This is a genomic window from Nitrosarchaeum sp. AC2, from assembly GCF_013407385.1.
Classification (GTDB): Archaea; Thermoproteota; Nitrososphaeria; order Nitrososphaerales; family Nitrosopumilaceae; genus Nitrosarchaeum; species Nitrosarchaeum koreense.
Window position 1 is genome coordinate 796046 of the sequence record NZ_CP030847.1, and the last position, 113242, is coordinate 909287.

General features: G+C 34.0%; 143 protein-coding genes, 1 tRNA gene and 4 pseudogenes (2 of these 148 cut by a window edge). 103 read left to right on the forward strand and 45 right to left on the reverse strand.

All coding sequences use genetic code 11. The annotated features are described in order from the left end of the window. The 6 genes from DSQ20_RS04640 to DSQ20_RS04665 all read left to right on the forward strand — a co-directional run. On the forward strand, window positions 1-285 hold the 3' portion of the coding sequence (locus tag DSQ20_RS04640; RefSeq protein WP_179366210.1) for a hypothetical protein. Its footprint begins 165 nt before the window's first position; the window shows 285 of its 450 coding nt (coding positions 166-450); its start codon lies beyond the left edge, outside the window; the stop codon is at window positions 283-285. Beyond that, window positions 286-1314: a hypothetical protein gene (locus DSQ20_RS04645; RefSeq protein WP_179366211.1), complete on the forward strand. Its 1029-nt coding sequence runs from the start codon at window positions 286-288 to the stop codon at window positions 1312-1314. 187 nt (window positions 1315-1501) lie between these two features. Continuing rightward, complete coding sequence (locus DSQ20_RS04650; protein WP_179366212.1) at window positions 1502-3553, forward strand: hypothetical protein; 2052 nt, start codon at window positions 1502-1504, stop codon at window positions 3551-3553. 21 nt (window positions 3554-3574) lie between these two features. Then, window positions 3575-4015, forward strand: coding sequence for a hypothetical protein (locus DSQ20_RS04655; protein ID WP_179366213.1), 441 nt, complete (start codon window positions 3575-3577; stop codon window positions 4013-4015). After that, a complete protein-coding gene (locus DSQ20_RS04660) occupies window positions 4005-4259 on the forward strand; it encodes a hypothetical protein (protein WP_179366214.1) in 255 nt (84 codons plus the stop codon). Before DSQ20_RS04655 ends, DSQ20_RS04660 begins: the two co-directional genes overlap by 11 nt. Continuing rightward, window positions 4256-5041 carry a hypothetical protein gene (locus tag DSQ20_RS04665; protein WP_179366215.1) on the forward strand — a complete coding sequence of 262 codons (786 nt, stop codon included), beginning with the start codon at window positions 4256-4258 and terminating at the stop codon, window positions 5039-5041. The genes DSQ20_RS04660 and DSQ20_RS04665 overlap by 4 nt, the downstream gene beginning before the upstream one ends. Window positions 5042-5126: 85 nt before the next feature. Here DSQ20_RS04665 and DSQ20_RS04670 read toward each other — a convergent pair whose 3' ends face one another. Together DSQ20_RS04670 and DSQ20_RS04675 are read right to left on the reverse strand one after the other, a co-directional pair. Then, window positions 5127-5432, reverse strand: a complete 306-nt coding sequence (locus tag DSQ20_RS04670; protein WP_179366216.1) for a hypothetical protein — start codon at window positions 5430-5432, stop codon at window positions 5127-5129. Then, a complete protein-coding gene (locus DSQ20_RS04675; protein ID WP_179366217.1) occupies window positions 5429-6226 on the reverse strand; it encodes a winged helix-turn-helix domain-containing protein in 798 nt (265 codons plus the stop codon). Before DSQ20_RS04675 ends, DSQ20_RS04670 begins: the two co-directional genes overlap by 4 nt. A 93-nt stretch (window positions 6227-6319) precedes the next feature. Here DSQ20_RS04675 and DSQ20_RS04680 point away from each other — a divergent pair, with 93 nt between their 5' ends. Both DSQ20_RS04680 and DSQ20_RS04685 read left to right on the forward strand, forming a co-directional pair. After that, window positions 6320-6796, forward strand: coding sequence for a hypothetical protein (locus DSQ20_RS04680; protein WP_255458371.1), 477 nt, complete (start codon window positions 6320-6322; stop codon window positions 6794-6796). 34 nt (window positions 6797-6830) lie between these two features. Next, window positions 6831-9083 (forward strand): beta-propeller domain-containing protein, encoded by a 2253-nt coding sequence (locus DSQ20_RS04685; RefSeq protein WP_179366218.1) that lies wholly within the window; start codon window positions 6831-6833, stop codon window positions 9081-9083. 65 nt (window positions 9084-9148) lie between these two features. On the opposite strand, the gene DSQ20_RS04690 is transcribed toward DSQ20_RS04685, so the two are convergent. Then, window positions 9149-9628 carry a hypothetical protein gene (locus DSQ20_RS04690; RefSeq protein ID WP_179366219.1) on the reverse strand — a complete coding sequence of 160 codons (480 nt, stop codon included), beginning with the start codon at window positions 9626-9628 and terminating at the stop codon, window positions 9149-9151. A gap of 563 nt (window positions 9629-10191) precedes the next feature. Between DSQ20_RS04690 and DSQ20_RS04695 the strand changes: the two genes are divergently transcribed. Beyond that, entirely contained in the window at window positions 10192-12564 is a 2373-nt protein-coding gene (locus DSQ20_RS04695; RefSeq protein WP_179366220.1) for a hypothetical protein, read from the forward strand. 362 nt (window positions 12565-12926) lie between these two features. Then, window positions 12927-13289, forward strand: a complete 363-nt coding sequence (locus tag DSQ20_RS04700; RefSeq protein WP_179366221.1) for a response regulator — start codon at window positions 12927-12929, stop codon at window positions 13287-13289. A gap of 57 nt (window positions 13290-13346) precedes the next feature. Here the strand turns inward: DSQ20_RS04700 and DSQ20_RS04705 are convergent, their stop codons facing one another. Both DSQ20_RS04705 and DSQ20_RS10695 read right to left on the reverse strand, forming a co-directional pair. Beyond that, on the reverse strand, window positions 13347-13838 hold the full coding sequence (locus DSQ20_RS04705; RefSeq protein ID WP_179366222.1) for a hypothetical protein: 492 nt from the start codon (window positions 13836-13838) through the stop codon (window positions 13347-13349). A gap of 36 nt (window positions 13839-13874) precedes the next feature. Then, complete coding sequence (locus DSQ20_RS10695) at window positions 13875-14003, reverse strand: hypothetical protein (RefSeq protein ID WP_255458373.1); 129 nt, start codon at window positions 14001-14003, stop codon at window positions 13875-13877. 91 nt (window positions 14004-14094) lie between these two features. Here DSQ20_RS10695 and DSQ20_RS04710 point away from each other — a divergent pair, with 91 nt between their 5' ends. The 7 genes from DSQ20_RS04710 (at window position 14095) to DSQ20_RS04740 (ending at window position 20839) form a co-directional block, all read left to right on the forward strand. Continuing rightward, window positions 14095-14328, forward strand: coding sequence for a hypothetical protein (locus tag DSQ20_RS04710; RefSeq protein WP_179366223.1), 234 nt, complete (start codon window positions 14095-14097; stop codon window positions 14326-14328). 110 nt (window positions 14329-14438) lie between these two features. Beyond that, window positions 14439-15794: a hypothetical protein gene (locus DSQ20_RS04715; RefSeq protein ID WP_179366224.1), complete on the forward strand. Its 1356-nt coding sequence runs from the start codon at window positions 14439-14441 to the stop codon at window positions 15792-15794. 286 nt (window positions 15795-16080) lie between these two features. Further along, window positions 16081-16680, forward strand: a complete 600-nt coding sequence (locus tag DSQ20_RS04720; RefSeq protein ID WP_179366225.1) for an ammonium transporter — start codon at window positions 16081-16083, stop codon at window positions 16678-16680. Continuing rightward, window positions 16677-17117, forward strand: coding sequence for a hypothetical protein (locus tag DSQ20_RS04725; RefSeq protein ID WP_179366226.1), 441 nt, complete (start codon window positions 16677-16679; stop codon window positions 17115-17117). The genes DSQ20_RS04720 and DSQ20_RS04725 overlap by 4 nt, the downstream gene beginning before the upstream one ends. A 344-nt stretch (window positions 17118-17461) precedes the next feature. Then, window positions 17462-18952, forward strand: coding sequence for a sialidase family protein (locus tag DSQ20_RS04730; protein WP_179366227.1), 1491 nt, complete (start codon window positions 17462-17464; stop codon window positions 18950-18952). Window positions 18953-19044: 92 nt separating this feature from the next. Beyond that, window positions 19045-19215 (forward strand): hypothetical protein, encoded by a 171-nt coding sequence (locus tag DSQ20_RS04735; RefSeq protein ID WP_179366228.1) that lies wholly within the window; start codon window positions 19045-19047, stop codon window positions 19213-19215. Window positions 19216-19966: 751 nt separating this feature from the next. Beyond that, window positions 19967-20839, forward strand: a complete 873-nt coding sequence (locus tag DSQ20_RS04740) for a hypothetical protein (RefSeq protein WP_179366229.1) — start codon at window positions 19967-19969, stop codon at window positions 20837-20839. Here DSQ20_RS04740 and DSQ20_RS04745 read toward each other — a convergent pair. Further along, window positions 20834-21613: a winged helix-turn-helix domain-containing protein gene (locus tag DSQ20_RS04745; RefSeq protein ID WP_255458374.1), complete on the reverse strand. Its 780-nt coding sequence runs from the start codon at window positions 21611-21613 to the stop codon at window positions 20834-20836. The genes DSQ20_RS04740 and DSQ20_RS04745 overlap by 6 nt on opposite strands. A 71-nt stretch (window positions 21614-21684) precedes the next feature. Between DSQ20_RS04745 and DSQ20_RS04750 the strand changes: the two genes are divergently transcribed. Together DSQ20_RS04750 and DSQ20_RS04755 are read left to right on the forward strand one after the other, a co-directional pair. After that, a complete protein-coding gene (locus tag DSQ20_RS04750; protein ID WP_179366230.1) occupies window positions 21685-21990 on the forward strand; it encodes a hypothetical protein in 306 nt (101 codons plus the stop codon). A 100-nt stretch (window positions 21991-22090) separates the two neighbouring features. Then, window positions 22091-22759: a type II CAAX prenyl endopeptidase Rce1 family protein gene (locus tag DSQ20_RS04755; RefSeq protein WP_179366231.1), complete on the forward strand. Its 669-nt coding sequence runs from the start codon at window positions 22091-22093 to the stop codon at window positions 22757-22759. Here the strand turns inward: DSQ20_RS04755 and DSQ20_RS04760 are convergent. Further along, complete coding sequence (locus DSQ20_RS04760) at window positions 22731-23345, reverse strand: ArsR family transcriptional regulator (RefSeq protein ID WP_255458375.1); 615 nt, start codon at window positions 23343-23345, stop codon at window positions 22731-22733. The two genes, DSQ20_RS04755 and DSQ20_RS04760, sit on opposite strands and share 29 nt — an antisense overlap. A 74-nt stretch (window positions 23346-23419) precedes the next feature. Between DSQ20_RS04760 and DSQ20_RS04765 the strand changes: the two genes are divergently transcribed. Beyond that, window positions 23420-24583: a hypothetical protein gene (locus DSQ20_RS04765; RefSeq protein ID WP_179366233.1), complete on the forward strand. Its 1164-nt coding sequence runs from the start codon at window positions 23420-23422 to the stop codon at window positions 24581-24583. An 8-nt stretch (window positions 24584-24591) separates the two neighbouring features. Here the strand turns inward: DSQ20_RS04765 and DSQ20_RS04770 are convergent, their stop codons facing one another. Then, on the reverse strand, window positions 24592-25980 hold the full coding sequence (locus DSQ20_RS04770) for a DUF6438 domain-containing protein (protein WP_179366234.1): 1389 nt from the start codon (window positions 25978-25980) through the stop codon (window positions 24592-24594). A 2-nt stretch (window positions 25981-25982) separates the two neighbouring features. Further along, window positions 25983-26366 carry a hypothetical protein gene (locus tag DSQ20_RS04775; RefSeq protein WP_179366235.1) on the reverse strand — a complete coding sequence of 128 codons (384 nt, stop codon included), beginning with the start codon at window positions 26364-26366 and terminating at the stop codon, window positions 25983-25985. Between the two features lie 73 nt (window positions 26367-26439). Here DSQ20_RS04775 and DSQ20_RS04780 point away from each other — a divergent pair, with 73 nt between their 5' ends. The 14 genes from DSQ20_RS04780 to DSQ20_RS04850 all read left to right on the forward strand — a co-directional run bounded on the left by DSQ20_RS04780 (window position 26440) and on the right by DSQ20_RS04850 (window position 35120). Further along, the gene (locus DSQ20_RS04780) at window positions 26440-27549 is read left to right on the forward strand and encodes a hypothetical protein (RefSeq protein ID WP_179366236.1); all 1110 of its coding nucleotides are present in this window, start codon (window positions 26440-26442) and stop codon (window positions 27547-27549) included. Next, window positions 27539-28474, forward strand: a complete 936-nt coding sequence (locus tag DSQ20_RS04785; protein ID WP_179366237.1) for a hypothetical protein — start codon at window positions 27539-27541, stop codon at window positions 28472-28474. The genes DSQ20_RS04780 and DSQ20_RS04785 overlap by 11 nt, the downstream gene beginning before the upstream one ends. Beyond that, window positions 28471-28908: a hypothetical protein gene (locus tag DSQ20_RS04790; RefSeq protein WP_179366238.1), complete on the forward strand. Its 438-nt coding sequence runs from the start codon at window positions 28471-28473 to the stop codon at window positions 28906-28908. The genes DSQ20_RS04785 and DSQ20_RS04790 overlap by 4 nt, the downstream gene beginning before the upstream one ends. Next, window positions 28905-29225 (forward strand): hypothetical protein, encoded by a 321-nt coding sequence (locus tag DSQ20_RS04795; protein WP_179366239.1) that lies wholly within the window; start codon window positions 28905-28907, stop codon window positions 29223-29225. The genes DSQ20_RS04790 and DSQ20_RS04795 overlap by 4 nt, the downstream gene beginning before the upstream one ends. Before the next feature lies 1 nt (window position 29226). After that, window positions 29227-29460, forward strand: a complete 234-nt coding sequence (locus DSQ20_RS04800) for a hypothetical protein (protein ID WP_179366240.1) — start codon at window positions 29227-29229, stop codon at window positions 29458-29460. Beyond that, window positions 29457-30062 carry a hypothetical protein gene (locus DSQ20_RS04805; RefSeq protein ID WP_179366241.1) on the forward strand — a complete coding sequence of 202 codons (606 nt, stop codon included), beginning with the start codon at window positions 29457-29459 and terminating at the stop codon, window positions 30060-30062. The genes DSQ20_RS04800 and DSQ20_RS04805 overlap by 4 nt, the downstream gene beginning before the upstream one ends. Before the next feature lie 131 nt (window positions 30063-30193). Further along, on the forward strand, window positions 30194-30343 hold the full coding sequence (locus DSQ20_RS04810; RefSeq protein WP_179366242.1) for a hypothetical protein: 150 nt from the start codon (window positions 30194-30196) through the stop codon (window positions 30341-30343). Window positions 30344-30874: 531 nt separating this feature from the next. Next, window positions 30875-32188 (forward strand): hypothetical protein, encoded by a 1314-nt coding sequence (locus DSQ20_RS04815; RefSeq protein ID WP_179366243.1) that lies wholly within the window; start codon window positions 30875-30877, stop codon window positions 32186-32188. Window positions 32189-32214: 26 nt separating this feature from the next. Beyond that, a complete protein-coding gene (locus tag DSQ20_RS04820) occupies window positions 32215-32565 on the forward strand; it encodes a hypothetical protein (protein ID WP_179366244.1) in 351 nt (116 codons plus the stop codon). Then, window positions 32562-32792: a hypothetical protein gene (locus DSQ20_RS04825; protein ID WP_179366245.1), complete on the forward strand. Its 231-nt coding sequence runs from the start codon at window positions 32562-32564 to the stop codon at window positions 32790-32792. The genes DSQ20_RS04820 and DSQ20_RS04825 overlap by 4 nt, the downstream gene beginning before the upstream one ends. Window positions 32793-32916: 124 nt before the next feature. Beyond that, complete coding sequence (locus DSQ20_RS04830; RefSeq protein WP_179366246.1) at window positions 32917-33117, forward strand: hypothetical protein; 201 nt, start codon at window positions 32917-32919, stop codon at window positions 33115-33117. 425 nt (window positions 33118-33542) lie between these two features. Then, entirely contained in the window at window positions 33543-33686 is a 144-nt protein-coding gene (locus DSQ20_RS04835; protein WP_007550538.1) for a hypothetical protein, read from the forward strand. Window positions 33687-33858: 172 nt separating this feature from the next. Next, on the forward strand, window positions 33859-34455 hold the full coding sequence (locus tag DSQ20_RS04845) for a response regulator transcription factor (RefSeq protein WP_255458376.1): 597 nt from the start codon (window positions 33859-33861) through the stop codon (window positions 34453-34455). Window positions 34456-34505: 50 nt separating this feature from the next. Continuing rightward, window positions 34506-35120 carry a transcriptional regulator gene (locus DSQ20_RS04850; protein WP_179366248.1) on the forward strand — a complete coding sequence of 205 codons (615 nt, stop codon included), beginning with the start codon at window positions 34506-34508 and terminating at the stop codon, window positions 35118-35120. A 120-nt stretch (window positions 35121-35240) separates the two neighbouring features. On the opposite strand, the gene DSQ20_RS10700 is transcribed toward DSQ20_RS04850, so the two are convergent. After that, a complete protein-coding gene (locus DSQ20_RS10700; RefSeq protein WP_255458377.1) occupies window positions 35241-36563 on the reverse strand; it encodes an ATPase domain-containing protein in 1323 nt (440 codons plus the stop codon). Window positions 36564-36701: 138 nt separating this feature from the next. Between DSQ20_RS10700 and DSQ20_RS04860 the strand changes: the two genes are divergently transcribed. The 4 genes from DSQ20_RS04860 to DSQ20_RS04875 are packed head-to-tail and all read left to right on the forward strand — an operon-like array spanning window position 36702 to window position 37895. After that, on the forward strand, window positions 36702-36959 hold the full coding sequence (locus tag DSQ20_RS04860; RefSeq protein WP_007550533.1) for a hypothetical protein: 258 nt from the start codon (window positions 36702-36704) through the stop codon (window positions 36957-36959). A 36-nt stretch (window positions 36960-36995) separates the two neighbouring features. Next, a complete protein-coding gene (locus DSQ20_RS04865; RefSeq protein ID WP_007550532.1) occupies window positions 36996-37235 on the forward strand; it encodes a hypothetical protein in 240 nt (79 codons plus the stop codon). Beyond that, window positions 37229-37447: an Lrp/AsnC ligand binding domain-containing protein gene (locus DSQ20_RS04870; protein WP_007550531.1), complete on the forward strand. Its 219-nt coding sequence runs from the start codon at window positions 37229-37231 to the stop codon at window positions 37445-37447. The genes DSQ20_RS04865 and DSQ20_RS04870 overlap by 7 nt, the downstream gene beginning before the upstream one ends. 34 nt (window positions 37448-37481) lie before the next feature. Beyond that, the gene (locus tag DSQ20_RS04875) at window positions 37482-37895 is read left to right on the forward strand and encodes a VOC family protein (RefSeq protein ID WP_007550530.1); all 414 of its coding nucleotides are present in this window, start codon (window positions 37482-37484) and stop codon (window positions 37893-37895) included. Here the strand turns inward: DSQ20_RS04875 and DSQ20_RS04880 are convergent. After that, on the reverse strand, window positions 37882-38277 hold the full coding sequence (locus DSQ20_RS04880) for a hypothetical protein (protein WP_179366249.1): 396 nt from the start codon (window positions 38275-38277) through the stop codon (window positions 37882-37884). The two genes, DSQ20_RS04875 and DSQ20_RS04880, sit on opposite strands and share 14 nt — an antisense overlap. A 93-nt stretch (window positions 38278-38370) precedes the next feature. Next, a complete protein-coding gene (locus DSQ20_RS04885; protein WP_007550526.1) occupies window positions 38371-38757 on the reverse strand; it encodes a hypothetical protein in 387 nt (128 codons plus the stop codon). Between the two features lie 138 nt (window positions 38758-38895). On the opposite strand from DSQ20_RS04885, the gene DSQ20_RS04890 reads away from it, so the two are divergent. Then, window positions 38896-39042 (forward strand): hypothetical protein, encoded by a 147-nt coding sequence (locus tag DSQ20_RS04890; protein ID WP_007550525.1) that lies wholly within the window; start codon window positions 38896-38898, stop codon window positions 39040-39042. Here the strand turns inward: DSQ20_RS04890 and DSQ20_RS04895 are convergent. After that, window positions 39039-39860: an adenylate/guanylate cyclase domain-containing protein gene (locus DSQ20_RS04895; protein WP_007550524.1), complete on the reverse strand. Its 822-nt coding sequence runs from the start codon at window positions 39858-39860 to the stop codon at window positions 39039-39041. The genes DSQ20_RS04890 and DSQ20_RS04895 overlap by 4 nt on opposite strands. A 209-nt stretch (window positions 39861-40069) precedes the next feature. On the opposite strand from DSQ20_RS04895, the gene DSQ20_RS04900 reads away from it, so the two are divergent. The 3 genes and pseudogenes from DSQ20_RS04900 to ilvA all read left to right on the forward strand — a co-directional run bounded on the left by DSQ20_RS04900 (window position 40070) and on the right by ilvA (window position 42283). Then, window positions 40070-40681, forward strand: a complete 612-nt coding sequence (locus tag DSQ20_RS04900; protein ID WP_255458378.1) for a hypothetical protein — start codon at window positions 40070-40072, stop codon at window positions 40679-40681. Beyond that, entirely contained in the window at window positions 40678-40908 is a 231-nt protein-coding gene (locus tag DSQ20_RS10705; protein ID WP_255458379.1) for a hypothetical protein, read from the forward strand. Before DSQ20_RS04900 ends, DSQ20_RS10705 begins: the two co-directional genes overlap by 4 nt. A gap of 167 nt (window positions 40909-41075) precedes the next feature. Beyond that, window positions 41076-42283: pseudogene (gene ilvA / locus DSQ20_RS04905) on the forward strand (threonine ammonia-lyase). A 1-nt stretch (window position 42284) separates the two neighbouring features. Here ilvA and purE read toward each other — a convergent pair. Continuing rightward, complete coding sequence (purE, locus tag DSQ20_RS04910; protein ID WP_179366250.1) at window positions 42285-42860, reverse strand: 5-(carboxyamino)imidazole ribonucleotide mutase; 576 nt, start codon at window positions 42858-42860, stop codon at window positions 42285-42287. A gap of 347 nt (window positions 42861-43207) precedes the next feature. On the opposite strand from purE, the gene DSQ20_RS04915 reads away from it, so the two are divergent. From DSQ20_RS04915 to DSQ20_RS04930, 4 genes are all read left to right on the forward strand, one after another. Next, the gene (locus tag DSQ20_RS04915) at window positions 43208-44350 is read left to right on the forward strand and encodes a 5-(carboxyamino)imidazole ribonucleotide synthase (RefSeq protein ID WP_179366251.1); all 1143 of its coding nucleotides are present in this window, start codon (window positions 43208-43210) and stop codon (window positions 44348-44350) included. Between the two features lie 33 nt (window positions 44351-44383). Then, window positions 44384-44755 (forward strand): hypothetical protein, encoded by a 372-nt coding sequence (locus tag DSQ20_RS04920; protein WP_179366252.1) that lies wholly within the window; start codon window positions 44384-44386, stop codon window positions 44753-44755. 139 nt (window positions 44756-44894) lie between these two features. Continuing rightward, complete coding sequence (locus tag DSQ20_RS04925; RefSeq protein WP_179366253.1) at window positions 44895-45422, forward strand: DedA family protein; 528 nt, start codon at window positions 44895-44897, stop codon at window positions 45420-45422. A 234-nt stretch (window positions 45423-45656) separates the two neighbouring features. After that, the gene (locus DSQ20_RS04930; RefSeq protein ID WP_179366254.1) at window positions 45657-46328 is read left to right on the forward strand and encodes a nucleotidyltransferase family protein; all 672 of its coding nucleotides are present in this window, start codon (window positions 45657-45659) and stop codon (window positions 46326-46328) included. Between the two features lie 9 nt (window positions 46329-46337). Here DSQ20_RS04930 and DSQ20_RS04935 read toward each other — a convergent pair whose 3' ends face one another. Further along, window positions 46338-46487 carry a hypothetical protein gene (locus DSQ20_RS04935; RefSeq protein WP_179366255.1) on the reverse strand — a complete coding sequence of 50 codons (150 nt, stop codon included), beginning with the start codon at window positions 46485-46487 and terminating at the stop codon, window positions 46338-46340. A 295-nt stretch (window positions 46488-46782) separates the two neighbouring features. Between DSQ20_RS04935 and DSQ20_RS04940 the strand changes: the two genes are divergently transcribed. The 3 genes from DSQ20_RS04940 to DSQ20_RS04950 are packed head-to-tail and all read left to right on the forward strand — an operon-like array spanning window position 46783 to window position 49174. Further along, window positions 46783-47751, forward strand: a complete 969-nt coding sequence (locus DSQ20_RS04940) for an LLM class flavin-dependent oxidoreductase (RefSeq protein ID WP_179366256.1) — start codon at window positions 46783-46785, stop codon at window positions 47749-47751. Further along, a complete protein-coding gene (locus DSQ20_RS04945; RefSeq protein WP_179366257.1) occupies window positions 47751-48860 on the forward strand; it encodes a beta-ketoacyl synthase N-terminal-like domain-containing protein in 1110 nt (369 codons plus the stop codon). Before DSQ20_RS04940 ends, DSQ20_RS04945 begins: the two co-directional genes overlap by 1 nt. Continuing rightward, window positions 48857-49174: a zinc ribbon domain-containing protein gene (locus tag DSQ20_RS04950; RefSeq protein ID WP_179366258.1), complete on the forward strand. Its 318-nt coding sequence runs from the start codon at window positions 48857-48859 to the stop codon at window positions 49172-49174. Before DSQ20_RS04945 ends, DSQ20_RS04950 begins: the two co-directional genes overlap by 4 nt. Here the strand turns inward: DSQ20_RS04950 and DSQ20_RS04955 are convergent, their stop codons facing one another. Next, window positions 49175-49999, reverse strand: a complete 825-nt coding sequence (locus tag DSQ20_RS04955) for a hypothetical protein (RefSeq protein WP_179366259.1) — start codon at window positions 49997-49999, stop codon at window positions 49175-49177. 141 nt (window positions 50000-50140) lie between these two features. On the opposite strand from DSQ20_RS04955, the gene DSQ20_RS04960 reads away from it, so the two are divergent. The 4 genes from DSQ20_RS04960 to DSQ20_RS04975 all read left to right on the forward strand — a co-directional run bounded on the left by DSQ20_RS04960 (window position 50141) and on the right by DSQ20_RS04975 (window position 52344). Continuing rightward, window positions 50141-50689: a hypothetical protein gene (locus DSQ20_RS04960; protein ID WP_179366260.1), complete on the forward strand. Its 549-nt coding sequence runs from the start codon at window positions 50141-50143 to the stop codon at window positions 50687-50689. Window positions 50690-50869: 180 nt separating this feature from the next. Further along, window positions 50870-51424, forward strand: coding sequence for a resolvase (locus DSQ20_RS04965; RefSeq protein ID WP_179366261.1), 555 nt, complete (start codon window positions 50870-50872; stop codon window positions 51422-51424). A 52-nt stretch (window positions 51425-51476) separates the two neighbouring features. Beyond that, window positions 51477-51944: a hypothetical protein gene (locus DSQ20_RS04970; protein ID WP_179366262.1), complete on the forward strand. Its 468-nt coding sequence runs from the start codon at window positions 51477-51479 to the stop codon at window positions 51942-51944. Between the two features lie 76 nt (window positions 51945-52020). Beyond that, window positions 52021-52344 carry a hypothetical protein gene (locus tag DSQ20_RS04975; RefSeq protein WP_179366263.1) on the forward strand — a complete coding sequence of 108 codons (324 nt, stop codon included), beginning with the start codon at window positions 52021-52023 and terminating at the stop codon, window positions 52342-52344. A 317-nt stretch (window positions 52345-52661) separates the two neighbouring features. Here the strand turns inward: DSQ20_RS04975 and DSQ20_RS04980 are convergent, their stop codons facing one another. Then, the gene (locus DSQ20_RS04980; protein WP_179366264.1) at window positions 52662-53036 is read right to left on the reverse strand and encodes a hypothetical protein; all 375 of its coding nucleotides are present in this window, start codon (window positions 53034-53036) and stop codon (window positions 52662-52664) included. Between the two features lie 388 nt (window positions 53037-53424). Here DSQ20_RS04980 and thrC point away from each other — a divergent pair, with 388 nt between their 5' ends. Then, window positions 53425-54762, forward strand: a complete 1338-nt coding sequence (gene thrC, locus DSQ20_RS04985) for a threonine synthase (RefSeq protein ID WP_179366265.1) — start codon at window positions 53425-53427, stop codon at window positions 54760-54762. A 149-nt stretch (window positions 54763-54911) separates the two neighbouring features. Continuing rightward, window positions 54912-56171 carry a hemolysin family protein gene (locus DSQ20_RS04990; RefSeq protein WP_179366266.1) on the forward strand — a complete coding sequence of 420 codons (1260 nt, stop codon included), beginning with the start codon at window positions 54912-54914 and terminating at the stop codon, window positions 56169-56171. Here DSQ20_RS04990 and DSQ20_RS04995 read toward each other — a convergent pair. Further along, window positions 56168-57220 carry a type II glyceraldehyde-3-phosphate dehydrogenase gene (locus tag DSQ20_RS04995; RefSeq protein WP_179366267.1) on the reverse strand — a complete coding sequence of 351 codons (1053 nt, stop codon included), beginning with the start codon at window positions 57218-57220 and terminating at the stop codon, window positions 56168-56170. The two genes, DSQ20_RS04990 and DSQ20_RS04995, sit on opposite strands and share 4 nt — an antisense overlap. A 68-nt stretch (window positions 57221-57288) precedes the next feature. After that, window positions 57289-58035, reverse strand: coding sequence for a 3D domain-containing protein (locus DSQ20_RS05000; protein WP_179366268.1), 747 nt, complete (start codon window positions 58033-58035; stop codon window positions 57289-57291). Between the two features lie 264 nt (window positions 58036-58299). On the opposite strand from DSQ20_RS05000, the gene DSQ20_RS05005 reads away from it, so the two are divergent. Together DSQ20_RS05005 and DSQ20_RS05010 are read left to right on the forward strand one after the other, a co-directional pair. Further along, entirely contained in the window at window positions 58300-60147 is a 1848-nt protein-coding gene (locus DSQ20_RS05005; protein WP_179366269.1) for a glycosyltransferase, read from the forward strand. Window positions 60148-60288: 141 nt separating this feature from the next. Beyond that, complete coding sequence (locus tag DSQ20_RS05010) at window positions 60289-62805, forward strand: polysaccharide deacetylase family protein (RefSeq protein WP_255458380.1); 2517 nt, start codon at window positions 60289-60291, stop codon at window positions 62803-62805. 31 nt (window positions 62806-62836) lie between these two features. Here DSQ20_RS05010 and DSQ20_RS05015 read toward each other — a convergent pair whose 3' ends face one another. Next, a complete protein-coding gene (locus DSQ20_RS05015) occupies window positions 62837-63793 on the reverse strand; it encodes a response regulator (RefSeq protein ID WP_179366270.1) in 957 nt (318 codons plus the stop codon). Between the two features lie 149 nt (window positions 63794-63942). Between DSQ20_RS05015 and DSQ20_RS05020 the strand changes: the two genes are divergently transcribed. The 3 genes from DSQ20_RS05020 to DSQ20_RS05030 all read left to right on the forward strand — a co-directional run bounded on the left by DSQ20_RS05020 (window position 63943) and on the right by DSQ20_RS05030 (window position 66704). Further along, window positions 63943-64647: a DsbA family protein gene (locus DSQ20_RS05020; protein WP_179366271.1), complete on the forward strand. Its 705-nt coding sequence runs from the start codon at window positions 63943-63945 to the stop codon at window positions 64645-64647. 112 nt (window positions 64648-64759) lie between these two features. Beyond that, entirely contained in the window at window positions 64760-66154 is a 1395-nt protein-coding gene (locus DSQ20_RS05025; RefSeq protein WP_179364831.1) for a hydroxymethylglutaryl-CoA synthase family protein, read from the forward strand. 4 nt (window positions 66155-66158) lie between these two features. After that, window positions 66159-66704 carry a hypothetical protein gene (locus DSQ20_RS05030; RefSeq protein ID WP_179366324.1) on the forward strand — a complete coding sequence of 182 codons (546 nt, stop codon included), beginning with the start codon at window positions 66159-66161 and terminating at the stop codon, window positions 66702-66704. Between the two features lie 3 nt (window positions 66705-66707). Here the strand turns inward: DSQ20_RS05030 and bioD are convergent. From bioD to DSQ20_RS05060, 6 genes and pseudogenes are all read right to left on the reverse strand, one after another. Next, window positions 66708-67396, reverse strand: a pseudogene (gene bioD, locus DSQ20_RS05035) (dethiobiotin synthase). 12 nt (window positions 67397-67408) lie between these two features. Continuing rightward, window positions 67409-67696 (reverse strand): hypothetical protein, encoded by a 288-nt coding sequence (locus tag DSQ20_RS05040; RefSeq protein ID WP_179364832.1) that lies wholly within the window; start codon window positions 67694-67696, stop codon window positions 67409-67411. A 13-nt stretch (window positions 67697-67709) separates the two neighbouring features. Further along, a complete protein-coding gene (locus DSQ20_RS05045) occupies window positions 67710-68627 on the reverse strand; it encodes a transcription initiation factor IIB family protein (RefSeq protein WP_179364833.1) in 918 nt (305 codons plus the stop codon). Window positions 68628-68722: 95 nt separating this feature from the next. Continuing rightward, the gene (locus tag DSQ20_RS05050) at window positions 68723-71770 is read right to left on the reverse strand and encodes a hypothetical protein (protein ID WP_179364834.1); all 3048 of its coding nucleotides are present in this window, start codon (window positions 71768-71770) and stop codon (window positions 68723-68725) included. Window positions 71771-71890: 120 nt separating this feature from the next. Further along, entirely contained in the window at window positions 71891-72322 is a 432-nt protein-coding gene (locus DSQ20_RS05055) for a universal stress protein (RefSeq protein ID WP_179364835.1), read from the reverse strand. Between the two features lie 199 nt (window positions 72323-72521). Then, window positions 72522-72893 (reverse strand): response regulator, encoded by a 372-nt coding sequence (locus DSQ20_RS05060; protein WP_179364836.1) that lies wholly within the window; start codon window positions 72891-72893, stop codon window positions 72522-72524. A gap of 95 nt (window positions 72894-72988) precedes the next feature. Here DSQ20_RS05060 and DSQ20_RS05065 point away from each other — a divergent pair, with 95 nt between their 5' ends. The 8 genes and pseudogenes from DSQ20_RS05065 (at window position 72989) to DSQ20_RS05100 (ending at window position 82268) form a co-directional block, all read left to right on the forward strand. After that, on the forward strand, window positions 72989-74527 hold the full coding sequence (locus tag DSQ20_RS05065) for a porin PorA family protein (protein ID WP_179364837.1): 1539 nt from the start codon (window positions 72989-72991) through the stop codon (window positions 74525-74527). 524 nt (window positions 74528-75051) lie between these two features. Beyond that, complete coding sequence (bioA, locus tag DSQ20_RS05070; protein ID WP_179364838.1) at window positions 75052-76374, forward strand: adenosylmethionine--8-amino-7-oxononanoate transaminase; 1323 nt, start codon at window positions 75052-75054, stop codon at window positions 76372-76374. A gap of 138 nt (window positions 76375-76512) precedes the next feature. After that, on the forward strand, window positions 76513-77493 hold the full coding sequence (bioB, locus tag DSQ20_RS05075) for a biotin synthase BioB (RefSeq protein ID WP_179364839.1): 981 nt from the start codon (window positions 76513-76515) through the stop codon (window positions 77491-77493). Between the two features lie 254 nt (window positions 77494-77747). Continuing rightward, window positions 77748-78596, forward strand: coding sequence for a TrmB family transcriptional regulator (locus DSQ20_RS05080; RefSeq protein ID WP_179364840.1), 849 nt, complete (start codon window positions 77748-77750; stop codon window positions 78594-78596). After that, the gene (locus tag DSQ20_RS05085; RefSeq protein ID WP_179364841.1) at window positions 78593-78808 is read left to right on the forward strand and encodes a hypothetical protein; all 216 of its coding nucleotides are present in this window, start codon (window positions 78593-78595) and stop codon (window positions 78806-78808) included. The genes DSQ20_RS05080 and DSQ20_RS05085 overlap by 4 nt, the downstream gene beginning before the upstream one ends. Then, window positions 78805-78975 carry a hypothetical protein gene (locus DSQ20_RS05090; RefSeq protein ID WP_179364842.1) on the forward strand — a complete coding sequence of 57 codons (171 nt, stop codon included), beginning with the start codon at window positions 78805-78807 and terminating at the stop codon, window positions 78973-78975. Before DSQ20_RS05085 ends, DSQ20_RS05090 begins: the two co-directional genes overlap by 4 nt. A 359-nt stretch (window positions 78976-79334) precedes the next feature. After that, window positions 79335-80482: pseudogene (locus DSQ20_RS05095) on the forward strand (aminotransferase class I/II-fold pyridoxal phosphate-dependent enzyme). A gap of 73 nt (window positions 80483-80555) precedes the next feature. Further along, entirely contained in the window at window positions 80556-82268 is a 1713-nt protein-coding gene (locus DSQ20_RS05100; RefSeq protein WP_179364843.1) for a HAMP domain-containing sensor histidine kinase, read from the forward strand. Here the strand turns inward: DSQ20_RS05100 and DSQ20_RS05105 are convergent. Further along, a complete protein-coding gene (locus tag DSQ20_RS05105; protein ID WP_255458136.1) occupies window positions 82257-82619 on the reverse strand; it encodes a response regulator in 363 nt (120 codons plus the stop codon). The genes DSQ20_RS05100 and DSQ20_RS05105 overlap by 12 nt on opposite strands. 272 nt (window positions 82620-82891) lie before the next feature. Here DSQ20_RS05105 and DSQ20_RS05110 point away from each other — a divergent pair, with 272 nt between their 5' ends. The 3 genes from DSQ20_RS05110 (at window position 82892) to DSQ20_RS05120 (ending at window position 85493) form a co-directional block, all read left to right on the forward strand. Then, complete coding sequence (locus DSQ20_RS05110; RefSeq protein ID WP_179364845.1) at window positions 82892-83626, forward strand: cytochrome c biogenesis CcdA family protein; 735 nt, start codon at window positions 82892-82894, stop codon at window positions 83624-83626. Between the two features lie 4 nt (window positions 83627-83630). Continuing rightward, a complete protein-coding gene (locus tag DSQ20_RS05115; protein WP_179364846.1) occupies window positions 83631-84740 on the forward strand; it encodes a redoxin family protein in 1110 nt (369 codons plus the stop codon). A gap of 96 nt (window positions 84741-84836) precedes the next feature. After that, the gene (locus DSQ20_RS05120) at window positions 84837-85493 is read left to right on the forward strand and encodes a Snf7 family protein (RefSeq protein ID WP_179364847.1); all 657 of its coding nucleotides are present in this window, start codon (window positions 84837-84839) and stop codon (window positions 85491-85493) included. A gap of 10 nt (window positions 85494-85503) precedes the next feature. On the opposite strand, the pseudogene DSQ20_RS05125 reads toward DSQ20_RS05120, so the two are convergent. After that, window positions 85504-85844: pseudogene (locus DSQ20_RS05125) on the reverse strand (hypothetical protein). A 248-nt stretch (window positions 85845-86092) separates the two neighbouring features. Next, a complete protein-coding gene (locus tag DSQ20_RS05130) occupies window positions 86093-86509 on the reverse strand; it encodes a DUF371 domain-containing protein (protein WP_179364849.1) in 417 nt (138 codons plus the stop codon). Between the two features lie 52 nt (window positions 86510-86561). Between DSQ20_RS05130 and DSQ20_RS05135 the strand changes: the two genes are divergently transcribed. From DSQ20_RS05135 to DSQ20_RS05255, 26 genes are all read left to right on the forward strand, one after another. Next, on the forward strand, window positions 86562-87299 hold the full coding sequence (locus DSQ20_RS05135; RefSeq protein ID WP_007550461.1) for an archaeal proteasome endopeptidase complex subunit alpha: 738 nt from the start codon (window positions 86562-86564) through the stop codon (window positions 87297-87299). Window positions 87300-87327: 28 nt separating this feature from the next. Further along, entirely contained in the window at window positions 87328-88140 is an 813-nt protein-coding gene (locus DSQ20_RS05140; protein ID WP_007550460.1) for a putative RNA uridine N3 methyltransferase, read from the forward strand. A gap of 211 nt (window positions 88141-88351) precedes the next feature. Continuing rightward, the gene (rplC, locus tag DSQ20_RS10710; RefSeq protein WP_255458138.1) at window positions 88352-88480 is read left to right on the forward strand and encodes a 50S ribosomal protein L3; all 129 of its coding nucleotides are present in this window, start codon (window positions 88352-88354) and stop codon (window positions 88478-88480) included. Window positions 88481-88521: 41 nt separating this feature from the next. After that, window positions 88522-89343 carry a 50S ribosomal protein L3 gene (rplC, locus tag DSQ20_RS05145; RefSeq protein ID WP_255458393.1) on the forward strand — a complete coding sequence of 274 codons (822 nt, stop codon included), beginning with the start codon at window positions 88522-88524 and terminating at the stop codon, window positions 89341-89343. Next, window positions 89343-90155, forward strand: coding sequence for a 50S ribosomal protein L4 (gene rplD / locus DSQ20_RS05150; RefSeq protein WP_179364850.1), 813 nt, complete (start codon window positions 89343-89345; stop codon window positions 90153-90155). Before rplC (DSQ20_RS05145) ends, rplD begins: the two co-directional genes overlap by 1 nt. Continuing rightward, on the forward strand, window positions 90152-90418 hold the full coding sequence (locus DSQ20_RS05155) for a 50S ribosomal protein L23 (protein ID WP_007550456.1): 267 nt from the start codon (window positions 90152-90154) through the stop codon (window positions 90416-90418). Before rplD ends, DSQ20_RS05155 begins: the two co-directional genes overlap by 4 nt. 35 nt (window positions 90419-90453) lie before the next feature. Then, window positions 90454-90858 (forward strand): 30S ribosomal protein S19, encoded by a 405-nt coding sequence (locus tag DSQ20_RS05160; RefSeq protein ID WP_255458394.1) that lies wholly within the window; start codon window positions 90454-90456, stop codon window positions 90856-90858. Between the two features lie 5 nt (window positions 90859-90863). After that, complete coding sequence (locus tag DSQ20_RS05165; protein ID WP_007550454.1) at window positions 90864-91322, forward strand: 50S ribosomal protein L22; 459 nt, start codon at window positions 90864-90866, stop codon at window positions 91320-91322. Between the two features lies 1 nt (window position 91323). Next, a complete protein-coding gene (locus DSQ20_RS05170; protein WP_007550453.1) occupies window positions 91324-92079 on the forward strand; it encodes a 30S ribosomal protein S3 in 756 nt (251 codons plus the stop codon). Beyond that, a complete protein-coding gene (gene rpmC / locus DSQ20_RS05175) occupies window positions 92076-92279 on the forward strand; it encodes a 50S ribosomal protein L29 (RefSeq protein WP_007401547.1) in 204 nt (67 codons plus the stop codon). The genes DSQ20_RS05170 and rpmC overlap by 4 nt, the downstream gene beginning before the upstream one ends. Further along, complete coding sequence (locus DSQ20_RS05180) at window positions 92276-92542, forward strand: ribonuclease P protein subunit (protein WP_007550451.1); 267 nt, start codon at window positions 92276-92278, stop codon at window positions 92540-92542. Before rpmC ends, DSQ20_RS05180 begins: the two co-directional genes overlap by 4 nt. Next, window positions 92539-92862: a 30S ribosomal protein S17 gene (locus DSQ20_RS05185; RefSeq protein WP_007550450.1), complete on the forward strand. Its 324-nt coding sequence runs from the start codon at window positions 92539-92541 to the stop codon at window positions 92860-92862. The genes DSQ20_RS05180 and DSQ20_RS05185 overlap by 4 nt, the downstream gene beginning before the upstream one ends. Continuing rightward, window positions 92862-93284 carry a 50S ribosomal protein L14 gene (locus tag DSQ20_RS05190; RefSeq protein WP_007550449.1) on the forward strand — a complete coding sequence of 141 codons (423 nt, stop codon included), beginning with the start codon at window positions 92862-92864 and terminating at the stop codon, window positions 93282-93284. The genes DSQ20_RS05185 and DSQ20_RS05190 overlap by 1 nt, the downstream gene beginning before the upstream one ends. A gap of 1 nt (window position 93285) precedes the next feature. Then, entirely contained in the window at window positions 93286-93783 is a 498-nt protein-coding gene (gene rplX / locus DSQ20_RS05195; RefSeq protein ID WP_179364851.1) for a 50S ribosomal protein L24, read from the forward strand. Next, on the forward strand, window positions 93783-94499 hold the full coding sequence (locus tag DSQ20_RS05200; protein ID WP_007550446.1) for a 30S ribosomal protein S4e: 717 nt from the start codon (window positions 93783-93785) through the stop codon (window positions 94497-94499). The genes rplX and DSQ20_RS05200 overlap by 1 nt, the downstream gene beginning before the upstream one ends. A gap of 4 nt (window positions 94500-94503) precedes the next feature. Then, window positions 94504-95025 (forward strand): 50S ribosomal protein L5, encoded by a 522-nt coding sequence (locus tag DSQ20_RS05205; protein ID WP_179364852.1) that lies wholly within the window; start codon window positions 94504-94506, stop codon window positions 95023-95025. After that, window positions 95025-95204 carry a 30S ribosomal protein S14 gene (locus tag DSQ20_RS05210; protein WP_007550443.1) on the forward strand — a complete coding sequence of 60 codons (180 nt, stop codon included), beginning with the start codon at window positions 95025-95027 and terminating at the stop codon, window positions 95202-95204. The genes DSQ20_RS05205 and DSQ20_RS05210 overlap by 1 nt, the downstream gene beginning before the upstream one ends. A gap of 5 nt (window positions 95205-95209) precedes the next feature. Beyond that, the gene (locus tag DSQ20_RS05215; protein WP_007550442.1) at window positions 95210-95602 is read left to right on the forward strand and encodes a 30S ribosomal protein S8; all 393 of its coding nucleotides are present in this window, start codon (window positions 95210-95212) and stop codon (window positions 95600-95602) included. Further along, window positions 95592-96149 carry a 50S ribosomal protein L6 gene (locus DSQ20_RS05220; RefSeq protein WP_007550441.1) on the forward strand — a complete coding sequence of 186 codons (558 nt, stop codon included), beginning with the start codon at window positions 95592-95594 and terminating at the stop codon, window positions 96147-96149. The genes DSQ20_RS05215 and DSQ20_RS05220 overlap by 11 nt, the downstream gene beginning before the upstream one ends. A 27-nt stretch (window positions 96150-96176) precedes the next feature. Continuing rightward, the gene (locus DSQ20_RS05225) at window positions 96177-96464 is read left to right on the forward strand and encodes a hypothetical protein (RefSeq protein WP_007550440.1); all 288 of its coding nucleotides are present in this window, start codon (window positions 96177-96179) and stop codon (window positions 96462-96464) included. Window positions 96465-96534: 70 nt separating this feature from the next. Further along, window positions 96535-96608: transfer RNA gene (locus DSQ20_RS05230), tRNA-Asn, on the forward strand. A 189-nt stretch (window positions 96609-96797) separates the two neighbouring features. Beyond that, window positions 96798-97037 carry a hypothetical protein gene (locus DSQ20_RS05235; protein ID WP_048109673.1) on the forward strand — a complete coding sequence of 80 codons (240 nt, stop codon included), beginning with the start codon at window positions 96798-96800 and terminating at the stop codon, window positions 97035-97037. 44 nt (window positions 97038-97081) lie between these two features. Next, window positions 97082-97306 carry a hypothetical protein gene (locus DSQ20_RS05240; protein ID WP_007550438.1) on the forward strand — a complete coding sequence of 75 codons (225 nt, stop codon included), beginning with the start codon at window positions 97082-97084 and terminating at the stop codon, window positions 97304-97306. A gap of 137 nt (window positions 97307-97443) precedes the next feature. Next, entirely contained in the window at window positions 97444-97893 is a 450-nt protein-coding gene (locus DSQ20_RS05245; RefSeq protein ID WP_007550437.1) for a DUF2299 family protein, read from the forward strand. 675 nt (window positions 97894-98568) lie between these two features. Further along, window positions 98569-99054 carry a DUF4352 domain-containing protein gene (locus DSQ20_RS05250; RefSeq protein WP_179364853.1) on the forward strand — a complete coding sequence of 162 codons (486 nt, stop codon included), beginning with the start codon at window positions 98569-98571 and terminating at the stop codon, window positions 99052-99054. Between the two features lie 90 nt (window positions 99055-99144). Further along, window positions 99145-99531, forward strand: coding sequence for a histone (locus tag DSQ20_RS05255; protein ID WP_179364854.1), 387 nt, complete (start codon window positions 99145-99147; stop codon window positions 99529-99531). Window positions 99532-99613: 82 nt separating this feature from the next. Here the strand turns inward: DSQ20_RS05255 and DSQ20_RS05260 are convergent, their stop codons facing one another. The 11 genes from DSQ20_RS05260 to DSQ20_RS05310 form a co-directional block, all read right to left on the reverse strand. Continuing rightward, window positions 99614-100027, reverse strand: coding sequence for a PPOX class F420-dependent oxidoreductase (locus tag DSQ20_RS05260; RefSeq protein WP_370464182.1), 414 nt, complete (start codon window positions 100025-100027; stop codon window positions 99614-99616). 86 nt (window positions 100028-100113) lie between these two features. Then, window positions 100114-100632 (reverse strand): winged helix-turn-helix domain-containing protein, encoded by a 519-nt coding sequence (locus DSQ20_RS05265; protein ID WP_007550433.1) that lies wholly within the window; start codon window positions 100630-100632, stop codon window positions 100114-100116. Between the two features lie 386 nt (window positions 100633-101018). Next, a complete protein-coding gene (purC, locus tag DSQ20_RS05270; RefSeq protein ID WP_179364855.1) occupies window positions 101019-101843 on the reverse strand; it encodes a phosphoribosylaminoimidazolesuccinocarboxamide synthase in 825 nt (274 codons plus the stop codon). A gap of 38 nt (window positions 101844-101881) precedes the next feature. Further along, a complete protein-coding gene (locus DSQ20_RS05275; RefSeq protein WP_179364856.1) occupies window positions 101882-102268 on the reverse strand; it encodes a hypothetical protein in 387 nt (128 codons plus the stop codon). Between the two features lie 31 nt (window positions 102269-102299). Then, window positions 102300-102578, reverse strand: coding sequence for a DUF427 domain-containing protein (locus DSQ20_RS05280; protein WP_179364857.1), 279 nt, complete (start codon window positions 102576-102578; stop codon window positions 102300-102302). Window positions 102579-102612: 34 nt separating this feature from the next. Then, window positions 102613-102858 (reverse strand): Lrp/AsnC ligand binding domain-containing protein, encoded by a 246-nt coding sequence (locus tag DSQ20_RS05285; RefSeq protein WP_007550426.1) that lies wholly within the window; start codon window positions 102856-102858, stop codon window positions 102613-102615. A 1-nt stretch (window position 102859) separates the two neighbouring features. Beyond that, a complete protein-coding gene (locus tag DSQ20_RS05290) occupies window positions 102860-104293 on the reverse strand; it encodes an amidophosphoribosyltransferase (RefSeq protein ID WP_007550425.1) in 1434 nt (477 codons plus the stop codon). Beyond that, the gene (gene purL, locus DSQ20_RS05295) at window positions 104286-106451 is read right to left on the reverse strand and encodes a phosphoribosylformylglycinamidine synthase subunit PurL (RefSeq protein ID WP_179364858.1); all 2166 of its coding nucleotides are present in this window, start codon (window positions 106449-106451) and stop codon (window positions 104286-104288) included. The genes DSQ20_RS05290 and purL overlap by 8 nt, the downstream gene beginning before the upstream one ends. Further along, on the reverse strand, window positions 106448-107128 hold the full coding sequence (purQ, locus tag DSQ20_RS05300; RefSeq protein ID WP_179364859.1) for a phosphoribosylformylglycinamidine synthase subunit PurQ: 681 nt from the start codon (window positions 107126-107128) through the stop codon (window positions 106448-106450). Before purQ ends, purL begins: the two co-directional genes overlap by 4 nt. 93 nt (window positions 107129-107221) lie before the next feature. After that, window positions 107222-107485: a phosphoribosylformylglycinamidine synthase subunit PurS gene (purS, locus tag DSQ20_RS05305; RefSeq protein ID WP_007550422.1), complete on the reverse strand. Its 264-nt coding sequence runs from the start codon at window positions 107483-107485 to the stop codon at window positions 107222-107224. A gap of 57 nt (window positions 107486-107542) precedes the next feature. Then, complete coding sequence (locus tag DSQ20_RS05310) at window positions 107543-107746, reverse strand: hypothetical protein (protein WP_179364860.1); 204 nt, start codon at window positions 107744-107746, stop codon at window positions 107543-107545. 143 nt (window positions 107747-107889) lie between these two features. Between DSQ20_RS05310 and DSQ20_RS05315 the strand changes: the two genes are divergently transcribed. Together DSQ20_RS05315 and DSQ20_RS05320 are read left to right on the forward strand one after the other, a co-directional pair. Next, window positions 107890-108075 carry a hypothetical protein gene (locus DSQ20_RS05315; RefSeq protein WP_007550418.1) on the forward strand — a complete coding sequence of 62 codons (186 nt, stop codon included), beginning with the start codon at window positions 107890-107892 and terminating at the stop codon, window positions 108073-108075. A 31-nt stretch (window positions 108076-108106) separates the two neighbouring features. Then, on the forward strand, window positions 108107-108346 hold the full coding sequence (locus DSQ20_RS05320) for an Lrp/AsnC ligand binding domain-containing protein (RefSeq protein ID WP_255458139.1): 240 nt from the start codon (window positions 108107-108109) through the stop codon (window positions 108344-108346). 21 nt (window positions 108347-108367) lie between these two features. Here the strand turns inward: DSQ20_RS05320 and DSQ20_RS05325 are convergent, their stop codons facing one another. After that, a complete protein-coding gene (locus DSQ20_RS05325) occupies window positions 108368-109153 on the reverse strand; it encodes an SIMPL domain-containing protein (RefSeq protein WP_007550416.1) in 786 nt (261 codons plus the stop codon). A 92-nt stretch (window positions 109154-109245) separates the two neighbouring features. On the opposite strand from DSQ20_RS05325, the gene DSQ20_RS05330 reads away from it, so the two are divergent. From DSQ20_RS05330 to DSQ20_RS05345, 4 genes are read left to right on the forward strand one after another with little or no spacing between them, the layout of a single operon-like run. Then, entirely contained in the window at window positions 109246-110040 is a 795-nt protein-coding gene (locus tag DSQ20_RS05330) for a winged helix-turn-helix domain-containing protein (RefSeq protein ID WP_179364861.1), read from the forward strand. Window positions 110041-110072: 32 nt separating this feature from the next. Continuing rightward, window positions 110073-110537, forward strand: coding sequence for a hypothetical protein (locus DSQ20_RS05335; RefSeq protein WP_179364862.1), 465 nt, complete (start codon window positions 110073-110075; stop codon window positions 110535-110537). Window positions 110538-110567: 30 nt separating this feature from the next. Beyond that, a complete protein-coding gene (gene tatC, locus DSQ20_RS05340) occupies window positions 110568-111368 on the forward strand; it encodes a twin-arginine translocase subunit TatC (protein WP_179364863.1) in 801 nt (266 codons plus the stop codon). Between the two features lie 12 nt (window positions 111369-111380). Further along, complete coding sequence (locus tag DSQ20_RS05345; RefSeq protein WP_179364864.1) at window positions 111381-111566, forward strand: twin-arginine translocase TatA/TatE family subunit; 186 nt, start codon at window positions 111381-111383, stop codon at window positions 111564-111566. Here the strand turns inward: DSQ20_RS05345 and DSQ20_RS05350 are convergent. The 4 genes in view from DSQ20_RS05350 to DSQ20_RS05365 are tightly spaced (at most 59 nt apart) and all read right to left on the reverse strand, a layout consistent with a single transcriptional unit that may run on beyond the window. Continuing rightward, on the reverse strand, window positions 111563-111985 hold the full coding sequence (locus DSQ20_RS05350; protein WP_179364865.1) for an SRPBCC family protein: 423 nt from the start codon (window positions 111983-111985) through the stop codon (window positions 111563-111565). The genes DSQ20_RS05345 and DSQ20_RS05350 overlap by 4 nt on opposite strands. Next, window positions 111955-112548, reverse strand: coding sequence for a UbiX family flavin prenyltransferase (locus tag DSQ20_RS05355; RefSeq protein ID WP_179364866.1), 594 nt, complete (start codon window positions 112546-112548; stop codon window positions 111955-111957). Before DSQ20_RS05355 ends, DSQ20_RS05350 begins: the two co-directional genes overlap by 31 nt. A gap of 59 nt (window positions 112549-112607) precedes the next feature. Then, complete coding sequence (locus DSQ20_RS05360; RefSeq protein WP_179364824.1) at window positions 112608-112745, reverse strand: hypothetical protein; 138 nt, start codon at window positions 112743-112745, stop codon at window positions 112608-112610. Window positions 112746-112799: 54 nt separating this feature from the next. Continuing rightward, a protein-coding gene (locus DSQ20_RS05365) for a patatin-like phospholipase family protein (RefSeq protein ID WP_179364867.1) crosses the window boundary here: on the reverse strand, window positions 112800-113242 show its 3' end. Its footprint extends 697 nt past the window's final position; 443 of the gene's 1140 nt are visible here — the last part of the coding sequence; the start codon falls outside the window, past its right edge — the gene reads right to left on this strand; the stop codon is at window positions 112800-112802.

Sequence of the window (113242 nt, forward strand, 5' to 3'; positions counted from 1 at the left end):
GACACTGTACATTTAAAATTGCAAGACACAAACAACTGTGAGAACAAAAATGCAACTGACTACCAACTTCAACTATTTCACACATCAAATAACCAAACTGATTTTACAGTTATTGTTCCAAAAGATTTAGATCTTGATAAAATAGATGTTACTGTAGTGGGCAGAGATTATCTTGAATATTTCCAAATAAACGATACAAATAGAATCATGACATTCTCTGATTTTACTCATGACAAAAATGGATTTGTGACAGTAATTCTAGATTTTAAAGGAATTGAAAATTAAATGAAGGCTAAATTTCTGATAATACTTGGAATAGTCGTATTTACATCAAGTTTGTTTACATTATCTAATGCAGATGCAGCTGAATTTGCTGTCAACATAAACCCACAAAATTCAGAATCTAGATTCACAGTAAAATATCATGCAACAATTAACATGGAATATGATGAAGGAGGTAAAATCAAAGACATACTAAAGGACAAAAACTGGACAATCAGAAAGACTGCAGATCCCTTAACTCATGACAGCATTGAAATTGCATCAAGACTAAACCAAAAAATATCACAAGATGGCTCAAATGCCAAAATTTCTGATTTGTCTGTGGTGTATCAGGCAGAACTTCGAGGAGAAAGCAATAGTGCCTCAATTGATTATCTTGTCGTGTTAACTGGAACCTTGTCGGATTATATCTTGTCATATCCCTCAGATGCATCAAGACCAGTGTTGATAGACATGGGCTGGAGGGGACTGAGCATAACTGGGCCTGTTTTAGTTGACGGATATGATATCAACTTACCAATATCCGCAATAATGGAAAAAGAACCAGAGTTGTACTCTATAATGTTGCCTCATCCCAAAGTGATATCCAGTCTCTCTGACAACATCTTAGATGCAGAAGACATACTGCATACTAAATTACATGACTGGCATTTTTTGTTTGATCCTACTGGACTTGATTCTGATGCGTCAGGAATTGTAATCACTGAATATTCTTTGGATGCCAACAGATTGTATGGCGGTAATTCTGTTAAGAGTGAAACATCTGAATCCTTCATGGCAGATGCAGACTATAAAGTAACAACGATACTTCCTGCTGACTCTGCAAATATACGGATTGCGGGGTTTGCTGCACTTGACACATTAGATGAGATTGAAATTCTTGGAGTCAGACCTTTACCGCCAGAAGGATTTGCAGTTACATCAACTGGAGATGTTCCATTTGCAATGGTTTATGGTTTGCCAATAATCTTTACAGTTGCAGCTACAATCGTAGGCTATCTTTTATTCAAAAAGGGAACAATGTTTTTCTAACATATCATGCGTCATAATTTAAAAACATGGAAAATAAAAACAAAACTTTTGACTGTTATTCTTGATTTTTTAGACTCAAATAATCTACTTATCAAAATATTTGTATGATTTTGAGAAATTAATAAAAAAACACTTATGCGTAATTCTTAAAAACAACCCATTTGGAATTTTTATGAGGAAAATTAGTGTGAATTCCAAATTGTTAGTACCAGGATCTTTATCTGTTCTAGCTCTCATTGCAATATCATTTACCCCGCAAATTTTTGCAGAATCATACACCTATGATTATTATGCAGGCTCCTTGAAATTTGATACTATTCTAGATGACCTTTCCTGTGATTCGATAACGCCAAATCCAACGGTACATGTTGCCAATTCACTTGACATTGATGGTATGGATGATCATTTTTTCATTATTTTGGGAAAAACTGACTCTGGCAAGTATCATTACATGCAAATCCAGCTTCCAGACAACAATGGAATCGAGGACAAAGAATCATACCTATTGGATTTTAGAAACGATACTGCAAAGATAAGAGGAGAACTGTTCCAAGACTATGATCAAATGGCAATATACCTTGAAACAAATGACAAATCTCAAAATATGGCTGAGCAAAACTACAAACTATTTCTCACAGGAGACAGCAAGAATGTTTCTCCAAGCGCATACAGTTTGGGATCCGGTCAGTACAGTCTTAATGCAGTATTGTTTCAATCAGATAGATCAAACTGGCTTGCAGATGAGGTCTGTGCAGTTTTTGTACAATGGAAAGTATCTGTTGATGATTCCGGAAACATAACGCCAGGTGAATTAAAAACACAGGTAGGCAGAATTTATCCATCTGAAACTGACAGTGATGCATTGGCAGAAACAGACAAAATCATAGAACAAGCAAACAAAAAACAATCAGAGATACCAAATCAAAAGTTTGAACTTCCATCTGTTTACCAGATTCCCTATGCTGTTTTAGACAAGCAGGTGTACACATGGGGAGATTCAGTAAATATTCATGTGGTGTCTCCGCTTGATAACAAAGATTCAAGTGTCGTTGAGACTTTGCAGCCAAACAAAATGCTGTTCCCTTTTGCAATACACACAGATTCGCAATTTAGTACATTGAATGACTATTCCCTAGTTGAAACAGGACCAGACACAGGAATATTTGAGGGGCAAGTAATGATTGTAAAACACGGAGTTAACAAAACAGGCGGAACAGGACCACATGATGGAATTCTTGAGGCCAACTCGTCTACAAAAAATATTTCTGTATCGTTTGAAATTGATTCAAACACCATAACTAGCTACCATGGCCAATTCACACATGATGACGATCCAGATCCTCCACAACACTTACTTGTAAATAGAACATATTCGGTATATCCTGCCATACAGTTTCACTGGACCGAGTCAACCAGTCCATATGACGCAAATGGAATTGTTACTGTAAATTATCCATCTCAGAACAAATCTCCTGTTGTCATCGAAACAATAGATGTTCATTTTTACTCATATGATGATGATGGCGTGTATGCGGTATTAACTGAGACAGATCCTGATTCGGGATTGTTTGAGGGAATGCTCTCAGTGACAACTCGCGATTCTTTTACCAAACTTACATTATCAGAGAGTGAAACTACATACCGAAGTGTAGGAGTGAAATATTTAGTTAATGATGAATTATCACAACACATGGAATCAAAATCACTTCCCTTAGTAAATTTACTTAAACGTCAATCACACGTTCAAAACAATACATCTTTTGACTCTTTAGAATTAAATACTGACAAACAGTCTTACTTGCCCTCTCAACCAATACTTGTGTTCGGCAAATCAAGTCCTGATGACATTATACATGTTATTGTAGAATCTAAGACAAGCTCAATGAAAAAATTCAAACAAGTTCAAGCTAACGAAAATGGTTCATTTGATGTAGAAATAATTTGGGCAGACCATGCTTCTTCTGGTTCTTATGATGTACATGTTGTAAGCACAAGCAACGATCAACAAAAAACAAAGCACATAATGATTGTAAGTCTTGAGGATTTGGAATCACGGAGCTTTCTTGTTCCACCAAAACAACAATTTGAGATGGGAATACCATATGATCAATTAGTATGCAAACAGGTGTGGAAGCCAATTCTAAAACCTGGGGGTGAATATCCTGCGTGCGTTGAGCTGCCTACCTATCACAAACTCTTAGAGCGAGGATGGATGACAGTTAGTGCGATAATGAACTGATTCTATTTTACAAATAAGAAAATGAAAACCAGATACAAAATTATTATTATTGCAGTTTGTGCTTATTTTGGAGTCTTTTTTGGTCCTGTAGCTGCAAGCAATGTTTACTGCGATTTTATTTCACACGAAATGTGTACATCCAGAATCACTGGAGTCGTCTTACCACCATTTAATCTGATAATACCAAGCTTGCCAAGTAATGATTGTTTTGTAAACCATGATGGAATAATGGAGCCTTGCTATGACGAAGCAGGTCTTTTGGAGTGGCCGTTTTCTCCTCGCATGGAAGATCATCTAGAAAGAGATTGTGATGAGCAGTGTACTGACGTTGGAAAACTCCCTCCTTGCACTAGTGATAGAACAGCATGTTTTAATCAAGATGCTAATCTATGTGATCCTTCTGGATGGAAATGCGATAACACTGAAGGAGTGTTTGAGGAAATTATAGAAAATGAAAACTAGAACTATAATGTCAATAATAGGAATTATTATTGCAATAGGGGGAATGTTAATTTTTGTTATTGATGACTATTGGATTCAAAGTCATAATGAAAAAGTGTTAAAGACAATAATGTTTGATTGTTTTAATTGGGGTGGCAATTCTAGTGGTAGTGATGTTTTAAGATTTATGAATGGTACTCATTTTATTGATAATGTTGATTGCAGATGGCTCCCTAACGATGAATTTGCCAGTGAACTAAAATGAAGACAAAACTATTGATGCTTCTTGGAATTGTTTTTATCGGAATTTTTTTTATTATTGCCTTGGATAATCTGTCAAGTATTTCGTCTTTCTTTCAAACTTCTTTTCCTGCACATGTAAAAAATAATCCACTTAGTCATCATTTCATGATTTCAGATTTGCAAAATACAAAGGAATACATGGTATTTGCTTCTAAATTTCCTATTTATGATGAAGGTATTATTCATACTGGATCTGTATTAGAGTACAAAGTAACTGCAAGTAATAATCAAACAGACAATCTTTTGATTTTGGATCTGAAATATTATGTACATAATGATAAAATCCATGCAGATATTCGTTGTTCTGTACTTGGACCTGATGGTATTTTTCATATTTCTCCAAACAATTCATATGATGACAGAGTGATAAATTTCATAGAGCATACTGATTGTCTGGAAAAAACCGCAAACAATTCTCTTGATACCAATTTAACATCATCAATACGCATTCAAACTGACAAGGAAACATACAACACTCATGATGTGATTGTTATCTCAGGTTCTGTAGACCAAATGATTCCAGATGCTAAAATGATAATATCAATATCTAATCCTTTGGGAAACATCATTGCAATTTCACAAGCAAGCGTAGTTGATGATAGATTTGTAGGACGTTTTCAAATAGATGGGCCATTATGGGAGCAAAATGGAATATATACAATATCTGTTCGTTATGGTGAAGAAAATACAGTTAAAACAGAATTTCTTTTTTTGTCTGATTTGTCTCCTGATGAATTGTTATAATGTTAAACCTGAATCATTGTGAGTCATAGATATGTTCAAATCTGTTAGAATTTTCATTGCATAGAATCAATTGTTATTTTAAACCTCATGCATAGCAGCAAAAAGTATTCCACAGATGTATGAATGCAAGTACGATTGCAAGAACTGATGATCCTGCGATATGACGAGCCCATCTAAAATCATCCAGCGAAAAATAAATAACAAAAGGAATTGTTATAGAACCTACAATCATACAGTAAAACAGCAAATCCTTGTACTTCATAGCGTTGTTAAGATGTGATGTGACTCCTAGATTACTTTCAATTACATTATCAAACATCATCTGTGACCAAACAGACAACACAAAGGATGATGCCAGAATTACAAGCAGCACAAGAATTATTTTTTTCATTTGCCTTTTCTTTTCTTGAGCCACCGTGTCAGCACTCTTTCTAGAATTATGCCAATTCCTATTACTGCAATTGGAATGATTATGGAAAGTACAAACGGCTCAATTGACTCCGTACCCGTTCCGCCAAACGGTACTGGATAGACTGTCCTGTCAAGTGAGACAGAGCCTGTGTTTGCAGCTATTTCGCCAGATTCTTTTAGCAAGTCAAATTCTACACCTGAGTGCGATGGCATAGGTTCCGGTTCAGGTGTTGGTTCGCCACTCACTACCAAATTAGCATCTGTATCTGTTTGTGATGATGACCACTCTGTATCTTTGTTTGTTGCTCTTTCTCCACTGGTAAAATCATTTTGGCCTGTTTGGTGAATAGGCATATTGTTGTAATTGGCATCATCAGGCTTTACAATGGCCCATGAAACAAGACCTGCCATCCCGATAGCTACAAACTTTGAAAATTTCTTAAATGAATTTAGTAATGGGTGTGCAGTTTTTTCTGTCGGAACTATCAGAAAAGACTGTTTGGTTGCCAAATAATACTTCATGTCTTGCCCTTTTGCAGATTTTTCAGTCTTGGTTACCTTGACCATGCCTACAGTCTGCATTCTTTTCAGATGATGAATCACCAGAGCCAACGACATGTCTGTTTTTTGTGCAATCTCATTTGCAGTCATCTCAGTTCCATTTGAAATCCGTCTCAAAATTTTTCTGCTAGAATCGTTGCTGAAAATTTCTCCAAGCAGTTTTATTTTTTCATCTTCTGAAGAAATAATCTCTATATCGTCTTCATCTGCCATTGCAAATAAATCCTCACATATTATGAATTAAATGTTCGGTATAATTCAGATTTAATCAAACGTTATAAACAAAACCTAACCTACTACTATCTAATGAGTAAAAATTTTAAATTATTTCTGAATCACAAATCTGTGGAAAGAACAAGAACAATCAATACGTTTGTGTTTGGAATATTTTCAATCGCTGTGCTTTTTGCTGCAACTGAAATATCATACGCAGAATCGCAAAGCATCACACCATTAAATGATGAGATATCCCTTCAAAAAACAACAACCACAATGAGTGTGCCTGCAGATAATACATTACCGTGGGGTAAAGTGTGGGGTACAGTTGATGATCCTGCACAGGACTATCCAGTGATAATTCAGTTTTTTAATAAAGAAAACGGCAATATCCCTGTACATGTAGCCCAAGTTCCAATAAACAGCGATAACACATACGAGTACAAGTTCCGAGTACGAGATATTGATCTAGAAACTGGAAAGGCAACAAACATCTTTGCAGGAGATTATACTGTAAAAATATTCAAGGTTGTAAACTTGCCACATGAGGATCTAGATTCAGTTTAATTTTTTTGGTAGATATGAATTTGGAGGAGAAAAAATGACAAAAAACTTTTACAAAATAATAATTCCAATAATTGCAGCAATTGTCATCATTGGCTCTGCTGGATTGTTTTATGCATCTAGTCTTGATGAGAAAAAACCTGATGCAAAATCATACTCATTTGACTATGAGATTCCACCAGTTCCTGTAACCAACACAATTACGATTGAGGGAACTGATCAGATCAAAAAGTTCCAATCAGAACTTGAAGCAAGGGCGTTTTTGGAATCATTTTCACAAAAGACTGATCCTAATGACGTCTTCAAGTATCCAAGACCTGCAATGCCAATGCACAGTGGTGGAGTTGATTTTGACTTGGCTGTAAGCAGAGAACCAACACCTGAACCAAGGGCCAACACTGGCGGCGTAAGTCTTGACAGGACTGTCTATCCTACGCCATTTAATGGCGTCAACCAATGGAGTTCTGCGGATGAGGAATATTCGGCAACAAACATTCAAGTACAAAATGTCGACGAGCCAGACTATTTGAAAATTGATGGAACATATGCATACATGGTTGCAGAAAAGACACTTTCAATAATGCAGGTGTATCCACCAGAGGAGGCAAAAGTTCTGACCAAAGTTGCACTAGATATAGAATCACAAAACATCCAGCACCTGTTTCTAAATGGTGACAGACTGGTAATCTTTTACCACGAATCTGGCTATGAGGAAGAGATATTGCCATTTGAGTTTGTACCGCAAAAAGTTGGCAAGCCAAAGACACATGCCATTATAGTGGACGTATCGGACAGAGAACATCCAAAAACAGTTGAGGATTATACTATTGATGGTAGTTTTCGCCACGCAAGAATGATTGGAGACTATGTGTACTTTGTGACATCAAGTGACATCAACTATGACTACCCAATAATACCACGAATAATGGAAGACACAAGAACGGTCATGGTTCCAGACATATTTTATTTTGATTCTTTTGAACGAGATTACCACTTTAACACAATTACTGCAATGAACATTTTTGAGGATAAGATAAACTCTGAAACATTTTTGATGGGAGATGGAGGAACTGCATACGTTTCTGAAACAGGATTCTATATTGCATACCAAAAAAACATGCATCCTGCATACTATGATGTCTTTAAGAAAAACTCTTTTTTTGACATAGTTGTCCCGATGCTTCCAAAGGAAGTTCAGGCAGTAATATCTCAAGTGGAAAATGATGATTCACTTGACTGGAATCAAAAATGGAATGTAATCTCTGATGTGTTGCAGGATTCATTTAATAAAATGCAGCAAGACCAAAAAGAAAAACTGATCTCAGAAATTGAGAAAAATGTATACGAGTATCAAGCAAGGGCAAGAGAATCACTGCAGTCCACCATCATACACAAAATCTCACTTGATGCTGACAAGATAGAGTACAAGGCAAAGGGTGATGTTCCTGGATGGCTCTTAAACCAGTTTTCAATGGACGAGCACGAGGACAGGTTCAGAGTTGCAGTTACATATGATCACTATTCATACGGAGAGGGAAGCAGAGAATACAATGCCGTATATGTCTTAGATGAGAAACTAGATGTTGTAGGAAAAGTTGATGGGTTGGCTCCTGATGAGAGTATCTATTCTGCAAGATTCATGGGTGACAGGTTATACCTTGTGACATTTGAGCAGGTTGACCCATTTTTTGTAATTGATCTGTCACAGGACACACCAAAGGTTTTGGGTGAGCTCAAAATTCCAGGATTTTCAAACTATCTACATCCATATGATGAGGACCATGTCATTGGCATTGGAAAACATACTGAAGAGCGACCAAATGGCGGTGTGCGACAGCTTGGAGTAAAGATAGCACTGTTTGATGTCTCTGATGTAAACAATCCAAAGGTGCTTGATGATGTAGTCTTTGAGAACAGCGACTCTCGCACAGAGGCTGCAGAGGATCACAAGGCATTTTTGTTTGATAAAAGAAACGGCATATTATCAATTCCAATAGAACAAACAAACCAAATCAAAACTTCCTTTGGAACGCAGCGGGAGTACTGGTATGGCTTTTATGTGTTTCATCTTGATACCCAACATGGAATAGAAGTACTTGATTCCATAAAGCACTATGATGACAGGAGTGATATTGACATCCACCTAAAGCCGCGTTCGTTTTACATCGGCGATGTATTGTATACTGTATCCTCAAAGGCAATCAAGATGAATGATATTAACAACATCCGCAACGAGATAAACTCTATTGATCTTGGTCATACTGGCATGCTTGTCAACAACTTGAGATAAATTTTCAAAAAACTGCACTGGTTTTTTAGATATTACATTTATGATACTTGAATCAAATTATTTGTTTATTTTACTCCATACTCATTTAATAATTTTGAATTGATTTCATTTATCTTATTTTCAAAATCTGTGACATTTTGATTTAACATTTTGGTTTCAGATAAATGATAATCGTAGAGTTCTTTGTGAGAATCATACAAATCCTGGAATTTTTTTAAATCACGCGTTAGTGATTCCAAGCTATTTGGATCTGCAAGTAGTTTGTCTAGTTTCTCTTTTTCTGCGTTTGTAATTGCTAATTCTGCTGCAACACAGCCTCCAACCTTGTCTTTGCCATACTTGCTGTTATCTTTGCTCCAATATCTATTGAGAGCATCTTTTGCTTTTATTTCATCACATGACATTTTTCTCATTTCTTCAAGTTCTATTGCAGCATTTGGCATTGCCGTGTTAAACTGATATGATAAAATAATTACAAACAATCCCATTACGGCAACAAGACAAATAATTGGAATAATCCAAAATCGAAGAGTATCCTCTTCCATGATTTGCTTTTATTTTTTACGTATTTATTTGCTTATAATTCAATAAAAAACAGTTAATTTTTTACAATTTTGATAATCGTTTTTTCTAATTCTTGCCTATATTATGAATTTAAGAATGATCAGATTAAAACTATCATTATGTTTGCTGTTTGTTCTTTTTTCTAGATAGTCGCACTATCAATAATTGATGTCGTCCTAAGGTGCTTTTTGACCTAGTTCTAAGAAAAGTTCCGCAGCATGGGCAATGTATTTTGTCATATTTTATGAAGATGTTACATTTTGAACATCTTTTATGGCCTAATTCATAATGACTGTTACACGAATTTGATTTTGTAATCTTGTATCTGATGCAAATTCCTTTACATGCCATATATCTAATTTGAAAATATTATTTATTAATAAATTTAATTTACTTTTCAACAATTTAGTTTTTATTTCTTAACAAATTTTTACAATTTAAGATTAAAAGAATTTATGAATATCATATTTGAATAAAATGTAATGTAACTAGGTTTTTGACGAACTAAAAAGATAATAAGGTAACTATTTGACATGCAAGTAAATTGTCAGAATTAGGAACTCCAACGTTTAAAATTAACACAAGAATTCTGTTTGCGGGAATATTTCTTATCTCTCTTTCTGGGCTGGTGTTAGAAATTGCAATAACTAGGATATTTTCTGCTGCCATTTGGTATCATTTTGCATTTGTTGCAGTATCTGTAGCACTAGTTGGTCTTGGATCATCTGGATTGCTGGTTCATTACAGATTAAAAAAAATCAAAGAAAATTGGGCACATGATTTGACTATTGCCTCATCTCTTGGAATTTGCATAATCCTTCCAATAACATTGTATGTGATGCACTCACTTGCATCTCAAGTGGTATACCTGCCACTGTTTATGTTCTTATTTTCAATTCCGTTCTTTTTTGTAGGCGTTGTCATATCTACGGCATTTAGTGCATTTGCCCAAAATGCCGGAAGACTATATGCATTTGATCTAATTGGTGCCTCAGTAGGTTCACTGTCAGTTGTCCTGTTTTTATCATTATTGGGAGGCGAAGGTACTGTGCTTTTAGTTGGAATAATTACAGCTGTATGCGCAACCGTCTTTTCAGTGACGATAAAAAACAAAAAGAAAATAATTATCTCAATTGCATTTGTTGCGTTTGCTGCATCCTTATTGGGAATTCACGAGACAACTCAGGTGTTTTCGATTCCGACTGACCCTACTGCAAACAAAGATCTACCAATATTTTTAAGAGAAAATCCTGGTTCTCACATTGCAAATACACAATGGAATTCTTTTTCAAGAATTGATGTAGTTGAAGGCATATCTGGAAACTGTATCCCTTCACTGGATACAAGAAATCCCTCTCAATGTGTGGATGAGGGAGTGATTGCAAAAATCTTCATAGACGGTGGAGCAGGAACAAATATTATTTCATGGGATGGCAATCCAGATAGCAGAAAAGAACTTTCTTCATGGATGCAGTATCTTCCGTTTAAAATGATTGATGATCCCAAAGTTCTGATCATTGGTTCTGGAGGAGGTAGAGACGTTATTGCAGCAATTGCAAGTGGAAGCAAAGATGTAACTACAGTTGAGATAAATCCAATAATTTTTCAGACTGTCAGAAGTTATGGTGATAGAGCAGGAAATCTATATGATCATGAATATGTACATTCAAACGTAGATGAAGGAAGAAGCTTTGTTTCAAGATCTCAAGAAAAATTTGACATCATCTATATCCCATTTGTTGATACGTGGGCATCTGTGTCTTCTGGTGGATTGGGAGTATCTGAGAATTTTCTTTACACAAAAGAAGGGTTTCAAGAATATTATGATCATCTAAATGAAAATGGTAAGGTTGTATCTGTCAGATGGCTAATAGATTCTCCAAGATTTGTAACTACATTCATACAATTATTGGAAAATAATGGAATTCCACTAAAAGACACCTACAAGCACATCATAATTGCTACATCTGAATCAACTACTAAAGATCCAAGTGTGACAATGGTCATTGTATCAAAATCTCCTTTCACAGAATCAGAGATATCATTTTTGTCTGATTCATTTATTAAAAATGGGTACAAGCAAATTTTAGTTCCAGGAAAAGTCATGATGGAGCCATATCCTTCCCTGTTTGAGGGTGATGTTTCATTTGAAGAATTTTATTCAATGTATTCCACAAAGGTTCATCCCGTAACAGACGACAGTCCATTTTTCTTATCTTTTGAAAAACCACTCCCATCAATTTTGGAAACTTTACTGTACATATCTATAATCATAGTGTGTGCTTTTCTTGTAATTCCATTTATTTGGCTAAGATCATCAGAGAAAAAATCAGAACTGGCCATATCTAGCGTTGTAATTTATTTTGCCGCACTGGGAGCAGGGTTTATCCTAATTGAATTAGCGTTACTGCAAAAACTTATTCTTCTTTTAGGAAATCCTACAATGACCTTTGCAATTTTGCTTTTCACGATGTTGCTTTCAAGTGGGATAGGTAGTTTGATAAGTGCTAAAATGATTAAAAAGGGAACAAAAAATCTTACTTGGGCAATACTTGGAATTATTGCAATCGGATTAGTGTATGTGGTATTACTTCCTGATATGATCTATTCTGTAATTGCTGAAAACTTTGCAACCAAGGTTGCAATCAGCGTAGGATTGTTATTCCCAATAGGGTTTTTGATGGGCATTCCATTACCTACAGGAATGAGGGTTCTCAAATCCAATTTTGCAAATCACATACCATGGATGTGGGCAATTAACGGAGCGTTTTCTGTGTTTGGAGCAGTGTCATCAGTAATACTTGGAATAATTCTCGGTGCATCTTATGCGATGAGTTTGGGAATTATAATTTATCTTGTAGCACTTGGAATCTCATTGAGTTGGAAGAAACAAACTATACAAATTCAAAACAAATGACTAATCGTCATATGTCTCGCGTTTCAATTATCAAAATTTGATTTTGGAAGCCAGACAGATTATTCTCCTGTGGAATGGGAATGTCTTGGTAGGAGAACAATCAACTGCTAATGTCTAGATTTGTTGGTCATCCAGCTTCCACAATATTAGATTCGTTGAATTTAATAAAATTTTGGAAAAATATGTAAAAATCAATAAATTGTATGTATTTAACAGATTCTTGTCTGGTCACAGTAATTATCTTGTAATTAATTGCGTTTGATTTTATCTTTAGTTATTATAATTTTGTCTGTCACATATTGAATTATCTAGTTTAACTACAACTACATTAAATAATTACGATGTTATGATTATCATACATTATGGTTAATTGTATTGTAATTGATGATAATCAAGACATCATCGACGTATTTTATGATCTGTTAAACATATCTGGAATACAAGTCATTGCTACTGGTAATGATGGCATGCAGGCAGCAGTTCTATATGAAAAATATCGTCCAGATGTTATTTTTATTGATTTGATAATGCCAAAATATGATGGATTTTATGCAATTAAAAAAATAAGAGCAATAGATCCAGACTCTAAAATAATCATAATTACAGGAGACCTTACTATGGATGAATCATACCTTCTTGATTCATACAAGATAACTGCTGTAATTTACAAGCCATTTGACATGAATATGGTAAAACAAGCCATAGCAGATGCATTTTTAGGTTAACATATTGGTAAACTAGATAAAATTAATCTACATTATCAAAATAATGCCGTCTAGTTTTCATTTTTTCAATTTCCTTCTTATCTCTTCTTTGTACAAGATCAGTGGCAATATTGCATAAAAGGCAGCAAGTAACGTCAAACGTAAATGTGCATTTGAATCCAAATGCAGTGGAATTTTCTCAAAAACTTGGTATTGCCACTCTTTTCTCATGTCATTTACCTCATAAACAAAATGAAATGTGCCTTCATAACTTGTAATTACAGGATCCACGGTGATTTCCGTACCACCGGGGAGTGGTGGGGCTGTAGTGAAATGCTGAGTAAACATTCGATTGCTAAACTCATCATCGCTATTACAGTTTCTTTGAAGTATTCTGTTCCAAATTTTATCTCCAAAGGATACATCTTCTACAGAAAATTTATTTTCTCCACAAAAACCCGGAAGCTCCAAGTAAAATTCCATAATTTCTCCTTTTACATATGCATTTTTGAAATCATGTATTGTAATGTCGTATTTTTCAGCATTGACATAGTTGGGGATTAAAACCATCAACATCACAATTAGAACAAGATAATGTTTCATAATTTACTTCATAATTGTTGAAAGATACCATGTCAGTAATCCTAATCCAAATAAACTTCCAATCAAGATTACTCCAAATTTGATAATGTCATTTAGATGATCAGATGGAATGTGAATTGGCCAAAAAGTCATGTTATTTTGAAACTAGAATTAGAACTAAAATGTATCGAATCTAGATGGTATATTAGAACACTTTATGAACATCTTAAATCATTTTCAAACAATGCAAGTGTATTTTATCAAAGAAGTGCAGGCTTTTGAGTATGTAACTTTTACAGAGTTGAAAATAGACAAACAGTCTGATTTTTGCTGTGAGAAATTAAAAAAATATGTTGCAATGGTAAAGTCTTGGAGCAGCAAGATTGGAAAATTCTGCATTGTAGAAAAAGACATTCTTGTGGAAATTGATTACTGTCCATTCTGTGGTGAGAAAATTGAATACATTTCAGTGGAATAACAGAACTATTCCTTTCTAAAAATATCAAATTGATAAATTTGTAGAATACTTTAAAAACAATCAAAAATTCGAAATTAATATTGCAGTATGGTATGAAATATTTTATAATTTTGAGCGTGTTTGTTGGAATATCATTAATTCCGACAGTTTACGCTGCTGAAAATTACATCATAATGCCATATGCTGAAATAGAGCCAGTAATAGATGGAAAATTTACTTTTGAATCCGAATGGAATGACGCTAAACTGATCAAATTCCAATCAAATGGGCATGACTTTTACATGCAAACAAAACAGGATGATAACTTTGTTTATTTGTTCTTTGATGGTGTGGATTTTCAAACGGATCCTACTGATAACTCTACTTCAGTGAGATATCAGGCATTGAGTTGCTTTGATGTCGATGCTGACAAGGCAGATAAAAAACAACCAGATGATTTTTGTCTGATACAAACTATGTATAATGAGTTTGGAGAATTAGTTAAAACTGAAAATGCCGAATTAAAATATACTGCAGATGGTGAATCCCTAGACAAAAGTATGATATATGATTATGAAGCAATGTGGGCATTTGGTAATGAGAATGACGAGTTTGAAAAATTAAACCACCTTTCATATGAATTTAAGATTCCAAAAGAATCCGTAATGTCAAAAGACCGCTTTGGTTTTAATTTCAGAATGTATTTTGGAAGTGCATCAGATGATCTAGTCCAGTTATCTGATGGAGTGATGTGGCCGCCAGAGTCTGACAAAGACAAGCCATCAACATGGGGAACATTATCTATGACAAAACAAACACTTTCACCGCTAAAACAAACCAAATCAGGAATTCAAGCACATAAAATTCAGTGTGAGTCGGGATTGGCTTTAATTGAAAGATATGACGATTCAGCTGCATGTGTAACCGTTGCAACAAAATATGTCTTAATTGAACGAGGATGGGTAAAAGAAATTGATCTTTCTTTTTGTAATGATTGGTGCGATAAAGAGGAATTATTAGAAATGGGTTGTACTGAATCTTTACTGGATTATCTCCACAAAGATTCAAATTTTTTTGATGATGTAGGATTTTATCACTATGGTTTTGGTGGCCCTGATGTTCCAAATGGGGTCACCGAAGAAAAATATGTAGAATGTGCAGATTTTGTCTATGAGAAAAGAGCCACATCAAACTCTAAAATTTTAGAACTTTACAAAAACACGCCTGAAATTGTTGCCTTTTATGAAAAATATCCTGATATACAAGAGGAAGTTGTAAGTGATCATATCTCGTATATTGCAAGAAGCGCTGATGGGTATGAATTTCGAATGAATCTAAATTTTGATAAAAATCACAATGTGACTAGTTTTGATTTTCATTGTTCTGTTCAACGTGAACATCAGTGGGAGCATCAATTGGAACTCGATCCACAGGATATTCTAGGACATTTGCTAGACTCTGAGTTAATGCAAAAAATTCATTGCTGATTGAAATAAAAACTAACAAAATATCAGAAGAACTTATGAATATGTGAACTTTGAAATTATGTGTGAATCAATGCAAGAACATCTGCAAGAAATATCCACAGGGAAACAAAAGCAGAATATACCGAGAAGGAGGTAGTTTTTGCAGAAACTGTGACTATTATTTTGAAGAATCAATAATACGATGTCCTTGTTGTAACACACTGGTAAGACATTCTACTAGAAACAGAAAAAATCATGAAATGTTGCAGAGAATATGAAACAATTTGGAGTTGGGGGGAGTTAGAAAATGAAAACTATATTTTTGATCATTCTTGCAATATTTCTTGTAATACTTCCATGGGTTCAAGGATTGCATAGCGGAATAAATAACGAAGTAATAGTAGATGGAATTACAACTAGTGCAATTGTTGTAATGATCATTACATTGATTATTTCTTTGATGTCTTGGGGATTGCTTTCATGGGCATCAAAAAACATTTCATTTTCAGGAATCTTGCTTGGAATTATCTCAGGTGCATCTCTGATAATTCCGTTTCTTAATATTCTAGGACCAATGGCTGGAGTGATTGTCGGGGTAATTGCAGGATTTGTTGCATTTATGCTCCAAAAAAAGATGTTAAACCCTGCAAAAAATCAACCTCTGATAATTGCTATAATCATACTTGCTACAACATATTCTATCTTGTTTACTGTATTTTTAACGACTCAGTCATCTACGATATGGGATACGGATGTGGGCATAGGAGCATGGACTGGAACTACAGAGGGGTTGGAACGTCCATCTTTTGCCAGTATTTTGTTGCATCATACTGAGATTATTTTCATTCCAATAGTAATTGTATCCATGATAATGACGGGATTAATAATTAGAGGTGAGAGAAAATGAAAACTAGACTTTTGATAATTGCTACACTTGGTATCGTTTTATGCTCTGTAATTTTCTATCTGTATTATCCTTTATCCTATAATGAAGGAATAAGCATAACTGTTTACGAAGATCCTACCTCATATGATTCATTTTCTGATAAATATTCAATTTATCAATTACAAGAAGATGATTTTAAAAAAATTCCAAAAATAAAATACATGATGGATATTTTGCTGACAAGAGATAAAACTGTAGGTGAAAAGCATATTATTCATCTTGGTCCTGATAACACCAAATATGAAATAAGAGCAAATCAAAATGAATATAGTGTCCAAGTTGGAATGCCTGAATCTGAACTTGATGACTACGATAAATGGGTGGAAGGTAAATCCACATATTTGTTTGAATATGAAAAAGTTCTTTTCCAAGTTTCTAATTGGAAAAGAGTGAGTTAATTTAAAATGAAAATTAGATTCTTAATACTTGGTGCGACAATATCTCTGTGTTGGGTATTGCAATAACGATATTAACTTCCATAGAACCTTATCTGATTTATGTCAGCATTCTTGTTTTGATTGGCATTGGAATTTACTCTTTAGTTTATTTTCTAAAAAGGAGAATTATAAAATGAAAACTAGATTTCATGCTTATCTGTATCCATTTCTATCCGCAAAATGGTGGTGAGTTCCTATGATGTGGAATCGAATTTTTTCTTTCCCTAAAAATAGTTAAGCCCTAAGAGATTTGAATCGGGCCTATGAGTAGTAATACTTATGAACTTCATAATTTGAGCAAAATTGTGCTTAAATACATACTAATTTTATCTGTAATTTTTGTAGGGATTGCAATCTTACCTGCACATGCTAGCACTGAATTTACACCATTTCAAAACATTAGTAATAGTCCAAATGACTCTGTTAATCCATTTGTAGTTACTGATGGCAAAAATATCTTCATCACATGGTCTGAATTTTCAAACGCAAATCACTCTGCAGATATTCATTTTTCAAAAAGTACTGACGGCGGCATTACCTTTAGTACTCCAAAAAATATTAGCAATCAACATGGAAGTTCAATTGCTCCGTTTATTCATGTTGATGAGTCTACAATTTTTATCACTTGGACATATAGATACCAAGATGATCACTATTCAGAGATTTACTTCTCCAAGAGTACTGACGGCGGCATTACCTTTAGTGATCCTCAAAAAATTAGTGATGCTACATTTTCATATTCCTCAAGACTTGTCACTGACGACAAAAATATTTTTGTTACTTGGAGTGATATCACTTTTTCTAATGAACGCCATTATGAAAACATGGAAGTTTTCTTTTCAAAAAGTACTGACGGCGGCGTAACATTTAGTTCTCCTATGAATCTTAGTAACAATAAAGAATTTTCATCATATTCATCTATTGTGACAGTCGGCAAAGACATTTTCATTACATGGACTGATTCAACAACTACTGGAAGCTGGATTGTCTTCTCAAAAAGTACTGACGGCGGCATTACCTTTAGTGCTCCCCAAAAGATTAGCAACGAAAATGGGTTCTCAGACGCACAATCTATTATAACTGACGGAAAAACTGTCTTTACAGCCTGGAACTATCGTCTAAAAATGGAATCTCAATACGATATTATTTTTTCAAAATCTAAAGGTATGGTGAATTCTACTGAAAATAACTCTGAGAAAATATCTGATGATTACATTGATTCAAAAATACAATCAGATATTGCTAACAAACCAGAACCTGAAAATAAAATTGAATTGACACCACTCAAAAGTCTCAAATGGATCGATGAAAATGATGCAAACTATTCAGTTAATGGATTGGGTGTTTTTAGACTTGATAATTCTGAATTGAATGTCAATAAGGAATTAATCGATATTCCCGTTGTACATGTGTGGTCTGATACCGATCCTAAAGGAATTATGGTAGATGTAATTGAAACAGGTGCTGATACGGGAGTATTTTATGCAGATATTTCATTAGTTACTGAACCCTCATCGCATCTTTCACTACAAGTATCAAATGGAGATTCAGTGACTGTATCATTTGATGACAATCAAACCTTCAAACTAACTGATACGGTTAAAATTGCTTCAAAGAATTTATCCCCACTAAAGCAAATAGAGTTTGGAATATCTCCAGATGAAATTACTTGTAAAGAAGGACTAGAACTTTTAATCAAAACTGATCACAGACATCATCCAATATGTGTTACTCCTGATACTAAATCAAAGATGATTCAAAGGGGATTGGCAATGACGATACAAACAGCTAATTGAGAATTTCATTATTGCATAATATTTTACTCTTAATGGTGAGAATAAAAGGTCAGAATACTTTATGAGCCTCTTAAAATTCCCTAAGTTCAATTATGAAATTTTCTACAACTAAGGTTAGGTTTAGTATTCTTGCAGGACTTGCAGCATATGGCACATACAGGCTCGTATTTGACATCATTGGAGTTGGTACTGCCTTGCAGAACTGTCATTTATCTTCAGAAGGAACCATTAATGTAATTTGTTATCTTTTTGGATTGAGTTAAATGAAAACTAGATTATTTTCCTTAGGTGTGATTTTGTTGATATCTGGACTTGTGCTTCTTTTTTCATACCCACTACGTCTGATGAATTCCATTGTACTAAATTATGAGCATGCCCTCTTGATTGGTTTTGTTTTGATTGGTGTTGGAGTGTACTTGATCGTTAAGAGAGAGAAAAGAAAATGAAGAATAGATTTCATGCCTATCTGTATCAATTTCTATCTCTGAAATGAATATAGTTCATGTAGTCCAAAAATCAAATCTTTATTGATTTGAATATTCAATAATGTATAAAATTGAAAATTAACTTCGCATAAATTTTGTATCTTTACTGATGATTTATCAGTGAATGTTATATATGAAAATTTTAGCCCTCAAATGTGAAGGGCATTTTTATATTCAGTATCATTATTTTTGCATCCATTTTTACAATTAATCCAATATTTGGAGAGTCTCAAGTTGAGTCCAGTAACCAAATCACATTATCAGGCGATCTTGCAAATAATCCTATAGCGCAAGATATTTTAAAAAAAATCGAACAGTCAAAAAACAAATTGCACAAATCCAGCAAAAAAATCAAGAGCAAAACGAGGCACAACAGAATCTAGAGAAAAAGCGCTCAGAAGCGCTTGCAATTCTTCAAAATGATCTCAAAGAATGGGAAAAATTATGGGAGGAATTTACGTTTGAATACAAGTTTGCGCAACAATCTGGAATTTTTTGGGACCAGTACAACTTTACAAATACAAAAATCATGGCAGGACGTGATGCACTACAACAGGTTCTCAATCAAGGAGGAAATGCAGTGCAAGCTCGTGAGGCTTATGCAGAAGCTGCAAAAATAAAGCGCTCTGAGATGATTGCTGCAAATATTATATTTAACGTGCAATACGGTCTGGCACTTTACAGCCAACAAATTTTATTTGATTCAGACGGTCAATTTCACGATATCATATCAGGTGATCAATTACGCAAATACTATCAAGATTACAGACTAGACCCTGCATATCTTAATTCCAATCTAAAAGACGAGATATCTTGGACAGAAATGTCCAAAGACATTCAAGCCGTATGCAGAGACGGATTTGTCTTGGTATATCGTTTTCATTCAGATGATCACATTTGTGTAACCGAGCAGACTGCCGAGTTATGGGTGATGAGAAAAATGGGCAATATTTTGTTTAGCGAATCAGCTCAAAGCACAGATACTCCTACCATTGAAAAATTAAAACAGGACAGGCTAGATGAAAAAATCAAAAACATCAACAACAAAATCCTATCTGTCTATGATGCATATGCTGAAAAAATAAATGATGTAAATAAAAAATATCGATTGCTTGCCTCAGATTATGAATCTCAAAGAAGAGAAGAAGAACAAAAAGCAATATCAGAATATAGGGGCTCATCTGCGCAGGTGCTCGACCAAAGAATCAACGACATACGAAAAAACTACGAGTCCCTTGATGAAAGCTTAACGCAAGAACAATTTAAGACATTTCAAATCCTCGAAATAAATCATAAACAGAGCATGGAGAATTTTATACAATCCTTTGGAACATTATCAGATGTAAAGATAATTTGGAATTCTGACAAATCTCAGTATGAGGCAGTACGGATTGATTTATGATTGATTTGTAGTTGTTATTGTTTCTGGATCTTTTTGTAATTTCTGTATGAGGTTGTTAAAAACCACAAATGTGATTGCCGCACCAATGCCTGCAAATATCAACAATGCAATAATAGTATCAGAGCCTGCTAAACTTGATACACTGGCATATGGATCAAAATAGGGGGTTCCTGAGCCCGCACCTGGATTTGAAACTACAGAATCTACCTTGGTTTTTGCCATGTATAATGACTCATCTACGGAATCAGCAATTCCGGTTCCTGAAATTTTGATAGGCAAATCAAATCCCAAATACCAGCTTTTGATAGGGTTTAGCAATTTACTTTCTGCAGATATTACTAGCAATGACAATGCAGAGATAATTCCAATTCCAAAAAATCTGGAAATAGAATTAAAGGAACGTATTAGTGATTTACTCTGTCTTGTTTTTTCTGTAATCTTTGATGGTGTGATTATGATTGCAAGTTTTGATGTTTTATAGTAATTCATGTTTCGTGCCTTTGAATTTTTTTCAGTTTTTGAAATACAAATAAGATCAATTTGTTGCATTTTATCCAGATAATGTTTTACAAGCTGCAAAGACATGTTTGTTTTTTGTGCAATCTCGTTTGCAGTCAATTCGTTGTGAAATAATAAATTTAAAATTGTTATACTAGATTTATTTGAAATAATATTTGCCAACACTTTTAATTTTATATCATCTATTGAAAAAATATTTACAGAATCGTCTGTTATGGAATTTTTATCAATCATAGGTATACTATAATACGTCAATCTAGTATGTAAATATTAGTAAAATAATAATTTCATCAAACCCTTTATGCAAAATTCACGTAGTTAATTCAATGAATAAAAAAATAGTTGCAACAGGAGTGATGTTGAGCGTATTGATGTTATCTTCTGTCAGCATGGCATTTGCACAGTACATGCCGACTCAGGGACAAACCGGACTTGATGACCACATAAAACTCTCTCAAGAGAGAGTGAAAATGGCGCAGAAAAATCCAAGTTTGGGCTCAGGAACTCCAATATTTGCATTAGACGGAGTATTGGGCTCAATGGTTTTGTCCATTGGCGTCTTTGGTGGAATTGCCGCTGCGCTTTTTGTAAAGGGACGCAAAGGAAAATACGCTGCCATGGGAAGAGGATAATCTTCCATTTTTTTATTTTGATATAATTATGTGACTGAGTTAATGATAAATTTTCAATTAAATGGAATGCCAAATTAACCAGAACTAATCAATCACATTATTGATTTCAGAAATTCATGATTTTAACCCAAAAACTTGGCTGACGCCTTTCCAAAGAACCGGCATATTCTATCTTCTCAAGATGGGGCTATTTTATCATGGATTGGGAATGATTTTGATGTATTTTGGCTCATATTTTGTCTCAAGTGTAATCTCTGACTATGAAATTCCAGACATTCCAGTATCTCTGTCTCTTACACTGAGTTCAGGATTGCTAGAAGAATCAGTATTTTTTGGAATGCCGTACTATTTTACAGGAAATCCAATAATCCTTCTTGGTTCTGGGATTATTTGGTCTGCCGCACATCTGTTTAATTCAGGGGTTTTTTCAATTGAAACGTTATCGTATGTAGGATTTTTATTTACAATACCGCACATATTTTTTAGCATTAGAACATGGATTAGCAAAAAGGGTTGGTTTGCAATCCTATTTCACTCTATGTGGAATTTTTTTATTTTGATTTTTTATTGTATGTTGGGATTCCGTCAATGCAATGTTGTCAATGACATGTTTGATATTTTAAATTTGATCATGGCAATATCTGCAGGAGTTATTGTTTATCTTGCATATCAAAACAAGAAAAAACACATCAATCAATTTTTGTATCTTATTCCAAGTTGTATCATTGTTTTTGCGCTATTTATTTGGTTTTCACAGACTGTTTTTTAAATTTCTTAAATTCTTTGTATGATTTTATAATATTTTCCATGTATTCCTCTAGGCTTTTTTGCATTCCAGGAATCTCATCATACAACTCCATCAAAAGTTTTTGATACTGTGGATTTGCAGATAATATTTGCGAGCTAAGCATAATTAAAATGTCATGAGATATCGCATCTTCTCCTTTTCTGATTTTATTTATCTGGTTTTCTATTGCACTAAAATAATCTAGATATTTTCTAAACAATTGTTTTGATTTTTTCAAGTTATTATCAGATACATCAAATCCTTCTTTTGCAAGATCCTGTTGAAATTCCTTATGCTCAATCCACAATAAAAAATAATTTTCAATTTTTTCTGCAAATTTTTTATCCTGTGAATAACAAACTATGATTCCATATATGGTGGGGCCATACTCTATTTTTTTTCTACCCTTTCTTTTTGATTCATAGACTCTAATCTTTCCAGAATTGCTTAATTGCTTGAAATACCTGTGAATTGTTCCAATCGGGATTTTGGTCTTGGCATTTGCAGAGTATAAGGTAAGAGGGCCATTATCCATTATTGCTCTGAATATATCCGCAGGTGTACGCACAATTTTGGATATATCCGTCATAATCTATGTATTTGATAATAATGGATATATCTATTTCTGTGGATATATTAGTAATGAAATATGTAATTTTAGCACTTTTAGTGGCATCTGGGTTTATGCCATTTGCACAAGCTGCACAGCTTGACGCCAAAATACCTGCAGATGAAAATGTCATTGAACCATCATTTCAATTTTTGAGAGTCATTTACATCGAATATCCAAATGGCGGAGAGATAGCAGAACTACTAAAAGGAAAATCTCAAACGCTGTCATTTAATGTAGATTCAAAAACTACAGACATGTTTGATTTGACAAATAAAATAAATCAAAATTTAAAATTAATCCCAAGTGATGCATTTGTCACAGATATTAAAGTAAATTATCAAGCAATACTTAGTGGTAATGAAAATTCTGCAGTAATTGAATATAAGATAGAATTGATTCCAACAATTACAAATCATGTCATACAAAGACAGAATGAAAAAAGTATGATAGATGCAAACTGGAGAGGAATCAAACTAGAACAGCCAATAATAATTGATACTAAATACGGATCATTTGACATTAACAACCCAAAATCAGCATTGGAAATACTGGCACCTGATGTAATGGCAAAAATAGAAGATAAAAATATCAAGATACTTGAATTGCCTATACTTGATGCAAGTGGGATATTGAATCTGCCACTGCATAAATGGCATTCACTGTTTGATAATACTGCAATCATTCCAGGTTCTACAGAGTACAAATTTTCTGGCAAATACGTCATAACACATTATACAATGGGAGAATGTAATGTAGAAATTGGTGTATGTAATGATAGAAAATGGAACCAAGACTTTGTAACAGATAAAAACTATTCCATAAAAATAATAGAGTCACAAGATGATGCATCCATTACAATTGAAGGATATGCAGATTCGTCAACTTTTGAAGGAATTCAAATCTTTAACACTAGTCTCAAAAATACTGTTAATGATAAAACGGAAACAGGATTTCCTACAGGTGTGATGTACGGTATGGCAGGCATGGCAGCCATTGGTGGAATTGCCATGTTTGTAATCAGTAACAGGAAGCTAAAGCATGACAAAGATCAGGGCCAGACAGGAATAGATCCATCACATTTGAAATCATATGAGACTAGTAATTCTGCGGGAGGTTACAAGACAAACAGAGGAGAATCACATGTGATTTCATCTGAGACAAAGATGCCTATCTCTCATCGTATTTCAGACTAGTTATTTTGCTAGATATTTTTAGAAATCAAAAACATTTCATCATACGAGTATTCTGGAAAATAATTTTTTACAATCTCTTTTTTCATAAATTCCAGATTCTTGCCCTCGATTCTAAACTTGTATGCGTCTTTAAAGAAATCTATCTGATACGTCTTGTACATTTCTGGATTATCATTGTTTTTATCCATTGCAGAGCCACTAATCTCTATTACATTATCTCCTATTTGCCAAAACTCGGAATTATTTGCAAGATTAGGATAGTTTGAAGGAGGCAGCAAAAGATCAATGTCAATAAACAAAACAGACATAGATGAGAAATCAAAGTAGGTCATCTCTGCACGTGATGTTTTATCAATTACTTTGGCCAAAGTGAATCCTGTAAAATCCAACGGTATTTGTGGAAATGATGGATTGTTCTTTGCAAACGAATCGATGAGGATCTGCGAGTTTTGTCTTATTTCCTGCAAAGATATTTGTCGACCAATACTGATTACACCGTTTTCTTGCATAGTCCATTTTGGAGTCTCTATGATTAAAGAGCCGTCTGCATCACTTGATAAATCAAGATTTGGCAATGCAATTGGCGTGTTAGTTAGAATGTCTGCACCTGATATCAGCAGACCGTCTATAGGTCTATACATGTCTCCCCTGCATGGATTCTCCATTCTTTGACGCTGTTCCTGTGGCCAGTATTTTATCAAGCAGTGATCAGTAAGGGATACGGCGCTGTATGCCCTAAATGAAGAAGTGTTATTTACATTTCCACCTATCTCTTCTGGGAGTCTAATGAGAATGAATTTTTGGAATGGATCCCTGTCATTTGTCTTTTCAGGGTTTGGGTAATAGAAATACTCCATAGTATTTGGCTTCATGTTAAAGATAGATGCTTCTTTTGTTTTTGCAACTGGTATTGACTTGCTTGCCATTGATTTTGCACCAGACAAATCATCAACCATAATTTCAAGCTCATGCAGCCTGCTTGGACCTGCATCTCCATAGTTTGATACTATCTTTTCATAACTTTCGTTTCTAAATGAGGTGATCACAGTTGGATGATCTGTTGATCCTATCTCATATCTATCATTTAGGGAAAAATAATTTATCTCGTAGAATTTGTCAATGATTTTTTTTGTATCTCTTGTTGAAATTCCATATTGATAGATTCCAATATTTTCTACGTGTTGTTTTCCCTCATAAATTACACTTCCGTTCTCAAATACAGTAACAGAATAAACGGGACATGGACCATAGCAAGGAGTTCTTTCAAGCGATATTATTACATCATTTGAATAATCTGGTGGTGCTAAAGGAACATAAATTACGTTTAACCCAAATGCAAAGACAATTACAAACACTATGACAACAAATGGAATTAATATTTTGTAACTGTTTTTCATTTTCAGATATAATGAATCAGTTTATGGCTTTTTAATTCTGTCTCATATTGGGTAATAAAGCCACAATGCGCGCATTCAAAAAATAATTCTTTTTTCTTTACTGTTATATTTTCAAGTCTCTCTTTCATGTCTTTTACATCAAGAGGTTCTATCTTGATGTTGTCGCCTTTTGGAATGATTTGAAAATCTTCTTGCAGATTCACTGATTTTAAAAAATCTGAAATTGCATGCAGTACGTCTGATTTGTTGATACTTTTGGAATCATCAGGATTTGTGAGAATGAATTTTTCAGATTTTAGTATTGGAAGCGCTCCTAGCTTGTCTGCAACATGTATCAGCATCTGGTCTTTGATTACAGGTGCATTGGTACAGTCTACTGTTATCACATTATAATTTCAAATATGACATTCATAAAAGATTCGAAGAACTTTTCAATGATGGGATAAAATTTCATATAGTATGAAGTATCTTGTGATTTTTCTTGTATTGATTGGAATGAGTGCAATTGCATATGCTGAAGACATTCCAGTAGAGATTCAAACCCCAAATAACGTTGATCTAATAATTACAGGCATGATGGAAATGCCTGTCACAAACGAAGATCCAATTGTCATAATCATTATAGAAAACAAAACTGGTTATCCGATTCTGCTTGCCTCGACAAGTCCTGACGAGAAAGGCTATTTTTCACTTGACGTCAAAAGACAAGGTCCGTTATGGGACGGTGTAACAGAGTTTTCAGTAACAGCACAAACAGCTAAAGATACATCGGATGTAAACGCAATCAAACTGGAATACGGCGTGTATAATGTGGGCACGATTTCGTGGACAGAAGCATCATACTCTGGATTCGAAGACACCACTGGAACAATTCAGGTGTTTGATCCAGACATCAATCAGTTTTCCAATGCAGTTGACTTTCTCAGAATTAAAGTGTGGTCTGATAGCTCACCTACCAAAACTACACTTACACTAACTGAGACTGGGGTAAACACCAATACTTTTGAAGGAGATGTTATCTTTTCTAACAAGTACCAATCCTCAAGAGAAGTTGTTTTTGTTAGTAATGGAGATACTGTGACTGCAACATATGCAGATACAACACTTCCAAAAGACATGAAATCAAATGTTTATCATGTCAATGCTACAGCACTGATTGTTGGAAAGCGAGGGCCTCCAATGGAGAGAGCTCCTGCCTCAAACTTGCAGATATTTGACACGGACAAAAAACCAATACTTGGTAATGAAGTACTTGTAAACCAACAGATAAGCTTGGTTTCAGATTTGGCAAATCAGCAAAACAAGTCACAACCATTTGCATATTTGGTTCAAATTCTAAACAACCAAGACAAGGTAGAATCACTGTCATGGATTACCGGAAACCTCACGTCATTTCAGAAACTAAATCCAGGCATTACTTGGATTCCATTTGAGAAGGGAAAATTCACTGCAACCGTGTTTGTCTGGGAATCTGTCAATAACCCTACTGCACTGTCTCCTCCAGTTCAAATAGAGTTTACAGTTAAAGAAATACATCTAGACCATGAATCAGTAGAAAATGAAAACTAGACTTTTGACAATTATTACTGGCATACTAGTGTTGTCTCTGTTTATTATTGTAGACAATTCTGAAATAAAGTACGCATATGGAGGCTGTGTTGCAACAATTCTACCCCAACCTTGCTTTGATTCCTTTATGGGAAGTCATGAGCCAATGACTCAAAAATCAATCATGGAAAATTTTGCCAGATACATTGAGCTAAACTTTGGAGAGTGGCAGATGTCCGATAGGAAATGGGACAATGCTAATACACCATTGCAACTGCCTGCAATAATCTGTACAGAATTTGTAGCAGATGGAATGAGACATTATCGAATGGCAGAATGGGCGGATCCATACAGAATTTCCAGCTTTGAAGATCATAGAAATGACTTTCTTTGCAACAAATGGCTTGCACCAATTGATGATGGAGTAAAGATAAGATGGGACAAACCCCGATACCTAGCAAATGATGTTGGAATTGTCACAGTAACTGACAAAGAAAATAACCTAGACCACAAAAAACAAGACTCTTTTGATATTCATGTGTGGTCAGACACTGATCATACTGGTATCCAATTAACCATAACTGAAACTGAAATTGATAACGGAATTTTTGAAGGGACTGTTTTCCTTACTACTGAGGGCAAATCAGAAGGGACTAGGCTTTTAGTAGAAGATGCAGTATATGCCGAACACAAATCAAGTGTCCACTTTGTAAGAATCACTAATGAACTGTCTGAAGATGTTTTAGATGAATCACATGTAAATGATTTTCAAGACACTAAAAACCCAAATGATTGCAAGTATCAAGACGATGATGGGAATATTTTGCCATGCACAATGGGCAATGGTATTGATGTGGTTGGTATGTTTTTTGTTGTTTTTTGGCCATATGTGATTTTAGGAATTGTAATTTCAGCAGTTTTCATTGTGTGGAGAATTAGAAAATGAATGTCATAATAATTGGAATTTTACTTGGCATTGCAAGTTTCTTTGCGCTGCAAATGATACTTCCGTTTCCATATGGGTTAGTTGCATGGTTCATAATTCTTTGGTTAATCATACGATATGCAAAAAAATATACTGTAATTCAAAAAGACTCTGTATTAAATTACAGGCGTATTGATCCAATAAATGAAAAAGAAAAAGATCAAAATGACGAAGCGTTGAGAATTTTAGAAAAAAAGTACATTGAAGAAAAAATCTCAAAAGAAGAATATCTCAAAAGAAAAAAAGAATTTTTAGACATTGAATACAATCCAAGAAAATGCAAAGTTTGCGGTTCTGAAGAGTTTGAGTTTATCTCAGAAAAAAGATCAGAGAAACCAGATGAAGATACTTATGATATCGGATATTACAAATGTAAAAAATGTGGCACAACATGAAGACAGACTCTAGAATAATAATTTCAATTGACAAGCAATTTTACAGTGAAAATGATGAGATTAGAATTCATGTGTGGTTTAACCACGAGTTTTACACATATGCAACATTGACTATTCTCAGTCCTACAGGCATAACAATTGATTCTGCAGGACTAAAAACTGATACCAAAACTACTGAAACGTTTGCGTTTACCTGTGGCGGTCCACTTATGTTTGAAAACGGATACTATACTATAAGGGTCCAATGTGAAAATGTCATATCTGAAAATATGTTTGAATACTATAATTCTAAAAATAGATTCAAATCTAAATTGTGAGATGAATGCAAAAATGAATCCAAACATCTTATTTGTGTTAAATGCCGGAATAGTGGGTTTTCTAAGTATTGGTGCTGTTTATTTTACAATCATCCCCATGATTATGTGGGGAACTAGCCTAGAGAGAATAATCTCTAGTGTAACTCAAAATTATGCAATGATTGGTTTGTGGTTAATTTATTTTATCAGTATTATTTTTTTGCCAATAACTATGACAAAGAAAATTAGAAAATGAAAACTAGAGTTTTGATAATCATTATGATTGTAATTATTTCTACATATCCTGTTACTGCGGTTTTTGCAAGTTGTGGTGGAAGCACACTACAGTTTCAGTATGATTCTGCTGATAGTGTCTTTCATGGAAGTGTTGTTCAAAAACAAACTATTGCTGATAATCCACACCAAACAATAGTTGTTTTTAGTATAATCGAGTCATTCAAAGGAATTAATTCTGATCAGATAGATGTGAAAATACCTGAAAGTTTAGAAGACGAATTTGAATATGGATCGGAGTATGTAATATTCGCACATGGTTTGGAACAACCGCTTGGCACACAACTGTGTACGTTTTCCTTTTTTGCATTTCCTACCGTATTGAATATTGTTTCCCAACTGTCAAACATGAATAATCCTTATAGTGAAATTTCCGAGTATGATATTTACGATCATTTAACAGAGCCTGAAAAAATACAACTGGAGGACATCTCTACTAGTTTTGCTCAAGAACGGCAAAAGGAACGCGATAGAATTTATGGGCAGATGTTGTTGATTGGAGCCCCTACAGCTATCGGAATTGGTGTTGCAGTAATGTGGGTAATTAAATTAAAATCAAAATGAAGTGTGTGCAAGCGATAAAAAGAAATTTTATGCAATGTATTAGAGTTACATAAATCAGAAAGTTACAGTGTTTTTGTAATGTTAAAAAAATATACATCGTTTGTTATATTCAATATTAAGAGATACTAGACATGGAATTTGTCACTATGATTATGGCTGTAATGAATAACATATTTGAACAGGTTTTTGAGGTTGCAAGCAACGATGTCCTAAAAGAATGGGGAGTCAAAACAGTGGAAAGTATTGCAGATAAGGCATTGCAAAACATGCCTCAAGTTTAGATCATCTGATGTCAAGCGCGCAATCCCAGATTTGACAAAAAATATTCTTAATTAGCAATCAATTTGCATATCTGATTTTGTATGGCATGGGTTAGAATTTTCTTTACTAGGGATGCATGATGTTTGCATAAATTCTCATTTAAGATACATTCTTTACAGTTTATGATTTCATTAAAAACTAGATTTTCTGCGATCTGCATCGAGTTATCATATTTGTATCTCAATATTTCCCATACAGCAATCTCAAATAAAAATAATTCCCAAAAATGACAACTAAAAAAAGACCTAATCCAGATACAAAACATCAGAAGAACTTATGAATATGTGAACTTTGAAATTATGTGTGAATCAATGCAAGAATATCTGCAAGAATTATCCGCAGGGGAAAAATAACAGAATATACCAAGAGGGCGGGAGTTTTTGCAGAAATTGTGACTATTATTTTGAGGAATGGGTAATCAAATGTCCGTGCTGTAATGCTAAGACTAGACACAGTACTAGAAACCGAAAAAATCAGGTGTTGCAGAGGATATGAAGTGTTTTGTAATCTTTTTGATTTTTATTGGATTTGTAGGATTTGCATATGCTCAATCAGAAAACTATTCTCCATCAGGCAGAGATTATGTGCCGTACACTGAAAATTACAATGTAAAATTTACTCATGATGGAAAGATTGACTATGATTTGCTAATTTTAAAAATAATGCCAGATATCTTTGAAGAGAAACTACGTGAAATGGGTGTAAATATCTCTGCATCAGATATTGTACTTAATCGCGGTCCACAAATCTCGATGTACCAAGAATCAAGTTCTGTTTGTGGTTATGTGATTGACTATACGGATGATCAAGTTTACTGGCTGCAAGCTGGAATTAACAGTACTGCAATTCGATCCACGGAGATTTTCACTGAAACTCCTAAACCCAATGTGCCTCCTGAAGTTGAAATAGAAGAATGGAATTTGGGTTGGTGCTTTGGTCCATTAAAGGAGCAAGTTGCCGTTATATTTCTAAAAGAAAAATCGTATCTTACACAAGAAGAAGAATCTATTGTTGCCGCTGCAATAAAACATGATCTGCGTGGCAATCCAAATCTGGGTCATCAGGAGTTTAAAGTAGGTAAATTCAATTTTGATTACGGTGATGATGTGTTGGCTTTCTGTGGGGAATTTCAGATTCCTTTTGGAGGAGGTCTTAATTTCTTTGGCGGTGCAATGCAAAAAAACATTTTAGATGATTTTCATTTAGAGAATAGCTTGTCTCCATTATGCGCAATCAGTGAAGATGCTAAAGTATTTTCTGTATCGTTTTCAAATGAAACTCCTAAACCTGTATTAGAAAAATGGAAAAATAACAGAATGGAAACTGTTTATCTCAAACCAGACTCAGTTGAAAAACTCTTGGAGAGAAATTACATGATGGTCAAATCAGCTCATAATATGATTTTAGAATATGCAACATCATTAGATATAGAATTTATTGATTATTTCCCAAATGACAGCAATACAGTTTTTGAGATTAAACCAAGCCCTGATGACACGTTTGTGAAGATCAGAGTTCCACAAAACGGCGGAAACTATTACATGAGTTATGGTCCTAATGAATGGAATAAAGGCGATTTAACCGGTGTATCCATCTTAGTTGATGGGGTAGAGGTATCGTATAAAAAACAACCATTTGTACAAGCACCAGATGCACCTTATCCTCAATACTTTACTGATTACATATTCAAATTTCCTGCAAAGTCATCAACGTTTAATGTAATTTTATTTATAGAAAACTACGTACCTGATTCAGATCATTCTGATGATGAATGGGATGGATATGCCCCTGTGGATGAATATTAGATATTTGTTGAAACTAAAATTAGAAAATGAAAACTAGATACATTGTAATTTTTACAGTAATAGGACTAGTTGCAATATTTCCAGTAATTTCTATCGTATTTTATGGAGCAGTTCCAGTTGGAATCAATTACAAATATTTTGAAAACTGTGAAGACTGTGATATCATTTTAGATGGATTACGTGCAACTGATTCCAAGAGTACTCAAAATCCAAACGAGTGCTGGTATCAAGAAAGTGATGGAAGTTTTACTCCTTGTAAAATAGATGATGGTGGCCCGTCTATGATGTTTGGAATGTTTTTAGTTGTTTTCTGGCCTTGGATTATTTTGGGAATTAGTATAGTAATAATTTTCATAATTTGGAGAAATAGAAAATGAAAACTAGACTTTTGATAATTATTGGGGTAGTGTTAATGATCGACGGATTTTCATCATTTTTTTATTCAACATTTATGATGTTTCCTCCTACAGAACCTCCAATGATGCGATCAATAGAAGGAATGGATTATGTTTTGTTTATGTATAAACATGTTTTTTTGTTTAGTGGAATAATTGGAATTTTTGTAACTATTGCAGGAATTATTTTCTGGAGAAAAAGAAAATGATTTATGATTGTCCCTTCTGCGGTTACAAAACCCAATACAAAGAAGTGATTTTTATTCACAATTATCTTCAAAAAAAATATGGTTATTGCAAGGACTTTGATCCTTCTTTCTTAGGAAATAGAAAATGAACCTCGATTTTTTTGCCAATCACAAAAAAACTACAATCGTATTGTTAATTTTCTCAGTTATTGGAATGTGGTTTATTGGAATGATGGTTTTTTCTATGATTGGTAGTGTTGATACATGTTATCGACTAAGAGATAATTTACAGGAAATTGAAGGTACAGTCTCTATCTGCAATCTTTTTTTCTGGTTTACTGGTTAAATCCCGCCCTATTCCTAGAAAGAAAATTACTCCCAAATAGTGCAAAATCTTTGTTCCTAACTATATCCCCCGCGCTATATGTGGTAGACCAAATTTGAACCAATAAATCATATGAACATCAATAAATCATTCCATTTGAATTTTAATCGACTCGAAACAGGAGATGCTAAAATAATTAAAAATTGGTAATTTTTGAGCAGGGATCTAAACTAATCACTTATAATTCCCCGCTGGCATTTACTATTCACATTACTTCAACAACAAATTAATCGTAAATCAATCCGTCCTGAGACTATTCTAATGATTATTTATCGTAATATTTCATACATGTATTTCCATATTTGGAAATATTCTAATTTCTTTGACATTTTAGTAAACAAGTGAGTTTACATAATTCAAAATAATATACAATTGTATAGTTTGCAATGGCAGAAAGAATAACCATAATGTTAAACAGCGATATTGCAAAAAAGCTGCGAAATTTACAAGCCAAAAAACTGCGAGAATCTGCATCCTCTGTCAGCTTTTCACGAATCATAAATGAGATCCTGGAAAAGGGACTAAAGTAATGCTAGTTCTGTTTGACTGATCTATGAATGGTTCGTAAATGTCTTTTTAGATTGCCTTCTCCTGACAGGCGTTTTGAGCAATGGGGACATTGAACTTTTTTGACCATTTCTTATATTCATAAAAAGTATGAATATATTATAAGTTATTATGTCATGAAGTTCTATATACCATATGGCAAGTTGTATTGTAGTGGATGATGATCCAGACATTGTTAGCGTATTTTGTGATATGCTATGTATGATCGAAGTAAATGTTCTTGCAACTGCTAATGATGGCAATCATGCAGTACGTATGTACAAAAAGCATCATCCTGATATTGTTTTTACGGATTTGAATATGCCCAGATATGATGGACTGTATGCAATTGAGAAGATCAAGGACATAAATCCTGATGCCAGGATAATAGTAATCACGGGCGATTCTAATGCATACATGCATCCGTTTCTAAGCTCGTTAAATGTACGGGTAATTCAAAAGCCATTTGCTGTCCAAGCAATAAAAAAAGCAATAACTGACTGTCTGACTGGAAATTCAGAGCAGATATCATTTGACATCAAATATCAATTCAAGGGGGAAACCAAGTCATATTCATGCACAGTTAACTATGAGCAATACAAGAACTTCAAAGCATTGCCAGTCGTAGAAAAATGTGAAATAATCAAAAAAGCAAAAAACAATTTGACAAATATGCTGATGAGATGCGCAAAGCCATCAATCTGGCAATCAGAAATGATACCAGTCACATTCGTAGACTGTCTGAAATGGTAACCTGATTAAACCAAAAAATATTAATATGAAAGTATGAACTAATGAATATCATGACTGGCGTTACCCAACTGTTGGCAAAGTCACTTGAAAAAACAATGCTGAAAAATCTTGGCGAAAACACCGTTCACAAGATACAGGACAGATTATTTGAGAGATATGGTATATCCATAACCCAGTCCATGGAAGAGTTTGAAAAATTAGATTCTGTATTGAGGGAATTTTTTGGAGCAGGAGCTGAGGGACTAGAAAGAAAATTCCTTGAAAGTCTGTGCAGCATTAAATCAAAAAAAGACCAGACACAAAAGAGATTTACAATATCAGAGCCATCAATTGGACAATCAATCCTAAAAGCATACAGTGATGATGAGGCATCAAAAATACTAAATGCGTCAATTGGCGAGTCATGGACAATTTTGGAAATGCTAGAAAAATTGCAGATTCCACAGACATCAGGATACAGAAAAGTCAATTCACTAATCGAAGACGGACTCTTGATAAAAGATGGACACGAGATATCTGCAAGTGGACGCAAGACTGACAAATACAAGTCATTGTTTGACAATGTGGAAATTGACATCAAAAACAACAAGGTTACAGTAAATGTCCAGTTTACACAAAACGTTATTGATCAAAGTCCAATACTTCAGACCGTATACAGAATCTAAATCAAAACGTATTTTAAAAAATTACATTATACACATGAATAAGCATAATTTATGTGGGAACTCATATGACAAGGCAAATCCACTAATGGCATTTTTCAAATATTATATTTTGATGTTTGATTATGCTTCTAAGATATGTAAACCATCACCATCCAAAATAATTGGATGAATTTGCTGACTGTGTTTGATGCCACGAAGTTTTTTGATCTGAATAGTTTGTCTTGGAGTATTTACTATTATTTGATTATTCATTTGAATAATCCCAGATGTGACAAACCATTCCAAAGGAATCTCGTTGTTTTCTGAATGCTCTGATATTATCAGCGAAGTTACGCCATAATTTTCTAATGCCTGAATCATTCCTTGCAAACCCTGTCTCATGTAAAATTTATCCAAATACTGCATTGCAAGAATTGTAACAGAGTCCATCACCACTCTTTTTGCTTCGATTCTTTTGATGCTGCTTAGCAGCAATTTTGTCAAGTGCTCAAATGGCATCTGCTCTCCCCTGTATAGGGAATCATCTTTGCCAATCATCTCATCTTGAATCTTAAACGGTCTTGCATCAATCATCATGATTTTGTCTTTGCTGATTAGATCATCAAAATCCCAGCCAAATGATTTGCAGTCATTTTTTATCTCATCGATATTTTGTGACATTGTTACGTATACGCCTGGCTCATCAAAGTCACGTGCACCGGAATACAGGAATTGCAATCCAAATGTTGTTTTTCCACTGCCAGGTGGGCCGGATATTATGACAGACCTGTTCTTTTTTAATCCGCCAGAAATTATAGAATCTAGTCCGGGAATGCCTGTTTTAATTAGTGATGTGTGCGTTTGATTATATTTTTTGTTGTTAAACATTTTGAATTGGGATTTATAGATTATGATAAAGAGAGTAGTACAAACAATAGCGATGATAATTGAAAAAAAATTATCAAAAAGAAAATAAATTGATGCAATTAATGAAATCAGAATAGTCGATGTAAAAATAATCTGAAAAGGATAAAATCGATTCACTGAGGGTTTATCTTCAATTTTGAAATAATCGTCATATTTTATTGTCTGTTTATCTAGGGGCTGTTTTGTAATTTCAATCTGTCTGGATATTGGAATGTCATCATAACATAATTCATGAAACCAAAAATTTTTTTCCCTTATTGCCCTTTGATTCAAACCAATTTCTGACTCACATCTATCACATTTAATTAAATCTTGAACAAAAATTCTTTGTTTTGCTTTTTCTGTTTTCTCAACATCCAAATCACTCTGATGGATTTTTTGAATTTCATCTAACATTCGATCTAGGTATTTTTTATCCGATTGAAAAATCTCCTGTCTTTTTTGAATTCTCTCTATTAGGTACTGGGTTCTTCCCCAATCCCCTAAATTATGTTGCATACTTTCTTCTAATTTTGCGACAAGTTCATCATCATTCAATAATTATGGTTATTTTTGATTTTTAGTAATCATATATGGGCTGTCAAAATTTGTCTATCGGTCAAATATTTGTACTTTTTAAAAAAAATATTCTGCATAATATTTAAAAACAAGGCAACCTCTTGTTTTTCGACATTAATGGCTGAAAAAAAGACCGTAAAGAAGACTGCCTCAAAGACTAAAGCAGTAAAATCAAAGATAAAAATCACTCCAAAGGCAAAACCCTCTACATCAAAGGCAAAAGCAACAAAATCAAAGCCCAAAAAATCAAAAGAAGAAAGCGACGATATGGGAATTGTTATTGTAGATGATGACATTGTCATTGATCAGGAAAAAGTAAACGAAGAAAGAAGGGCATATCTTGAAGAATCTAGGTCTCAAGACGCATATGACTAAAGCAATCTTTATTCGTTCTAAGATCATATAATCAATATGAAAGCATTATGCCTGATTACCGTAAAACCAGGTAAAGTGGATGTAGTTGTTGACATTGTAAAGAAAAAACGTAAAATAGTAAAAACTACTATGGTAGTTTCAGGTAGGGCAGATATTGCTGCAGTATTACATGGAAGTATTGACGAGATTAACAATACTGTAATTGATTTTAAAAAAATCAAAGAGATTGTAACTACTGAGACACTAATTGAAGTAGAGGTGAATATGGGTTGGTAAGAGCTATAGTATTGGTAAAATCCCCTAAGAAATTAATTGCTGCAAGACTACGTAAAGTAAATTCTGTTTATGATTCATTTCCCACAAGTGGCCAATTTGATGCAGTGGCCATTATTGAGGTTGAGAACCTTGGAAAAATTAAAGAAATTACCAATCAAATTCAAAAAATAAACGGTGTAGAAAGAACTGAAACCATGATTGAAGTTCAATAACAAAGAATTTAACATACTTTGGAGTAGGGTTTGTGTGAATATCAAAAAAGTCGGAAATGTCATTTTAGCAGTTAAAGACATTGATAAATCACTGAAATTCTATCATGAAATTATTGGATTGCCAATAAAAAGACAGAGACGATCATGGGTAGATTTGGGCACTTCTGGTGCTTTGCTGAGTTTACATCCTGCATCACTTACAGCGCAGCATATAGGAAGCTCAATTGAAAATGGAATTACAATTGGATTTTTGGTAGGTGATGTCTCGTCTGCAGTTGAAGAATTAAGATCAAAAGGTGTTAAAATCCACCGTGAAATTGTAGATAGAGATGCTGGAAAAAACGCAGTTATTTTGGATCCTGACGATTATTTAATTTCATTATTTGAACCATCATTTGATGATAAAACAGAACAAACAACTGGATATCACGGATTTACTCCCGCCTAGATTGTTTTTTAATAGTGTTAATTATTTTATCAATACTTTTTGCAGATCTATCAATTGAAATGTAATATGTCATTTCATCTTTTTGAAAAATTACGATAGATACTTTTTGATGTTGTAATAAAACATAATCTAATTTTCCCACCGCACTTACTGTGTCTTTTCTTAGTGTCATTAATGTAGATATTATGAAAAACTCATTTTTGACTTGTTCTGATTTTAATAATGGTTTTACGTTTGGTCTTACAATTCCAGTTAAAGTTCGACCGTATGAATTTACTATGCCTACATATCGTATGCTCTTTGATAATCCAATAATGCCTTGACATTTTTTTCTGTATTGAATGATTTTATTTTTCCAAATTTCAGATGGAGTTTTTGCCATATTAAAAATTAAATTTGAAATTAATAAGCATTCTTACTTGGTAGAACAGACTTTTTCAAATTAGGCTTGTTTGAAAATCTCGACTAAACCTTGCTAGTTCATTTTTGAATGAGAATCTTTTTTCTCATCTAGTTTTTTCTTTAATTCTAGGTTTTCTTTTAACAGTTTGTCATTTTCTGCTTTTAGTGTATTGACAGAATTTACTCGATTAAACAATGGGTGTCCTGGAGGAATAATTCCATTCGAATTCATTGTCAATAAACCTGAGGCATATCTTTGATATGATTGCTGAAACCCTTGCAATTTTTTATTAATCGTAGCATTATCTTCTGCAAATTTTTCTTTCATGGGATTTTCAAAAATTTTGAACATCTGATTTGTCAATCCTGGAGGTAGTCTTGGAAATTGTAATGCTAGATGAGGGATGTTTGGATTTAGTCCATACAGGTCTCTGAGATGTCTTATTGGCAAATCTTCCATGATAATTCGCTATTTTTGCCATATTTTTGCCTTGTCTTTAGGCGTTTGATATGCAATAAAGCTAATTTGCAGTCATTTTAGCTCAATTTGAGCTGATCGCTGATCCTTATAGATTCCAATTTTAGATCGCAAATAGGCATGACAGAAATAACTAAGACGTGTATACGATGTAATAAAAACATCATAGATGGAGATCTGCATAAAATTGTAATTTATGTAATTCAAGAAAAATTCACTGAACATCATTATGAACACGTTGAGTGTCCTGGTAAATTTACTGTTTAACCAATATACTCATAAACTTTGTAAATTTCACCAGACAGTCTTGAACGGTATTTCCATTCATTATTTTTCCATACTACTTCTTTAAACAAAATTTGATTGTTAGGATGTAATTTGCGATAGACATCATCTCCAAATAAAATTTGATTTGGTTTTGCAAGCGATTGAATTTTGGATGCAATATTCATTGCAGGTCCCATTAAATCTACATGTGACACATCTGGATTGGAACCATATCTCACAACAATACTCTGTCCAAAGTCAGCTCCAATTTTTACCATTAAATCAGGATAATCATATTGATTCAAAATTGGATTGATGCCTTTTTGTATTACTGCAAGCATTGATTTTGCACAGCTTAGTGCATTATCTGCAGCTAATAGTCCGTTATTTGATGCAACAAAATATCCAATGACTGCATCCCCGACAAATTTTAAAACATAACCGTTATGCAAGTTAATTACTGATGCCATCTCTTGAGCAAATGAACTAATTATTATTGCAAGTTTTTCTTCAGGTAGTTCTAAGGTCATAGTGGTAGACCCTACTAAATCAACATATAGAGCAATCATGTCAAATTTGGCAAAAACGTTTTTTCTGAGAAATTTTTCAGAATCATCAGTTATTCCGACATATTCATAACCTTGTTTCAATGCGCCCCAAATTCGTTTCTGGGTTTCTAAGATCATTGAATCAAAATCCACTATTTTTTGCTCATTTTTACCTAGTAGCACATCTAACACATTTGGATTTGACTGTTCATTTGAAACAGTATCTTTTTGACTCATTTTTGGTTTATCAGATTCGTTAATTTTTGACATTTTATCCCTCTATTCTAACGGAAAATCCGTATTACAGATAAGGCATTTTCCTCTATTCCCCTTATAACCTTCATTATAGTATTGCACGATGGTAGATCCACACTGATTACAGATTATTTTAGGTTTGGACATGAAGGAAATAGCTTATTTTTGTATTTAAAACCTACAAAATCTTAAGGTTTAATGACTGTAAAAATTTGTTAGTTATTGTGCGATTAGGATCTAGATCATCAAATGAGTACATTCAACTTCTAAATAAGCAAAATGATGATATTCAACAGCAATTTCTTGAAAAAATACTACACATTACAAAATTAAAAAATGTCCAAGTTATGTTAGGCGATGCAACAATTACAGAACAAAAAACATTCGACCCAGCACTAGTAAACAATTTTTATCAAACAATAATTAAAAACTTGAAAGACTGGTCAGTTCAAGAAATTTCTATTTCAAATAACGAGGATGTTAGAAGGATTTTTACAAAGTTTGAGATAAGAGAAGGAAACTATCTAATTTCTGGACATATGTCTCTGCAATACCATGTTCTGTTATACTATAAGCCAGATCAACAAGTAATCAAATTACAAAAGGAATTATCTGACATAATTGATTTGACAAAAAACAAGGAAAAACAAATGTCTGATAACAGTGATCAATTTGTATTAAATAAATTAAAAGAAAAAGGCTACAAAGATTTTGATCATCAAAAATTATTTGAAATATTTTATGAAAATGATGAGTTTAGAGAAAAAATATACAAAGAAATCGAAAATGAAATTGAAGTTGATTTTCAAGAGTTGTCAAATAAAAAAACAAATTGATCAAGGATTTAGATAATTTACTAGTTGAAACTTATCAGACTAGTCCTGTTCTTATTGATGATACTCGATTAATAACAGGGGAAGAAGGATGTTTATGTACATTTGATATTGAATTTATTAAAAATAAAACAAAGGAAGGACTATTTGATCCTCGTAAGATGTCGGAGTCTGTAAAAGACAGCATCATAAAGCGATTAGACGAGTTTTCAAAATTATTGCAAAATTAATTTATTATTTAATTTAAAAAATCCTACTCTTAATTACATTGAGAATGAATTTGTGTCATTATCGTGGTTATTGGCCATATTCTCAAAATTCGTGCATAAAATTGGAATAAAAATTCGATCATTCAATGGAAGAAGTCAAATATCTCTTTTATCTAGCAGAATTTCTAATGAATCCATCATACGATGAAATACAAAACGCAAACTCATTACGAGGAAAAGACGTACGAAAAACACCCCTAGTGTATTCACCTACATTTAGCAATCTTACAGGTTCTGAAGTTTATTTAAAAGCAGAGTTTCAACAAAAAACAGGATCGTTTAAACTTCGTGGCGCATATTATAAAATAAGTCAATTACCCCCTGATGGAAAAAAACATGGAGTGGTTGCAGCATCTGCTGGGAATCATGCTCAAGGAGTTGCATTTGCATCTTCATTGGAAAAAATACCATGCACTATTGTTATGCCAAAAATGCATCACCATCAAAAGTAGCTGCAACTAGAGGTTATGGTGCAAACGTAATCTTAGAGGGCATCAACTATGAAGAGTCATCGGCTAAAGCAAAAGAGATTTCACAAAAAACAGGTGCAACAATGATACATGCTTTTGATGATCCACAGATCATAGCTGCTCAAGGAGTAATTGGATTGGAAATTCTAGAAGATTTACCAGATGTAGATGAAGTGTATGTGCCAATAGGTGGGGGCGGACTTGCGGCAGGAGTTTTAATTGCCATAAAGGAAAAGAATCCAAAGATCAAAGTAGTAGGCGTTCAATCAAGCTCGTTTCCATCAATGTATGAATCAGTAAAAAACGGGTCTTTAACATCAAGTGGCGGTGAAAGAACTATTGCTGATGGAATATCTGTCAAAGTGCCGGGGCAAACAACTTTTTCAATAATTAAAGAACTAATTGACGAGATAGTATTGGTTGATGATTCAGATATCATCAAAGCAATGTTCTTACTCATGGAGAGAATGAAATTTGTAGTAGAACCAGCCGGAGTAGTAGGTTTGGCCTACTTAATATCTGCAAAACCATCACCTGGAAAAAAAGTTGTTCCTATACTAACGGGAGGCAATGTCGACATGTATCTTTTAGGACAAATTGTAGATAAAGGGTTGGCAACAATGGGACGTTTACTCAAATTATCTATTTTGTTACCCGACAGACCCGGAGCATTTAAAGAAATAGTAGATGAAATTAGTGCAGCAAATGCAAACATTGTCGAAGTGGTACACGATAGATTAAGTTCCAACATAAATGCAGGCTCTGCTGGAGTTACACTAAGCTTAGAAACACAGGGAAAAGAACAAGCAGATAAACTAATTGAGACATTAAAAAAGAAAAATATTCAGTTTAGATTATTGACATAATCTATTTGAATTTCTTTTGAACAAATTTACTAAGGCCTTGTTTTTTTAGAATGTCAGATTCTTTAAGAACTGAATTATGTTGTTCGGATTTGTGTAGTTTTAATTTCTTTTTTAATTCCGGAAATTCATTTGCTAAAATTTTAAGAGCATATATTCCAGCATTTCCTGCTTTGTTAATTCCTACTGCTACTACAGGAGATCCTGTTGGCATTTCAGATATCGAAAGAAGAGAATCTAATCCGCCAAAAGAAGAGAATTTGGAATTATCTGCTCTTTTGGTTTGTTTATCATTATACACCATAATTGGCACTCCGATTACTGGAATGATTGTATGTGATGCAATCATTCCAGGTAGATGTGCTGCTCCTCCTGCACCTGCAATTATTATTTTAAACCCCATCTTTTCGGCATGTTTGCCATATTCTTCTAATCTGGTAGGGGTTCTGTGTGCAGATACTATTTGATCTTCATGTTTAATTTTGAATTTATCTAAAATTTCTGCTGCGTCTTTCATGATTCTACTATCCGAACTTGAACCCATGATGATTCCGACTAGTGGTTTTTTTGTATAGCTCATAATTATAGAAAAATAAAGCAAGTTATTATCTATAATGGCGTATCGTAGGCTTGACTAAGAAAAATTATTATTTTCAATTACTTTTAATAATATCAATAAATCGGATTTTCAGATTATGACACTTGTTGTTTTAATTTGATTAGCAATGAATCTGTAATTTTTAATAAATAATCCATTTCTGAATCATTTGTAATATTCTGAATCATAATGTGTGTTTGTTGCTTTTACAGTTAATCAGAAGTATGTTATCTCTAATAACACTCAGATGAATTGAGCCTATATTACAAGATAGAGATGAATCTAAAAAATAGCATTAGATATTTTTAATCGATATTTAAGAAAAAAGCATGGGCAAGGTTCTTGGGATAATAGGCGGAGGACAACTTGGTATGATGATCACAGAAGCTGCCAAGAGAATGCCAGAACACATTTCAAAGATAATAGTTTTGGACCCTGTAGCGAATTGTTCTGCATCCCAAGTTGGTGCTGAGCAAATATTGGCAGATTTTAAAGATAAAAATGCAATAATTGAACTTGCCAAAAAATCTGACATTATAACATATGAGATTGAATCGGGAGACAGTGAGGTATTAAAATCAGTTGAAAAAGATGCGGAGATTAATCCGTCTCCAGAAACATTAAAAATAATTCAAGACAAGTTTTTACAAAAATCATTTTTAGCCCAAAATAATATTCCGGTTCCTGAATTTTTACAGATAGATTCAATTTCAGATTTAAAACAAGGCCTTGAAAAATTTGGATATCCGTCATTACTAAAGGCAAGACGTGATGCATATGATGGACGAGGTAATTTCAAAATAGACTCGTCATCTCAAATCCAAGAAGCATTTGATTATTTTGATAAAAAAAATCTCATGCTTGAAAGATTTGTTCCTTTTAAAATGGAAGTCTCAATAATTGCTGCAAGAAATACTAAAGGTCAAATTAAAACATATCCGCTAGTGGAAAATATTCATGAAGAGAACATTCTTCGTCAAACAATTGCTCCAGCAAGAGTAACTGAAAAAGTTGCAAAAAAAGCAGAAGAGATTGCACAAACAACTATGAATGTTCTAAAAGGAGCAGGTATTTTCGGAATCGAGATGTTTGTTACAAAAACAGATGAAATTTTAATTAATGAAATTGCACCACGTGTGCATAATTCGGGGCATCATACATTGCAATCAAGCAAAGTGTCTCAGTTTGAACAGCATCTTAGAGCGATTTTGGGTTTGGAATTGGGAGATACTGTACTTTTACATCCTACTATTATGTATAATATTTTAGGTCCAAAAAATTTCGAGGGGGAATACAGCATATTGAATATTTCTGAAGAAAATGTTTTTCTTAAAATGTATGGCAAAAAAATTTCTAAACCACTAAGAAAATTAGGTCATTTGAATATCGTTGGAACGGATAATCAAACTATTGATCAACTATTGAATGAATTATCTCAGATCAAAGATAAAGTAAAAGTAAAATCCATCTGATTGGTTTAAATGTTGTAAATGACGATTCCCAACATGGCAATAAAAGTAGCAATGATAATAACGGGAATATCTATTGCATTATTGGCGTTATACGGTGCAGACGTTGCAGTTTCAATGGGTAATGCAGACCATGATGGATTTTTACCATTAAATGACATGCAACGAGGTATGGGGCTAGGTGGTCCCGCAATAATTTTGCCTATAATAGCATTTTTCATTACTCTTAGAGAAAAATCAAAAGGGTTGGGAGGTCTAATAATTATCTCAGGAGTTTTAATTCTAATTGGTGGATTGGCAATGATATTTACTCCTGCTCCTGAAGGAGTAGAAAGAAATCCTCTTATGCTATTTGCACCAGCGATTATTCAAATTGCATTAGGTGCAATTAAGATAGTGAAAAACTAGAGGATTATAATTATGCCAATTTGCGCAAAATGCAATAACGACGTATCAAAGGTTTATGATTGTGATCATACAAATGATCAAGAATATTGTACTGAATGTTATACTGAACTGCATTATTATTTGACGGAAGAAAAATAATTTGAGTGAAATAGAAGCATTCATTCAATGGGTGATTTCATTAGTTGCTGAGAATCTTTACCCAGGTGTATTTTTAGCTGCCTTGTTAGAAACAGTTTTTCCACCAATTCCAAGTGAGGCAGTATTTCCTTTAGCAGGATATAGTATACTAAAAAATGGTATGAATGTATTTCATATTTTGGGAGCCGGGATAACTGGAGGATGCGGTGCAACAGTTGGTGCTTTTGTAATTTACATGATATCAAAAAAATTAGGGCGAACTGGATTGATAAAATATCTCAAATATGCAAGAATCAAAGAAAAAAGTTTAGAAAAAGCTGATCATTGGTTTGCAAAATATGGTGATAAATCTGTCATCATTGGTAGATTGATTCCAGGGATTCGTGAACTAGTATCGATTCCGGCTGGAATTTTTAATATGCCTCCATTAAAATTTCTTATTTTCACCCTGATTGGGTCATGCATATGGAGTACTGCATTAACTGCAATCGGATATTATTTTGGAATGGCCACGTTTGATTTTTTCTAGTATGTGACAATACAAAACCATGTGAATTAAATAAAATAACCAAAATTCTAAAAACATTATAGTTATGGAAAAATCCAAAAACCACACACGTCATTATTGGATTAGACATAAAGACGGGTATCTTTTTTGTGGAATTTGTAAAAAGAAACAAGATTCTACATCAAGTAAAATTTCAAAAAAAATGATTTAGCAACTCAATTAAAGTTATAACGTCTATCTTATCATGACACTTCAATGCATGCAATAATTTTGGCTGGTGGAAGAGGAAAACGTTTACGACCTATTACTGATTATGTTCCAAAACCCCTTGTACCTCTAAATAACATCCCCATTATCGAATGGCAAATATCATACCTCAAAAAATTTGGGGTCAAGGAAATTACGATTTGTACAGGTTACAAGACAGAAATGATTCAAAATTTTCTTGCAGTAAAAAATAATTTAGGTGTAAAGATAAAATTTTCAGTAGAAAAGACTCCATTAGGTACAGGCGGGGCAATTAAACAAGCAGGATTGTCAATAAAAGATAAATCATTTTTTGTTTTAAATGGCGATACAATCACAAACATTGATCTTGGAAAATTAATAAAAAAACAAAATTCAATTGCATCGATTGAATTAAAAACAAAATTTGGAGTTGTGGAGATAGAAGGAGACAAGATAACGCAATTCAAAGAAAAAAAGGAAATTCCAAATGTATGGATGAATGCAGGGGTGTACCATTTACAAAAAGAAATACTACAAGATTTACCAAAAAAAGGAGATATAGAAAAAACAGTTTTTCCAGATTATGCAAAAAAAGGGAAACTATCTACCGTAAAATTCAAAAATACAATGTGGCACTCTATTGATTCATTCAAAGATATTGAAGAATGTTCATTAGAACTAAACAAAATAATAAAATAATTGGTTTCTTTATGCCCCAGTTCTGTGAAGTGTTACCATCATGTATGCTATCTCACTTACAAATGACTCATCTGCATTTGCAGACGCAGCATATTTTGTGGCATCATCCCAAAATGTTCCTTCTGAACTAGGTTTTTCTTCGAAAATTTGCTCACTCAACGATTATGATTAGAAATTAATTTCATAATAAACAACCTCAATCATAATTAACACAATGCTAAAAGAGTTAGACAAAACCCTAGTCGTAAAACTTTAGGCTCATGAATATCGTGTTAACTGTTGTGCTTAAATCCAAATTATGCAATAATAATTGTAGATTATGTGCAATTGTCCGTTTTGCAGTGAACTGGAAAACTCAAAAAGAGAGTTCCTAGAAGCATCTGAATACGAAGAGTAACCAAATTTTCTAAAAGATATCGGAAACACTAGAATATCCAATAGTCTGAGTTAATTCATGCGTATAGCATATAGTTTAGGCTCTCTTCTTACTGTAAATCAAGTCTTAGAATGCTCAGAAATACTATCTCATACTAATGTAGATACAATATGGATTCCAGAAACATGGGGGATGGAGAATTATTCCATGTTAGGTGCAGTATCACAAAAAGCACTGGAACCAAAAATAGGCTCATCAATAATTAATATTTTTTCTAGGAGTCCATCATCTATTGCAATGGGTGCTGCAACTGTAGACACACTATCAAAAGGACGTTTAATCTTGGGTCTTGGGACAAGCAGCATGCCAATTGTAGAAGATTTTCACGGATACAAATTTGAAAATCCTGTTTTAAGAATGAAAGAATATGTCGAAATTATAAGACTTGTTTTATCTGGAAAGCAAGTTAATTATTCGGGAAAAATATTTAATTTGAAAAACTTTTCTTTGCTGATAACACCTCCGAGAAATAAAATTCCAATATACTTGGCAGCAGTTAATCAAAAAATGGTAGAGTTGACATGGGAGATTTCAGATGGAGTAATTTTTTATCTAAGACCCTTAAATGAGATGAAAAAAACAATTCAAAAAATGCAATCAAAAAGAAAAATTGATGTAACATGTCAAATTATTACCTGTGTATCTCACGATGAGGAAATTGCAATAAATCGGGCTAAACAAACTCTGGCATTTTACATATCTGTTGGAAAAATTTATCGGGAATTTTTATCAAAAAATGGATTTGAGAGTGAAACTAAGAACGTATACGAGGAGTTTAAGAAATCTGGATTTAAAACAAATCATGAATTAATATCAGACAGCATGCTAAAATCATTAACAATTGCAGGTACTCCTGATCAATGTCTCTCACAACTGCAAAAATTCAAAGATACAGGAATTGATTTACCAACAATACAATTCAATCCTGTTGGAGATGTGATTGATTCTTTTAAATTATTTACAACTACATTTTCAGAGGAAAGATGATGTCCAAAGTAGGAATCGCGTCATACGGATTAACAAAATTCTCAAAAGACGACTCTAAGATTGAATCAGTGCTTTTACAGTCTACAAAAAAACTATTTGATGCCAGCCCTAATTTGAGTAGAAATGACATTGACGCGGTCTTGGTTTCCACCAATAATAACTCAAAATATCTTTCTGCGGTTTTATCTGAAATGTCTGGAATTGAGCCTAAAATTGCTCATTCTGTAGAGAGTTTGTGTAATTCTGGAACAAATGCAATAGTATCTGCATATTCTTACATCTCGGCAGGATTGGCAGATGTGGTGTTAGTGTGCGGAGCTGAAAGATATGACAGCCCTGGACAAATTTTGGAATGGGATAACTCAAGAGGAGAGTTCAAACATCCAATTTTTTGGGCAAGTATCTTTACAAAAGCATACAAAAGAGAATTTTCTATTACAGATGACGATCTAGCAATTGTACCAGTAAAAAATCACAAACAGTCAAAGAATAATCCAAATGCACTTTCAGAAAAAACATATTCGTTAGATGAAGTAATAAATTCTAAAAAATTAACTGATGATCTTAGGTTACATGATTGCTCAAGACCATGTACAGGAGGTGCATCAATTTTACTTGCATCTGAAAATGTATGTAAAAAATACACCGATACTCCTATTTGGATTTCAGGAATTGGGCAAAAAACAACCTCAGCTGGATTTACAAAAAATATTGCGTTTAGCTCAATGGAGTCATCAAGGATTGCTGCAACATCGGCATTTCAAATGTCAAAACGAAATGTAAGAGATATAGATGTGGCAGAAGTTCATGATGCATTTTCTGTTTGCGAACCGATGGCTTTGGAATCCCTAGGTTTTACAGATAAGGGAAAAGGTATGGATTTGATAAAAGAACTATACGCAACAGATAATTTTAAAATAAATCCACGAGGTGGTCTGATTGGAGCAGGACATCCACTTGGAGCAACAGGAATTGCGCAAACTATCGAAATAACACAGCAATTGCAATCGTCTGCCGATAAAAGACAGGTAAACAATGCAAAGATAGGTCTAGTTCACAACATGTCTGCAGCGTCAACATCTTCAACTGTTTTGGTGTTGGAAAGATGAATTTTGATACAGAGTTAGAAAATGGAAATTTTATAGTAGCAGAATGCAAGCATTGTCAAAAAATTGTATGGCCACCATCTGATTTTTGCAACAAGTGTTTCAGAGATGTATCGTGGCGAAAAGGTGCTCATGAAGGTAAAATTATCGAATTTTCAAGGAAAAACGATTCTTATTTTTGCCTAATTGAAATAGAAAAAAGCATCAGATTAATCGGAAAACTGTCTAGAGGAATTCCTGTCGAAGGCCAGCAAGTCAAGATAGAAAAATGCGGAATTGAAAATAAGAATTATAATTTTGAAATTTCTTTGTTATGATCAATTAAATTTTGTATAGATGTATGGGGTATCCGATGTCTGATCAAAAGTCCAAATTGTTGGAAGTAAAACAGTTTTAATTACGTTTAAACAGTAACTGTCAATCAATGAACTCCAACCCCCCACTGATTGATTTCCAGAAAGTTGTCTTTTTGAGTGCGTTCCTGCAAAAACTATGCATGTATTTTTTTTAAGATCCGTATATGATATTTTATCAATGATGTTTTTTGCCAATACATCGCCTCCCATCTGAGGCAATCCTCCGATAAAAAACACAGGAAATGACAAATTTAATGCAGAATAATCAAACTCTATCGCATCTGCACATACTGGATTGAAATTAATATTTGTCGTAGATACCATGTTATTTTGTAATTCCACCAACACGTCGTCGATTTCAATACTTGTTGATTGTAAATCTAAAATTTTTGCGCAATATGCAATTCTACCATCCCCAGAACCGATATCGATTAGTTCTTTGTAATCGAGACTTTTTGCAATTGATGACGCAATGTATGCCGAAATAACCCATGTTGGATAAAATGGCTGGCAGCTAGAACCGTGTTTGATGCTATTAAGCCAATACTCATTAATGTCTCCTTCATAAACTGTACATAATGTATCGGCAATGTTTTTTTCATAAGAATTATGATAGATTGGATTTTTTTCAATAAATTCATGCAGTAATTTCAAATGAGATTCATTAATTGGAAAAAACTCTGAAGAACAACTAGGGATTATTTCTTGAATGTGACTGTGACCATCGTATGTTTTTACAAATTCTTGTTTTAATGTGCCTAAATTTTTGGCCAGTTTGTCTAGCATACAAATATCTCAAAAATGGGATTCTTAAACTCATTGCGATTCAACTAAAAATAAAAACAACAATTCACCGCATGTAATATTTGGTAATTTTCAATTAGCTTATCTAGTCATCTTATAATATGTGGGAAAATAATCAACAACATGCTCCTTAATCTTTCTGGGATATTTTTACAATCAATCCAAACCATTGAGACCCCCACATTGGCAGTAATAATTAGCTCAATTACTGCAACAATCTTTGTAATCACACTGGTTTTAACTTGGAGAAACCTCAGAGAAAATACCAAAGTATCGTATTCTCAATTATTGAGAGGATTTCATGAGGATCTCACAAACAGACTGGATAAAAATTCAATTCTTAAAACAACAGAAGACTGCCACAGGTATGCAAACGATTACCTAAACACTGTTGATGAGATTGCATTTTTATCACTACAGAAAAAAATTCCTGTAGGTATTGCTCAATATCTTAACAGGTTCTTTGCATATGGTTTGACAATAATTGATTGGTATGATCATATGATTGGCGAAGATTTTAAAAGAATAGCGAAAAATAACTGGCCCAATTATTTTATGTATTGCCAAAAACACAGCATAACCCCAAATCCCGATGACAAACTGCCAAAAATAATGTTGGATTATAACCAGCTGCGAGATAAAGAATCAAAAGACAGTGCCCGAAATTCTTAACTCGAGATTAAACAATGTTGCAACCTGAAAAAATCTTGTTTGAAAATATTCATCAATTGTTACATTCTTCTTTAGCATATGTGTTCAATAATTTATAATTGAAAAATAGTCACATGACGCTTTGTAATGGTTATTCTGTAATTACCTGCTTTACTATACCCAAATTATGTATAAAGAAATATGAGTAGTAAATTGACCTCGATTTCAATAATAAAACAAAAACCAGTCAAAGACAATAAAAAAATTGCACGTACACGCAGACAACGTGGGTATCACTGGGAAGACACCCTGGTAAAAAGATTCAACTCGGTAGATAACTGGAAAGCATTCCGACTAGGGTCGCCAAGCATAGCATTACCCGATGTTTTGGCAGTAAATACTCAATCTAGTATGATTTTTAGCATAGAGGCAAAATCTGGAACAAGCACATCACTCCCCGTACCGGCAGATCAGATTGAAAGATGTCAAAAATGGATTACAACATTTGACATATACAAAGAAAGAAAAGTCATATTGGCATTCAAATTTCTTTCAAAAAAAAGAATTGGACAAGGACTTTATGAAAACAGGGAATTAAGAGAGTTTTACAAGATTTGGGACGAGTCAAAAAAAATAACAGATTGTGTTTGTACGTATGATGGAGAAATATTTGCAAAAATGGATGGTAAAAGAACACATCTTGACCTTGAAGAACAAAAGATGCCATTTAAGAACAAACATAGAACTAGTGCCTAACTGATAAATTTAGCAGCACAGCGTTTTTTAATGATTGATGGTAATTCATAACATGACAGAAGATAGTGTTGAAAAATCACAATCAGATTATGATGAAAGTGAAATCCAATCAAAATCATTATTGGAAACCGTATCTGAAGCAAAGGCAACAAAATCACGAGTAAGTTTTGAAGAATTTACAGATGAAAGAACTTTGATTAGTTATGATGCATTTGGAAACAAACAGATGAAGATTAAAGTTTTAGAAGTTTCTGATGAAAATCCACCATCAAAGTGGAAATTCGGTGATCGAGTAAAAGTCAGTAAAATACTAGTCACAATAAAACACTTATCTTCTCAAGAGGTAGAGGAAGGTGAGTTTGACATAGAAGCGATAGAGCGGGAATTAGCTGAGAAAAGACACTATACGTCAACAAACAGATGGGTTCCAGCAAACGATATCAAGAACGGTTATGTTTTAGGTTCAAGACATACCACTTTGATTAGTGATGCAGCCGCTTTGGATTATATTGTATTCTAGTTTGATAAATTGACGCACCAAACATCAACATATTTCAACTAAAAACCTTTAAGGAACAGAAATTGAAATCTGAAATATGATTACTAAGATGATAGAAGTTAATGGAACCGAGTTTAAACTTACATTAACGGATCAAGTAGTAAATCATGTAAATAACCTCAAGAGCCTGTATAATGCAGCATACGAAGATCCAGAAAGCTTTGAGGAAGTTAGCGCTGAAATTTCTAGTACGATTAACGATATTGCAACTGCAGTTGACCCAGAACCTTCAGATAGTGATCTTGATGGATTAATTCAAGAGATCATTAAAGTGGTTGACAACAAAGCCGCAGAGATGGAAAAAGAGTTGGAAGGTAAACCAGATAAGCCTGCAACAAAAAAACAAAAATCAAAAAAATAAGAACCATTTGACCTGAAAATCAGAAAAATTTGCAGTATTAGTTATATTGTAAATATGTTATTGAAATGTATGGTAAACGGTTGTGAATGTGGGATATGTGATCACAGAACAGAAGAGGAATGTAGAAAAAAAGAATGTAAATGCTGCTTAAATTTCCATGAAAGATCAGGTCCTAAAAGAAAATAGCAACTAATTATTTTTTAAATCAACTTTTAACATGACAACCGCATTTTTTTGCAATATGACGTGAACATCCAATTAAGCGATGATCTTTACACCCACATAAAATACATTTTTTATCTTTTTTTTCCATGTTTTTAGAGTTTATCAAGTACGTACGCTATATCATCCATTAATTTTTTATCTGATAGCGATTCCAAAATTTTCAGTCGCATGTTTTTTAATCGATTAGAATCATTGGCATATAACGGAGCCATAGTTTCTATCTCCTTTTCAAATGAATACGTATCCAGATAATGCTCAAACTTGGATTTTAGTTCTGTAAAATCAGATATTTGATTATTTTCGTTATCCGTTTTAGTAACAAAGACCTGAAAGAATCCCTTTATCTTTGATATTTCTTTTTTAATTGTATCAAGATCACCTGGTTTATCCTCGAGTTTTTCAAGTGTATCATGTGCAATTTGGACCTTTTCTAGTATCCCTTTCAAATAGTCATTATAGGTCACCATGATTAATTTTTGATTGTATTGTTCTAATCTAAAAGTTTAGACTGCAAAAATCCATTTTATGTGAAATTTCAGTCATCGTTTTTCTAATATCTAAAGATATGATTGAATATTTTGAGTCAATTGATTCATCTAAACACCAACGAAAAGAGTTTAGAAACCCGGGGTTGTTTTTAATAATTTTGCTGACTTTCATCATTCCTACAATCTTCACAAGGACAATGCCAATGGCACTGAAGATTCTGGCGTTGTTTCAAATCCTTTTTCTTTCGTGCCATGATTCCAATCTAAAATCTATGAACTTAAGCTTGTTGGAATTTAGAAATCAAATTAATTCCCACTATGAAATTTATTCTTAACTTTAAATTATCACTGATTCCGCTAACTGACAATGCAAGGTGACGCATATCTCAAGTGTATCGATCCTCATTGTGGATTAGAATATCCAATAATGAGCACTAATGTAGAATGTGAAAAAGGTCATCTGTTAGATGTAAAATATAAAAACAAACCTTCGGATAAACTAAAAAAAACATTTTACCAGAGACGAGACTCTCAAGAGAATATATTTAATGAAAGTGGAGTCTGGCGATTTAGAGAGCTACTTAATTTTTGCCAAATAAACACAGAAAATGTTGCAGAGTGTTCAAAGTATTTGGTTTCACTAGATGGTTCAGAAGGAAGACAGTCAAAACCTTATCAAATGTCAAAAGCAGCGGAATTCATAGGGATTGCAAATAATAGATTATGGTTGCAACCAGAAGGATACAATCCAAGCGGGTCATTCAAAGATAACGGAATGGCAACTGCAGTAACACATGCAAAAATGGTTGGAGCAAAAAAAATTGTTTGCGCATCAACTGGAAACACTTCTGCGTCTGCTGGCATGTTTGCTGCAAATGAGGGAATCAACTGTGATGTATACATCCCATCAGGTCAAATCGCTCCAGGTAAGCTAAGCCAAGCATATCAATTCGGAGCTCAAATTATTCAGGTAGACGGAAACTTTGATGATGCATTAAAACAATCACTTGATGACGCAAAAAACCATAACGGATACACAGTAAATTCCATAAATCCATTTAGAATAGAAGGACAAAAAACAATTCCGTTTAGAGCTTTAGAATATTTGAGATGGGAAGCCCCTGATTGGATTGTGTATCCAGGTGGTGCACTTGGAAACACATCTAGTTGTGGAAAAGCATTGATGGAGTTATATGAATGGGGATGGATTAAAAAAATACCTAGAATTGCGGTAATTAATTCTGAAGGTGCAAGTACATTATCTGATTTGTATAATGGAAAATTTGAAGGAGAAGAATTACGTTGGAATAAAGGAAATACAAACACAGAATTGATTTCAAGATATTATGATCATTTAGACAAGGAAGGCATTAGACCAAAAACCAAAGCTACTGCAATTCAGATTGGAAGACCTGCCAATATTCTAAAAGGATTACGTGCATTAGAGTTTACAAACGGTGTTGTAACAACAGTCTCAGATTCTGAGATGTTAGACGGCATGGCAGTAGTAGGTTTGAATGGATTTGACTGTGAAATGGCTTCAGGGGCATCAGTTGTTGGAATTAAAAAATTGATAAACGAAGAAATTATCAAAAAAGACGATGTAGTAGTAGGAATTCTTACAGGTAGACAAAAAGACGCAATGCTTCCAGTAGAGTATCACAATAATCCAAAAAATAAATTTGCAATTCCGCCTAAAAACTAGCCTCAAGCAAACAATTTTTTTGCTATCTGTGTTTTTCAGACATTAATCCTTAAAAGAGGGGTTTACAAAATATTATCAACCAAGAGATGGTGCATAAAAAATAAAATGAAGAACACATTTTGTTCTAACAAGATTTTACGGGGTATGAAATGGTAGAACTTTGGGTTGAACTTACAGCGTTAGCTGCTCTAATTGGATTATCTGCATTTTTCAGTGGTCTGGAAGTTGCTCTAGTAGGAACTAGAAAATCAACTGTTAACCAACTACTAAAACAAAAAGCAAAGGGAGCAAATGCACTTCACAAACTAAAATCTAATCCAGGATGGATGATGGCAAGCGTAAATCTTGGAAATAATGTAGTAAATGTTGGATCTTCGGCATTTGCAACTAGCATTGCATTAAGAGCATTTGGAGATAACGGTCTGGCAATAGCTGTTGGAATAATGACATTTCTTATTTTGGTATTTGGTGAGATTACACCAAAAACATATTGTAATGCAAATGCGACAAAAGTTGCTCTCAGATTTGCACCGGTTTTACTGATTTTTAGCTATGCGTTTTGGCCAGTTGTTAAAATATTGGAAATAATTACAGTATCAATAGTAAAATTAACTGGAAGTAGTCATCACGGTCCATTAGTCACAGAAGAGGAAATTAGAGGTGTAGTTGAACAAGGATTCGCAGATAAAGCATTAGAAAAAGATGAAAGTGATTTGGTTCACAGTGCATTAGAATTTGCTGATACTGTAATTAGATCAGTGATGACACCTCGAACAAAAATGTTCACACTTCCTGCAAAGATGTTACTTGTTGATGCTCTTCCTTTAATTAACGAAAACCCCCATTCAAGAATACCTATTTTTGGAGAATCTCAGGATGACATTGTAGGATTTGTACATGTGAGAGACATACTAACGCATATTGAAAAAGAAGAAAGGATGGTCACACTTGAACAAGTTGCAAGAAAGCCAGTATTTGCGTCTCAAGAAAAAATGGTAAGCGCTTTACTAAAAGAGATGAAAGGTCGAAAAACGCACATGGCAATTGTAATTGATGAACACGGTGGAGTAGAAGGACTGGTTACATTTGAAGATCTAATTGAGGAGATAGTAGGCGATATTGAAGATGAAACAGACAACATACCACCAAAAGAATTCGAATCAATCGATAAAAATACAATAATTACAAATGGAGATATTGAAATTTACAGACTAAATCAAATTTTCAAATCCGAACTGCCCGAAGGAGACGATTACTCTACACTTAACGGGCTTTTACATGAAAGATTACAAGACATTCCTAGAGAAGGAGATAAACTTGAATTTGAGGATGTTAGAATAGTCGTTGAAAAAGTAATTAAAAACAAACCTGTGAAAATCAGAATAGAAAGAATAAAGAAACAGGATTAATTTTTTCTTGCAAAATGGGATTCTAGTTTTTGTTTTCTTTCTTTCATGTTAAATATTGATTCTGTATGAGAAAATGCATCTTTGTATGATTTTCCAAACAACATTGCTTGCATCAGCATATGATTTTCAGGAATAACAATTCCAGTTTGATCATCAGAATACATCATTTGAACTGTATCCCCAATTGATACGGTCATGTTTGCATGAATGTGAATCATGTTTGTGTCAGTGAAATTAAACCCCATGTTTTGGGCATAATCTCTAATGTCTTTTGTTCCCTTTGCTGTCCATAAAACGGCTACACCGAATTCATTTGTAAAAATCTCATGAATTTCTGAAGGAATTGGTGCTTTATCACTAAAACGTATATCCATAATGTGAAGATGCATTTGTCTAGTTGGAACTTTAATTGCACGGACAAATAACGGAGCATCTTTTCCAAAATACATCTTTACATCATCGCCGTGATGAGGTTTTTCAGTCATTTCGATAGTATCGATTACTTGCTTGTCTGTTTGTTCAATGTCTGCCCATCTTCTAACTAACGTAACATCAAACCTGACTAGTCTGTTTGAAAATTTACTTCTTAACGGTTCTAAAATGCGTCCCATACCAGTAACGTTGCAGCTGCCCTGCATGACATGTTTTTTTCCAATGGCCAAGTCATAATTTGCCCTTGAGTTAAACAACAAATCAGAAACTGCCTCATCCCCCATGGTGGTCTCCCCGCCTTGATAAATCACGGATAGATTTTTTGGATCATAGAGATTTTTCTTATTCTTGTATCCATGACCACCAGGGGACGCATCTATCACTAAATCACAGTCGTTAAGTGCAGACTCTATGGTTCCAGTAATTTTGAAATTCTTAAAATCATTTAGTTTTCTTTCTGGTACATAGACGTTTAACCCACGAGAAATTGCTACATTAACATCGTTGTCGGGGGAATACTTTCCCACGCCAATTACAGAAATTTCAGGATCATCTTTTAGAAAAGATGTGATTCTGCTTCCAATAGAGCCATAACCGTTAACAAAAACTTTCTTCATATTTTTTCTAAGAATGACCCATTTATTTAGATTTGACCATGATTGGACATCATAAAACCATAAGAAACTTACTTTACTTTTAGAATTTGTTGCTCAATTAAAAATTTTAAAGCATTTGATGCCTCTGTTTCAGAAATTCTATTTTGTTCATACCATAAAAAAATATTTTTTACCCAATCTTGATTTTTAGTCATTTCAAAATCAAAATCTTTAAGAATATTTTTTTGTGGTAAATGTAACATGTCATCTACAATACATACTGAATAGTCATTACCTGTGATTCTAAATGCTTCTTTTCTAGCGTCTAGCCCAATACCAGTATACACATCAATGTGCTTTCCAATAATTGCAGGACCAACATCATTTGAATTAAACACGATTTTATTCCAAGGAGAAGGAGAGTTGGGAATTGTGATTTTTGAATTCATTTTTATAATTTCAGGATCAACTGCAACAGTGCCAACAATCAATTCGTTATCATTTGCATCCAAAGGAATAGAATTGAAATAGAATTTTTGTTTATCCCAACCTAAAAAATCTCCAAAAACTGTTTTACCCCATCCTTGAATCTTTACTTCGTTCAAAAAATCAATTGGAAACCCATACCACTTTCCATCAATATTGATAGGAGTGACATTTGATGAATATTCAATTTCTAATGGAAGAAAATATCCTGTCACATACCAACCATCTGTACAATTTCCTGTTTGAATTTGCAAGGATTCCTCTTGAATTAAAGTTGGGAGTGAAAAAGATACAGGAATAATTGAAATTACAATTAAAACAACCATTAAAGATGTAAAAATAACTTGCATCAGAGTGAGCTTAGATAACTAACTTTGTTATTAAAAATTATTGAGACAGACATGAGAACAATTCAAGACTTGTGCACGGAGAAAATGGATAGTGAAATTTTTTATCATTTATGAAAATATTTTTTATTGCTAAAAAACTTCTCAAATATAGTTTAGATACAGGCTTAAAATAATGAGAAATTAACTAAAAAAATAGACAGATTAGAGAATAAACATGACAAGTTTACATTTAAGAGCAAAAATAGTCTAAACAAATTAACAAAATTGGACAAAAATTACATTATTTCAAAACTCATCTATGCCATTACAAATAACATAGGAGATTTTGGAAGAAACCAATATCTTCTAAAAAGAATTAAAGAACAGGAAATTCTTTTTGAATCCGATAAAAAATATCTGAAAAAAATTTTAGGACTAGACAATATTGAGATAAAAAAAGATAAACAAACAGATATGTCAAAAAAAGAATTATCCATATTCCTAAATCCAAATCTAATCAAATGCTCGCTATGCAATAGAGATATTCAATTAAATGAGAAATCTACAAGACAAGATAAAGAATGGTTTCACTCAGATTGTTTCAATACGCTCTCTAAAGTTAAAGAGGAAAAATCACGCATAAAAAACACATATGAAAATGCAGAGAACACATCTAATGTAACATCTAAGATAAAAAAAGATCCTGTACAAATTTTACTAACTGCGACAATCTTTATTTTCTTAATTGTGACAGTCTATTTTCTTCTAGGACCAATAAGCATGATTGCAATGGGATTGGGGGGATTCATTACAATGTATCATGTTCTTGGGGCAAGTAAAAAGCTATATTCTAAAAATATTTCAGGAATACGTGCACCGTCGGTATTTTTAATATTCTTACTTGGTTCTCCGTTTATTATTGCAACGTTAATTGCTTATGAAGGATACACTTTACTAGAATCCCCTGTCAGAATCATCCTACTTTGGGCAATGACGATTTCATTTTGGTCAACAATGTTATTTGTACCAATGGCAGTTTTAAGTAAGCATAGAGAAGATAGACAGACAGACATAAAGGAATTTCCAACTATTTCCATAATAATTCCTGCGTATAATGAAGAAAAAGTGATTGCACACACAATAGAAGGACTACTAGAAACAATCTATCCAAAAAAAGAAATCATATTCGTAGATGATGGAAGCAAAGACAAGACATTATCCATTGCGATGGAATACAAAGAAAAGATCAAAGTATTGCATAAAGAAAATGGCGGAAAGGCATCTGCGTTAAATTATGGTTTAGTGTATGCAACAGGAGAGATTATTGTAATAGTTGATGCTGACACAATTATTGGAAGGCATTCCTTAAAAGAGATTGTAAAAGGGTTTGAAGTTAATGAGCATGTTGCAGCTGTTGCAGGTAATATCAAAGTAAGAAACAGGGTTAATTGGATTACAAAATGTCAAGCATTAGAATACATCACAGGAATTCAAATAGTCCGACGAGCTTTTGATGTATTTGGATCAATCACTATTGTTCCAGGAGCGCTAGGTGCTTTTAAAAAATCATATCTTACAGAAGCTGGAATCTACGGCAAAGAAACCATAGTTGAAGACTTTGATCAGACAATTAAATTGCTAAAGGCGGGGTTGATTACTCAGGGAAGCTCAAAAGCTACCGCATATACGGAGGCACCAAACACACTACATGACTTTGTAGCTCAAAGAAAAAGATGGTATCGTGGAAACATTCAGGTATTAAAAAGACATTCAGATGCGTTGTTTAATCCACGATTTGGATATCTGCAAAGATTGTCATTACCATATCTGTTTTTGGGAATGGTAATTACTCCAATCATTGGATTTACAGCTACCGCAAATGCGATTTTGGGAATAATCTTGGGGGACGGATTATATGTTTTACAGGTGTCTTTGATTTTTGTCGTAGTTCACTATCTAATGTCTGCATTAGCTATTAGGATAGATGGAGAAGATCCTAAATTGCTATGGCATGCAGGATTTTTGGTTTTTGGGTTTAAACAGATAATAGACTTTTTGCTGCTAAAAGCAATCCTAGAGCAACTAAGAAAGAAAAAAGCTACATGGACGAGTGCTAAAAGAATAGGCGTGTAAAAGACATAGTATCTTTTGCAAACCAAAATGACAATGCAGTATTACGAGTTATTGAAAATATATCTAATGCATGGTGAAATTAATTTACAACTATATTAATACAAAACATTAAACAAATAATCAGTATCCATGCAGATCAATATGAAAATTTTATTGTCATTAACAATATTTTTGCTATCATTTTCAATATTTATCGGGCAATCATTTGCAGAAAGCACTGGAAATATTGATCTTTTGTTAAAATACGATAATGGAAATAAGGCAAGCATCGAATCAACTTCATTAAAAATCTACAAAGATTTTGATAAAAATCCAATAACAGAAATTCAAGTACAAAGCAATCCAGTACAAATAACAAATCTGCCATTAAACCACAAATACAAAATTGAACTGTATTACAATGATCATTTTCAGAGTGTAGACTATTATGATCTAACAAAGACAACTAACAATTTTGAGATAAATGTAAAATTACCAGGCGGGATAAAATTAGAAGTTTTTTACCAAGATGGGCAGACGCCAATACCAAATGCCAGCATATTTTTTAAAACAATGAGTGGGAAAATAGTAGGATTTGATCAAACTGACTTTAATGGAGACACGGTACGCTTTTGGCTTCCACAGACCATCAATAATGACTATTACAGTGTAGAAGTCGTAATAGATCCTCAATTAAAATACACATACACTCCATTACAAATACAGTCATCACTTTCCAAAGACATCAAAATAGTAACAAAGTGGCCAAAGATAATTAATTCAGCAATAACAGTAGAAGTTTACAAAGATGAAAAGACAAAGGTATCCGAATCTGATGGGCCACTTACAATACAAGTAAACGATAAAAAGAAATCAAAGGTAGTGGATTCTCTAGTATCATACAAAGGAGATGCCGTAATATCTAACATTCCTGTAGGGACATATGCATTTCATGTTGTTTCAAAAAACACTGGTGAGGTAATAGCATCAAAAAAAGTAACCCTATCTGGAAGTCATGAACCAATAAAGATATTCACAAACGATCCGCAGCTGAATTTTGAAGGGTCGTATTGCAACTGTGTTGCATTTAGATTAGATGACGTACAGGATTATTTTTTGAGTAATTCCCAAATTCAAATGATGAAATTGTTTGAAGAAGAAGAAGCAGGACTTACAGTGGGGGTAATTGGCGGAGTAACAGGCAATGATCCTAGAATAGTTAATGCAATCAAAGAACAATTGCAAACAAATCCACGATTTGAGATTGCAAATCACAGTTGGAATAATAGGGTACTGACTAGTTTATCTTCAGAGTCACAAGAAGAACTAATTAAAAACACAGACACAAAAATCCAAGAATTATTTCAAGTAAAACCACACACGTTTATTCCTCCAGAAAACATTTTTGAGGATGAGACAATATCGTATTTGAAAAAATATGATTACGATAATCTTAGTGCATCAGTTCAAACAGATGTTCCATCAAAAATTGTCAAATCCGATTTTTATCACTTTAACACAGCAGTATCTACTGCAAAATTAGACCCAGTCACATCGTATTGGAATCACAATTCGAAGGAAAAAATATTAGAATCGATAGATGATAGTCTTTTTGATTATGGTTATGCTGTAGTAATGATGCATCCATACGAGTTTTCAAATTATGACGGCGGGGCATACATAAATGAAGCAAATCAAACCAAATTTGAGGAATTAAAAGTAGTAATTTCAACACTGAAATCCAAAGGATATTCATTACTACCTGTAGGAAAAATAGACGAATACGATTCGGTAATTTTTGAGAAGATTATAAAAAACCAGACAAATACAAGTGAGAATGTAAATTGCAACTGTGTTGCATTTAAAATTGACAACGTACAAGATTTCTGGTTAAATGACGTACAAAATAATTTGATAAACACATTTTCAGAAAATAATGTTCCAGTAACAACAAGTATTATTGGTAAATTTTTTGGAAGTGATCCTAAGACTGTTGATTTTTTAAAGCAACAAATTCAAGATAAGAAAGTAGACGTAGCAGTTAGAGGTTGGGAATTGGTAGATCATTCACTGTATGAAACAGAAGAACAATCATCTAGCATTGAGCAAACAAACAATCAGATATCTAAAAAGTTAGGGATGCAGTCAGAAATATTTTCAATACCCTTTGGCAAATTCAACAATTACACGATAAGTGCATCAAAACAAAACAACATAGCATATGTTAGTGCAATGATTACGACCGATACGCTAAATGTCAAGTCTTACCCACGTCATATTCCTGAAACGTCATACTTGCCAAATCTTTTAGATGATGATCCATTTCTTCAAGGCACAATTATTGAAAAAATGTTATTAAAAATAAAAGACCAGCAAAAAAAATACGGATATGCATTAATTAGTACGCAACCTTCTGACTTTGCAATACGTGATGGTGAGTTTAAAAATCAAATAAACGAAGACAAAATGAAACTACTAGAAGAACTAATCAGCACTCTAAAGGAAAACAACATCAAAATTGTATCATTAACAGACATCCCTCAAGAATCTTTATTTGAAAAATATCCAGCATGGATTAAACATGTTTACGTCTGGTACGAACAAGGAAAAATCACAGACATGGAATTAGAAAATGCAATAAACAATCTCACATCAAGAATGATAGTAGTTCCTCGATAGTTTATGCACAGATTATAACACTAATTTCAAATTATATGGAAGTTGTTTTATAAAACGGGCTATTTTTCCATCTACAGTCATCTAGACTGAATTTATTTTGGCATTTTAAACAAACATAATCAGTTGATAGTTGTGGAAAGAAATTTGAGCAATCATTGCATATGTAATGATTTTTCATCACACGGTAATCCACACCTAATGCCTTGATTAATTTTTTACAACTGGGACATAGATCATTTACATAAGTATTGTCTTCTGAAATATTTCCACATTCGTAATGTTCGATGAGTTTGCCTGATCTAAATTTTGAGCTCTTACAAGAAGGACAGTAGAAAATCTGAGTAATGGATGTAGAATCGCATTGATTACAAGCAATTTCTTTTTTGTCTGATAGACGAGTAATCTTTCCATTTTCTTCTAATTCTTTTAGATATGTGGAAATGTATTCATTTGAATCATTAAATAAATTTTGTAAGAAACTAAGACTAAAGTTAGAAGTTGATTGAAGTACCATGTCAACACGATAACGAATCTTACTTTCAAGATCTTCAATTTGTTTTGACATCATATCGATTTGAGATGATTCTTTTTTGAAAAAATTATCTTCTTCTTCAATGGTTTCAAAAGCAGATTTTATGTGTTCAAAACGAATTGGCTTTTGTAAATACTGATATGCACCTAATCGAATCAAGTCTTTAACACCTTCATCATCTTCCTCAGTAGCTGTTGCCAATAGAACTCGGATGTCTGGTTTTACTTCAAACATCTGAGTTAAAACAGAACGTGCATCAGTATCTGGAAGCATGTAATCAAGCAAAACAATTGGATCTTTCTTATTTGATATCAGATCTTTGAATGTCATGATGCCACTTGCACCATTTGAACAAATGTGAATTTGAGTATATCCTAATTTTTCAAGATAATTTTTCAACAACATTCCTATTGCTGGACTATCTTCAATAATCAAAACATCGTTTTTAGAACTCATGAATTACCCTGATTAATCATTTGAATAATCATCTATGTTATTAATAATTCATTTAACATGTTGAAAAAATTGTTCAAAAGCATTCACCAAGATGCGGTTTTAAATCAAGGGTACAAAAGACTAAATGTCGTAAAAATTGATAATTTTTCATGATTCATGTCCCATCTTTGGCAATAGGGGCTGGAATTGCGTCTGTTGCAATAATTGTAATGTTTTTAGCATTTAACTTATCAAATAATGAATCAGAGTTAGAAATCGCACCCACTCCTGTAATCGAAGAGTCAGGACCTGCACAGATTACAAGTGCAACATTTTTTGAGAACGGTTCACCAATTCTAGGCAATCCCAATGCCCCCGTAACATTGATAGAATTTGGCGATTATCAGTGTTTTTACTGCAACCAGTTTTTCCATAAGACAGAGCCCGAGCTATTCAAAAACTATGTCGAAACAGGAAAAGTCAAAGTGATCTTCAAAGATTATACAATAATTGGTCCAGATTCAGTCTCTGCAGCTCATGCAGCTCACTGCGCTGATGAACAAGAGATGTTTTGGAAATATCATGATATGTTATACAACAATTGGAAAGGAGAGAATAACGGATGGGCATCATCTGAAAACCTGCTTGGGTTTGCAAGAGATGTCGGATTAGATATAGATACGTTCTCCAAATGCATGATAGAGTCAAAACACACCTCAGTAATAACAAATAGCAATCAGGACGCTAAAGACCTGGGATTAACTGGAACTCCGGCATTTTTTGTCATTGGACCAGATAACAAGGTGACAAAGATTGGCGGAGCTCAACCATATGATGTTTTTGAGAGAATTTTCAATTCAGAGTTGGAAAAATAGAAAAATCATCGATCAATTTGTAAAAAGTATATAAAAATTTGTAAAAATTCCCTAATTAGTAAGATAGAATTAGCTCAATATCCTTATATGAGTACAGAAGGAGGCAAGCTACATGGCAGCTGGAATAGACGATATTGCAATTTACATACCACGGCTATACATAGATGCAGCAGATTTTGCAAAAGCCAGAGGTCTAGACCCTGAAAAACTCCAGAAAGGATTGGGAGTATCTCAAATGGCAATAGTTGATACAAACCAAGACCCAGCATGTCTTGCAGCAAATGCATGCTTACAAATTATGCAAAAAAACAAGCTTTCACCAGAAGATATTGGAAGACTGTATGTATCAACTGAATCTTCATTTGATGAATCAAAAGCAATGAACTCTTACGTCATTGGCATGCTAGAGCAGGTTTATGGTCAAGGGGCATTTGAGCATTGTGGTGGAGTAGAAACAAAATTTGCTTGTGTAAGCGGGTCGTATGCACTTTATGATAATACAAATTGGATTAGAGCAGGAGAAGCAGAAGGAAAGCATGCACTAGTAGTTGTTTCAGACATTGCAAAATACGATATGGGTTCAAGTGGCGAAATGACACAAGGAGCGGGGGCAGTTGTGATGCTACTCAATGATGAACCACGATTATTATCATTTGATCCTAAAGTAACAGCTACATCAATTAAAGACGAATATGATTTTTACAGACCATTTGGAAAAGAGACACCAATCGTACACGGTCAATATTCCAATCTTCTATACATGATTCAGGTAAGAAAGGCACTTGAAACTTACAAGAAAAAAGCAATATCATCAGGACTAATGAAGCTAGAACCTGGAGAAACAATTTTAGATCATATGGATTATCTTAACATGCACTTGCCATACAGCAACATGGGCAAAAAAGCTCTTGCATATTTGGTACGACATGAGTGGCGCCAACTTCCAAGATGGAAAAAAATAATTCAAGAGATAGGGATACAAGAGCCAATTCCAAAAGATCCACGTGGAACAATTGAATCAGTATTAGGAGACGAAGAGTTCATGGCAAAAGATCACGAGTTTACAAAAGCATTTACAAAAACACAAGAGTTTCAAGAAGTCTATGAAGCAAAATTGGCAAGCTCATTGGTGGCATCAAAGATGATTGGAAATCTCTATACTGCATCATTGTATTTGGGATTTAGAAGTTGTCTTGAATTTGAATATCAAAAAGGAATTGATTTGAATGGGAAACGTTTCGGGTTTGGGTCATATGGTAGTGGAAGTAGTGCCATGGTGTTTAGCGGCATAATCCAACCACAGTATGAAGAAATTGTCAAAAACATGAACTTGGAAGCAGAGCTTGCACCAAGACGAAGACTCACACTAGATGAGTATGAGACATTACATGAAAACAAGCTTTCTCCAGAAGAGCCAATGCTTCGTACAAAAAGAGAGTTCATCTTAGTAGATGTCAACACCACTGCAGAATCTAGGGGTGAAAGACGATACATATTCAACGAATAAACAAATGTCAGAAGAGTCAAACCCAATCAAAGAGTATCTGTTTGAATATTTAGAATCTAAAAAAATTCAAGAGTTAACATCACAATCAAAATTTCCAGAATTGATCAATGATGTTTTAGAAAATTGTTTTGACAAAGTAGTTTCAATGGGGGGAAAAGAAGAGAGCATAGCAACATTTGCAACAGGATTACTGCATTATCTATTGACAAACGCATTAATTCCCAGTCAAAGAAAGATAGAACATAATGGTATTGAGATAGACATTGTAATACCAAATTTAAAAACACTAGAAAATGATCCAAGCAAAGCTCTAATAATTCACATACCAAAAACCATGGATGTCAACGAAATTAAGCAAAAACTTGACAGTCTAAAAAAAATACAGCCAAACAACAAAAATATTTGGTTGGTGCTTTCAAAGAAAATAGATTTTCAAAATAACACATACATTATTGAAAAGAATAATCCATCATTTTTAAAAATAATTGTAGATATTGGACAGTTCGTAAATGTTCAGGGGCAAAACAAATTCAAAATACTACGTATCTGAAATTTAATTCAGTAAAGATTTCATATCAATATTTTTTTTAAATATTCTATAAAGAGAATTGTCACTCATATCATCAATGAATGGAACAGAGCCCAATACAGATACACAAGTTAAATTCTCCAAATCTCGTTTTAATTCCTTAACACGATATCCATCAACATCAAAATTGTTTATTATAATTCCCTTGATTGGAATTTTATATTTTTCACACATCTTACAGGTCATTATTGCGTGATTGATGGCACCTACTCTTGTTCTAGTGACAATAAGCGTGGGTAATTTCATATCTTTTATCAAATCGCTGACAAAATAATTCTGAAGTATAGGAGTCATTATCCCCCCCATCCCTTCAACAAGTAACATTGAATGAAGTTTTGATAATTTTTAAATTGTTTTAAGATTAGTGGAATGTTTGGTTTGATTTTTAAATTTTTTAATGCGGTATAAGGTGATGCCATTATTGGAAAAAATTGTGGATTCAAAAGTAATTCAGGGTCAGTTACCTGAGCTGCAGTAGATAAAATTTCTATATCTTCAGATTTGAATCCCTTTCTTTGAGGAATCCCTGCTGCAAATGGTTTCATTACACCAACATCTATTCCCATCTTACGAAGTGTGACGGCAAGACCTGCAGCAACATATGTTTTACCTACATCAGTGTCAGTTCCTGTGATAAAAAGAGATTCTGGCAATAGTTTAGTCAATTATGAATAAACCATTAAATTTTTCTCTTCAAGCATGCTATGAATTTGATGTACAGAACGGTGTATGTCTTTTTCAAGTTTAGCACCAACACAGACTAGTTTACCTGAAGCAAAAATCAGAATTACAGTTTTTGGATCAAGCATTCTATGAATCAATCCTGGAAATTGTTCTGGATGGTATTCCACATCTGGAAATTTTTTTGTAATATCTACAAGATCTAGTTTTTGGTCAATTGTTGCAGAGGCTACGACATTAACTATTGAGATTAACGGTTTTGTTTCTGTCATATTCTACTCTATATCATAGATCAGTTTGGTCTAATCTTAAACCCTTGTATCTATTTCTTATTGTTACCTCAGTTACACTTGCAGCTTCGGCAATATCACGCTGAGTCATATTTTCACAGTTATTTACACATGACAGGTATAGTGCTGCAGCAGCAAGACCCATCGGATCTTTTCCTGCTGATTCCTCATGCTCTTGTGCTGTTTTTAGAACCTTGACAGCAAATCGTTTTGTCTTTTCTGAAATTCCAAGCTTACTTGCAATTCTTGCAACACATTGAATTGGGTCAACTACGGGCATCTTTAGATCCAATTCTCGATGCAATAATCGATAACATCTTGCAATATCTTTTTTCTTGATATTTCCAGCATCAGAAACATCTTTTAGAGTTCTAGGAGTTTCGGTATCTCTACATGCTGCATAAAGTGCAGAAGCAATAAGTGCTGAGATTGAACGTCCTCTCACCAACCCTTTCTCTAATGCTTTTCTGTAAATGTAAGCAGCTTTTTCAATTACAGCATCAGAAAGCGAGAGTTTGTCCTTTAATCTAGATAGTTCGCTTAATGCTTGTCTGAGATTTCTATCTGCAGATTCGTGAACTTTACTTCGACTATCCCATGTACGTAGTCGTTCAATGGTACTCTTCATTGATGATGTAAGTGGTTTTCCAGAAGAGTCTCTGTTTATTGGGTTGATAATTGTTGCAAGTCCCCTGTCATGAATGGTAAGAGATGTTGGTGCACCAGTTCTAGTCGGATCTGTTCCACCTTCTTTTGAAAAAGATCTCCATTCAGGACCAGAATCTTGCAATACTTCAGTAATTACATATCCACATTTTCCGCAAAATCTTTCTCCCGTTACATTGTCTGTCATCATTCCCTTTTTTCCGCAACGACCACAAGTGGTGGCAGTATTGATAATTTGTTGAACCAAAAATAAGACCAATATAGTTCAATTTTGTGACTATATGAACCGGCCTATTTCAGAATTTTTAATGAAAATAATCAATATTTAGCATAATTGAAGTTTTACACATTTTGTTTAACCGTAAATTTTACCTGTCCTATCTCTACACCATTGTATTTTGTAATTATGACATAGTCACCTTCAAGCCATTTTTTGTTCAAATTTGTAGGGATAAAGTAGTATCCTCGATCATTAGTAAGTACTCGTAGATCATCACTTGTTCCATCAGGACGAATTATTGTAATTGTGACTGAATTTGAACTGCCTTCTTGTATGTTTCCTGAAATTTCCACTTTCATGTCTTTTGTATTTTTAATGACATCCTGATCCTGTTCTATCATTACAGAACCTTTTGGAGTTACCGATGCGATTATTATTGGCGGTTTTGCTTCGTCATACTCTTTGATGGTATTTTGTTGCGAGTCTACCACTGTAATGCGTCCTGTAGCCCAAGGATGTAACGAACAGAAATATTTGTAGATGCCAGGTGTGTTAAATGATTTTTGTTTTGTCTCCCCTGGCATCACATGAAGGTCAAATCTATTGTCAGGATTATTTGGCGTTCCACTTGTGACATCATGTATAAATGAATCAGGATTATGCCATGTGACAATTCCATTTTTTAGAATGGTTACATTATTTGGAACAAAACAGGTATTGCTTGCTTTGCATATTGGAGATGAAGTATCATGAGTCATCTCTATTTTTGCTGTAAGAAGAGTTGTATTGCTTACAGGAGGTGTCATGTTCTCTGTTGCTTTTATAGAACCTACAAACAACGCATAAGCAGGATTTCTTCCCTCGTGCCATGTCTCTATTAGAATATCTGACAGTCTAATCTCTTTTTGAAAAACTAGATCAAAGTTTACCCAATAACTGGCATCTTCTAAAAAGTCATGTACTTTGACATCTTTGATAAAGTTTTGAGGATCTTTAACTTGTATTGCCTTACCCTTGTCAAAAATTAATTCCACAGAATACGATTCGGATTTTTGTCCATTACCTACAATAAATAAAGACACATGTTCAATCTTAGTACTTGCATACTCATCATCTATTCTAACTTGAATCTGCGTGGGTTCATTTATTTTTGTAGAATACAATACTGCGTCTGAACGTTTGGAAAATGGAATGTATCCACCATATTTGTCATATCCGAAATACTCTCCGTAGTTTTTTTGGTCTGTAAGATCACTGTTTATGCTGTAAGGAAAAAAATATTCAAACCGTAATTGTTGATTACTATCATCTTGGATTATTTTAGAGTAAGAATTTTCGCTATTAGAAGAAGTTATGCTATAAAGCCCAATCCCAGAGATTTGTGGCGGACGTCTCTGTGTTTTTGTACCAGTAGATGCATCTGTTGGTATTTCAGATCCTTGATCTGGACCAGTTCGGAATGTGATAGTATTTGAAAATTCAATCCATGGTACGTTAGTATCTGTGGTAGTTGTTTCGTCTTCTGGTAGGTCTGTACCTGTTGGCGCTCCATACCTACACTGCCCTTCTACAGTTGATCCGGCATTATCTGTATATCCTATCTCAACTACCAATCTATCTCCAGATACTGTTGTATATGATGCAGTAACTGTATCGCCATCAGCATATGCTGCATTTCTTAAAACGTTATTGTTTCTAAATTCACCTGTCGCTAGTCCATAATTATCTATTGTCAATAATGTTGCTCGGGTTGTAGTTCCATCCTGACTTACAATACGGACAGATAGTCCTGAACGAGTGTTATCTCCATTGTTAAATTCTCTGCATTGAAGTTGTGCTTTTAGAAAAGTATTACCGCTTGTGAATACCTGTCCAGCATTCATTGGTTCTGAAACATATTGTCTATCAAGTTGTGTCACTCCAGTGGCAGATGGTCCTATTCGTGTTCCAAGCACTAATGATTCACCGCTTACTCCTTTTGTAGATAATAATGCATAACGTCCTGCTTCTGCCGTATAACCCCAACTGTCAAAATTTGGATTTACGCTAGGTGTGGTAGATGCTGAAAAATATAACCTAGTTGTAGACGGAACAGTAATTGTAATCTGTCCTGTAGAATATGCGCTAACAGATGGATTAGTTCCATCATTAGTCATACCATATACATAATAATTTCCCAAACTCATACCGGTAGTATCCCACGTACATGTAACATCACTGCCCTCTGCTGCTGTAGCACAAGTACCTGAAATCGCTGTTCCATCTAATCCGCTATTGTTTATATCATAATAAAATGAAGCTGTCACAACATCATCTGGATCAGACAATGTGTAAGTGATAGTGTAAGAATCTCCAACAGATATGGTATCTCCCACACCATCAGGTTGAGAAATGGATAATGTTGGGGCAACAGAAATTTTAGGGTTCAATGCTAAACTTATCATGGCTTTTTCAGTATTATCAGCAGTAGTAACTGAAGTTGGACCGTACGATCCTATTGTTGTTTTTATTCCCGTTGTTACAGAAATTCCACCACCGTTTCCAGAGTTTCTTGTAATGTCTTCAATTTCTGCAATATCACTTAGATCAGGATTTGATTGTCCTGAATACTGCGTTGAACCATTAGCATCAGGTAGAGCAGTTCCCATTATTGCCACTACTAGAGAATCAGCTTTGGTTGTAGTTGCACCTGGAATAGAAGCACTTGTATCAGATATAGATTCTGTACTCCCAATGCTTACTCCAATAGGATTATCTGGATCAACGTTGCGAAATGCAAAAACTTCAGCAATTTGATGATTGCCAGAATCAGAAAGTCTTGGTCCAGTAGTTCCAGAACCACCATAAGTTGCATACCACACAGTAATTCGAGTTGCATCAGCTTGTGCAGCAGTTCCAGTACCTTGAGGAGAACTTGTTAATTGAGTCCAAGGTCCAGCAGAGCCCGCATTTGTAATTGTAATTGGTTGATTTGCTGTTTCGACAACAAGTATCAAAACATCCCCACTTTGTATTCCAGTTGGAAGTGATGGGGTAATAGCGTTTCCAGAGTTAGATATGCCTCCTTTTCCTACAAATGTTGGTACAGCATATGCAGATTGATCTGCAAATACTGTCAATAACGATACAAAAATTAATGCAATGTTCAACATTACAAATGTTTTATTCATTGTTTGGAGACCTCACAAATCTTCATGATTTATACTATTAAGTGCAAGTAGGTAAACTAAAAGTACATTGTTATTTCTTTGCAAGTTTGGCAATTTTACTTGTAATGAATCCTTTCAAATTTATTTTATTATTAACACGGGACAGCTAGATTTCTGTGTAACGCCGTTTGCAACACTACCAAGAATTAATTTATCCACTCCAGTTCTTCCATGAGAACTCATTACTATCAAATCTATTTTTCGAGATTTCGCATATGCAACAATATCTTTAACAACTGACATGGATTTTAAAATCTGAGATTTCATTGATATGTTTGCTTTTTTTGCTAGTGGTTCTACCTTGGCAATATGAGCAAGTATTGCCTTTTTCTGTTTTTTAATAATCTCATTATCTGCACTGGAGTCATAAAACTTGTGATGCCATGCATCTCCCTCAAGACATGTCAGAAGAGTGATTCTGGAATTGTATTTCTTTGCAATATCTAGTGCAGTTTTAAATGCATGAATGGATTGATTTGAGAGATCAAATGGAACAAGAATATTTGTGAACAATTTAAAAAATATTAGAATTTCATCCCTTTTAAACTACATAGACGATTTTCTAAAATGCTATTCTAAAATTAAGCCAATATTTTTTCAAATTGAATCATAACGTTATCAAAAATAAAATACTTCAAAATATAGAATTTATAAAAATCATTTCCTAGATTCATGCAATTCTAGATTTCATTATATGTATTCTAAAATCGTGTCATCTGGTATTAATTTGGTATTTTTCCATCAACACTTTTTTTATCTCGCTTTGATCAAATGGCTTGCAAATTATTGCCGTGACATTAAGGTCTTCTAGTTTCTGATAAGTTTCATGTGATACATCAGCAGTTATTGCAACAATCTTGGCATCAGGATCAAATTTTTTAATTTTTTCAATGCCATAAAATCCGTCATATCCTGGCATCATTATGTCTGTAAAGACAAGATCAGGACAATGCTTTTCATATAATTCAGCTGCCTCTTTGCCGTCATACCCACACGCTAAAATGTTCAACCCCATAATTTCTAAAACATCTGAAAATACCTTTGTGATGTTATAGTCATCATCAATTACAATGCAATTGATCATAAATGTAGCCATTTGTATTATTATATAAACAAGAGTTTGTCACCAGCAGGACAGGGTGGATTCATTTTTTATAAGCAATACTTGCTGAAAACTGTATGAATTTCAGTTACAAGTCAAAACTTGTTGTAGGATTTTTAATTATTGTATCAGTTATTGGGATATACGAACTATCAGTATATGAAATAAAAAAACTTCCTTTAACCTATGAATTGATCTCCGAACATGAGGGAGAAGATCGTATACTTGAAAGCATTGGTGGAGAATTATCAGACACGTTTTTGATCCGAGAAACTCTGCGACAGTATGTTGTAGATGTGAATAACGACATATTGGAAATCAAGGCTACCATTGTTGGAATAGACCCGACAACAAACAGTGTGGTTTTTAACAATGAGCAGACTTTTTTTGTTGACAGAAATACTCGAAAACACGCGCAGTCAGACGAATATTTTGCTTTTCCACCAAACGTACAAAAACAAAACTATGAATTCTTTCATCCAATGATCTTTACATCTGCAACATTTGTATTTGAAAAAACAAACAAGATAGATGATCTTGAGGTATATGATTTTTCATGCAAATACACTGGCACCGATGTGTCTTCTGCTTTTCCACAATTTCCATCAAAAAAGATACTCTCAGATGGAAAATGCATGGTGTCAGTCGAGCCAGTGACTGGCATAGTTGTAACTTTTTCTAAAGAGTGGGACGATTATTTTGTAGATGATTGGGTAAGAGGAGCTCAGGTGGAACTGGGAGGTAAGCACACAACTGATTACTCGGAATCAATTCTGGTAAATGGCGCCAAATCTGCAAAATCACTTTATTATTTTTTTGACGTTGTACTTCCAATATTGATTACGATAATTGGAATTATCGTATTGTTAGTAGCAATATTGTTTGAAAAGACAAAAAACCAAACAAGATTGATAATTCAGGCTCAAAATGACCTGATAAAAAAAGAAAAACTTTCTACCATTGGTGAGCTGACTTCAAGAATATCTCATGACTTGAGAAATCCGCTTGGTCTGATCAAGCTCACAGTTGACTCCATTGAGTCAAGAATTAACAAAAAGCTGGATCCAAAATTAGATGAATACATTCCAATTCTTAATGATGCAATATATAGAATCAATCATCAAATAAATCAGGTTCTAGGTTTTGTTAAGACTATCCCTCTTGATCTAAAACTAGTTTCACTGTTACAAATGTTACATGAATCAATCACAAATGCAAATGTTCCAAAAAACATCAAGGTCACATTACCAAAACATGATTTTTCGTTGATGGCAAGTAAAATCCAGTTAGAAGCTGCATTTGGAAATCTACTATCAAATTCAGTCGATGCAATCGGTAAAAATGGTGGAAGCATAGTCATACGGGCAAAAAGTGAAAAAAACAATCTGGTCATAGAATTTGAAGATTCTGGAGAGGGCATACCAAAAGAGAATATGGAAAAAATATTTGAGCCATTATTTACTACAAAACAGCAAGGAACTGGACTTGGACTGGCAAGTGTAAAGTCGATCATAGAGGCACATGGTGGGATGATAACTGTGACATCACCTCCAACAATTTTTACAATAACACTTCCAGAAAATCCAAAATCTAACATTTCTCAAAAGGACTTGTAGTAACGCCGGATTTTTGACTTGGAAAGAGAAGCGATACAAGAAATTAAGATGGCAATAATAATCAGGATTATTTGTTAAAAGATTAAACTACGTGTCATCTATCTATTTCCACACTAGTTTAACAGGTCTTTTTCATATAGAAAATATGCAATATGACACTATCAGGTACAAAAACAACCGAGGAATAAATTTTTAAAACATAAGCATGACACAATAAAAATAGGCATAAATGGGTTCTAAATGTTTATGACAAAACTTTAAGTTTAGACATGCGATAAAAAAATCATGGGATTGCTAAATAGTCTGAGCAAGTACTGCATTATGAAAAAAGTCCGAGATAAAGCAAACAATGCAGAACAAAATGAAAATAATGAAGAATCTAAATAGCAATAATTAGTAAAAAACATCAAAAATCAGAATTACCAAAATCTCTAAAAATACCATTCATGGTTTTCTGTATTTAAGAAACATAATTCATGGCATCATAGTTTAATTATTAAGTTCAAATTAATCATAGAAATCGTTTGAAAAAGAAAAGATTTGTTTGGCATCCTAACACTCAGATGAAAGAATGGGATTCATTTAACGAAATCGTAAAATCTAAAGGGATGTATCTAATTGATTCTGATGGAAATAATTATTTTGATGCGGTTGGATCAATGTGGTGTAATGTCTGGGGTCACTCAAAACCTGAATTAACTAATGCAATAGCTAGACAATGTAAAAAACTTCAACACTCTTCGATGTTTAACCTAACAAATGAACCTGCAGAGAAACTAGCAGAGAGTTTGATAAAAATATCTCCAGGGATGCACAAGGTGTTTTATTCCGACAACGGATCCTCTGCAATGGAAATTGCAATAAAGATGGCATTACAATATTGGAATAACATAGGAGAAACAAAAAAGACAAAAATTGCAACGTTAGAAAACGGCTATCATGGAGACACGTTTGGAGCAATGGCTGTGGGTTATGTGCCAGAATTTTTTGGCAAATTTAAAAAACAATTATTTCCAACAATACAAATTCCAGTACCAAACAAATACAGAATTCCTAAAGGATATGACTATTTAGATTATCAAAATTATTGTCTAGACAAAGTTGAAAAGAAATTTTCCAATGATGACAAAATTGCTTCGTTTGTTATGGAAAGCGGAGCACAGGTAGCAGGTGGAGTTATCATATTTCCAAAAGGATTTCAGATGAAGATAAGCAAGTTATGTAAAAAATACAACGTATTACTAGTATTAGATGAGATAGCAACCGGTTTTGGACGATTAGGTTCCATGGTTCAATATACTGAACAAAAAAGTATTCCAGATATAGTATCTTTTGGAAAAATGTTAACAGGAGGCTATCTAACAATGGCTGCAACTTTAGCAAATAAAAAAATCTACGATTCGTTTCTAGGCCAATTCAATGATTGGAAGCATCTATTTCATGGACATACATACACAGGCAATCCAATATCTGCAGCTGTTGCAAATGAAAATCTGAAATTATATAAAAAAAATAATTTGATTAAAAAAATTCAAAAAACATCAAAAATTTTTGAGGAGTACTATGACAAAATATCCGAAATAAAGACAGTTGGAGATATCAGACATAAAGGAATGCTCATGGGAATAGAATTAGTCAAGGATAAAAAAAATAAAACTCCGATTAACCCAAAAAAATCAATAAACAAAATATTTTTTGAGGAAGGTAAAAAACATGGAATTTATCTTCGTACGCTTGGAAACATAATCATGCTTGTACCACCACTAGCAATATCCGAAGAAGAGTTAGATTTCTTGCTAAATAGAACCATGGACACAATAAAATCAGCAGAAAATAAAACGACATAGTAAACACAACAACATCAAGAAAAGTTAATTTCAATTTTCAACGATACAGAAAAAATATACAAATGACCACATAATCACGCATGAAAAGTCAATTTTTAACTCACTAATCTTTTTTAATAGAATTCATAGTGAAATATCATGAATAATGTCTTGGAATTTATCAGAGAATGCCAAGAAAACGTATTTTCAGGCATTGGAATAACAAGTCAAGACGCTGAAAAACTATTCAACATACCAGATGAGAATGTTCCAGATCTAGCCAAAGCTGCAAATCAGATAACGAGAGATTTTAATGGAAAGAAAGTAGATGTCGAACAATTAAACAATATTAAAAAAAATGCTTGCAGTGAGGATTGTTCTTTTTGTGGGCAGTCTGCATTTTTTGATACGGGAATTGAAACCTATCAACTACCATCAGCAGAAGAAGTGGTAATCAAAGCAAAAAAAGCAAAAGACGAAGGGGCAGAATCATACTGTCTTGTAGCTGCATGGAGAGAACCATCCACACGAGATTTTGACAAAGTTTGCAACATCATAAAAGAGATCAATGACAAGGTAGGCATCAATGTGGAATGCAGCCTAGGCTTTCTCACACCAGAGCAAGCAAAAAAACTCAAAGAACTTAACGTGAAAAGATATAATCATAATTTAGAAACATCAAAATCAAAATTTTCAGAGATATGCACTACCCACACATATGACGACAGACTAAAAACATTGCAAATTGCTCGCAACGCAGGATTAGAATTATGCACGGGTGGGATAATAGGTTTAGGGGAGACAAGAAAACAAAGAATAGAATTAGCCAATGAATTAGCTGTGCTTTATCCTGAAGAAGTTACAATAAACATACTAGTACCTGTGCCTGGAACACCATTAGAGCTACAAGTAAAATTAGAAAATTCTGAAATTGTAAGAATGTTTTCTGTAATACGATTTCTATTACCAGAATCGGTGATAAAAATTTCCGGAGGAAGAGAAACAAATCTTACTGATTCAGGAGAGCAACTATTGCAAAGTGGTGCAAACGGAATAATCACATCAGGATATCTTACGATGGGCGGAAACGAATCTGAAAAAGATTTCAATATGATTAAAAAAATAGGATTAGAGGCTTGACAAATTTTTTACAAATGATTTTGTAAAGGCATAATCATTGATTCCCATATCTGGGAAATTTTTATGATGATTGCAGATAATGTTTAAACAAAAATTAATTTTAACGCAAAAAATTACACATACAAGTTTTAAAAAAATTAATTACGAGTTAAATTGGCACCGCAGATCGGCTAATTAGTTCCAAAATAGAACACGTAGATTGAAGAAATATCCACTGTGCCTATTAAGAAAAACATTATTGAATAAATGAAGACATGAGCACAACACATGAGATAACACTTTTTGACAATGACTCAGAAACAGAATTGTATAAACACAAAATTACACTTGAAAGAATCAAAAATGAACTGATCAGTTTTGGTTTAACGGCAAACCAAAGCAAAGTATTCATCTATCTTGGAAAGTATGGATCCAAATCTGCTTCAGAGATTGCAAAAGCATTGCAGATGCCAAGAACAGAAACATATCATCTTGTGAATTCTCTACAAAATATGGGATTGGTAACAGCTGAGCTTGTCCACCCTACAAAATATTCTGTAATGGAGATGAAACAAGCAATTGAAACGTTAGTAAAACAAGAACAACAAAGAATCAATACACTTGCTGGAAAAGAAGAATCACTTTCAAAGCTCTGGAAAGAGGTTCCATTTTTTGTAGTTGAAACTGACGAATCAAAATCAGAAAAAATGCAGTTGTTACATGGTATGGGACCAATAATTAATAAAATAAAAGAAATGACTGAGACTAGCACAGATTCAATTAAAATATACGGTAGCATACCAGATGTTTTAAGATTATATCATTCAGATGTATTTGATTGGATAGACGAATCATCATCTGAACTACAAATGGTAATTTCTCCTTTAAGTAAAACTCCAGAGTTTATTTCAGAGATAGATTCAAAGAAAATAAGAGTCATCACATCAGACTCAGATAAAAAATGTTTTATCATTAATGACGCAAAAGAAATTTTAATTTTTATGAGAAACGCCAATCATGCAACACGACAAACATTTGCATGGTGGTCTGACTCTGAAACTCTTGTAGACATGATGAGTTCGCTATTTGATTTATCATGGGAAAAAGGGGATTCACTGTATTGAGCAATATGATATACGATCAATTCCAAGATACTAATCACATAGCAATTACAAATTATGAAATAAAACACCTAATAGAATTAACAAGTGAATTTATCGTGAAAATAAAAAATCAAACATACAAAAACAATATTGAACCAGAAATGAATGATTTATTGCATTCAACAGACAAATTTCTTTACAGAATAAAATTAATGCGTGGGGCTAAAGAATGAATATTTGTGATGAAAAGCATTTGCCAGAATACAAAATAGTTTACAAAGGAGCAAAAAAAAGTAATTACACTCCTATTTGGTTTGTATGTTCAAACTGTTTAGAAACTAAACGTTATTTTTACGATGAAAATGAAATTATAAAAATAACACAGATTGAATTATCATAAACAAACTTGAACTGATGGTTTTTTTATTCTTTGAAATTTTAATTTTTTAATAGATAATTGCAATTCAACTATATTCCTTTGATCCTCCATGATTTGTTCAATATTAGCAATCAAGCCAATAGTATTACAAAAATTCATTCTTTGAAATTTTAATTTTTTAATAGATAATTGCAATTCAACTATATTCCTTTGATCCTCCATGATTTGTTCAATATTAGCAATCAAGCCAATAGTATTACAAGAATTTACAATATAAAAGACAGGATGTTATAATTTAACAAACTACAAATTCAAAACCAATAACATGCTCAACATCTCAAAAATTAGCAAATTAACAACAATGAGAAAAGAATTTACGCATGACTGATTTCAATTTGAAAGTGAGCAATAAATTAAATTTTGTAGATGTGGAATTAGAGCAGATCAAAGAAAATAATCTGTACAGGAAATTAAGAGACGTTAAAGTGAATAATGCATACATAACAATAAAAAATAAAAGACTGTTGAATCTTTGCTCAAATGATTATTTAGGCATATCAATTACAAAAATAAAAATAAATCAGATGCAATCAAGTTCAAGATTAGTTTCAGGAAACGATGAGATATATAAAAAATTAGAAGATAAACTTTCAAAACATAAATCAAAACAAGCAAGTTTAGTTTATCCAACAGGATACATGGCAAATTTAGGGGTAATTACAACAATTGCAAAAAAAGGAGATTTGATTTTAAGTGATGAGTTAAATCATGCAAGCATAATAGAATCATGTAGGCTTTCAGGTGCAAAAATTTTAGTTTACAAACATAACGATATTGAAGACTTGACAAAAAAACTCAATCAACACGGCAAAAATAAATTTATCATCACAGAGGGGATTTTCAGCATGGATGGAGACTTTTCAAAGTTAAAGGAAATTACGGATGTGTCAGAAAGATCAAATGCAATCACAGTATTAGATGATGCACATGGAGATTTTACAGTTGGAACAGATGGAAAGGGGACTCCAAATCATTTCAAGGTTACAAAAAAATTGACGTATACATTAGTAGCCTTAGCAAAGGGTTAGGATCTTTTGGAGGATATGTTTCATCACAAAACAATGTAATAGATTTGTGCATAAATAAATCAAAATCATTCATATACACATCTGCACTTCCATCGTTTTTAATTCAGTATTCATTAAACAGAATGCAAATCAACAGAGAGAAACAAAGAAAGAGACTAGCAAGAAATACCAGCATCTTGACAAACGGGTTGAAACAATTAGGATATCAAATTAATTCAAAGACACACATAATTCCCATAGTTATTGGCAATGAAAAAATAGCCATGGATTTTGGAAAATTCCTTCTTAAAAATGGAGTGTTTGCGCAGCCAATTAGATATCCAACAGTGCCAAAAAACAAAGCTAGATTAAGAATCTCAGTCACAGCATGGCTATCTAAAAAGAACATTGACGATGCTTTGAATATTTTTGAACAGGCTCAAAAAAAATTCAAAATATGAATAACGTCTACACACATCCAAAATATTATATCATAACATTGGACAAATTCAAAATGAGGCCATACTTCTAAATTTGGAAAGAAACGAAAAAAAAATACGCATTAATAACAAAATTATATTTGGTTGCATAATTTTTGCACTAGTTTCATTATACGGTGTCAATAATGTAGTAAGCATCGAATATTTTTCAAAGTATATTTCATTACCAATCTACACTATAATTACAGGAGTTCTGATAATTATGGCCATATGGGCATTATCAAGTGCTGACAGAATAAGCGAAATTAGTAAAAAATCACTTGTTTTTCTAGTTTTAGCATTTTGTTCATGGTTTGCAGCAGAGCAGATGTGGAATTTATATGAGCATGTTTTATTTATTGATCCTTATCCATCTATTGCAGACTTTTTCTATATTATAGCACCAATTTTCATGTTTATCTCATTAGTAATTTTCTTGAAACCATTACGTGATCACATAAAGAAAAAACACATCGCATTTGCCCTCATAGTATCAACGTCAATTTTAATTCCTATTTTAGCAATTACTTTTCAAGCTAATATAGAAACGGAATTTTTTGAAATTGCAGTTGCGCTAATTTATCCAATTGTAGATGCAGTTTTATTAATTCCTGCAATAATCTCAATAATTTTGTCATTCAAAATTAATAAGAATTCTTTTTGGACATTAATTTTAATCGGTATTGTAAGTTTCATTATAGCTGATAATCTATACTTGATTTTAGTTATTGATGAGGCATATTTTGATGGACATCCGATAGATATTTTGTGGTTGATTAGTTACGTAGCATGGAGTTTTGCAATGTATAAATTAATTCAAAATTCCAAAAGAAATAAACCCAAAAAATATCAAAACAGCAATGACCAAATCACAGCAAAAAATATCGCAACATATGGAATTAATCTAGTACTTGTTTTGATAATTGTTACAACAATCGCAGTTCTGTTTGCGTTAAACTATTTTTGGAGCATTGAACAAAGTGGAAACTTTATGATGTTCTTTTCGCTAGTCCTAATAACATTACTAGTCGTATTTTCAAGCATAATTGTAATCCTAAATTCAAAACTAACCAATGCACTTGATACAAAAAATGTAAAGATAGACAATCTAACAAACGAATTGATTAAATCAGAAAGATTATCCGCAATAGGAGAACTTGCAGCTAGACTGTCGCATGATTTACGAAACCCATTAAGCGTAATTAAATCATCAGTAGAAATATCACTAATACGAAATAAAGAGTCATTATCTCCAAAAGATCATGAAAGTATACAACGAATTAACAATGCAATACGCCGAATGACTAATCAAATTGAAGATGTTTTAGATTATGTAAAAACAACAGAACTTCAAAAGAAACAAATGTCAATAAAATCTTGTCTTACAAACATTGTTAATGAATTACAACCAAATAAAATCAATATTAAGATTCCAGACAAAGACATAACAGTTTTAGCAGATGAAGGGAAATTAGAAATTGTTTTTTCAAATCTAATAAAAAATGCAATGGATGCAATTGGAGATAATCCAGGAACTATAGAAATCAAATCCCATGATAAAGAAAAGGATGTAATTATAGACGTAATCGATTCAGGTTCAGGAATCAATGAATATGATATGAATAAAATTTTTGAGCCACTTTACACCACTAAGCAAACTGGTACTGGTTTAGGATTGGTAAGTTGTAAAAACATCATAGAACAACATGGTGGAAAAATATCGGTAAAAAATAACCCAACTACATTTACAATAACATTACCAAAATGATTTTTCCATAATCAGTTTAACTAGTTTATCAATATCAATGGGTTTAGCAATAATTTTGGTATTTGAATATCTGTAAATTTTATCACGTGTTGTTTGTGATTGATCTGCAGTTATCATTATCACTTTGGCACTTGAATCAATATTTTTAATATGTTTCAAACCATACATCCCATCAAAATTAGGCATCATCATATCCATCAATATTAGATCAGGTTTATGCTGAGAAAATTTTTGTACAGCGTCATGCCCGTTAACTCCCTTTGCTAGAACTTCAACCCCCTTTAATTCAAGCAGATCAGATAAAGCATCACGACTATCAGGATCATCATCAACAACAAGAACGCTAGGCAATGAAATCAATAATTTGATTGTACAATAATAATATTAGTTAAAAAAAATTTTGATGTTTATTTGAAATATAGATAATTGTATTAACGAAGCGAATCAAATCCACCGATTGCAGGAGAGCCAATTAGTACGGCAAGAATAACAATAATTCCCAGGGCAACACCCACAAGAATGAATCGCTTGTTCATAATAAAACAAATTTTATCTTAGATAAAAATGAAATGCACTGGCAGATTTGGAACAATCCTTTAAAAGAAAAATTACCAAATTAATTCATGGTAGAAGTTACACTTGCAGTGGCAGCATTAGCAGGGTTAGCCTCATTTGTTGCTCCATGTATACTACCTATGATTCCAGCATTTCTAGCATACATTTCAGGAACTACACTAAGCGATCTTAATCAAAATAAAGGAAACAAAACAGTTACAATTAACAGAACAAACATCATATTGAATTCAGTATTTTTTGTTCTTGGATTTTCAGTTGTATTTTCTACATTAGGGGTAGTAATTAACAGCATATTAGCAAGTATGGTTGGCGAAGTAATTGAAGTATTAAATCAGATAGGCGGAATCATTATTGTAAGTTTTGGAATTTTTCTGATATTATCTACAAAAATCAGTAAGCTAAATGTTGAAAAAAAATTCTTACCTAAACGAACTAAAGCAAGCTTTCCACTGTCTTTTGTGTTTGGATTAGCATTTGCTGTAGGTTGGACTCCATGTGTAGGGCCTATTTTGGGAACTATCCTAACTCTTGCAGCAACAACACCATCTGTTGCTTTCAATTTACTGTTAGTATACTCTCTAGGTCTAGGCATACCATTCATCCTAATGGGCGTATTTTATTCAAGAGCAAGTAAAATAATAAAAATTATGAGCAGACACTTAAAATTCTACAACATAATTTTAGGTTCATTCATCATACTTTTGGGAGTCTTAGTATTTACAAATCAATTGGCATACATTGCTAATTTTCCATTACTCAATGAGTTATTACTTTGGAGTTGACTAGATGAAATCAGAAATTAAAACTGCAATTATTTTTGGAATGATCATAATAGGTATTGTAGGAACAATCAGCATACTACTATCTTCAATAAATTCAGACATACAAACATCCGATAGTTCGCTTGAAACAAACGCTGTAAATAGCATAGATAAGTCAAAGTTTAAAAAAGCGCCACAAATTGTAGGCATTGCAAATTATTTTAACACAACGCCAGAAGAGTTGGCAAAAGAAATGAAAGGAAAGGTTGTGCTGTATGACATATGGACGTATAGTTGCATTAACTGTGTAAGAACCCTCCCATACATTGTTGCATGGAATGAAAAATATTCCGATGAAGGATTGCTAATAATAGGAATTCATTCTCCTGAATTTGAATTTGAAAAAATTCCTGAAAATGTGGAATCTGCAATCATCAAACATGGAATAAAGTATCCCGTTGTAATGGATAACGACATGGCAACATGGAAAGCGTTTGAAAATAGATATTGGCCTAGAAAATACATTACAGACGATGAAGGATACATAAGATATGATCATATTGGAGAGGGAGATTACAAGGAGACAGAAAAAGTAATTCAATCATTACTAAAAGAAAGGGCAATAAATTTAGGATTGCAAATTAACTCTACTGAAAGACTGGTCGACATTAAAGAGTTTGAGCATTCAAATTTTAGAACGCCGGAATTGTATTTTGGGTATGATTTTGCTCAAGGCAGAAATCAGCTGGGAAGTAACGAAGGGTTTAGTCCAGGAAAGACAATAACATATTCTGAACCAAATAATATCGAATTACACAAATTTTATCCAATAGGAGAATGGAAAAACCTAGAAGACAGCATGGAGCTAGTTTCAAGCAACGGTTCAATCAAACTACATTATAATGCAAAAGAAGTAAACATCGTTACAGATAATATGGCAAAATTAGATGTACTCCTTGACGGGTTACCTATCTCAGAAGATTATGCAGGTACGGATGTAAACGAAGATGGTAAAATTACAGTTTCAGGAGCAGGACTGTACAACATTGTAAACAGTAATGAGCCTTCATCTCACATACTGGAAATCAGGATAAGCGAACCGGGATTTCAGATGTATACATTTACGTTTGGATAGGGTGTAACTCAAGTCCCATGTTACCATGGATACACATAGAAGAGTGACAAATTCATTTAAAACAAAAAACTACATCCATAATGGGGAAATGAAGATTTGATAAGTAACTCATGGAATAAAACCGAAGGGGAGAGCATTTCTCAACGAGTAATGGGAAAAGTAAGACCGGATATTCCATTAAAATCTAGAATTGAAGAAGCGCAAAGAAAATTACAATTTCAAATAAGTAAATTAGAAGGGATTAATGAAAAACTACAAAAAAAACATGACGGAATTTTTGAGAAAGTAGTCAATGCTCAAAAAACACACAACAATGCATATGCACAAGCATATGCAAACGAGCTTGTCCAAGTTAGAAAAATGAAAAACATGGTAAGCGGGGCAAAATTATCAATGGAGCAAATTCAGTTAAGACTCAATACAGTGTCTGAACTTGGAGATGTAGTAGTTACACTTAGTCCATGCATGTCAATAATCAAAGGATTGAGTCCTTCACTAAGCGGCATCATGCCAGAAGCAACATCATCTATGCAAGACTTGTCACAAATATTGGGAGATGTAATGAGTGGATCATCAATGGAAGGAAATGATTTGATGAGTCTTGGAAATACAAATAACAATGCAGACACATTGGCAATTCTTGAAGAAGCACATTCTATAATTGCAGGACAAACCAAATCATCAATACCAGATATTCCAGACACACTAAAACAAGGCACATCCCAAAGAAGAACCTCAGATGTTTTAATCTAAAAGTTCAGCATTATTTTATTTTCTTTTTACTTTTTTGAATTAAAATTTTTTGATTCTAGATATGGTCGGATAACTGTAACCTCTCCGACGATAATTTGCAATCATCATCTTCCAATTTTTTAATCTCCATTGGGCCTGTTCAGAAGTAACAGAATGTACCTCTTTTTGGATAATGCTTTTTCTGCCAACTTTTAATGTCCCAGAGTCTTTAGCAGACCATCTGTTTTTAGCGAATTTTAGACCAGATAAAATATCATTAATTGGCATTTCTTTGAAATATTCTCGTATTTTTTTTAGCTCAACTTCAGTTGGTTCCTCAGAGGTTTGCAATTCAATCACAGGTTTTTGCATGAAGTCTGTAAGAGTGGGTAGTTTATGAAATCCATGCTAAATCAGAATTAACCAAAGTAGAAAATAATTGAAAAACAATACTACAAATTAGCAGTCAATCACTGCCAAGCTAGAGTTTTTACAAATTTCCATATATAACGCGGTTCCAAAAATTATCACACCAAATATTATCAGAGGAATTAGGATGAAAATTTTGTTTTTAGACCCATGTATTACATTAAACTAATTCATATAAAATTGTCACAGGTTTAGTCGATCATTATTGTAAATGTGCCCTTTGTGTTAGGGTTTTGCAATAAAGAGATCATTTCTCTGGGCATAAGATCCGATGCCTTGTCACACTTTACAGCCAATGTTCTTGGACAGACAAAATTACTTTTTCGTATTACGATATCTTCATGATGAGTAAGAATTAGATCCTCGTGACCTCTTCCTTTGACAATAAATTCATGTGAGCCTACTTTAATTGAAAAGTTAACTTTTGAATTTGGGTTTTGTAATTTTTTTTTAATTGAATCAGGCAAATCAGCACAACTAGCAGAAGCATTGACACCAATGATACAATCACCGCTTGGAGTGAGATGGGATTCTTTTGTAATTTCAATTGTTTTCTGATGATTTGATCGTATATTTTCATGACCAGAAAATTGAATCTCAAATCGCATGGGAAGAGAGGGCACCAAAGCTTAAATTAAACTTTCAAAGCATTGAAATCAAATGCTTCCTGCACAACAAGGCTACGATAGAGCCATTACAGTATTTTCACCAGACGGCAGGCTATACCAAGTAGAATACGCTATTGAGACTGTACGTAGAGGAACTATCGCAGTTGGAATAAAATCTAAAGAAGGAATCGTAATTGCAGTAGAAGAAAAACCAAGAAAATTACAGATTACAGATGTTGCACAAAAAATATTTCAAATTGATGATCATATAGGAGTAGCAGCAGCAGGATACATTCCAGATGCTAGAAGTCAGGTAGATAATGCTAGATTCTTTTCTCAAAGTAACAAGATGATTTATGATGAAGCTGTTGAAGTTGAAACAATTGCAAAACATTTAGCTGATCAATCTCAACAATATACACAGTATGCAGGTGTAAGACCATATGGTGTTGCATTAATTTTGGGAGGAGTTGTAAATAACAACACACAGCTTTACCTCACAGATCCAAGTGGGACATACATTTCATACGATGCAATTGCAATAGGATCTGGTTCTGATCAAGTAACAGACTTTTTAGAAAAAACATACAATCATGAATTGTCAATAGAAGATGCATCCGTGTTAGCATCTGCAGCAATTTATCTATCTAGTGAAGATAGAGAAGGAACAAGTCATATCAGAATGGCACAGATTAAAACTAAAACAGAGACATTTGAATTAGTCTCAGATGAGCAGATTGCAAAATATGCAAAAACTGCTAAAGAGAAATATCCTCACGAAAAGAAATAATCATAGTCACATGTGAGATTTAATTACGTTGAAAATTTCTGTTGCAATCCCTGAATCAGCATTATCTGATGAATCCTTAAAGCTAGATAAGACACGAAAGATATCGGTACTTGCAAGAGCTTGTGCAATTTTTAAAATAGATACAATTTATGTTTACCAAGAAGGAAATTACAGAGAAGACGGGAATTTACTTGTAACAATTTTAAGATATCTTGAGACTCCTCAATTTTTACGAAGACGGTTATTCCCAAAGATGAACGAGTTAAAGTTTGCAGGTGTGTTGTATCCGTTAAAAATTCCTAGCCACTCAACACCAGCAAATTCTAAAAAAATTAACGTTGGAGATGTAAGAGAAGGAGTAATAGTAAGTCTAAAGGGTAAAAAATTCATCGATGTTGGAATTAATGAATTAATACCATTTTTTGGAAAAGAAAATGTCGGTAAAAGAGCAACTGTCCAATTCAAGACAGGGTATCCAGATTTTTCAGTTAAAGAAATTCAAAGAAATGAGACCTCGTTATACTGGGGTTATGCAGTTAAAGAGAGAGCAAGCTTATTTTCATTGTTAACTGAATGGCAAGGAAACATCATAATTACTTCAAGAAAGGGAAGAACAGCAACAAAAGAACAATTAACAAAATATCTAAGCTCAGATCTTCCTATTTTAGTGGTATTTGGCTCACCTGAAAAAGGAGTCCATGAAATATTGGGAGGTAAAATGAAGAACGTTCAGAATGCAAAAACATTGAATTTCTTTCCAAACCAAGCAACAGAAACTGTACGTCTAGATGAAGCACTTTTAGGAACATTATCAATAATTAATGCATACAAAATAGGTTAATACAAAATGGCAGAAAAAAGAAATTTCTTAATTTTAGCAATGGGGTTGGGAGCAGTAGGAGTAATCATCGGTGCAGTAACAATTTGGAATTATGCAAATAATTTGATATCGCCATGATCATATTAGAAATAGTTCGTTAACCCCATAATTTTTACAAGTTAACGATGTCTCACATGGTTTATTAGACGGTTGAAGACGACTTCGATTTAACATGGGTCATCGAAAATACGCGCAACCACGTAGAGGTAGCGCAGCATACTATCCAAGAGGACGTGCCAAAAGTATGGAGGCACGTATTAGAACATGGCCAAAAAACAATTCTGATGAACCAAAATTTTAGCACACTGCGGTTTCAAAGCCGGTTGTGTCCAACTAGTCACCATCGATGATCGTGAAAAGACTCCAAATGCAGGAAAGCAACTTGTAAGTCTTGGAACAGTGTTAGTAACTCCACCAGTTTCAATATTAGGAGTTAGAGGATATTCAAAAGATCATTATGGACTACACGCAGAATTTGACGTATATGCAAAAGAATTTCCAAAAAATATCTCTAAAGAAATTAATTTTAAAAATAAAGAAGGCGCAATGGAAAATGCAGAAAAAATACTTGGCAGAGTCAAAGAAATTTTTGCAATAGTTGCTGTATCTCCACGTGATGCCGGATTAGAACAAAAAAAGCCATACATCTTTGAAGCTTTAGTTAGTGGCGGTGACATCAAAAAACAATTTGCACATGTAAAAGAACTATTAGGAAAAGAAATTAAAATTGATCAAATTTTTGAAACAGGAGCAACAATCGATGTTGCAGCAATTACAAAAGGCAAAGGATGGCAAGGAGTCATACAAAGATTTGGTGTAAAGAAAAAACAACACAAGTCAAGAAAGACAGTTAGAGAAGTTGCATCACTAGGTCCAATTTCACCAGCTAGTGTCATGTATTCAGTCCCAAGAGCAGGTCAAATGGGATTTCATCAAAGAACAGAATATGACAAAAGAATAATGGTAATTGGCAATACAGAAAACAATCAAATAAAAATAAATCCAGATGGAGGTTACAAACACTTTGGTTTAGTAAAAGGAGATTTCATTATTCTAAAAGGCTCAGTTCCAGGAACATATAGAAGATTAATCAAGCTAAGAAGTCAGATTAGAAACGCACCAGTGAAGATCACCAAGCCAAATATTTTGGAGGTAGTAATCTAATGAAAACATCATTATTAACAATAAAGGGAACCAAGGATAGCGAAGTTGAATTGCCATTAATCTTTTCAACTCCATTTAGAGCTGAACTTATTCACAAAGCATTTACAAATCTGACTTCACACAAATTCCAACCACAGGGAAGACACCCAACTGCAGGTATGGATGTAGTAGCAAGATCAAACGATCCACCAACAGGACAACATCAAGCACGTATTGCAAAGATGAAAGGTGGTGGTGGTGGAAGACAAGGTCAAGCAGGTGGTGTTGCTTCAGTAAGAGGTGGCAGACAAGCTCATCCTCCGATAGTCGATAGAGTAATTTTTAAGAAATTAAACAAGAAAGAAAACAAGCTAGCATTTTGTTCTGCAATAGCTGCAACTGCCTCAAAAGACTTGATTAAATCAAGAGGCCATAAAATAGAAGGTATCGAATCATTCCCAATTGTCGTAACAAATGACATTGAATCAATTTCAAAAGCAAGCGATATTTTCAAAGTGTTAGAAGATCTAAAATTGATGAAAGACGTAGAAAGACTTCAAGCAAGAAAACCACGTACTGGAAAATCATCACTTAGAGGTAGAAGCAAAAAAGTAGGAAAGAGCGTATTGTTTGTCACAAAAGATGCATCAAAAATTAGCAAAGCATGCGGCGCATTACCAGGAGTGGAGGTAAGATCTGTAAAAGAATTGAGCGTGTTAGATTTGGCACCAGGTTCTGATCCAATTAGATTAACAGTGTATTCAAAAGCAGCAATAGAAGAGATTGCAAAGATAAAATCAACACATCTAGAATTAATGGTGAAAGTAAGATGAATGTAGATCAAGCAAGCAAAATTATTTTGAAACCATACATTACTGAAAAAACATTTGCGATGGTAGAAAATGAAAGCAAAATTTGCTTTATTGTAGAGAGATCAGCAAGTAAACCACAGATAATTGAAGCTGTAAATGCATTATACAATCAAAAAGCTACTCAAGTAAACACAGCAAGAACAATTTACGGTAAAAAGGCGTTTGTTCAATTTGAAAGTACAGAAAAAGCCAGAGACTTGGCCACAAAGATAGGAATGCTATAATATGGACAATAAGGCTTCACCAATACAAAGAGAGGATAAGTAAGATGGTCAAAGAATTTCTATATCGAGGATTGCCAAAAGAAGATCTAGACAACATGTCACTAGAGAAATTATTTTTAATATTTAATTCCAGACAAAGACGTTCACTTACACGTGGAATTACAGATGACAAAAGAAAACTGATTGAAGAAATAAAATCCGCAAAAGCTGGAAAAACAAAAAATCCAATCAAAACTCATTCTAGAGATTTAATTATTCTACCATACATGGTAGGCGTTACAGTAAATATTTTCTCAGGAAAGGAATTCACTCCAGTTTTAATTAAAACTGAAATGATAGGACATTATCTTGGAGAATATGTCATAACAAACAAAAGAGTTCAACATGGTGCACCGGGTGTCGGCGCATCAAGATCCAGTCTCTACGTACCATTAAAGTGATTATCATGGGCAGATTCAAATACGCATTCCAAAATTTTGACGCAACTAAACATGTTCGTTCTTCACTAAGAGAAAAAGACATCTCACACAAACATGCACGTGAAGTAGCAGTTGCAATCAAAGGACTGTCAATTGAAAGAGCCAGAGATTATCTTCAAGCAGTAGTCAATAAAGAAAGGGCAATTGCATTTAGAAGATTCAACAATCAAGTTGGTCACAGATCAGATCCAGGAATGATGTCTGGTCGTTATCCACAAAAAACAGTAAAAGAATTCATCAAGGTATTAGATAATTTAGAATCAAATGCAGAATACAAGGGAATGGATTTAGATAGATTAAAAATTGTAAACGCAACAGTTCACAAAGGCGTGATTGTAAAACGATTTATTCCAAGAGCAATGGGAAGGGCCACTCCAAAAAATAACGTGTTAACACATGTAGAATTGGTGGCACAGGAGATATAACATGTCAGCCGTAAAAAATGTAATTAAAGACAACTACAACATGATGCTTCTCAAAGATTACTTGAGAGTAGCAATTAAAGATGCAGGATTTTCACATGCAGAAATTTCAAAAACACCAATGGGAACAAGAGTTGCATTACATGTAACACGACCTGGAATAGTTATTGGAAGAAAAGGTTCTGGAATTAGAGAATTAACAGATAAACTTGCAACCGATTTTAAATTAAAAAATCCACAGATATCAGTAGTTGAAATAGCAAAACCAGAGCTATCACCAAGTGTAATGTGCAACAGAATGGCATCACATTTGGAACGAGGCACCGCATTTAGAAGAGCTACAATGTGGACATTAAAACAAATTATGGATAATGGAGCTATGGGAGTTCAAATTACTATCTCAGGAAAACTACGCGGAGATCGTTCAGCATTTGAAAAACACAGTGCAGGAATTTTACCAAGAGCAGGGCATCACGCAGAGGTAATTGTTGATGAGGATATTGCACACGTTAAAACTGCAATGGGATTAATCGGAATTAGAATAAGAATTGCAATTAATGAAAAATTCGTTCCAGAATTTGAATTAAAAACGCAAAAACCAAAGAAAGCAAAACAAATCAAAGACAAAGACACTGGAAAGATGAGAGACGAAACAGAAGTAGAACGCAAAGCAAGAACAGAATCTGAACAAATTGCAATTGAAGAAGAAAAGATGAAGGAGCTTGAAACACTAGAGGAAGAGGAGGCAAAACTACTATGACCCGACTATCGATGAAAACAATCAGAGAATTAAATGAAAAAGATCTTAAAAGTAAAATTCAAGAAACAAGAAGCGAACTTGCAAAACTAAGAGTAGATGGTTCTAAAGGAACATTAAGAAAAGAAAGTGGAAAATTAAAACCATTAAGACACGACATTGCAAGAATGATGACTAGAGTAAATGAGTTGAAAAAGAAATGATCACAGAGCAAAACATAACATCACATGAATTAATTGGATTACACACAGAGATTACTGAATCGTCTAATTCACAAATTATAGGATTAAATGGAACGATTACAGATGAAACAAAATCAATGATAATAATGGATACCAAAAATGGAACTAAAATGATTGCAAAATCCAACAATAGTTGGAAATTTACATTAGACGGCAAAGACATTATTGTAAACGGTATGCAAATTGCAAAAAGATCATTTGACAGAATAGGAGGAAGGGCTTGACATTAAACATTGGATTAAAAGTAAAGGCTCCAAGCAGAGAATGCACAGACGCACATTGTCCATTTCATGGAAAGCTATCAGTTAGAGGAAAATTATTTGATGGCAAAGTTACAAGCAACAAAGCAAAACAGACAATCACATTACAAAAAGAATCACCAATTTACTATCTAAAATTCAAAAGATATGCAAGAAGTAAAAACACAATCCATGCACATGTACCGGAATGCATCGATGTTCAAACCGGTGATCATGTATTGACTGCAGAATGTAGACCAATATCAAAATCAGTATCATATGTAGTAGTAGAGGTTAAAGCATAATGGCAAAACAAGCAGGTAAAGGAGTATCAGAATTTCGTCCTCGAGTAACAAAAGCAATTCCAATAGGAGCACAAATAGTATGTGCTGACAATACAGGTGCAAAAATTCTAGAGATTGTCATGGTACAAAGACATCATACAAGACATGCACAACTAGCAGCTGCATCAGTTGGAGACTTTTGCAATGTTGTTGTAAAAAAAGGTCCTGCAGAATTAAGAAAGCAGGTGTATGGTGCAGTTATAATTAGACAGAAATATGCAGTTCGCAGATTAAACGGCGTAAGAGTGTGCTTTGAAGACAATGCAGCAGTTTTGATTACTCCAGAAGGAGAAGTCAAAGGAACTGACATCAAAGGACCAGTTGCAGCAGAAGCTTCAGAAAAATGGCCAAGAGTAGCTAATTTGGCATCAATGGTGGTATAAAATGAAACCAACAAAAATGCGTAACAGTTTGATTTACAAGGCAACATTCCATACTAGAAGCAAACAGCTTGGAAGTCAATTATCCGATGATCTTCGTAAAAAATATGGTAAAAAAAGCGTCAGAGTAATCGAAGGAGATAGCATAAAAATTGTAAGAGGAGAGTTCAAAGGAGTAGATGGAAAAGTATCCAAAGTTTCTACTAAGAAAAGTAGTGTAGCTATAGAAGGAGTTAAAAAAGAAAAGACAAAAGGAGACAAATTTGACGTCTACATACACACATCAAACCTTGTAGTTACAGGATTAAACACAGATGACAAATGGAGAATTTCAAAATTAGAAGGCAAAAAACCAACTGAAAAACCAAAAGCAGTAGAAGAAAAGCCAACAAAAAAAGAAGAGACCGCTGAAAAACCAAAAGCAGTGGAAAAAACAAAGAAAGAAGAGGCAACTAAAGAAACATTAGTACCTAAAAAAGGAAAAAAGGAAGTTGAAAAATAATGGTCAGCATATCTGGAAGTAAAAAACTCAAAAGACAAATGGCCCCTCAATTCTGGGGAATTAAGAGAAAAGACAAACGATTTGTAATTACGGTCAGACCAGGACCGCATAAAAAAGAATATTCAGTACCAACTGCAGTATTTCTAAGAGACGTATTAAAAATTGTAACAACATTAAGAGAGGCAAAGGCAGCAATCTATTCTGGCAAAGTAAAAATCGATGGAGTTGTTAGAAAATCACTTCATCATGCAATTGGATTAATGGATGTTGTAGAGTTAGAAAATGTTCCAGAAGTTTATCGTCTAGTTCCAATGGAAGGAAAATTACTAAAACCATTACAGATTAAAGAGTCAGAAAAAACAAAAAAACTAGTCAGAGTTACAAGTAAAACAACAATTAGCAAAGGCAGAATGCAAATAGGATTTCATGACGGCCGTTCAACAATTTCAGATATCAAAGTAAATGTCGGAGACACATGTTTAATTCAAATTCCAGATCAAAAAATTCTTGAAGTTATAAAATTGGAAAAAGGTGCACATGTTTTGGTTACTCGCGGCATTAACGCAGGACAGATGGGAACAATTGAAACCATTGAAGAAGGAACTTACATTTTACCTAAACGTGTAGTGCTAGTTTTAGGCGATAGAAAGATCGAAATTCCAACAGATATCATATTAGTAGTAGGAAAACAGGAGCCTCTAATTCAAATAAAGTGATCATATGTCCCAAGTAACAGAATCCCCAATGAAGAAAATAACTTTAGAAAAAGTTGTCCTAAACATAGGTTTAGGAAAATCGGGCGATATTATTGTAGTAGCAAAAAAAGCACTGGATCATATCTCAGGTAAAAAATCATCTGCACGTGAGGCAAAAGAAACACAAAGAGAATGGGGAGTTAGACAAGGAGAACCAATAGGAGTTGCAGTTACAGTAAGAGGACAAGATGCACGTGATTTGTTAAAACGATTACTTGATGCAAAAGCTAATCAGATAAACGGTAAATCATTTGATAATTTTGGAAACTTTTCATTTGGAATTAAAGAGCACATCGATATACCAGGAGTAAAATATGATCCACAAGTTGGAATTTTAGGTTTAGGAATTTCAGTAACTTTAACAAGACCAGGATATGGAATTAGAAAAAGAAGTAAACACAAAGCAAGTGTTGGAAAATCACACACGATTAAAAGTCAGGAAGCAAAGGATTATCTAGTAAAGGAGTTTGGAGTCACGATAGTATAATGGCAAAAGATAGATCATACGAAGCAACTGGAAGAAAGAAACACGATTTTGGAAGAGGTTCCAAGTGGTGTAAACGATGTGGAGATTATACAGCTGTAATTCAAAAATATGAGTTAATGTTATGCAGACGATGCTTTAGAGAAGTAGCAACATCTTTAGGTTTTAGGAAAAATATGTGATATAAATGCCAGCACAGAACATCTTAGCAAATCTATTTGTAACTTTATACAATAATGAAGCAAGAAGAAAAAGCGATTGCATAATTCTTCCAACTTCAAAGTTAGGAATTGAAGTACTCAAAACACTTCAAAAAGACGGATACATTGGAGAGTTTGAACATATTGACGATAAAAGAGGCGGAAAATTCAAAATCGAATTATTAGCAAAAATTACAAAATGTGGCGCAATTTCACCAAGATTCAAAGTAAAAAATACAGAGTATAATGACTGGGAACAGCAATACTTGCCAGCTTACAACAGAGGAATGCTACTAGTAACAACAAATCAAGGAGTCATGTCACACCATGATGCCGTAAACAAAGGATTGGGAGGATTTTTGATAGGATATGTCTACTGAGCAAATTGAAAAATTCCAAGAAGTGGTAGATATACCAGCAGGGGTTAAAGTAACATTAAAGAAAAACATGATGCATTTTGAAGGCCCACTAGGTAAAACTCACAAAAACTTCAGAAATATTCCAGTAAACATTGAAATCAAAGAAGGCAAAGTCATACTAAAATCACAAGGATATAGAAAAAGAGACTATTCCATACTCCATACTGCAAGATCAGTTATCAGAAATCTTTGCGAAGGTTTGGTAGTTGGATATACAATTAAAATGAAAATAGCATTTGCACACTTTCCAATTACAGTAAAGGTACAAGACAGAACTGTTTTAATTGAAAACTTCCAAGGAGAGAGATCATCTAGAATTACAAAAATCATAGGAAACACGAAAGTAGTTCCTAAAGGCGAAGATGTAATTTTAACAGGAGAAGTATGGAATCATATTACTCAAACAGCTGCAAACATAGAGCTTCGCAGTAAAGTAAAAGACAAAGATCATAGAGTCTTCTTAGATGGCGTTTACGTATATGAGAAGAAAAAAGGAATAGAAAAGTAACAGATTTCCAAATATCAATTATACCTTATGACCCTTGATCCTGAATTTTCAAAACAGACTTCATCATTAATTGAACAAACTTTAGAGTTATACAAAACAGCTGGTGCATCACCAAGAGTAGGAGAACTTTGGAATTGTCAAAATGTAGGAGATTTTCTTTGTGGGTTTTTTGTTGGAGAGATGGTAGGTTCTGCATTAAGTGCATTTCAGATTGTACACAAACGTGAACCGACAGCAGATGAACATATGGAGATAATTGAACTTGTTGAAAATCATTCCAAAGAGATTAAAGAATTCTTTGCAAAATTCAACTAAAGACATTCAAGTTTAAGATAAAGTCGATGGGCGCAAGGATTAAATCGCTTTTACTAAGGTACAAACTTGTGCCTCCCTAGCTCAGCGTGGTAGAGCATCCGACTGTTAATCGGATGGTCATCAGTTCAAGTCTGATGGGAGGCGCTTCTTATCTCTAGTCTCAAATTTTGAATCATCATTCAGCAAATTATGTTAAAATTATACATATCATTTACAAATATTTCTAAATTCGAATTTAGAAATATTGATCGATTGACACTATTTGGTTTACTCTATTAGACAGGTTAGATCTAATAGATGATCGCATATCTAGTATAATGCAGGAGGATTACATTGGTCAGAACTAGAAGGGCCAACAGATATTGTGTTGACTGTGGGGCCAGACTGGTGTATTATCCAAGATTATCCAACCCAAAAGCACCAAACGAACACAGAGTACTAGTATATGCATGTCCTGATTGTACCGAGGATTTTGAAAAACCAAAAATGTTCTCAATTAGACGAAACCAGGTAGATGATCCTCTTGAGACAGTTGAGATAGAGATAACTCAAATCCAGAAAAAAACTGGTTGAAAGTGAAGGAATTTTATTAGCAGATTTACAAGTTTGAAAACAAAATGGAAAATATAAAATCAAGAAGCAATGGGTGGTATGTTTTACCGATATTTCTAGGATGGATTGGAGGATTAATTGCATACTTTATCTTGCGACGTGATGATCCTAGAAAAGCAAAAAATTGCTTGTATTTGGGGATAATTTTAGGAATCGTTGGATTAATTCTCAACATCATAATCATTGCACAGATGCCAGAGTTTACGCCAACTTTTAATGCCAATATCTAAAAAACATGCATGGAATATCAATTGCAAACAGGCGTAGATTTTGATTATTTCTAAATTCGAATTTAGAAATATTGTAAATTCAGACAGGCAGATACTTGAATTTAGAATCATATAGAACTAGTCTAAGATATGAAATGATGGGCACCTCAAGAATGCGAGATAATGTGGAAAGATGGTTAATTCATGAAGGTCTCTCATTTGAGGATATGAAAAATACCGAAAATACATTTCAAATCCTAGTAAAGCATGCAGGAAAATACGGAATTCCTGCGGAGATTTTTGAGCCAAAATCTCAACCAGGAGTAATTGTCATAGGAGCAAAAGTGATAATGAAAGATAACCAAATTTCAAGATACTTGGGATTTACAGAAGATGAAAAAGAAAAATTTGAGAGAAGAATTGCAGAATATTGCAATTCAATACAAGCAATTAATCGAATTGTTACCGAAGATGGTAAGCAAAAGGTAGGGGTATTTGTCGTATTAGATGACAAAGACAACATAAACCAGCAAACTGTTCTAGATGCGCTAAATAGAGTATCAGAATTGCATGAAAAAACATCTAGGTTTTTGATGAAAACTTTCTAGTCTGATCAACTTTCAGGATATGAAATCGACGATTTTTAGACAAATAATTTCATTTAGACTACAAAATTAAAAAATTACACAAATTCTTGAATTTATCAAAATTATGCCTATGCGTTAAACCCCCCTTGAAAAATAGTATGTTTAGTCATAACGTGATTTTATCAAAAATGGTCGTTTTGATGGGGGGGTTAACACTTGTGCCTAGCAGAGAAAAGCAACCACAAAACCACCTAGATGCCCCAGCTAAACATGTGTCATCTTTTATTGTCATGCGTAAAAGCTAAACCCCTCAAAATTCGTGCTAAAAACAGAAAAAAATGGTGAAAAAAGGACCAATTCCTCAGAACTGAGAACAAAAAAATCCCAAGGTCTTGATCATTATACCTATCATAAAATGACAAATAATCATGTGTATGTAATCGATAAAAACACTCAATCATCGAATGGATACAGCAAAAATTAACGGGACTGCAATTATTCCAAAAATTACTGCAATTTTCACGTAGTCCTTCTTTTCAAGGGGCTTGAATCTTCCCATAATATCCCCTTTCTATTTTGGCATATTTTTAATTCATGTGGTAAATTCCAGAGAATATACCAATCTAGATCTAATTAGGGGGGGTATTTTCGGCGTTTTACGCTGCAACTATATACTAAATTTTTGTAGTTTACATAATGGCACGAATTGGCATCGTCATCGTGATTGTAGGAATTATAATTTCGATGGGAGCTGCCATGTACATGTATACTCAATATCAGACCAATTTCATTATTGGAAAATCAGGCGAAGCAGTGACAGTAGGACCTGTAGAATACATTGTAACTTTTGATGGAACACATGAAGGAAACAAGGAAAGAATACCTGAAAATACATTTGTGAAGATCAAAATTATTGCAAAAAACATTAGCAATGAAGACACAAGAATTTCAGGAGGTCAATTTTACATTGTTGATGAAAAACAACAAAATCACCGAGCAGTGTATGGTAAGTTTTCTGCAGATGATCTACTAGATCACATATTAGAACCAAACAAACCGGTAATGTTCACTACACAATTTGACATTCCATATGATGAGCAAAACCAATACAGTGTAACAATTCGTCCAACAAAAATACAATCAACAACAGATACAGCTGTGATTTGCATCACTAATTGTTGATCGCAAAAAAAATATTGTCAAATTTTACTAGCGTTGAGGTAATAATGTGTGACTTTAACCATATAACATCTACGAAAAACGAATCTAGGCATGGCCACATCCAAAGCCAAAAGAGCAGAAGCAGCTAAAAAAGCAGCACGTACAAGAAAAAGAAATGCCGCTAAAAAAGCAGCTGAAGCACTAAAAATGGCAGCAAGAAGAAAACGAAGTCGGGCAGCTAAAAGAGCAGCAGCAACTCGTAAGAGAGCATCTCCAAGACGAACTGCAGCTAGAAAAGTTGTTAGAAGAAAAGCAGCTAAAAGAGCAGTTGTTAGGAAAGTTGTTAGAAGAAAAGCAGCTAAAAGAGCAGTTGTTAGGAAAGTTGTTAGAAGAAAAGCAGCTAAAAGAGCAGTTGCTAGAAAAGCTGTAAAACGCGCTCTCGTAAGAAGAGCTCTTGTTAGAAGAGCACTTGTAAGAAAAGCAGCAAGACGACGATAAACTGCTTTCATACCTTTTTTCCATTTTATTTTAATGTCAAAACAAAATATTTCTAAATTCGAATTTAGAAATATATAATTTTTTACTCATCATTCATTTTTAATTCAGGCAAGACAAAAACACGTTCTGGTTTTATTTTAAGAATAATTCTTTTTTCATCTTCTCTTTTGAATGGGTAGTGATTTCTCCCCATGTATTGCTGAGTTAATTTGTCTGCATGTGCATAATCATAATCAGGAATTATTTTTTCAACTTTTCCTCGAATGGTTGTCATGTCAAGAGGATTGTTATTTCCTACAACAGATACTGCAACTCGAGGATCACGCAAAATATTTTTGTGTTTAATTCTTCCCTCGGCAGTATTTACATAAACATAATCTGAATCGCAGTTAGCCCATACAGGGGAGAGTTGAGGGGAACCATCTTTCATCAAAGTTGCAATAAACACGATATTTTTTTGCTGAAATAATTTTACGACTTTTTCTTCCAATTTCATCTCAATTTCACTGATCTATGTTGATCCTTATCATAGTTTTTTGATCGACTCTTCAAATTATCGAGAATAATTGGAAAGTCATTGTATTATTCATGATCCTTGCTAGAATTTTCCATAATGTTGGTCATGGCACGATTCATGATTTCCATTACCAGGTACTGAGAATAGTCTGCAGAGTTTCCACCCTTGGCTTTTTTTGTTTTTGCGGTCTTTGGAGTAATGGATCTGAGAATTTTTTCAATCTTTACAGATGTGTTGTCAATAACCTTGGAGTATTTTGAATCAAAATCATCAGGTGCAGCGTATCCCAATAATTTTGTAGAAGTGCTGTAAAATTTTGTGATGGCACCGCGTGATTCTTCAATCTTGGCAATTTCAATTAAACCGGCTTCTTTTAGAATATCAAGATGATGGCGAACAGTTGTCAGGGCTTTTTTGTATCCTGTCTTTTTTAGCTCACTTGAAATCTGGTCTGCAGATAATGCACGATGATATAGAATTTCAATGATTTTCGAGCGTGCAGGGTCTTCAATTGCACGTGCGTGTTGGACGCTTGTTGTAAGAATTCGATTTACTTTGATTTCCTTCTCTAGTAGTGTAGACATGCTGTTTACTCCTAATAGTTTGATCTAAAAGATCCACGTATCATATTTTTTTGTCTAATCGCATCAATTTTTTTTGTTATCACAATAGTGATACTCCTACCATAAGACAATGACCGCTATCAGATTTACTGTAGCATATACAAAAATATTGTTAGCACTACAACATTTATCACTACCACTACTATCTAGATGATATCGGTATCATAATTATAACACCACTACAAATATTTTAAAAAAATAGCAAAAATAAAAAATTTGAAAAAGATATGTCAGAAACATGTAGGGATATGACAAAAAGGAATATCTATAAAATCAATCTAGTATGGAATTCGAGTTGGTGGTTAGGAGATAATCAACACCTAGTCACAATAAAAAAATTATTTGTGTTATAGAGAATGGCCAGTTAATTTTTCATATGCAATGACGTATCTGTTTGTCATCTTTTGAATTATCTCAGTTGGGATTGTAGGGGGTATTGGTTCTTTTCCTGCATCACGGGAATCATCAAATTGTTTTTGGTATCCATTCTCAGTTAGCCAGTCTCGCAGTATCTGCTTGTCGAATGATTCTTGGATTTTACCAACCTGGTATGTCTCCTTTGGCCATAAACGATACTCATCAGGACCGATGGAATCGCCCAAGGTTATTTTCTCGTCTAAAATTCCAAACTCTAGTTTTAGATCAGCTAAAATAAATCCAGACTTGTCTGCCACCTCAGACATTTTTTTGTAAATCTCAATTGATGTTTTTTCAAGCCATGAATACTGTTCTTCGTTTACCAGATTCATTTGCAATGCTTTTTGTTTATCAATAGGAATGTCATGTTCTGATTTTGTGGTCGGATCAAAAATTGGCTCCAAGAGTTTTGCAGCAAGTGTAGTGTCAGTGCCTTGGGGTAGTTTCACCTCACCTTTTTTCCATCTATTTATCAGACTGCCATAAAAATAGCCTCGAACCACACACTCTATTGGAAGCATCTTCATCTTTTTTACAAGAATCTCAGTGTCGGATTGTTTTTTTATAAAATGATTAGAAACCGGAAGTGTATCAAACCAAAATTCTGCAAATTTGCACAAAACCTCACCCTTTTTAGGAATATTTTCTTTGAATTTTACGTCATATGCTGAAACCCTGTCTGAGAACTTGAAGAGAAGTGTATTTTCATCGACATCATACAGATCCTTTACCTTTCCAGACGTTAGAAATTTCACAGCCAAACTGTATAATGATTGGATTTAACTGCTCTGAATTACGAGCCCATCATACCTACCATCTTTGGCAGTTCTCGGTATGCCTTGCTTACAAAGATGTCATTATCTGCGTTTATCATTACAAACTGCATCGAGTTATCAGATGGCGGAGATAAGATAATTTTTTCGCCAGGTTTGAGAGATTTAATATCAAGTGTGTCACCATCTCCAAAATTCACATGAAGATTAGTTAGTTGTTTTGAGCCAGTGTTTTGTATGGTTATTCTACCAGTTACAAAGAGACTTTGTTTGTCAATAATCGGATCCACATAAAGACTGTATTCTTGAGTGGATATTGACATCTTTCCAATATCCAGTCCAAAGATTATTGCCATGATTCCAATCGAACCGCCAATTATGGCAATTAGAATAGTGTATGATTTCACTGAAGATAGATGGGTTTTCTAATAATTAAGATTATTTTACATCAACACCGTTCCAAAACGCTACCATTCCTTTGATCTTTTTGGCAGCATCGTTTGGTTCAGCATAGTACCATGCACAGTCTTTGTTGGTTTTTCCGTTAATTGTCACAGAGTAATAATTTGCCATTCCCTTCCATCCGCAAAAAGTAGTCAAATCAGTTTTTTTAAAATATTCAGATTTTATCGAATCAATTGGAAAATAATGATTTCCCTCAACTATTACCGTATCATCGCTTTCTGCAATTACAACATTATTCCAGATTGCTTTCATGTTAAAATTTTGAAAAAAACAATATTTAAAGATCCTAGTTTTTGTCTTGTTCTGGGATTACCGACAGAGTAGTAGTAGAAATTACATGTTTTACTTTTCTAATATTTTTTGTAATTGTGTCTTCAAGTTCTTTTGATGTCTTTGCCTCTACTTTGACAAAAATATCATAAACCCCAAATGTTCCCCTTGCCTCTTTTACGTTATCAATTTTTAGCAATTCGCCCATCACATCCATTTCATGTGCCACTTGGCTTTTTACCAGAACATATGCAGTTTCCATCTTATTCTCCCTTCATCTCAAGACGTGTTTTAAACTCTGGGGTAATTCCTAGGGAATCATAGTTTCCAGACGAACATGTAAAACACATTGAATCCTTTGGAATTCCAACGGCTGCTGCCAAATTTTCTGCATCATTATACCCCAAAAAGTCAGCGCCAATACTCTTTCTTACCATTTCAGTTAATTCAGCTTCGTTCATCACCTTACCATCAGAAAATGTGGCCAACTCATCTTGAGAAGGAAAGTCAATTCCAGCATAACACGGGAATTTGATAGGAGGATATGTGATCACCATGCTGATTTTTTTTGCACCTGCTCGTCTTAATGCTTGGATAATCGCCTTTGAGCTAGTTCCCCTAACTAGGCTGTCATCAATTACTACAACATGTTTTCCTGCAATGATTTCTTTGATTGGAATAATCCATCGATTGATTTCAATTCTGTCGCTTTGGTGTGGCTCAATAAAACTACGCAGTGGTCCTTTCTTGCTGTATCTGTCTTTGAGTAACCCTTCATCAAAAGTAATTCCCAACTCTTGTGCATACCCCAAGGCTGCAGGCCTTGCAGAATCTGGAACAGGAATTACAAGGTCTGCGTCTCTGATTGGGAATTTTTTTGCCAAAAATCGTCCAATGTTTTTTCTTGAGATGTAGATGTTTGCGCCCTCCATGTTACTTGAGGGATGTGCAAAATATGTAAATTCAAAAGAGCAATGAGCCCTTGATGTGTCTTCTGAGAATCTTTCAGTCTCCAATCCATTTTTGCTAAGTTTGATAAGCTCGCCGGGTTTTACATCGCGTTGCAGTTTTGCGCCAACTGCAGAAACTGCAGATGATTCGGATGCCACGATGTATGTGTCATCTGATTCCTTATAACCCAAAACCATCGGTCTGAATCCTTTTGGGTCTCTTGCAGCAAATACAGAATTATCATCTGAGATAAATGTAAAACAATAAGATCCAACCATTTCATTTTTTAAAATAGATAATGCTTTTCCCATCTGACCATTCTCAGAAATTAGTGACACCAACCTTTGTGCTGCAACCAGAGTGTCACTGGCATTTTGCGGAGTAAATGAACAGCCGCCTACCAGATTTGATAGTTCCTGTACATTTGCAATCGTTCCATTATGAGCAATGCATAGGTCCTTTACTTTGAGGGGTTGTGCATTTTCCAAAGTACTTCGTCCCATTGTGGAATAACGGACATGGCCGATTACTGCAGGTGATGCATATTCCTCGCAGATTTTCTTAAACTCTGATGATGCCCCTGAAACAAGTCCCAATCTTTTTAGCGGTTCTTTGTTTGGGATTGCAACACCCCAAGCTTCTTGTCCTCTATGTTGTAAAGCCCTTAGTGCATCAATTGCCATTGGAACGACATTAGTTCCACTAAGACTAAAAATTCCAACTACGCCACAATTCTCCTTAACCATGAACTACCAACTCCCTTAACGAATTAAACCAAGTTTTTTGAGCCTTATCAACTCTTAGATCTATGATCGGTTTGTTTGCTTTGTTTAGTTTGATGTTTTCACCGCCAAACGTTCCAATCATTTTGTAAGATACTTTACTCTTTTTGAGAAGTTCATCTAATTTTGGGAGGTTTTTCTTGTCTACAACTAGCAGATATCTTGAATGAGTTTCAGAAAACAATGTTCGGTCAACTTCAAGTTTTGGACCTGGGATTTTTTCAAGGGATATGTTGCATCCAATTTGATATGTCATGCAAAGCTCTGAAACGGCAACTGCCAGACCTCCTTTAGAGCAATCATGTGCTGCCTTTACCAATCCTTTGCCAATCACATCCAATACTGTATTCATGTGGGATTTTGATTCTGCAAAATTTACAACAGGACATTTTCCGCCAACAAACTTGTGGATGTATTCAAAATATTCAGAGCCACCCATCTCATCTTTTGTGTCACCAATTATCACAAGGGTATCGCCGGCATCTATCTTATGAGAGAACAATGGTGCCTTGTCAATCAATCCAAGGATTCCAATTATAGGGGTTGGTTTTATCGGGCCAGTCGGAGTCTCATTGTACAAACTGACCTTTCCGCCAACACATGGAATTTCAAAATATTTTGCAAAATCGGTAATTCCTTTTAGCGACTCTAAAAACGTCCAAAAGATTTCTGGGTCTTCAGGATTTCCAAACTGCAGATGATCAAGCATTCCAATCGGTTTTGCGCCAGTGCAGACAACATTTCTGCATGCTTCCTCAAAGCACCCAATTGCGCCCTCCCTTGGATTGATGTAGCAGTGTTTTGGATTGCCATCAATCTTTGCTGATAAAAATTTGCCATTATCTAATCGAAGTACAGATGCATCTTTGCCAGGTTTTACTACTGTTCTAATTCCTACCTCATGATCATATTGGCCATACACCCAGATTTTGCTTGCAATGTTTGGCGCTGCAAGAAACTTCATCATCATTTTTGAATAATCAGAAATTGGTTTGAGTTTCTTTTCTTGTTCTATTTTTTCCAGATACACGGGTTTTTTTGATGGTCTGTCCAAAAGTTTGGCGTTTGCAACAACGTCAGTTGGAAGATTAGCACATGTCTTGTTTCCTTGCTTTACATGCATCATGTTATCAAAAGTAACATGGCCAATAACAGAACAAGATATGCGGAACTTTTTGCAGATTTCTTGTAGTTTTTTTAGTTTCTCATTATTTGTGACAATTAGCATTCTCTCCTGAGATTCAGATACCATTATTTCATCGGGGTTCATGTCAGATTCTCTAGTGTGAACCTTGTTTACGTCCATCTCAATTCCAATAGAAAGAGCATCGGCAGTTTCAGAGACAGCACAGGACAGTCCGCCGCCGCCAAGGTCCTTCATTGCATGAATCAGTTTCTGATTTCTTGCCTCAAGAATTGCCTCAATGATTAATTTTTCAATGAATGGATCTGGGATTTGTACTGCTGATCTGTTTTCAGACTCTAATGAATCAGATGCAAACTGGGAACCACCAATGCCGTCCCTTCCAGTAGAGCCGCCAAGTAATACGACGATGTCTCCTTTTTTTGCGTGATTTTTTATCAGATTTGCTTTCTTGCCAAATCCAATTGCTGCAACATCAACCAGAGCATAATTTGTATAGCATTCATCAAATTCAACCTCACCACCAATTGTCGGGATTCCCAAACAGTTCCCATAGTCTGCAATTCCGGTAACCGCATTTTTAAAAAGCCATCTTGCTTGCAAGTCTTTTTCAATGTCTCCAAATCTCAGACCATCAAAAATTGCAATTGGTCGGGTTCCCGCAGACAAGATATCTCGGATAACACCGCCAACACCAGTTGCGGCCCCACCATATGGTTCAACTGCAGACGGATGGTTGTGACTTTCAATGTGAGCTGTAATTACATAGTCATCCCCAACATCCAACACACCAGAATCATATCCTTTTTCAGAAATTACTAGAGGCCCTTTCATTGGCAACATTTTGAGATGTTTCTTTGATGACTTGTACGAGCAATGCTCTGACCATTCAGCAGCTACAATTTGTAATTCAGTCGATGTTGGTTTTCGTCCAATCTTTGATGTAAGGTCATCTAGTTCTTGGGGCTCTAGACTCAATTCTTAACACCAATTGTTTTAATCAGTGATTCAAAAATTAGAGAAGACGGTTTATTGTCAATTGGGTTAATTGCAGACTCGGCTGCTCTTTCAGGATGTGGCATCATTCCAACAACATTTCCATCCTCGTTGCAGACGCCGGCTATCCTATCAGTGGAGCCGTTTATCACTTCCTCGTATCTAAAAACAATTTGATTATTTTTCTTTAATTTTTTTAGCGTGTCATTATCGACATAGTACCTGCCCTCACCATTTGCAATTGGGATAGGAATCTTTTGATTTAATTTTAATTTGTTTGTAAAAGGAGTCTTGTTGTTCTCAACTATCAAATTAGTCCAGTTGCACATAAAATTCAACGATGTATTTTTGAGCAATGCACCTGGAAGGAGACCGGCCTCAACTAGAATCTGGAATCCGTTGCATACGCCCAAAATAGGGATTCCTTTGTCTGCCATCTTTCTCACGTCGTTAATTATAGGACTGTGAGCTGCAATTGCCCCAGACCTTAATCTATCACCATAAGAAAATCCACCCGGAAGAATCACGGCATCAATATTTTTTGGCAGTCCCTTTTCATGCCAAAAATACTGGGCATCCAGATTAAAGACGTCAGTTAGCACATGATACATGTCACGATCGCAGTTGCTTCCTGGAAAAACTATTACCCCTACCTTCACACTTTGATTTATCGACAGAGATATTTAATTTGAGTCTAGTCAAAAAACCCAAAAATCAACAATTAGCTGATCGCTGTTTACAACTAGAACAGTTTAGGATGCATCAAAGACATCAATTGTGACTTTGCTTACCATTGGATTGTAGATTCTTAATTCATCACATATTTTCTGCACCTTTGCTTGTGCAGATTTTTTGTCTTTTTCTTTGATTGTAAATTTTAGCATCTTTGCAGTCTTTATTTTAGATATTGAAGAGTCCCCGCCTTTTAGTACCAAATCATTTAGGATTGTCTCACCCTCAGGATCGCTAATGCCTGGTTTGTTTTCAATTGTTACATGAACATTAAAGACAGCCAACAAGTTGGAAAATCAAAAAGAGGTTAATCTATCTTCCTACAAGATTTCAAGAATGAATCATTTTTCCGTTTCAGCAGCTGTCTTGTTTTCTATTACTGGTTTTGAGGTTGGCTGTTCTTTGATATCAGATAATTTTTGTTTTGACTCAAAATCCTCAAATGCGATTTCAGCTTGATATGTGACAATTTGATGTAGTCCTGCCAATACTCCCAAAATAGCGACTGCCCCAAGAACATACACAATAACTGTGGCTGATTTCAATGGTTTTTTAAAAAAGTGTATGAACTTAAGGGTTTATGAATAATGATCGTATGTAAAAATTCCCGTAATTGGGAATTTTCAAAATCGTATGTGACTAAACAAAATGACATCTAGTTAAATGCCGATACGTACTATACTAAATAATGAAGTATTCGTTTGAAAACGACTCATTAAGAAACAAGGAACTATCAAGATCACTTGATTCCATTGTAAAGTGCTACCAATGTTTATCAAATGAGAATCTTTGTTGGTTTCATTCAGAATCTGTAAAGACAGTTCTGATTGGAGAAACTAAATCAACAATACTCAAATTAAAAAATAACAGATAGGTTATATCATAAAGACAACAATACCATAGTATTGCAAACTTACATTTTACTTACTTGCAACCCAGGACATGAAAAGGAGGTAATCACTCACCTGAGAAGCATAAAGGGAGTAATGGAAGTAAATGGCATTTGGGGCAAATATGATATTTTTCTCAAAATAGAACATGATGCAGAATTAGGGCTAGATAGATTTGTGGAGATTTTAAGAAAGATGGAAAACATCACAAGTACATACACCATGCCGTCTTGTTTGGACAGGGCGGAAGCATAGACGATTAAAAAAGAAAAAAAGTTAGTTGCTTCCAATTAGGAAGACAACGTTTACACTTGTATTGACATCTTGGTCAGATGAAAATATCGGTGTAGGGGCTGAGGATTTTGCAATTCCCTCACTGTATGCCATGTCGTACATTGGCATTGGGTATGGCATTGAAAATTCAGAAAGAGAGACTGCCTTTACTCCAATTATCTTGTAATTGAGGGGGGCTAGTGCCATTTCAGCTTTTGACTTTGCATTGAGAACTGCTTCTTCTAAAAGTTCGTCTTTGAGTTTTGATGCAAGTTCTGGAGATAGTGAAAAGTATACGCTATCTACTCTGTTTACACCTGCCTCAACTGCGCTGTCAATTATAGCAGCTAAACTGTTAAGATTCTCAGTTTCAACATGGATAATGTTGCTTACTCTATATCCAATTAGTTCTTGGGTATATCTTCCAGTCTCCTTGTCCTGATAACTATCGTATACAGGATAGATGTTAAACTGTGATGTACTGATCTCCGAATCAGTGATTCCTACTTGTTTTATTGCGGCAATCACTTTGTTCATCAATTCAGAATTTGAAGCCAGCGCATCTTTGGCAGTTTTTTCTTGAATTTCAACACCAAAACTAATGTTTGCAAGGTTTGGCTTTACACTTGAGATTGCATTACCGGTAACTGAGATCACTTTTTCCCTTGATGGAAAAGGAGTGACTTCTTCTTGAGCTACTGCATTTGGGGTCAGTGAAATTGCACCCACAGTTACAGAGACTACCAGTACAGCAATCATGGCTGTAAAGATTTGTTTTGAATGTTTCATGATTATACAATGAATAATTTTGTAGATAAGGTTTGATTAAATTTCAATTTAACGACAAGCGTTATTAAGAGATTCAAAATTTTATTGGTTCAATGAAAGACGAGATTGGAGATGCTCTAAAAGATACTGAGGGAGATACAATAGGCATTGCAGACAGAGTCGAAATTTTATCTACTGAGGATTCAAAGCTAAAGTCAATTGGTGAGATACTTAGCTCAGATTCAAGCAGAGCAATTTTAAAAATTTTATTTAATGATTCTCTAACTGCAAATCAAATATCACAAAAGACCGAAATCTCATTGCCACTTGTAATTTATCATTTAAAAAAGATGCAAGATGCAGGAGTAGTAAAAATTACCAACATTGGAAAAAATACAAAGTCTCATGACATGAAGTTTTACACTGTAGACAAGCTTGCAATAGTCATCTTGCCTGCAATGATGTCAGAGCCTGCAAAAAAGAGCAAATCGCTGTTTAATTCGTTTACCAGAATTCACAGACTAGCAACACTTGGTGGCGCATCAATTGCTGCATGGTTTTCATCTCAACTAATTCAAAAAGGAAATGTGATGCAAGATGGAGACATGACGGCAAATGCCCCAATGCCACCAGATGTTCCAGAGATGGCACTCAAGTCAATTCCAGAAGAGTCTGCAGACGTAGCAATGAAATCAGTGCCGGTGGATGAGATGGCAAGAATGTCAGGAGAATCTGCAGATACAATGATGAAATCCTCACCAATTATTGATACTGCACCAATGACACAAGCATTTGATCCAATAGTTCAGATACTTTGGTCTGTAGTTGCAGTTCTGATTGTAGTGGTTGCAGGACTAGTCATAGAAGTTGTAATTACTAAACGACGCAAAAACATCGCCAAACATTGAAATTTATATCAGATTAGAAAAGAATACCCAGATTGTCAAGATCAAGATATTGGAAGATAACTGCAGATGAGATGGAGAAATTTGTGTATAATGAATCAAAATTACTAAACTGGGAGATAAAGTGTGTAAGAGAACCAGAAGTACAAGCAATTTTCATAGGTCTTTTCATGTATAGAAACGGCACGCCATTTGATTATGAATCAGTTAAGGGAATCACATACTATCACAACAATATTCCAAGAAAGGAACTGCCATCAATCACCAGTTTTCTGCAAGAAAAATTTGGAGGAAAAGAGATGGAAAAAGGCGAGAGAATATTTCTTAAAGATTCAAAGGAAATCTATTCCAGCAAAGACATTGCAACATTAGCAAAAAGCATGGAACAGAAATTCAAGACAAAAGCAATCATATCTTTAGAGTTCCAAGATTTGAGTTTAGAGGAGCTCAAAAACGCAGGATTGCCTGAAGCAAAATTACTTCCAATCCCAGGCAAATAGATAAAGCGGTTTGAGATAGATTGATTTTAGATGTCGTCTATTGAAGATATCAATAAACATCTAGAAGAGTTAAGAAAACGTTTTGTACGAGTAATTATTGTTTTAACAATTATTTTTGCATTTGTAATTTCATGTCACTTGTATCCTATCGAGATATCTGGAGTTCAATTGTATTATCCTGAAATTGATCCTGTGAACAATATCGCAGCACAGATTACAACACATATGAAAAATAATCTAGTTCCACAGGGAGTACAGTTAATTCAAACAGAACCAGGACAAGCATTTTTTGCTCAAATTTATGTTGCGGCCCTTGTAGCAATAGTAGTTGGAATGCCAATGATAATCAAAGAGTCGGTCGGATTTATCAAACCAGCATTAAAAGAACGAGAAATCAAAATAACACGAAGCGTTGCACTACCAGCTTTAGGATTATTCATTACCGGTTGTATCTTTTCATATTTCCTAGTAATTCCATTCATGTTGGAATTTCTCTACAAATACGGAGATGCATCAGGACTGATTACATTTCTTAACATAATGGACTTTATTACTTTTGTTTTGCAATACTTGCTTGCATTTGGCATATCATTTCAGATCCCATTGATAATGTATGCATTAACAATGGCTGAAATTGTTGATTCAAAGTTTTGGAGAAAAAATGTAAGATATGCAATACTTGCAATTGTGGTTTTTGGGGCAATAGTTACTCCAGATGGAAGTGGTGTAACCATGTGGTTTATTGCAGTGCCTATGATGGCATTGTATTTTGGAGGAATGGCAGTAATTGAGCGCAAAAAAAGTAAAAAAGATTTAAATCTCAAAACATAGATTAAAGCTCAGATGGCACCACCGATGGGATATGAGATAATCATCATAGTAATTTTAGGAGTAGTATTAATTTTTGGTGCAAAAAAGATCCCAGAATTAGCAAAAACATTTGGTAAAGCAAAAGGGGAATTTGAAAAAGGAAAATTAGAAGGCGAAAAAGAGCTCAACGATTTTAAAAATAAAGAAAAAATCGACTAGACCTCTGCAAGCAAAGCAAACTCATCAATCATTTTAGAATATTCCTTTGGAATCTTGTCTTTGCCAAAACCCAGTTTCTTTAGTCCTTTAAACTTCCAATCAATCTCCAAAATCATTTTGGTCCCGTTTGGAAGCTGCTCGTATCTTGTTGTGATACGAGTACCCTTTGCATCCCCGCCAACAATGAATAGTTCGTGCAAGACAGGTTCGTCAGTTACATGCTTTGCCATGATTATAAATTCCTGTCCTCCTAGCATCAAGTGCTCCTCTACAAGCGAGTTATTTCCCCTAACCGAAATGGTTCTAGTTGAGGGATAGTATTGTGGAAGAATTTTTTGGAAATTTTCATAGTTTGTAGTAATTTCAAAAACTTTTTTTCGGTCAGCCTTTATGATCTTTTCAAAAACAACTCTAGCCAATTATAATTTGAAAGTACCCCACGAGGGTATAAACCGTGCTCCAGATCAAACTGGTCCAAGCATTTTCCAACTCCGTGATTTACAATATCATCGATTGTTTTTGGTTTTGTATAAAATTCTGTAACGGGTGGCAGTATTACAATTCCAAGTCTTGATAATTTTAACATGTTTTCAAGATGGATTGCAGAAAGGGGAGTTTCTCGAACCATTAAAATTAATTTTCTAGATTCCTTAATTGTCACACCTGCTGCTCGTGCCACCAAAGTGTCATCGTATCCATTTGCAATTGCAGATAATGTTTTCATGCTGCATGGCGCGACAATCATTCCATCAACCTTGTGAGTTCCACTTGAAACGCTTGCTGCCATATTTGATTCATCAGAAGTTGTGGTTGCAAGTGACTTTACATAGCCTATTTGAAATTCTGTCTCCATTGCAAGACACTTGATTGCCCACTCTGACATTATCAGGTGAGTCTCAACTCCCAGTTTCTTTAAGACCTCTAACAAGCGAACGCCATAGATTACACCAGTACTGCCAGTAATGCCAACTATCAACTTCATTGTAAACTATCTAATCATTCATGGTATTTTATCTATTAGATGATATGATGATTTTAGCACTAGCTAGTTTGTGCCTCATCTGCAGCATCTAGTTTTTGCTTTTCTCGTCTTCGCTTAATCCACAAGGAGATTCCACCGACTGCCATGGCAGTAAGCAAGATAACTCCGGCCATCTGCAATTCAATGGAATAAAACATACCAGTATTGTGATGTGTATTAAGAAAAATCTTGTGATTGGTTAATTTAACATCTCAAATGGTAGTCAACATGCCAATCTTTTTTAGATATTCTGAACTAAAGCGTGTTTTAAGATAATCAAACATATCATCATAACCGTTTTGTATGAGGCGTTTTATTGTGTTTGAAGTAAAATCAAAAACCTTGTTTGAAACCGCATAGTCATCATGTTCTCTTTCAATTCTTATGATTTCACCTATGTTTAGTTCACCTTCTACAAAATCACGATATTTTGTTGCCATTGCACCAACAAAGCGGTGTTGCATAGGTAGTGGTGCATCAAGCATTTTATCAATCACTTCTTGTTTTATTCCCTGTTCAATTGACATATTGATTAATTTTTTTGTCATCTCCTGAAATGATTGAAGAAACAGCAATATCGTTTCGTCGTTCTTTGTTCTATCTGCAAAAACAATATCTGAAACCCTATTTTTTACACCATCATAATCAAAAGGAA

Coding starts and splice junctions, on each gene's coding strand:
- DSQ20_RS04645 (WP_179366211.1), top strand. CDS start 286: ATGAAGGCTAAATTTCTGATAATACTTGGAATAGTCGTATTTACATCA.
- DSQ20_RS04655 (WP_179366213.1), top strand. CDS start 3,575: ATGAAAACCAGATACAAAATTATTATTATTGCAGTTTGTGCTTATTTT.
- DSQ20_RS04660 (WP_179366214.1), top strand. CDS start 4,005: ATGAAAACTAGAACTATAATGTCAATAATAGGAATTATTATTGCAATA.
- DSQ20_RS04665 (WP_179366215.1), top strand. CDS start 4,256: ATGAAGACAAAACTATTGATGCTTCTTGGAATTGTTTTTATCGGAATT.
- DSQ20_RS04670 (WP_179366216.1), bottom strand. CDS start 5,432: ATGAAAAAAATAATTCTTGTGCTGCTTGTAATTCTGGCATCATCCTTT.
- DSQ20_RS04675 (WP_179366217.1), bottom strand. CDS start 6,226: ATGGCAGATGAAGACGATATAGAGATTATTTCTTCAGAAGATGAAAAA.
- DSQ20_RS04680 (WP_255458371.1), top strand. CDS start 6,320: ATGAGTAAAAATTTTAAATTATTTCTGAATCACAAATCTGTGGAAAGA.
- DSQ20_RS04685 (WP_179366218.1), top strand. CDS start 6,831: ATGACAAAAAACTTTTACAAAATAATAATTCCAATAATTGCAGCAATT.
- DSQ20_RS04690 (WP_179366219.1), bottom strand. CDS start 9,628: ATGGAAGAGGATACTCTTCGATTTTGGATTATTCCAATTATTTGTCTT.
- DSQ20_RS04700 (WP_179366221.1), top strand. CDS start 12,927: ATGGTTAATTGTATTGTAATTGATGATAATCAAGACATCATCGACGTA.
- DSQ20_RS04705 (WP_179366222.1), bottom strand. CDS start 13,838: ATGGTTTTAATCCCCAACTATGTCAATGCTGAAAAATACGACATTACA.
- DSQ20_RS10695 (WP_255458373.1), bottom strand. CDS start 14,003: ATGACTTTTTGGCCAATTCACATTCCATCTGATCATCTAAATGACATT.
- DSQ20_RS04710 (WP_179366223.1), top strand. CDS start 14,095: ATGCAAGTGTATTTTATCAAAGAAGTGCAGGCTTTTGAGTATGTAACT.
- DSQ20_RS04720 (WP_179366225.1), top strand. CDS start 16,081: ATGAAAACTATATTTTTGATCATTCTTGCAATATTTCTTGTAATACTT.
- DSQ20_RS04725 (WP_179366226.1), top strand. CDS start 16,677: ATGAAAACTAGACTTTTGATAATTGCTACACTTGGTATCGTTTTATGC.
- DSQ20_RS04735 (WP_179366228.1), top strand. CDS start 19,045: ATGAAATTTTCTACAACTAAGGTTAGGTTTAGTATTCTTGCAGGACTT.
- DSQ20_RS04740 (WP_179366229.1), top strand. CDS start 19,967: ATGGCAGGACGTGATGCACTACAACAGGTTCTCAATCAAGGAGGAAAT.
- DSQ20_RS04750 (WP_179366230.1), top strand. CDS start 21,685: ATGAATAAAAAAATAGTTGCAACAGGAGTGATGTTGAGCGTATTGATG.
- DSQ20_RS04765 (WP_179366233.1), top strand. CDS start 23,420: ATGAAATATGTAATTTTAGCACTTTTAGTGGCATCTGGGTTTATGCCA.
- DSQ20_RS04770 (WP_179366234.1), bottom strand. CDS start 25,980: ATGAAAAACAGTTACAAAATATTAATTCCATTTGTTGTCATAGTGTTT.
- DSQ20_RS04780 (WP_179366236.1), top strand. CDS start 26,440: ATGAAGTATCTTGTGATTTTTCTTGTATTGATTGGAATGAGTGCAATT.
- DSQ20_RS04785 (WP_179366237.1), top strand. CDS start 27,539: ATGAAAACTAGACTTTTGACAATTATTACTGGCATACTAGTGTTGTCT.
- DSQ20_RS04790 (WP_179366238.1), top strand. CDS start 28,471: ATGAATGTCATAATAATTGGAATTTTACTTGGCATTGCAAGTTTCTTT.
- DSQ20_RS04795 (WP_179366239.1), top strand. CDS start 28,905: ATGAAGACAGACTCTAGAATAATAATTTCAATTGACAAGCAATTTTAC.
- DSQ20_RS04800 (WP_179366240.1), top strand. CDS start 29,227: ATGAATGCAAAAATGAATCCAAACATCTTATTTGTGTTAAATGCCGGA.
- DSQ20_RS04805 (WP_179366241.1), top strand. CDS start 29,457: ATGAAAACTAGAGTTTTGATAATCATTATGATTGTAATTATTTCTACA.
- DSQ20_RS04810 (WP_179366242.1), top strand. CDS start 30,194: ATGGAATTTGTCACTATGATTATGGCTGTAATGAATAACATATTTGAA.
- DSQ20_RS04815 (WP_179366243.1), top strand. CDS start 30,875: ATGAAGTGTTTTGTAATCTTTTTGATTTTTATTGGATTTGTAGGATTT.
- DSQ20_RS04820 (WP_179366244.1), top strand. CDS start 32,215: ATGAAAACTAGATACATTGTAATTTTTACAGTAATAGGACTAGTTGCA.
- DSQ20_RS04825 (WP_179366245.1), top strand. CDS start 32,562: ATGAAAACTAGACTTTTGATAATTATTGGGGTAGTGTTAATGATCGAC.
- DSQ20_RS04830 (WP_179366246.1), top strand. CDS start 32,917: ATGAACCTCGATTTTTTTGCCAATCACAAAAAAACTACAATCGTATTG.
- DSQ20_RS04835 (WP_007550538.1), top strand. CDS start 33,543: ATGGCAGAAAGAATAACCATAATGTTAAACAGCGATATTGCAAAAAAG.
- DSQ20_RS04845 (WP_255458376.1), top strand. CDS start 33,859: ATGGCAAGTTGTATTGTAGTGGATGATGATCCAGACATTGTTAGCGTA.
- DSQ20_RS04850 (WP_179366248.1), top strand. CDS start 34,506: ATGACTGGCGTTACCCAACTGTTGGCAAAGTCACTTGAAAAAACAATG.
- DSQ20_RS04860 (WP_007550533.1), top strand. CDS start 36,702: ATGGCTGAAAAAAAGACCGTAAAGAAGACTGCCTCAAAGACTAAAGCA.
- DSQ20_RS04865 (WP_007550532.1), top strand. CDS start 36,996: ATGAAAGCATTATGCCTGATTACCGTAAAACCAGGTAAAGTGGATGTA.
- DSQ20_RS04880 (WP_179366249.1), bottom strand. CDS start 38,277: ATGGCAAAAACTCCATCTGAAATTTGGAAAAATAAAATCATTCAATAC.
- DSQ20_RS04885 (WP_007550526.1), bottom strand. CDS start 38,757: ATGGAAGATTTGCCAATAAGACATCTCAGAGACCTGTATGGACTAAAT.
- DSQ20_RS04890 (WP_007550525.1), top strand. CDS start 38,896: ATGACAGAAATAACTAAGACGTGTATACGATGTAATAAAAACATCATA.
- DSQ20_RS04895 (WP_007550524.1), bottom strand. CDS start 39,860: ATGTCAAAAATTAACGAATCTGATAAACCAAAAATGAGTCAAAAAGAT.
- purE (WP_179366250.1), bottom strand. CDS start 42,860: ATGAGCTATACAAAAAAACCACTAGTCGGAATCATCATGGGTTCAAGT.
- DSQ20_RS04915 (WP_179366251.1), top strand. CDS start 43,208: ATGGGCAAGGTTCTTGGGATAATAGGCGGAGGACAACTTGGTATGATG.
- DSQ20_RS04920 (WP_179366252.1), top strand. CDS start 44,384: ATGGCAATAAAAGTAGCAATGATAATAACGGGAATATCTATTGCATTA.
- DSQ20_RS04930 (WP_179366254.1), top strand. CDS start 45,657: ATGCATGCAATAATTTTGGCTGGTGGAAGAGGAAAACGTTTACGACCT.
- DSQ20_RS04940 (WP_179366256.1), top strand. CDS start 46,783: ATGCGTATAGCATATAGTTTAGGCTCTCTTCTTACTGTAAATCAAGTC.
- DSQ20_RS04945 (WP_179366257.1), top strand. CDS start 47,751: ATGTCCAAAGTAGGAATCGCGTCATACGGATTAACAAAATTCTCAAAA.
- DSQ20_RS04950 (WP_179366258.1), top strand. CDS start 48,857: ATGAATTTTGATACAGAGTTAGAAAATGGAAATTTTATAGTAGCAGAA.
- DSQ20_RS04955 (WP_179366259.1), bottom strand. CDS start 49,999: ATGCTAGACAAACTGGCCAAAAATTTAGGCACATTAAAACAAGAATTT.
- DSQ20_RS04960 (WP_179366260.1), top strand. CDS start 50,141: ATGCTCCTTAATCTTTCTGGGATATTTTTACAATCAATCCAAACCATT.
- DSQ20_RS04965 (WP_179366261.1), top strand. CDS start 50,870: ATGAGTAGTAAATTGACCTCGATTTCAATAATAAAACAAAAACCAGTC.
- DSQ20_RS04970 (WP_179366262.1), top strand. CDS start 51,477: ATGACAGAAGATAGTGTTGAAAAATCACAATCAGATTATGATGAAAGT.
- DSQ20_RS04975 (WP_179366263.1), top strand. CDS start 52,021: ATGATTACTAAGATGATAGAAGTTAATGGAACCGAGTTTAAACTTACA.
- DSQ20_RS04980 (WP_179366264.1), bottom strand. CDS start 53,036: ATGGTGACCTATAATGACTATTTGAAAGGGATACTAGAAAAGGTCCAA.
- thrC (WP_179366265.1), top strand. CDS start 53,425: ATGCAAGGTGACGCATATCTCAAGTGTATCGATCCTCATTGTGGATTA.
- DSQ20_RS04990 (WP_179366266.1), top strand. CDS start 54,912: ATGGTAGAACTTTGGGTTGAACTTACAGCGTTAGCTGCTCTAATTGGA.
- DSQ20_RS04995 (WP_179366267.1), bottom strand. CDS start 57,220: ATGAAGAAAGTTTTTGTTAACGGTTATGGCTCTATTGGAAGCAGAATC.
- DSQ20_RS05000 (WP_179366268.1), bottom strand. CDS start 58,035: ATGCAAGTTATTTTTACATCTTTAATGGTTGTTTTAATTGTAATTTCA.
- DSQ20_RS05010 (WP_255458380.1), top strand. CDS start 60,289: ATGAAAATTTTATTGTCATTAACAATATTTTTGCTATCATTTTCAATA.
- DSQ20_RS05015 (WP_179366270.1), bottom strand. CDS start 63,793: ATGAGTTCTAAAAACGATGTTTTGATTATTGAAGATAGTCCAGCAATA.
- DSQ20_RS05020 (WP_179366271.1), top strand. CDS start 63,943: ATGATTCATGTCCCATCTTTGGCAATAGGGGCTGGAATTGCGTCTGTT.
- DSQ20_RS05025 (WP_179364831.1), top strand. CDS start 64,760: ATGGCAGCTGGAATAGACGATATTGCAATTTACATACCACGGCTATAC.
- DSQ20_RS05030 (WP_179366324.1), top strand. CDS start 66,159: ATGTCAGAAGAGTCAAACCCAATCAAAGAGTATCTGTTTGAATATTTA.
- DSQ20_RS05040 (WP_179364832.1), bottom strand. CDS start 67,696: ATGACAGAAACAAAACCGTTAATCTCAATAGTTAATGTCGTAGCCTCT.
- DSQ20_RS05050 (WP_179364834.1), bottom strand. CDS start 71,770: ATGAATAAAACATTTGTAATGTTGAACATTGCATTAATTTTTGTATCG.
- DSQ20_RS05060 (WP_179364836.1), bottom strand. CDS start 72,893: ATGATCAATTGCATTGTAATTGATGATGACTATAACATCACAAAGGTA.
- DSQ20_RS05065 (WP_179364837.1), top strand. CDS start 72,989: ATGAATTTCAGTTACAAGTCAAAACTTGTTGTAGGATTTTTAATTATT.
- bioB (WP_179364839.1), top strand. CDS start 76,513: ATGAATAATGTCTTGGAATTTATCAGAGAATGCCAAGAAAACGTATTT.
- DSQ20_RS05080 (WP_179364840.1), top strand. CDS start 77,748: ATGAGCACAACACATGAGATAACACTTTTTGACAATGACTCAGAAACA.
- DSQ20_RS05090 (WP_179364842.1), top strand. CDS start 78,805: ATGAATATTTGTGATGAAAAGCATTTGCCAGAATACAAAATAGTTTAC.
- DSQ20_RS05110 (WP_179364845.1), top strand. CDS start 82,892: ATGGTAGAAGTTACACTTGCAGTGGCAGCATTAGCAGGGTTAGCCTCA.
- DSQ20_RS05115 (WP_179364846.1), top strand. CDS start 83,631: ATGAAATCAGAAATTAAAACTGCAATTATTTTTGGAATGATCATAATA.
- DSQ20_RS05130 (WP_179364849.1), bottom strand. CDS start 86,509: ATGCGATTTGAGATTCAATTTTCTGGTCATGAAAATATACGATCAAAT.
- DSQ20_RS05135 (WP_007550461.1), top strand. CDS start 86,562: ATGCTTCCTGCACAACAAGGCTACGATAGAGCCATTACAGTATTTTCA.
- rplC (WP_255458138.1), top strand. CDS start 88,352: ATGGGTCATCGAAAATACGCGCAACCACGTAGAGGTAGCGCAGCATAC.
- rplD (WP_179364850.1), top strand. CDS start 89,343: ATGAAAACATCATTATTAACAATAAAGGGAACCAAGGATAGCGAAGTT.
- DSQ20_RS05155 (WP_007550456.1), top strand. CDS start 90,152: ATGAATGTAGATCAAGCAAGCAAAATTATTTTGAAACCATACATTACT.
- DSQ20_RS05165 (WP_007550454.1), top strand. CDS start 90,864: ATGGGCAGATTCAAATACGCATTCCAAAATTTTGACGCAACTAAACAT.
- DSQ20_RS05170 (WP_007550453.1), top strand. CDS start 91,324: ATGTCAGCCGTAAAAAATGTAATTAAAGACAACTACAACATGATGCTT.
- rpmC (WP_007401547.1), top strand. CDS start 92,076: ATGACCCGACTATCGATGAAAACAATCAGAGAATTAAATGAAAAAGAT.
- DSQ20_RS05180 (WP_007550451.1), top strand. CDS start 92,276: ATGATCACAGAGCAAAACATAACATCACATGAATTAATTGGATTACAC.
- DSQ20_RS05190 (WP_007550449.1), top strand. CDS start 92,862: ATGGCAAAACAAGCAGGTAAAGGAGTATCAGAATTTCGTCCTCGAGTA.
- rplX (WP_179364851.1), top strand. CDS start 93,286: ATGAAACCAACAAAAATGCGTAACAGTTTGATTTACAAGGCAACATTC.
- DSQ20_RS05200 (WP_007550446.1), top strand. CDS start 93,783: ATGGTCAGCATATCTGGAAGTAAAAAACTCAAAAGACAAATGGCCCCT.
- DSQ20_RS05205 (WP_179364852.1), top strand. CDS start 94,504: ATGTCCCAAGTAACAGAATCCCCAATGAAGAAAATAACTTTAGAAAAA.
- DSQ20_RS05210 (WP_007550443.1), top strand. CDS start 95,025: ATGGCAAAAGATAGATCATACGAAGCAACTGGAAGAAAGAAACACGAT.
- DSQ20_RS05215 (WP_007550442.1), top strand. CDS start 95,210: ATGCCAGCACAGAACATCTTAGCAAATCTATTTGTAACTTTATACAAT.
- DSQ20_RS05220 (WP_007550441.1), top strand. CDS start 95,592: ATGTCTACTGAGCAAATTGAAAAATTCCAAGAAGTGGTAGATATACCA.
- DSQ20_RS05225 (WP_007550440.1), top strand. CDS start 96,177: ATGACCCTTGATCCTGAATTTTCAAAACAGACTTCATCATTAATTGAA.
- DSQ20_RS05240 (WP_007550438.1), top strand. CDS start 97,082: ATGGAAAATATAAAATCAAGAAGCAATGGGTGGTATGTTTTACCGATA.
- DSQ20_RS05245 (WP_007550437.1), top strand. CDS start 97,444: ATGGGCACCTCAAGAATGCGAGATAATGTGGAAAGATGGTTAATTCAT.
- DSQ20_RS05250 (WP_179364853.1), top strand. CDS start 98,569: ATGGCACGAATTGGCATCGTCATCGTGATTGTAGGAATTATAATTTCG.
- DSQ20_RS05255 (WP_179364854.1), top strand. CDS start 99,145: ATGGCCACATCCAAAGCCAAAAGAGCAGAAGCAGCTAAAAAAGCAGCA.
- DSQ20_RS05260 (WP_370464182.1), bottom strand. CDS start 100,027: ATGAAATTGGAAGAAAAAGTCGTAAAATTATTTCAGCAAAAAAATATC.
- DSQ20_RS05265 (WP_007550433.1), bottom strand. CDS start 100,632: ATGTCTACACTACTAGAGAAGGAAATCAAAGTAAATCGAATTCTTACA.
- DSQ20_RS05280 (WP_179364857.1), bottom strand. CDS start 102,578: ATGAAAGCAATCTGGAATAATGTTGTAATTGCAGAAAGCGATGATACG.
- DSQ20_RS05285 (WP_007550426.1), bottom strand. CDS start 102,858: ATGGAAACTGCATATGTTCTGGTAAAAAGCCAAGTGGCACATGAAATG.
- DSQ20_RS05290 (WP_007550425.1), bottom strand. CDS start 104,293: ATGGTTAAGGAGAATTGTGGCGTAGTTGGAATTTTTAGTCTTAGTGGA.
- DSQ20_RS05315 (WP_007550418.1), top strand. CDS start 107,890: ATGAAGTATTCGTTTGAAAACGACTCATTAAGAAACAAGGAACTATCA.
- DSQ20_RS05325 (WP_007550416.1), bottom strand. CDS start 109,153: ATGAAACATTCAAAACAAATCTTTACAGCCATGATTGCTGTACTGGTA.
- DSQ20_RS05330 (WP_179364861.1), top strand. CDS start 109,246: ATGAAAGACGAGATTGGAGATGCTCTAAAAGATACTGAGGGAGATACA.
- tatC (WP_179364863.1), top strand. CDS start 110,568: ATGTCGTCTATTGAAGATATCAATAAACATCTAGAAGAGTTAAGAAAA.
- DSQ20_RS05345 (WP_179364864.1), top strand. CDS start 111,381: ATGGCACCACCGATGGGATATGAGATAATCATCATAGTAATTTTAGGA.
- DSQ20_RS05355 (WP_179364866.1), bottom strand. CDS start 112,548: ATGAAGTTGATAGTTGGCATTACTGGCAGTACTGGTGTAATCTATGGC.
- DSQ20_RS05360 (WP_179364824.1), bottom strand. CDS start 112,745: ATGTTTTATTCCATTGAATTGCAGATGGCCGGAGTTATCTTGCTTACT.